Source organism: Lysinibacillus sp. DFXJR4, from assembly GCF_057196045.1.
In genome coordinates this window covers 57672-173014 of the sequence record NZ_JBXUNW010000006.1, presented here as the reverse complement: position 1 = coordinate 173014, position 115343 = coordinate 57672, and the positions used below count along the sequence as shown (strand labels likewise).

General features: G+C 36.0%; 117 protein-coding genes, 1 pseudogene and 1 riboswitch (1 of these 119 only partly in view). Of the genes and pseudogenes, 79 read left to right on the top strand and 39 right to left on the bottom strand.

Features of this window, described 5'->3' with window-relative positions; translation table 11 throughout:
• Positions 1-17: 17 nt before the first annotated feature.
• Positions 18-716 carry a Crp/Fnr family transcriptional regulator gene (locus AC2CGN_RS14800; RefSeq protein WP_286924462.1) on the bottom strand — a complete coding sequence of 233 codons (699 nt, stop codon included), beginning with the start codon at positions 714-716 and terminating at the stop codon, positions 18-20.
• A gap of 607 nt (positions 717-1323) precedes the next feature.
• Here AC2CGN_RS14800 and AC2CGN_RS14795 point away from each other — a divergent pair.
• The 12 genes from AC2CGN_RS14795 to AC2CGN_RS14740 all read left to right on the top strand — a co-directional run bounded on the left by AC2CGN_RS14795 (position 1324) and on the right by AC2CGN_RS14740 (position 17168).
• Positions 1324-1518 (top strand): DNA-binding protein, encoded by a 195-nt coding sequence (locus tag AC2CGN_RS14795; protein WP_484514650.1) that lies wholly within the window; start codon positions 1324-1326, stop codon positions 1516-1518.
• Positions 1515-2201 (top strand): response regulator transcription factor, encoded by a 687-nt coding sequence (locus tag AC2CGN_RS14790; RefSeq protein WP_484514648.1) that lies wholly within the window; start codon positions 1515-1517, stop codon positions 2199-2201. Before AC2CGN_RS14795 ends, AC2CGN_RS14790 begins: the two co-directional genes overlap by 4 nt.
• Positions 2188-3177 carry a sensor histidine kinase gene (locus AC2CGN_RS14785; protein ID WP_484514646.1) on the top strand — a complete coding sequence of 330 codons (990 nt, stop codon included), beginning with the start codon at positions 2188-2190 and terminating at the stop codon, positions 3175-3177. Before AC2CGN_RS14790 ends, AC2CGN_RS14785 begins: the two co-directional genes overlap by 14 nt.
• An 82-nt stretch (positions 3178-3259) precedes the next feature.
• Positions 3260-3943 carry an ABC transporter ATP-binding protein gene (locus tag AC2CGN_RS14780; RefSeq protein ID WP_286924466.1) on the top strand — a complete coding sequence of 228 codons (684 nt, stop codon included), beginning with the start codon at positions 3260-3262 and terminating at the stop codon, positions 3941-3943.
• A complete protein-coding gene (locus tag AC2CGN_RS14775) occupies positions 3940-6519 on the top strand; it encodes an ABC transporter permease (RefSeq protein ID WP_484514644.1) in 2580 nt (859 codons plus the stop codon). The genes AC2CGN_RS14780 and AC2CGN_RS14775 overlap by 4 nt, the downstream gene beginning before the upstream one ends.
• 400 nt (positions 6520-6919) lie before the next feature.
• On the top strand, positions 6920-7882 hold the full coding sequence (locus tag AC2CGN_RS14770; protein WP_484514642.1) for an ABC transporter substrate-binding protein: 963 nt from the start codon (positions 6920-6922) through the stop codon (positions 7880-7882).
• A gap of 135 nt (positions 7883-8017) precedes the next feature.
• Positions 8018-9679: a helix-turn-helix domain-containing protein gene (locus tag AC2CGN_RS14765; protein ID WP_484514640.1), complete on the top strand. Its 1662-nt coding sequence runs from the start codon at positions 8018-8020 to the stop codon at positions 9677-9679.
• Positions 9680-10773: 1094 nt separating this feature from the next.
• On the top strand, positions 10774-11469 hold the full coding sequence (locus AC2CGN_RS14760; protein WP_484514638.1) for an MBL fold metallo-hydrolase: 696 nt from the start codon (positions 10774-10776) through the stop codon (positions 11467-11469).
• Positions 11470-12152: 683 nt separating this feature from the next.
• Positions 12153-13514 (top strand): TraB/GumN family protein, encoded by a 1362-nt coding sequence (locus tag AC2CGN_RS14755; protein WP_484514636.1) that lies wholly within the window; start codon positions 12153-12155, stop codon positions 13512-13514.
• A 578-nt stretch (positions 13515-14092) separates the two neighbouring features.
• Complete coding sequence (locus AC2CGN_RS14750; RefSeq protein ID WP_429986321.1) at positions 14093-14272, top strand: TcpD family membrane protein; 180 nt, start codon at positions 14093-14095, stop codon at positions 14270-14272.
• Positions 14273-14645: 373 nt separating this feature from the next.
• Entirely contained in the window at positions 14646-14882 is a 237-nt protein-coding gene (tlp, locus tag AC2CGN_RS14745) for a small acid-soluble spore protein Tlp (RefSeq protein WP_484514634.1), read from the top strand.
• Between the two features lie 513 nt (positions 14883-15395).
• A complete protein-coding gene (locus AC2CGN_RS14740; protein WP_429983408.1) occupies positions 15396-17168 on the top strand; it encodes an oleate hydratase in 1773 nt (590 codons plus the stop codon).
• Positions 17169-17216: 48 nt separating this feature from the next.
• Here the strand turns inward: AC2CGN_RS14740 and AC2CGN_RS14735 are convergent, their stop codons facing one another.
• Positions 17217-18881: a methyl-accepting chemotaxis protein gene (locus tag AC2CGN_RS14735; protein WP_429983407.1), complete on the bottom strand. Its 1665-nt coding sequence runs from the start codon at positions 18879-18881 to the stop codon at positions 17217-17219.
• A gap of 365 nt (positions 18882-19246) precedes the next feature.
• On the opposite strand from AC2CGN_RS14735, the gene AC2CGN_RS14730 reads away from it, so the two are divergent.
• Together AC2CGN_RS14730 and AC2CGN_RS14725 are read left to right on the top strand one after the other, a co-directional pair.
• Positions 19247-19765, top strand: coding sequence for an RNA polymerase sigma factor (locus AC2CGN_RS14730; RefSeq protein ID WP_429986320.1), 519 nt, complete (start codon positions 19247-19249; stop codon positions 19763-19765).
• A complete protein-coding gene (locus AC2CGN_RS14725; RefSeq protein WP_429986319.1) occupies positions 19762-20778 on the top strand; it encodes a DUF4179 domain-containing protein in 1017 nt (338 codons plus the stop codon). Before AC2CGN_RS14730 ends, AC2CGN_RS14725 begins: the two co-directional genes overlap by 4 nt.
• Before the next feature lie 265 nt (positions 20779-21043).
• On the opposite strand, the gene AC2CGN_RS14720 is transcribed toward AC2CGN_RS14725, so the two are convergent.
• The gene (locus tag AC2CGN_RS14720) at positions 21044-21379 is read right to left on the bottom strand and encodes a hypothetical protein (RefSeq protein WP_286926383.1); all 336 of its coding nucleotides are present in this window, start codon (positions 21377-21379) and stop codon (positions 21044-21046) included.
• Positions 21380-21550: 171 nt separating this feature from the next.
• Between AC2CGN_RS14720 and AC2CGN_RS14715 the strand changes: the two genes are divergently transcribed.
• From AC2CGN_RS14715 to AC2CGN_RS14685, 7 genes are all read left to right on the top strand, one after another.
• Positions 21551-22054: a GNAT family N-acetyltransferase gene (locus AC2CGN_RS14715; RefSeq protein WP_484514630.1), complete on the top strand. Its 504-nt coding sequence runs from the start codon at positions 21551-21553 to the stop codon at positions 22052-22054.
• A gap of 36 nt (positions 22055-22090) precedes the next feature.
• Complete coding sequence (locus AC2CGN_RS14710; protein WP_429983403.1) at positions 22091-22252, top strand: hypothetical protein; 162 nt, start codon at positions 22091-22093, stop codon at positions 22250-22252.
• A 58-nt stretch (positions 22253-22310) separates the two neighbouring features.
• Complete coding sequence (locus tag AC2CGN_RS14705; protein WP_484514628.1) at positions 22311-23240, top strand: alpha/beta fold hydrolase; 930 nt, start codon at positions 22311-22313, stop codon at positions 23238-23240.
• A 337-nt stretch (positions 23241-23577) separates the two neighbouring features.
• Positions 23578-24435 carry an ABC transporter ATP-binding protein gene (locus tag AC2CGN_RS14700; protein WP_429986750.1) on the top strand — a complete coding sequence of 286 codons (858 nt, stop codon included), beginning with the start codon at positions 23578-23580 and terminating at the stop codon, positions 24433-24435.
• Between the two features lie 4 nt (positions 24436-24439).
• Complete coding sequence (locus AC2CGN_RS14695) at positions 24440-25054, top strand: ABC-2 transporter permease (RefSeq protein WP_429983400.1); 615 nt, start codon at positions 24440-24442, stop codon at positions 25052-25054.
• A gap of 270 nt (positions 25055-25324) precedes the next feature.
• Positions 25325-25702, top strand: coding sequence for a GntR family transcriptional regulator (locus AC2CGN_RS14690; protein ID WP_054771273.1), 378 nt, complete (start codon positions 25325-25327; stop codon positions 25700-25702).
• Positions 25703-25805: 103 nt separating this feature from the next.
• Positions 25806-26420: an ABC-2 transporter permease gene (locus AC2CGN_RS14685; RefSeq protein ID WP_484514625.1), complete on the top strand. Its 615-nt coding sequence runs from the start codon at positions 25806-25808 to the stop codon at positions 26418-26420.
• 40 nt (positions 26421-26460) lie between these two features.
• Here the strand turns inward: AC2CGN_RS14685 and AC2CGN_RS14680 are convergent, their stop codons facing one another.
• Positions 26461-28080 (bottom strand): hypothetical protein, encoded by a 1620-nt coding sequence (locus AC2CGN_RS14680; protein ID WP_484514623.1) that lies wholly within the window; start codon positions 28078-28080, stop codon positions 26461-26463.
• Positions 28080-28859 (bottom strand): ABC transporter ATP-binding protein, encoded by a 780-nt coding sequence (locus AC2CGN_RS14675; RefSeq protein ID WP_429983397.1) that lies wholly within the window; start codon positions 28857-28859, stop codon positions 28080-28082. The genes AC2CGN_RS14680 and AC2CGN_RS14675 overlap by 1 nt, the downstream gene beginning before the upstream one ends.
• 137 nt (positions 28860-28996) lie before the next feature.
• Between AC2CGN_RS14675 and AC2CGN_RS14670 the strand changes: the two genes are divergently transcribed.
• The 4 genes from AC2CGN_RS14670 (at position 28997) to AC2CGN_RS14655 (ending at position 32944) form a co-directional block, all read left to right on the top strand.
• Positions 28997-29521, top strand: a complete 525-nt coding sequence (locus AC2CGN_RS14670; protein WP_429988269.1) for a sigma-70 family RNA polymerase sigma factor — start codon at positions 28997-28999, stop codon at positions 29519-29521.
• On the top strand, positions 29511-30371 hold the full coding sequence (locus tag AC2CGN_RS14665) for a hypothetical protein (RefSeq protein WP_429983395.1): 861 nt from the start codon (positions 29511-29513) through the stop codon (positions 30369-30371). The genes AC2CGN_RS14670 and AC2CGN_RS14665 overlap by 11 nt, the downstream gene beginning before the upstream one ends.
• A 214-nt stretch (positions 30372-30585) precedes the next feature.
• On the top strand, positions 30586-32037 hold the full coding sequence (gene pdxR / locus AC2CGN_RS14660) for a MocR-like pyridoxine biosynthesis transcription factor PdxR (RefSeq protein WP_429989407.1): 1452 nt from the start codon (positions 30586-30588) through the stop codon (positions 32035-32037).
• Between the two features lie 4 nt (positions 32038-32041).
• Positions 32042-32944 (top strand): D-alanine--D-alanine ligase, encoded by a 903-nt coding sequence (locus AC2CGN_RS14655; protein WP_429988267.1) that lies wholly within the window; start codon positions 32042-32044, stop codon positions 32942-32944.
• A 69-nt stretch (positions 32945-33013) separates the two neighbouring features.
• Here AC2CGN_RS14655 and AC2CGN_RS14650 read toward each other — a convergent pair whose 3' ends face one another.
• Positions 33014-33853, bottom strand: coding sequence for a YitT family protein (locus AC2CGN_RS14650; protein ID WP_283869999.1), 840 nt, complete (start codon positions 33851-33853; stop codon positions 33014-33016).
• A gap of 150 nt (positions 33854-34003) precedes the next feature.
• Here AC2CGN_RS14650 and AC2CGN_RS14645 point away from each other — a divergent pair, with 150 nt between their 5' ends.
• Both AC2CGN_RS14645 and AC2CGN_RS14640 read left to right on the top strand, forming a co-directional pair.
• Complete coding sequence (locus AC2CGN_RS14645; RefSeq protein ID WP_484514619.1) at positions 34004-34447, top strand: SRPBCC domain-containing protein; 444 nt, start codon at positions 34004-34006, stop codon at positions 34445-34447.
• A 158-nt stretch (positions 34448-34605) separates the two neighbouring features.
• A complete protein-coding gene (locus AC2CGN_RS14640; RefSeq protein WP_484514617.1) occupies positions 34606-35733 on the top strand; it encodes a serine hydrolase in 1128 nt (375 codons plus the stop codon).
• A 199-nt stretch (positions 35734-35932) separates the two neighbouring features.
• On the opposite strand, the gene AC2CGN_RS14635 is transcribed toward AC2CGN_RS14640, so the two are convergent.
• On the bottom strand, positions 35933-36229 hold the full coding sequence (locus AC2CGN_RS14635; protein ID WP_484514615.1) for an SMI1/KNR4 family protein: 297 nt from the start codon (positions 36227-36229) through the stop codon (positions 35933-35935).
• A gap of 113 nt (positions 36230-36342) precedes the next feature.
• On the opposite strand from AC2CGN_RS14635, the gene AC2CGN_RS14630 reads away from it, so the two are divergent.
• The 5 genes from AC2CGN_RS14630 to AC2CGN_RS14610 all read left to right on the top strand — a co-directional run bounded on the left by AC2CGN_RS14630 (position 36343) and on the right by AC2CGN_RS14610 (position 39743).
• Positions 36343-36891 (top strand): cupin domain-containing protein, encoded by a 549-nt coding sequence (locus AC2CGN_RS14630; RefSeq protein ID WP_429986311.1) that lies wholly within the window; start codon positions 36343-36345, stop codon positions 36889-36891.
• A 120-nt stretch (positions 36892-37011) separates the two neighbouring features.
• Positions 37012-37371: a YunG family protein gene (locus AC2CGN_RS14625; RefSeq protein WP_429986310.1), complete on the top strand. Its 360-nt coding sequence runs from the start codon at positions 37012-37014 to the stop codon at positions 37369-37371.
• Positions 37372-37510: 139 nt separating this feature from the next.
• Positions 37511-38104, top strand: a complete 594-nt coding sequence (locus tag AC2CGN_RS14620; protein ID WP_286923523.1) for an NADPH-dependent FMN reductase — start codon at positions 37511-37513, stop codon at positions 38102-38104.
• A 76-nt stretch (positions 38105-38180) separates the two neighbouring features.
• On the top strand, positions 38181-39119 hold the full coding sequence (locus AC2CGN_RS14615; RefSeq protein WP_429983386.1) for a ring-cleaving dioxygenase: 939 nt from the start codon (positions 38181-38183) through the stop codon (positions 39117-39119).
• A 15-nt stretch (positions 39120-39134) separates the two neighbouring features.
• The gene (locus AC2CGN_RS14610) at positions 39135-39743 is read left to right on the top strand and encodes a flavin reductase family protein (protein ID WP_429986309.1); all 609 of its coding nucleotides are present in this window, start codon (positions 39135-39137) and stop codon (positions 39741-39743) included.
• A gap of 57 nt (positions 39744-39800) precedes the next feature.
• Here the strand turns inward: AC2CGN_RS14610 and AC2CGN_RS14605 are convergent, their stop codons facing one another.
• Both AC2CGN_RS14605 and AC2CGN_RS14600 read right to left on the bottom strand, forming a co-directional pair.
• On the bottom strand, positions 39801-40736 hold the full coding sequence (locus tag AC2CGN_RS14605) for an aldo/keto reductase (protein WP_484514612.1): 936 nt from the start codon (positions 40734-40736) through the stop codon (positions 39801-39803).
• 119 nt (positions 40737-40855) lie between these two features.
• Positions 40856-41608 (bottom strand): IclR family transcriptional regulator, encoded by a 753-nt coding sequence (locus tag AC2CGN_RS14600; RefSeq protein WP_484514610.1) that lies wholly within the window; start codon positions 41606-41608, stop codon positions 40856-40858.
• Positions 41609-41865: 257 nt separating this feature from the next.
• Between AC2CGN_RS14600 and AC2CGN_RS14595 the strand changes: the two genes are divergently transcribed.
• Positions 41866-43299 (top strand): alpha/beta hydrolase family protein, encoded by a 1434-nt coding sequence (locus AC2CGN_RS14595; protein ID WP_484514608.1) that lies wholly within the window; start codon positions 41866-41868, stop codon positions 43297-43299.
• Positions 43300-43336: 37 nt separating this feature from the next.
• Here AC2CGN_RS14595 and AC2CGN_RS14590 read toward each other — a convergent pair whose 3' ends face one another.
• The 4 genes from AC2CGN_RS14590 to AC2CGN_RS14575 all read right to left on the bottom strand — a co-directional run bounded on the left by AC2CGN_RS14590 (position 43337) and on the right by AC2CGN_RS14575 (position 48234).
• The gene (locus tag AC2CGN_RS14590) at positions 43337-44299 is read right to left on the bottom strand and encodes a MerR family transcriptional regulator (RefSeq protein ID WP_484514606.1); all 963 of its coding nucleotides are present in this window, start codon (positions 44297-44299) and stop codon (positions 43337-43339) included.
• 363 nt (positions 44300-44662) lie between these two features.
• A complete protein-coding gene (locus tag AC2CGN_RS14585; RefSeq protein ID WP_484514604.1) occupies positions 44663-45598 on the bottom strand; it encodes an alpha/beta hydrolase in 936 nt (311 codons plus the stop codon).
• Positions 45599-45791: 193 nt separating this feature from the next.
• A complete protein-coding gene (locus tag AC2CGN_RS14580; RefSeq protein ID WP_484514602.1) occupies positions 45792-46859 on the bottom strand; it encodes an LLM class flavin-dependent oxidoreductase in 1068 nt (355 codons plus the stop codon).
• 118 nt (positions 46860-46977) lie between these two features.
• Positions 46978-48234: an MFS transporter gene (locus AC2CGN_RS14575; protein WP_484514601.1), complete on the bottom strand. Its 1257-nt coding sequence runs from the start codon at positions 48232-48234 to the stop codon at positions 46978-46980.
• A 239-nt stretch (positions 48235-48473) separates the two neighbouring features.
• Here AC2CGN_RS14575 and AC2CGN_RS14570 point away from each other — a divergent pair, with 239 nt between their 5' ends.
• The 4 genes from AC2CGN_RS14570 (at position 48474) to AC2CGN_RS14555 (ending at position 52674) form a co-directional block, all read left to right on the top strand.
• The gene (locus AC2CGN_RS14570) at positions 48474-49055 is read left to right on the top strand and encodes a TetR/AcrR family transcriptional regulator (protein WP_484514599.1); all 582 of its coding nucleotides are present in this window, start codon (positions 48474-48476) and stop codon (positions 49053-49055) included.
• A 172-nt stretch (positions 49056-49227) separates the two neighbouring features.
• Complete coding sequence (locus tag AC2CGN_RS14565; RefSeq protein WP_464526150.1) at positions 49228-49758, top strand: sigma-70 family RNA polymerase sigma factor; 531 nt, start codon at positions 49228-49230, stop codon at positions 49756-49758.
• Complete coding sequence (locus AC2CGN_RS14560; RefSeq protein ID WP_484514597.1) at positions 49742-51007, top strand: DUF4179 domain-containing protein; 1266 nt, start codon at positions 49742-49744, stop codon at positions 51005-51007. The genes AC2CGN_RS14565 and AC2CGN_RS14560 overlap by 17 nt, the downstream gene beginning before the upstream one ends.
• A gap of 272 nt (positions 51008-51279) precedes the next feature.
• On the top strand, positions 51280-52674 hold the full coding sequence (locus tag AC2CGN_RS14555; protein WP_484514595.1) for an amino acid permease: 1395 nt from the start codon (positions 51280-51282) through the stop codon (positions 52672-52674).
• Positions 52675-52780: 106 nt separating this feature from the next.
• On the opposite strand, the gene AC2CGN_RS14550 is transcribed toward AC2CGN_RS14555, so the two are convergent.
• On the bottom strand, positions 52781-53170 hold the full coding sequence (locus AC2CGN_RS14550; protein ID WP_429988260.1) for a RidA family protein: 390 nt from the start codon (positions 53168-53170) through the stop codon (positions 52781-52783).
• A gap of 450 nt (positions 53171-53620) precedes the next feature.
• Here AC2CGN_RS14550 and AC2CGN_RS14545 point away from each other — a divergent pair, with 450 nt between their 5' ends.
• The 4 genes from AC2CGN_RS14545 to AC2CGN_RS14530 all read left to right on the top strand — a co-directional run bounded on the left by AC2CGN_RS14545 (position 53621) and on the right by AC2CGN_RS14530 (position 57146).
• Complete coding sequence (locus tag AC2CGN_RS14545; protein ID WP_286923538.1) at positions 53621-54673, top strand: AI-2E family transporter; 1053 nt, start codon at positions 53621-53623, stop codon at positions 54671-54673.
• Between the two features lie 134 nt (positions 54674-54807).
• Positions 54808-55476 (top strand): GntR family transcriptional regulator, encoded by a 669-nt coding sequence (locus AC2CGN_RS14540; protein WP_484514592.1) that lies wholly within the window; start codon positions 54808-54810, stop codon positions 55474-55476.
• 23 nt (positions 55477-55499) lie between these two features.
• On the top strand, positions 55500-56711 hold the full coding sequence (locus AC2CGN_RS14535; protein ID WP_484514590.1) for an MDR family MFS transporter: 1212 nt from the start codon (positions 55500-55502) through the stop codon (positions 56709-56711).
• Positions 56712-56945: 234 nt separating this feature from the next.
• Entirely contained in the window at positions 56946-57146 is a 201-nt protein-coding gene (locus tag AC2CGN_RS14530; RefSeq protein ID WP_347342932.1) for an excalibur calcium-binding domain-containing protein, read from the top strand.
• A 53-nt stretch (positions 57147-57199) separates the two neighbouring features.
• On the opposite strand, the gene AC2CGN_RS14525 is transcribed toward AC2CGN_RS14530, so the two are convergent.
• A complete protein-coding gene (locus AC2CGN_RS14525; protein WP_484514588.1) occupies positions 57200-58531 on the bottom strand; it encodes an MATE family efflux transporter in 1332 nt (443 codons plus the stop codon).
• Entirely contained in the window at positions 58518-58985 is a 468-nt protein-coding gene (locus AC2CGN_RS14520) for a GNAT family N-acetyltransferase (protein WP_484514586.1), read from the bottom strand. The genes AC2CGN_RS14525 and AC2CGN_RS14520 overlap by 14 nt, the downstream gene beginning before the upstream one ends.
• A gap of 85 nt (positions 58986-59070) precedes the next feature.
• Here AC2CGN_RS14520 and AC2CGN_RS14515 point away from each other — a divergent pair, with 85 nt between their 5' ends.
• Positions 59071-59901, top strand: coding sequence for a MerR family transcriptional regulator (locus AC2CGN_RS14515; RefSeq protein WP_286923543.1), 831 nt, complete (start codon positions 59071-59073; stop codon positions 59899-59901).
• A 50-nt stretch (positions 59902-59951) separates the two neighbouring features.
• Here AC2CGN_RS14515 and AC2CGN_RS14510 read toward each other — a convergent pair whose 3' ends face one another.
• Together AC2CGN_RS14510 and AC2CGN_RS14505 are read right to left on the bottom strand one after the other, a co-directional pair.
• On the bottom strand, positions 59952-61361 hold the full coding sequence (locus tag AC2CGN_RS14510) for an alpha/beta hydrolase family protein (RefSeq protein ID WP_429983370.1): 1410 nt from the start codon (positions 61359-61361) through the stop codon (positions 59952-59954).
• A 792-nt stretch (positions 61362-62153) separates the two neighbouring features.
• Positions 62154-62795 carry a TetR/AcrR family transcriptional regulator gene (locus AC2CGN_RS14505; RefSeq protein ID WP_484514583.1) on the bottom strand — a complete coding sequence of 214 codons (642 nt, stop codon included), beginning with the start codon at positions 62793-62795 and terminating at the stop codon, positions 62154-62156.
• Positions 62796-63084: 289 nt separating this feature from the next.
• On the opposite strand from AC2CGN_RS14505, the gene AC2CGN_RS14500 reads away from it, so the two are divergent.
• Positions 63085-64359, top strand: coding sequence for an SMI1/KNR4 family protein (locus tag AC2CGN_RS14500; protein ID WP_484514581.1), 1275 nt, complete (start codon positions 63085-63087; stop codon positions 64357-64359).
• 30 nt (positions 64360-64389) lie between these two features.
• Positions 64390-65565: a DUF4272 domain-containing protein gene (locus tag AC2CGN_RS14495; RefSeq protein WP_484514579.1), complete on the top strand. Its 1176-nt coding sequence runs from the start codon at positions 64390-64392 to the stop codon at positions 65563-65565.
• A 43-nt stretch (positions 65566-65608) separates the two neighbouring features.
• Here AC2CGN_RS14495 and AC2CGN_RS14490 read toward each other — a convergent pair whose 3' ends face one another.
• The 3 genes from AC2CGN_RS14490 to AC2CGN_RS14480 all read right to left on the bottom strand — a co-directional run bounded on the left by AC2CGN_RS14490 (position 65609) and on the right by AC2CGN_RS14480 (position 68287).
• Complete coding sequence (locus AC2CGN_RS14490) at positions 65609-67033, bottom strand: erythromycin esterase family protein (RefSeq protein ID WP_429989422.1); 1425 nt, start codon at positions 67031-67033, stop codon at positions 65609-65611.
• A 182-nt stretch (positions 67034-67215) separates the two neighbouring features.
• Complete coding sequence (locus AC2CGN_RS14485; protein WP_286923549.1) at positions 67216-67569, bottom strand: hypothetical protein; 354 nt, start codon at positions 67567-67569, stop codon at positions 67216-67218.
• Positions 67570-67591: 22 nt separating this feature from the next.
• The gene (locus tag AC2CGN_RS14480; RefSeq protein ID WP_429983366.1) at positions 67592-68287 is read right to left on the bottom strand and encodes a DUF2225 domain-containing protein; all 696 of its coding nucleotides are present in this window, start codon (positions 68285-68287) and stop codon (positions 67592-67594) included.
• 317 nt (positions 68288-68604) lie between these two features.
• Between AC2CGN_RS14480 and AC2CGN_RS14475 the strand changes: the two genes are divergently transcribed.
• The gene (locus tag AC2CGN_RS14475; protein WP_429989424.1) at positions 68605-69378 is read left to right on the top strand and encodes a Cof-type HAD-IIB family hydrolase; all 774 of its coding nucleotides are present in this window, start codon (positions 68605-68607) and stop codon (positions 69376-69378) included.
• A 155-nt stretch (positions 69379-69533) separates the two neighbouring features.
• A complete protein-coding gene (locus AC2CGN_RS14470) occupies positions 69534-70124 on the top strand; it encodes a DedA family protein (RefSeq protein WP_429986296.1) in 591 nt (196 codons plus the stop codon).
• Positions 70125-70164: 40 nt separating this feature from the next.
• Here the strand turns inward: AC2CGN_RS14470 and AC2CGN_RS14465 are convergent, their stop codons facing one another.
• Positions 70165-70902 (bottom strand): cyclase family protein, encoded by a 738-nt coding sequence (locus AC2CGN_RS14465; protein WP_429983363.1) that lies wholly within the window; start codon positions 70900-70902, stop codon positions 70165-70167.
• A 123-nt stretch (positions 70903-71025) separates the two neighbouring features.
• Positions 71026-71131: riboswitch (SAM riboswitch) on the bottom strand.
• Between the two features lie 547 nt (positions 71132-71678).
• Here AC2CGN_RS14465 and AC2CGN_RS14460 point away from each other — a divergent pair.
• The 3 genes from AC2CGN_RS14460 (at position 71679) to AC2CGN_RS14450 (ending at position 73650) form a co-directional block, all read left to right on the top strand.
• Positions 71679-72218, top strand: a complete 540-nt coding sequence (locus AC2CGN_RS14460) for a MarR family winged helix-turn-helix transcriptional regulator (RefSeq protein ID WP_484514575.1) — start codon at positions 71679-71681, stop codon at positions 72216-72218.
• A 92-nt stretch (positions 72219-72310) separates the two neighbouring features.
• Complete coding sequence (locus AC2CGN_RS14455) at positions 72311-72787, top strand: hypothetical protein (RefSeq protein ID WP_429983362.1); 477 nt, start codon at positions 72311-72313, stop codon at positions 72785-72787.
• The gene (locus tag AC2CGN_RS14450; RefSeq protein ID WP_429988251.1) at positions 72784-73650 is read left to right on the top strand and encodes an NmrA family NAD(P)-binding protein; all 867 of its coding nucleotides are present in this window, start codon (positions 72784-72786) and stop codon (positions 73648-73650) included. The genes AC2CGN_RS14455 and AC2CGN_RS14450 overlap by 4 nt, the downstream gene beginning before the upstream one ends.
• A gap of 46 nt (positions 73651-73696) precedes the next feature.
• On the opposite strand, the gene AC2CGN_RS14445 is transcribed toward AC2CGN_RS14450, so the two are convergent.
• Positions 73697-74107: a YuzC family spore coat inner layer protein gene (locus tag AC2CGN_RS14445; RefSeq protein WP_429983359.1), complete on the bottom strand. Its 411-nt coding sequence runs from the start codon at positions 74105-74107 to the stop codon at positions 73697-73699.
• A 374-nt stretch (positions 74108-74481) separates the two neighbouring features.
• Here AC2CGN_RS14445 and AC2CGN_RS14440 point away from each other — a divergent pair, with 374 nt between their 5' ends.
• Positions 74482-74838 carry a hypothetical protein gene (locus AC2CGN_RS14440; RefSeq protein ID WP_484514572.1) on the top strand — a complete coding sequence of 119 codons (357 nt, stop codon included), beginning with the start codon at positions 74482-74484 and terminating at the stop codon, positions 74836-74838.
• Between the two features lie 19 nt (positions 74839-74857).
• Here the strand turns inward: AC2CGN_RS14440 and AC2CGN_RS14435 are convergent, their stop codons facing one another.
• The 3 genes from AC2CGN_RS14435 to AC2CGN_RS14425 all read right to left on the bottom strand — a co-directional run bounded on the left by AC2CGN_RS14435 (position 74858) and on the right by AC2CGN_RS14425 (position 78784).
• Positions 74858-76432: a helix-turn-helix domain-containing protein gene (locus tag AC2CGN_RS14435; RefSeq protein WP_429983356.1), complete on the bottom strand. Its 1575-nt coding sequence runs from the start codon at positions 76430-76432 to the stop codon at positions 74858-74860.
• 71 nt (positions 76433-76503) lie between these two features.
• The gene (locus AC2CGN_RS14430) at positions 76504-77457 is read right to left on the bottom strand and encodes an ABC transporter substrate-binding protein (RefSeq protein ID WP_484514570.1); all 954 of its coding nucleotides are present in this window, start codon (positions 77455-77457) and stop codon (positions 76504-76506) included.
• A gap of 142 nt (positions 77458-77599) precedes the next feature.
• Entirely contained in the window at positions 77600-78784 is a 1185-nt protein-coding gene (locus AC2CGN_RS14425; RefSeq protein ID WP_369594037.1) for an MFS transporter, read from the bottom strand.
• A gap of 110 nt (positions 78785-78894) precedes the next feature.
• Between AC2CGN_RS14425 and AC2CGN_RS14420 the strand changes: the two genes are divergently transcribed.
• Entirely contained in the window at positions 78895-79278 is a 384-nt protein-coding gene (locus AC2CGN_RS14420) for a winged helix-turn-helix transcriptional regulator (RefSeq protein ID WP_484514568.1), read from the top strand.
• 55 nt (positions 79279-79333) lie between these two features.
• Here AC2CGN_RS14420 and AC2CGN_RS14415 read toward each other — a convergent pair whose 3' ends face one another.
• Positions 79334-80179, bottom strand: coding sequence for an aldo/keto reductase (locus AC2CGN_RS14415; protein ID WP_484514566.1), 846 nt, complete (start codon positions 80177-80179; stop codon positions 79334-79336).
• A 484-nt stretch (positions 80180-80663) separates the two neighbouring features.
• Between AC2CGN_RS14415 and AC2CGN_RS14410 the strand changes: the two genes are divergently transcribed.
• From AC2CGN_RS14410 to AC2CGN_RS14350, 13 genes are all read left to right on the top strand, one after another.
• A complete protein-coding gene (locus tag AC2CGN_RS14410) occupies positions 80664-81251 on the top strand; it encodes a glycosidase (protein ID WP_484514564.1) in 588 nt (195 codons plus the stop codon).
• Between the two features lie 188 nt (positions 81252-81439).
• Complete coding sequence (locus AC2CGN_RS14405) at positions 81440-82345, top strand: ABC transporter ATP-binding protein (RefSeq protein ID WP_286923563.1); 906 nt, start codon at positions 81440-81442, stop codon at positions 82343-82345.
• Positions 82332-83537, top strand: coding sequence for an ABC transporter permease (locus tag AC2CGN_RS14400; RefSeq protein WP_484514561.1), 1206 nt, complete (start codon positions 82332-82334; stop codon positions 83535-83537). The genes AC2CGN_RS14405 and AC2CGN_RS14400 overlap by 14 nt, the downstream gene beginning before the upstream one ends.
• 74 nt (positions 83538-83611) lie before the next feature.
• On the top strand, positions 83612-84913 hold the full coding sequence (locus tag AC2CGN_RS14395; RefSeq protein WP_286923565.1) for a sensor histidine kinase: 1302 nt from the start codon (positions 83612-83614) through the stop codon (positions 84911-84913).
• A gap of 6 nt (positions 84914-84919) precedes the next feature.
• The gene (locus AC2CGN_RS14390; protein WP_286923567.1) at positions 84920-85636 is read left to right on the top strand and encodes a LytR/AlgR family response regulator transcription factor; all 717 of its coding nucleotides are present in this window, start codon (positions 84920-84922) and stop codon (positions 85634-85636) included.
• 239 nt (positions 85637-85875) lie between these two features.
• Positions 85876-86316 carry a VOC family protein gene (locus AC2CGN_RS14385; RefSeq protein ID WP_429989430.1) on the top strand — a complete coding sequence of 147 codons (441 nt, stop codon included), beginning with the start codon at positions 85876-85878 and terminating at the stop codon, positions 86314-86316.
• 200 nt (positions 86317-86516) lie between these two features.
• Entirely contained in the window at positions 86517-87185 is a 669-nt protein-coding gene (locus AC2CGN_RS14380; protein ID WP_286923569.1) for a response regulator transcription factor, read from the top strand.
• Complete coding sequence (locus tag AC2CGN_RS14375) at positions 87182-88567, top strand: sensor histidine kinase (protein WP_429983348.1); 1386 nt, start codon at positions 87182-87184, stop codon at positions 88565-88567. Before AC2CGN_RS14380 ends, AC2CGN_RS14375 begins: the two co-directional genes overlap by 4 nt.
• A gap of 123 nt (positions 88568-88690) precedes the next feature.
• Complete coding sequence (locus tag AC2CGN_RS14370) at positions 88691-89602, top strand: ABC transporter ATP-binding protein (protein ID WP_484514557.1); 912 nt, start codon at positions 88691-88693, stop codon at positions 89600-89602.
• Positions 89599-90309, top strand: coding sequence for an ABC transporter permease (locus AC2CGN_RS14365; RefSeq protein ID WP_429983346.1), 711 nt, complete (start codon positions 89599-89601; stop codon positions 90307-90309). The genes AC2CGN_RS14370 and AC2CGN_RS14365 overlap by 4 nt, the downstream gene beginning before the upstream one ends.
• Positions 90310-91047 (top strand): ABC transporter permease, encoded by a 738-nt coding sequence (locus AC2CGN_RS14360; protein ID WP_484514555.1) that lies wholly within the window; start codon positions 90310-90312, stop codon positions 91045-91047.
• Positions 91048-91078: 31 nt separating this feature from the next.
• A complete protein-coding gene (locus tag AC2CGN_RS14355) occupies positions 91079-92344 on the top strand; it encodes an erythromycin esterase family protein (RefSeq protein WP_484514553.1) in 1266 nt (421 codons plus the stop codon).
• A gap of 85 nt (positions 92345-92429) precedes the next feature.
• Complete coding sequence (locus tag AC2CGN_RS14350) at positions 92430-92588, top strand: DUF1540 domain-containing protein (protein WP_283869956.1); 159 nt, start codon at positions 92430-92432, stop codon at positions 92586-92588.
• 250 nt (positions 92589-92838) lie between these two features.
• Here the strand turns inward: AC2CGN_RS14350 and AC2CGN_RS14345 are convergent, their stop codons facing one another.
• Positions 92839-93078 (bottom strand): group-specific protein, encoded by a 240-nt coding sequence (locus tag AC2CGN_RS14345; RefSeq protein WP_286923576.1) that lies wholly within the window; start codon positions 93076-93078, stop codon positions 92839-92841.
• A gap of 78 nt (positions 93079-93156) precedes the next feature.
• Positions 93157-94494: an aminotransferase-like domain-containing protein gene (locus tag AC2CGN_RS14340; RefSeq protein ID WP_484514551.1), complete on the bottom strand. Its 1338-nt coding sequence runs from the start codon at positions 94492-94494 to the stop codon at positions 93157-93159.
• A gap of 167 nt (positions 94495-94661) precedes the next feature.
• On the opposite strand from AC2CGN_RS14340, the gene AC2CGN_RS14335 reads away from it, so the two are divergent.
• Positions 94662-95573 carry a DMT family transporter gene (locus tag AC2CGN_RS14335; RefSeq protein WP_484514549.1) on the top strand — a complete coding sequence of 304 codons (912 nt, stop codon included), beginning with the start codon at positions 94662-94664 and terminating at the stop codon, positions 95571-95573.
• Positions 95574-95678: 105 nt separating this feature from the next.
• Here the strand turns inward: AC2CGN_RS14335 and AC2CGN_RS14330 are convergent, their stop codons facing one another.
• Together AC2CGN_RS14330 and AC2CGN_RS14325 are read right to left on the bottom strand one after the other, a co-directional pair.
• Positions 95679-96773: a sensor histidine kinase gene (locus AC2CGN_RS14330; protein ID WP_484514547.1), complete on the bottom strand. Its 1095-nt coding sequence runs from the start codon at positions 96771-96773 to the stop codon at positions 95679-95681.
• Positions 96764-97486 carry a response regulator transcription factor gene (locus tag AC2CGN_RS14325; protein WP_484514545.1) on the bottom strand — a complete coding sequence of 241 codons (723 nt, stop codon included), beginning with the start codon at positions 97484-97486 and terminating at the stop codon, positions 96764-96766. The genes AC2CGN_RS14330 and AC2CGN_RS14325 overlap by 10 nt, the downstream gene beginning before the upstream one ends.
• Before the next feature lie 158 nt (positions 97487-97644).
• On the opposite strand from AC2CGN_RS14325, the gene AC2CGN_RS14320 reads away from it, so the two are divergent.
• From AC2CGN_RS14320 to AC2CGN_RS14310, 3 genes and pseudogenes are all read left to right on the top strand, one after another.
• Positions 97645-98568 (top strand): ABC transporter ATP-binding protein, encoded by a 924-nt coding sequence (locus AC2CGN_RS14320; RefSeq protein ID WP_429988242.1) that lies wholly within the window; start codon positions 97645-97647, stop codon positions 98566-98568.
• On the top strand, positions 98561-99259 hold the full coding sequence (locus AC2CGN_RS14315) for an ABC transporter permease (RefSeq protein ID WP_429986284.1): 699 nt from the start codon (positions 98561-98563) through the stop codon (positions 99257-99259). Before AC2CGN_RS14320 ends, AC2CGN_RS14315 begins: the two co-directional genes overlap by 8 nt.
• Positions 99260-99507: 248 nt before the next feature.
• Positions 99508-100035, top strand: a pseudogene (locus AC2CGN_RS14310) (DUF4097 family beta strand repeat-containing protein).
• Between the two features lie 190 nt (positions 100036-100225).
• Here AC2CGN_RS14310 and AC2CGN_RS14305 read toward each other — a convergent pair.
• Positions 100226-101002, bottom strand: a complete 777-nt coding sequence (locus AC2CGN_RS14305; protein ID WP_429986283.1) for an ETX/MTX2 family pore-forming toxin — start codon at positions 101000-101002, stop codon at positions 100226-100228.
• Positions 101003-101321: 319 nt separating this feature from the next.
• On the opposite strand from AC2CGN_RS14305, the gene AC2CGN_RS14300 reads away from it, so the two are divergent.
• The 3 genes from AC2CGN_RS14300 (at position 101322) to AC2CGN_RS14290 (ending at position 102494) form a co-directional block, all read left to right on the top strand.
• The gene (locus AC2CGN_RS14300) at positions 101322-101498 is read left to right on the top strand and encodes a histidine phosphatase family protein (protein ID WP_484514542.1); all 177 of its coding nucleotides are present in this window, start codon (positions 101322-101324) and stop codon (positions 101496-101498) included.
• The gene (locus tag AC2CGN_RS14295; protein ID WP_313373282.1) at positions 101473-101694 is read left to right on the top strand and encodes a histidine phosphatase family protein; all 222 of its coding nucleotides are present in this window, start codon (positions 101473-101475) and stop codon (positions 101692-101694) included. Before AC2CGN_RS14300 ends, AC2CGN_RS14295 begins: the two co-directional genes overlap by 26 nt.
• A 152-nt stretch (positions 101695-101846) precedes the next feature.
• Complete coding sequence (locus AC2CGN_RS14290) at positions 101847-102494, top strand: uridine kinase family protein (protein ID WP_429986282.1); 648 nt, start codon at positions 101847-101849, stop codon at positions 102492-102494.
• Positions 102495-102537: 43 nt separating this feature from the next.
• On the opposite strand, the gene AC2CGN_RS14285 is transcribed toward AC2CGN_RS14290, so the two are convergent.
• From AC2CGN_RS14285 to AC2CGN_RS14275, 3 genes are all read right to left on the bottom strand, one after another.
• Complete coding sequence (locus AC2CGN_RS14285) at positions 102538-103188, bottom strand: SIMPL domain-containing protein (protein ID WP_286923585.1); 651 nt, start codon at positions 103186-103188, stop codon at positions 102538-102540.
• A gap of 36 nt (positions 103189-103224) precedes the next feature.
• Entirely contained in the window at positions 103225-103848 is a 624-nt protein-coding gene (locus AC2CGN_RS14280; protein WP_286923587.1) for a DUF2238 domain-containing protein, read from the bottom strand.
• Positions 103849-104120: 272 nt separating this feature from the next.
• The gene (locus AC2CGN_RS14275) at positions 104121-104423 is read right to left on the bottom strand and encodes a YunC family protein (protein ID WP_283869942.1); all 303 of its coding nucleotides are present in this window, start codon (positions 104421-104423) and stop codon (positions 104121-104123) included.
• 315 nt (positions 104424-104738) lie between these two features.
• Here AC2CGN_RS14275 and AC2CGN_RS14270 point away from each other — a divergent pair, with 315 nt between their 5' ends.
• Positions 104739-105476, top strand: coding sequence for a polysaccharide deacetylase family protein (locus AC2CGN_RS14270; RefSeq protein WP_429983334.1), 738 nt, complete (start codon positions 104739-104741; stop codon positions 105474-105476).
• 65 nt (positions 105477-105541) lie between these two features.
• Here the strand turns inward: AC2CGN_RS14270 and AC2CGN_RS14265 are convergent, their stop codons facing one another.
• Positions 105542-105799: a hypothetical protein gene (locus AC2CGN_RS14265; protein ID WP_286923589.1), complete on the bottom strand. Its 258-nt coding sequence runs from the start codon at positions 105797-105799 to the stop codon at positions 105542-105544.
• A 107-nt stretch (positions 105800-105906) separates the two neighbouring features.
• Here AC2CGN_RS14265 and AC2CGN_RS14260 point away from each other — a divergent pair, with 107 nt between their 5' ends.
• Together AC2CGN_RS14260 and AC2CGN_RS14255 are read left to right on the top strand one after the other, a co-directional pair.
• Complete coding sequence (locus tag AC2CGN_RS14260; RefSeq protein ID WP_484514538.1) at positions 105907-106701, top strand: DUF2268 domain-containing putative Zn-dependent protease; 795 nt, start codon at positions 105907-105909, stop codon at positions 106699-106701.
• A gap of 18 nt (positions 106702-106719) precedes the next feature.
• Positions 106720-107238 carry a DNA-deoxyinosine glycosylase gene (locus tag AC2CGN_RS14255; RefSeq protein WP_484514536.1) on the top strand — a complete coding sequence of 173 codons (519 nt, stop codon included), beginning with the start codon at positions 106720-106722 and terminating at the stop codon, positions 107236-107238.
• Positions 107239-107260: 22 nt separating this feature from the next.
• Here AC2CGN_RS14255 and AC2CGN_RS14250 read toward each other — a convergent pair whose 3' ends face one another.
• Entirely contained in the window at positions 107261-108121 is an 861-nt protein-coding gene (locus AC2CGN_RS14250) for an endo alpha-1,4 polygalactosaminidase (protein WP_484514534.1), read from the bottom strand.
• A gap of 217 nt (positions 108122-108338) precedes the next feature.
• Between AC2CGN_RS14250 and AC2CGN_RS14245 the strand changes: the two genes are divergently transcribed.
• From AC2CGN_RS14245 to AC2CGN_RS14235, 3 genes are all read left to right on the top strand, one after another.
• Entirely contained in the window at positions 108339-108689 is a 351-nt protein-coding gene (locus tag AC2CGN_RS14245) for a hypothetical protein (RefSeq protein ID WP_429983330.1), read from the top strand.
• A gap of 428 nt (positions 108690-109117) precedes the next feature.
• Positions 109118-110749, top strand: coding sequence for a ribosomal protection-like ABC-F family protein (gene abc-f, locus AC2CGN_RS14240; RefSeq protein WP_429988237.1), 1632 nt, complete (start codon positions 109118-109120; stop codon positions 110747-110749).
• Between the two features lie 65 nt (positions 110750-110814).
• Complete coding sequence (locus AC2CGN_RS14235; protein ID WP_429983328.1) at positions 110815-111642, top strand: hypothetical protein; 828 nt, start codon at positions 110815-110817, stop codon at positions 111640-111642.
• 101 nt (positions 111643-111743) lie between these two features.
• Here the strand turns inward: AC2CGN_RS14235 and AC2CGN_RS14230 are convergent, their stop codons facing one another.
• Complete coding sequence (locus AC2CGN_RS14230; RefSeq protein ID WP_484514531.1) at positions 111744-112235, bottom strand: SRPBCC family protein; 492 nt, start codon at positions 112233-112235, stop codon at positions 111744-111746.
• Positions 112236-112325: 90 nt separating this feature from the next.
• Positions 112326-113723 (bottom strand): MocR-like pyridoxine biosynthesis transcription factor PdxR, encoded by a 1398-nt coding sequence (gene pdxR, locus AC2CGN_RS14225; protein WP_484514529.1) that lies wholly within the window; start codon positions 113721-113723, stop codon positions 112326-112328.
• A gap of 113 nt (positions 113724-113836) precedes the next feature.
• Here pdxR (AC2CGN_RS14225) and AC2CGN_RS14220 point away from each other — a divergent pair, with 113 nt between their 5' ends.
• Both AC2CGN_RS14220 and AC2CGN_RS14215 read left to right on the top strand, forming a co-directional pair.
• A complete protein-coding gene (locus AC2CGN_RS14220) occupies positions 113837-114796 on the top strand; it encodes a proline dehydrogenase family protein (protein WP_429989439.1) in 960 nt (319 codons plus the stop codon).
• Positions 114797-114804: 8 nt separating this feature from the next.
• Positions 114805-115343: the 5' portion of a DMT family transporter gene (locus AC2CGN_RS14215; protein ID WP_484514527.1), read on the top strand. It continues 337 nt past the right edge of the window; the window shows 539 of its 876 coding nt (coding positions 1-539); the start codon lies at positions 114805-114807; its stop codon lies beyond the right edge, outside the window.

Sequence of the window (115343 nt, the reverse complement as noted above, 5' to 3'; positions counted from 1 at the left end):
AAAAGATGTAATTTAGTTTACAAGTTACTATCATTTGAGCAAACTGACGTGAGAATGGTACGGCAAACAGCCACTGTACGGAATCCTGTACGTATTATACCGGTCTCCGAAAGTTCTTTTAGAGCCATGGACACGGCTTCTCTTGAAGCTCCAACCAAGTGAGCAATCTCCTGATGGGAAATGAGCATGTCGATTCGACAGTAATCGTTACCTTCATCCCAAACTCCGAACCGATCAGAAAGTTCCACCAGAACATGAATGATTTTATCATGCAATTTTCCAATGGCTAGATTTTGGACAAGGCTGCTCATGTATGATAACCGTTCACTCATGGCTTTAATCATATTCATCATGAATCGTGGACATCGAATGAGGTAGCTCTCGAACCGCTCTTTGTCCATTACACAAATGTCACTTTCTTCGATTGTTTCAATAAACAGTTCCCGTGTACCCAATGAAATATCACCTATCTCACCAAAAATGTTCCCCTCGCTCAAGATATCCAAAGTGAACTGCTTCCCCTCATTATTTAGTTGATAGAGACGCACTTTTCCCTTCTTCACAAAGTACAGCTCTTCAGTGAACGTTTCAGGTGTTTGAATGAACGTATGTTTTGAAAAAGTTGTGATCGAAGTCAATTCGTCCATTGTGATTAAATCTTCCATGGAAAGTGAACGCAGCAGGTTAAACTGAGACAAATATTGAATGCGATCCATCAATCGTTCCTCCCTTCCTCCCTTTTATATTCCTATATTTGGTTTTATCTTTTGGTAGCAGCTTTTCGAGCAGAGACTCAAATCTCGTATCACATATATTCATAATACAACTTCTTATAAAAGAACCCATATTACAATATCAAATCAGGAGTAGACCCTGTTCTGTTGCACGTTCCACGAAAAACAACTTTTTGAGGATAAATCAGGATCACTTTCTAAACACAGTAGTGGTCCTTTTTTGTTTCGATTGAAATGATAAGCGAGGGAGTGTTCCAGTACCTACAACTGAATGGTAAGTTATAAACGTGAAGCAAGAAATATAATGTTTCAAAGCAACGCAAGTTACGAATAGAATTAACATGGTGACTTTAAAATTAAAGCGTATCTCTTTCAATTATCAGATGTCAATAGGTTGCTTTTCTAACTGATTTAAAGTCATAGTCCTTGAATCCTTTTATATGAAAATATTTGGAGAAAAGTAAGGTCCCTCTGAATTTCCCCTTAATAAAAATTGGCGGAACGTGTGAAATGGATAATGCCATGTTTTATGTCTCTGTTTGTATATTTCTGTCAAAAGAAATATATTAAAGCTATGGAGGTGCCATGAATGGATTATATAACAACAAAAGAAACTGCGAACAATTGGGGAATCACAGACAGAATGGTAGTGTATCATTGCTCCGCTGGGCGGATTAAGGGAGCTAAAAAAGTGGGAAATACATGGCTTGTTCCGGTTGATGCTGAAAAACCGACTGACGGAAGATACAAGAGCAGTAAAGTAAAGGGTGGTGAAAATAAATGAATCGGATATTTTTGGTTGAGGACGATAAGGCAATCGCTAAAAACCTTATACTTTTGCTTCGCACGGAGGGATTTACAGTCATTCACGCCTCTACGCGGAGTGAAGCCCTTGCTACGCTTTCTAGGAATAAATTTGACTTGGCGTTAATTGATATTTCTTTGCCTGACGGAAATGGCTTTACGGTTTGCACAGAAATCAAAGAAACCCAAGATGTTCCCGTTATCTTTCTGACGGCTTCTGGGGATGAGGCGAGTGTTGTTACTGGCCTGAACATGGGCGCGGACGACTATATCACCAAGCCTTTTCGTCCGCGTGAATTGATTGCACGAATTGGAACTGCCTTGCGAAAAAGCGGGCGTTCCGGGTCGGATTTTAAAATTCGCGACCTTCATGTCGATACGGCAAGCGGCATTGTGAAAAAAAACGGCAACGAGGTTTTTCTTTCAGCACTAGAATACCGCTTGTTACTGGTGTTTATTAACAACCCAAAAATTATTATCACGAGGGGCAGGCTACTTGACGAGTTGTGGGATGCGGCAGGCGAGTTTGTCAATGACAATACACTGACCGTGTACATCAAACGCTTGCGGGAGAAGATAGAGAACGACCCAGCAAGCCCACAAATAATCCTGACCGTTCGTGGGACGGGGTATAGACTGGGGGGCGAATATGCTTCGGAATAGAGAGTTTCGACAGTTTGTCATTTTGTTCTCCTTAATCGCTATCGCCTCAGTAATGGTGGGATTTGCAATCAATGCGGCAGCGGGAATCCTTGCCATTGCTTCTGCCGCCACCTTTGGTACAGCGTTTTTTGCGTTTACCAAAGCCCGATATAAAAGCATTGCGCGGATTTCAAATCAAATCGACCTAGTGCTTCATAATGCTGACCATCTGTATATTGGTGAATCGGACGAGGGCGAACTTTCCATTCTGCATAGCGAGATAACAAAAATGACGTTGCGTATTCGAGAGCAAAACGACGCGCTGAAAAAAGAAAAAGAACATCTTGCCGATTCGCTTGCCGACATAGCCCACCAACTCCGAACCCCGCTCACATCTGCGAACCTCATTCTGTCATTACTAGCGAATAACCCTGATGAAAACGAACGGAAAGCATTTATACGAGAAACAGAGGAATTGCTTGTTCGGATGGATTGGCTAATTACTTCTCTATTGAAATTATCTCGCTTGGACGCGGGCATAGTGGTGTTCCAAATCGAGCAGATAGATGTCAACAACTTGATATGTGCTGCGCTTCGCCCGTTTCTAATCTCAATGGAACTGCACGATATTGATTTGCAAATAGACGCGCCGAAAGGGGTAAGTATTCAGGGCGATTCTGGTTGGCTTTCGGAAGCAATTCAAAATATCCTCAAAAATTGCATGGAAAGCGCAGGCGAGAACGGGAAGATTGAGATTGTCTGCATGGACAACCCACTGTTTACCCAGATTACTATCCACGACAGTGGCACAGGTTTTGAAAAAGAAGATCTACCCTACCTGTTTGATAGGTATTATCGTGGGATAAACCCAAACGCTACAGGATACGGGATTGGATTGGCTCTCTGCAAGATGATTATAACACGGCAGGGAGGGACGATTACCGCAAAAAATCACCCGCAGGGCGGTGCGATATTTGCCATTCGTTTTCCAAAGTGACGAATCTCTCATCTGAAAGTCACAGAGATGTAAGTTGAAGGTTCTATTATATGGGTAAACCATGTGAAAGGAGACTCACATAATGGAGTTCTTAAAAATTGAAAATCTATCCAAGGTCTACGGTAAGGGTGAAAACCAAGTTGTCGCGCTTGACCATGTTTCGCTTACAATCCAAAAGGGGGAGTTTACCGCAATCATCGGCTCCTCCGGCTCCGGTAAATCCACATTGCTTCACATCATTGGGGGCGTGGACGTCCCGACAAGCGGAAAAGTATATTTGAACGGGCAGGATGTATATGCCCAAAGCAATGAGAAGCTCGCTATTTTCCGCAGGCGGCAGGTCGGACTGATTTACCAGTTTCACAACCTCATTCCCACTCTAAATGTGGTGGAAAATATCACCTTGCCTATCCTGATGGATAAGCGGCAAGTCAACGAGGAACGGCTGAATGACCTGCTCGAAATGCTTGGGTTACAAGACCGCAAGACGCATTTACCCAATCAGCTTTCAGGCGGTCAGCAACAGCGCGTCTCCATAGGACGCGCTTTGATGAACGCCCCGGCTGTTATGCTTGCCGACGAACCCACGGGCAGTTTGGACAGCCGGAATGGGCATGAAATCATCAAATTGCTGAAAGAAAGCAATAAAAAATATGGGCAGACCCTGCTCCTTGTCACGCATGACGAAAATATCGCCTTGCAAGCAGACCGCATTATCGGTATATCAGATGGCAATATAGTGCGAGACGAGAGGGTACGGTCATGAACATTTTCAATAAAGTTACCCTGCAAAGCATGAAAAAAAGCCGTACTCGAACGATTGTCACGATTATCGGAGTTGTTCTGTCCGCCGCCATGATCACAGCCGTAACTACCTTTGGCGTTTCCCTGCTGAATTATATGACAAACGGGGCAATCCAGAAATACGGCAATTGGCACGTTGAGTTTTTGGATGTCCCTTCTTCCTTCGTACAGGAACGAACCCACGACGAGGAAGTCGCTGACACCGCGGCATTTGAAAATATCGGTTACGCAACGCTTGACGGCGGTAAAAACCCCAACAAACCGTACCTCTTTATAGCCGGATTTAGCAAGGAAACTTTTAGTACTTTGCCCATCAACCTGATGTCCGGTAGGCTGCCTGAAAACAGCGGGGAGATTCTTGTTTCGGGGAGCGTCGCAGTAAACGGTGGCGTTAAATTCTCAGTGGGAGACACGCTTTCACTTGCTGTTGGAAGTCGCATGGACGGAAATAAAAATCTCGGTCAACACATCCCTTACATTTCCGGGAAAGAAACTTTTGTGCCAGAAGTCGAGAGAACTTATACGGTTGTCGGTATCTACCAAAGACCAGGCTTTGAGGAATCTTCCGCACCGGGATACACCTTGATAACCAAAGCGGATGTACAAGACAAAGTGGACAACTTCAGTCTATTTGTCAAGCTGAAAAATCCGCGCCAGCTCCACGCTTACGCAAGCAGCAAAGCCGGAAGCGAAACTTACGTCTTTAACGATAATGTGCTGCGCTTCATGGGTCTTTCGGACGATAATTTGTTCAACACGCTTCTATACGCGGTGGGCGGCATTGTGGTCGTCATCATCATGATAGGCTCGATTTTTCTGATTTATAACGCATTCACCATCTCGCTGAACGAACGCACACGCCAGTTCGGGATTCTCTCGTCAGTGGGAGCCACAGCAAGGCAGCTGCGAAATTCGGTGCTGTTTGAGGGGCTTTGTATCGGTGCGATCGGTATACCGATTGGCGTTATCGTCGGTATAGGCAGCATTTGGCTTGTGATTTCCGTTGTCGCCAAGAATTTTGGGAACATTCTCTATACCAACGTCCCTTTTACCATGACGGTGTCAGTCTCCGCAATTGTCGTTGCGGCGGCGGTCAGCATGGTTACGATTCTGATTTCGGCTTATATTCCGGCGCGAAAGGCTGCAAGCACTCCCGTTATGGAAAGTATTCGCCAGACGAACGAAGTCAAAGTTGAATCCAAAGCCGTGAAAACTTCAAAGCTTGCGGAGCGTATTTACGGCTTGGAAGGTACTCTTGCACTAAAGAATTTTAAAAGAAACAAGAAACGCTATCGCAGCATTGTACTATCCCTTGTTTTAAGCGTTGTGTTGTTTGTATCGGCCAGTTCTTTTGTCACGAATATGAAACAGGTGTCGGAGCGGGCAGTGGAGTTTACTACCTATGACATCGGTTTTGCCGCGCAGGATATGGGAGATAACGAAATGTTGTCACTTTACGACAAACTAAAAACCGCTGACGGTGTTTACGAAAGCTCGTATCAAGCACTTTTGGTGTATTCATGCGCGGCCAAAGCAAGTGATCTTTCAGACGATTACTGGGAATACGCGAGTTCATATTCGCTGGACGGAACGGTTAATCTGCCAATGGACATCCAGCTTCTTGATGATAACGCCTATCTAAATATTATCAAAGACCTGGGATTGCCAGCAGAGGAATATACTGGGCAAAATGCGAAAATGATCGCCGTTGCCAAAATGCAAGACCGCAGCAATCGGGTGAAAGAGGTTGACCAATTTAGTGATATGTTCACGGGTTCTTCCATGAATTTTACCATCGCTCCCAAAACGAATGGCGAGCCGAAGACGGAACAGAGGCAAAACGTAAGCATTACGTTTGTCGAGACCGTGCCGCCTGACACACTCCCCATCATAGGAAACTCCGAGCAGAGGCCATACTTTTTTAGGGTGATGGCACCCTATTCACTCAAGGAGAAGCTTGAAACCTCCGATACCCATGTAGCTGTTAAGGGCATGACCTTTCGCTCAAAGAATCCCTCGCAGTCGGTGGCTGAAATGAAATCGATGATTCAAGGGGCGGAAGTTAAAGCAACGTACCACCTGTACAATAGCTATGACATGATGGATGAGAACCGCAATTACATCTTCATTGCCAACGTGTTCGCATATACTTTTATCATTATGATATCGCTGATTGCGGTTGCTAATGTGTTCAACACAATTTCCACAAATATCAAGCTGCGCCGCCGAGAGCTTGCCATGCTCCTTTCTGTGGGGATGTCTGAACGCGATTTCCAAAAAATGATGAATTTCGAGTGTGCCTTTTATGGCATGAGGGCGCTACTCTTCGGACTTCCCATAGCAGCAATCTCTTCTTGGTTGATTTACAAAGGAATGTTCGTCGGTGGGGCGGACAATATCGATTTTGTGTTCCCATGGGGCAGTATGGCAATCAGCGTGTTCAGTGTGCTCTTTGTGGTGTTCATGACAATGCTGTATGCCATTAGCAAGATAAAAAGAGAAAATATTATTGACGCGCTTCGGGATGATATGACTTGATTCATAATCTTCCCAAAGGCCATTTGATTTTGTAATTGCAGAATCTGTCTTCTGCCCGACAGCAGGAAGAAAAAAACGTTGCTGGGCAGATACTTTTTTCCGAAACAGAAACATTTAAACAAAGGTTAACCGTCACCCGTGCGGAGAATATGTTTTTAGACAATTAAGTTTGTTACAATATAATAAGTCTTTTTAAAAATACAAAATATATGTGTAATGTGCATCTGTTTGCTTATAAACGAAATAAGTGAACAGATTTTTGTTTTGAAACGATTATTGACATTTATCCAATTAAATCATTGCGTTTTTTCCATTGTTTCTCCTATTCGCACAAACTATAATAATGTTGTAAATGATAATCATTTTCAATTAAGAGTAAGAAAGGAAAGGGGCAACAAGTGTGAAGAAACATCGTGAAAAGCAAATTATACTATGGGTAGGGAGTTTCCTCCTATTGTTGATAATATCGGCATGCAGTACTTCTAATGCTAATAGCAACAAGTCTAATGAGCAGGAAGAGGAAAGTGAGAAAACAGTTCAATATACAACGATTACAGGTGAACAGGTTGAAATACCTGCAGATCCAAAACGAGTGGTTTATATTGGTCAGACAGTTGGTGATTTCTTGGTGATGGATATTCCAATTGTTGGTAATAATCTTCCCAAAGATTCTCCTAGTTACTATGAAGGCAAACTTGAAGGAATCGTTGATATTGGAAATCCTGCTGACTTAGAGACGATTCTGACTTTAAAACCTGATCTGATTATTAATGGCTATTACAAGGCGGATCCAAATCTTAACGAAGAATTGTCAAAAATCGCTACTACGATTCCCTTTAACCCTGCTCTTCCTTATACAGAACGAGTAAAAGAGATGGGGAATATTCTAGGTAAGCAGGAAGAAGTAGCTCAATTGCTTGCTAAGTTTGAAACAAAGTCTAAAGAAATGTTTGACAAGTTTCAATTAACAGAAGGGGAGACCGCAACAGTTTTCTATCAGCTAGGAAAGACGCTTTATGTTATGGGTGATCGTAGTCTAGGTGCTATTATTTATGGGAAAAATGGCTTTGCTGTCCCACCAGCAGTACAGAAGAATATTATTGATGTAGAAGGGGTATCTTTCCTAGAGGTTTCCGAAGAGGTGCTTCCTGAGTTTGCTGGTGATCATTTGTTTGTAATTGTACAAGAGGATAGTGAAAGTGAAGCAGAAGCTGATCGGCTGCTACAAAGCCCGATATGGGGAACTTTGCCTGCGGTCAAAAAGGGAAAAGTTTATGTTGTTCCTAATGAATGGAATACAGATAATTTATTAGCTTTGGAGCAATTGTTCCAAAAGCTACCAGAGTGGATGCGCAAACAGTAAAAATTGTATCCGTCCAATCAATTTTTAAACCGCTAGTATTCTAAATAGCACATACTCGAACAATCGTTGATAGAGGGTCATTATATGTTACAATAACGATAATGAGAATCATTTTCAACGTTTGGAGAGTTGCTTATGAATCTGGCATCCTTATATATTAGACTACAACACTATGATCGATTTCAAGTTGATCGAATAATGTCAGCTAGTAGCCATAATGAGGGAATAAATAATCATGAAACAAATTTATGCACATTATTGATAGCACTCAGTCATGACATACGACTGTATGTAGACAAAATGGCAATCGATCTACGACAAGGAAGCTGCGCTCTCATTTTACCTGTACAAAGCTACACGGTAGAGTCAAGTAACAAAGAGGCACAGGTTGCTCGCTTTACCTTTGAAACCTTTGAAGTAGAAGGAATGACTTTGAACCGAATTGCTCATCCACCCTTGCTTTACGGTTATCCTTATCATCTGTTATTTTCTCAAGTCAAGCAGGTATTAGGAAATGAAGCATGGATAAATAATCGATTTTGTTCCTCTCTATCCACATTAGAAATGGCGATGTTGCAAGGTAGACTTCAGCAAATACTAGCTATGATGGTTCAGTTAGATGAACAAGCTAACCAGTTACAGAACGAAGAAAAGACAAAATTGGTTCAACAAACTGTACAGTACATAGAACAGCATTATGATGAGGACTTGACAGTTGAACAACTAGCTAACATGGCTGGAATGGTGAGATGGCAATATAGTCAAAAGTTTAAAACATTGACCGGTAAAAAGCCGACTGATTATTTGACCCATGTACGTATAAACCAGGCAAAAAAACTTCTTAGTAATTCCACTGAGCCATTGAGAAAAATAGCTCGACAAATTGGGTTTAAAGATGAATACTATTTCAGTCGGTGTTTTCATAAATTAACTGGAAACACTCCGCGTGAATATGCGAATGTTCATCTTCTGACTCAGCAAAGAACAGTTATCGATTCATTTGGTAGAAAGATTCATGTTCCTAAAGATGCGACACGTATTGTGACTGATGGCAAATTTACACTTGGGGAATTACTCGTTTTAGGCATATCTCCTATAGGAGCGGCCATCTCTATTATGAAAGATAACGTGATATATCACAATAGGCTACGAAATATTCATAGTATCGGGCATTGGGCAGATCCGAATAAAATAGCACAGTTGCAGCCTGAGTTCATATTGCTTAGCTACTATCCACAAGATTTGCAGGAACTAGATGCGCTTGCTCCAACTGTTATACTAGACAAGAAGTTTAGACTGTTCGAGCGGTTACGGTATATCGCTAAACTATTTGAACGGAGTAAAGCGGCAGAGAAGTGGATTACTACATATGAAGACAAAGTAAGGCTAGTACGTAGGCAATTAGCAGATGTTTATGTTGCTGGAGAGACAGCTACTGTTTATCTCAAGTTAGGTGCAAAATTTTATGTTATGTGTCAGACTGGATTGGCTGCCAGCTTGTATGAATCGCTTGGCTTTCGTCCCACTCCCAAAGTAATGCAGTTAATTGAGCAAGGGCAAGCATGGATAGAAATTCAGCAACATCAAATAAATCACTATGCTGGAGAGCGTAATTTTATCTTGGCTTCTCCCCAAGAATTACAAACTATTATTCACTGTCCACAGATCGCCACTTTAGCCGAGTTAACTCCCAGTAAGACTCATTTTGTAGATTTTAAATGGAATCATTGTGATCCTATCACACGTGAACGGTTGTTAGAGGTTCTACCGTCTATTTTTAAGAAGAGGGCTATGTGATTACTTAGTAACTCATTATCAATTCCATTATGTGTCTTGAAAATTCAAACAAAACCCAAAAGTAACCATACAAAGAATAGTGATAAATTGGATATTAAGAGGCTACAAAGAGGTCATACAGCGGTGTACTACTCTGAACAATGTAACTTCGAGCTATAGAATCTTAAAATAGAAAACAGCAAATTCGATTAAAATTTACGCGACATACGTGATATTTTTTATAAATGTTGCCGACTTCCTTAGTTTTTGTATAAAAATAAGCCACGTATTTTGAACGAAGTTTGGTCAAAAATACGTGGCTTCACCTGTTTATAATAAAAATTGATTAATTTGGAATACAAATCTTCAACTAAATCACTTCTATTCATAATCTCGTTATTTCTTTTGTTAATCGAGCGCCTGTATTTAAATCATTTTTTCCAAATTCATAAGCTTGTACTACTTCTATTATTTTAGAAGTATCCCCTTTAAGTAAAATGTGATCTACAGCGTACTAGTTTATACATTTCCTATTTTTTTGTGAATAATTTAAATATAATCACTATACCGCTAAGAACAATAATTAATGAATAAATTAAGTAAAAGATATTTTTTTCAACACCTATTTTATTCATGAAATAAATATATATAAATACCCAGAAAAGGATTACTAACGTTCTCGACTAAATCTACCTCCAATTATAAACTCATAAATATAAATCCAACCAATGTAAGGTTTAAAGCTTTACCATCTAAACATTCTGCAATTTTAGCCCCTACATTTGATAGAATACAATGAATTTTCATCTGCAAATTCTACAACACCCAACCCTTTACCATTTTGCATAAGGCTCATTATCAAGGCTATTTATATTTTGAATTTATAAGTGGTTATTGAGTTTAATTATAGAAAATTTATTTACATTTTAAGGGTTTTTTATTTTGTTATTTTTAGTTAATCCCAAAACAAAAATTTATTAATCAAAGTACAGTAACGTCTTGTAGATTGTAAAGAGGATGTAAAATGAAAATAGTAATGTTGCATTAAATAGTAAATTAGTAAATAATAACATAAAAAGAGGTAAAAGTGAACGAATGAAAGGAAAAGAAAAATAATGATTCGATATCAAGAAAAGGACTTTACATTATTTGAAAGTCAATTATACCAAACCACTTCAATTGTCATACATACAGATGATTGTATCGTAATTGTAGATCCTAATTTATTGCCTATTGAGGTAGAAGAAATTCGACAGTTCGTAAACGGAATAAAAGATAGTCGTCCTATCTATCTTCTTTTTACACATTCCCATTGGGATCATATTATTGGATATGGTGTTTTTCCAGAAGCAACTGTTATTGCAAGAGATGTTTTTAAAGATAGAGAGGATAAGGAAGATATTTTACAACAGTTGAAAGACTTTGACGTAAAACATTATATCTCTCGAGACTATCCGATTATCTATCCGCATGTAGATATTGTGGTGTATAAAGAAGGACAAGTATTAGAATTTGGCAATACTTCTTTAACATTTTATAAAGCTGATGGACACTGTGATGATGGTTTATTTATCGTCGTAGAACCTTTAGGATTATGGATCGCGGGTGATTACTTTTCTGACGTAGAAAATCCGTCTATTCAAAGTAACGAGGCATTTGTGGAAACACTTGAAAAAACTGAGTCTATATTAGAAAATCACGATATCCGTTTCCTTATCACTGGCCATGGTCAAATGGCAGACAGCAAAGAAGAAATATTAAAACGGAAGCTAGAATCTTTAAATTATATTGAAGAAACGAAGACCCAATAATATTCAATTCTTGCTTGGACTATTAAACCTTTAGGAAACATATTTTTTTTATGGTTACGTTTGCAAGTAATTAATTTTATTTTCAATGATAATTTCCACATTACCTAATCATATGAAGCAACAGTACTAGAGTCAGCACCCACTACGGTTAGAAAGATTAACATCTTGAGACAGGGAACCCCATTACTAAGCTGCGATCCCACTGGTTAGCTCTTTTACCGTATAACCTCGTTCTAATAAAAATATAGCTACTTTAGCAGCTGTGTTATACCTGACACCAACAATCTAGCAGCTCTTGTTTTGGAAAAATATTTGCATCCTTAATCTATTTATATGTTTAGGACCGTTCTTATATTGATTTTAACATTAGTTCTAGATGGATTTAAATTTTTAATTAATTTTTATACCAAAAGCTACATATGATGTAGTAGCTAATAATTTATAAAATCCTGTGTTTGTATGCAGGATTTTTTTCTATTTCACATTTGATAAAATTGACCCAAAAACTAAAATAATTTATAGAAATATTCCAGAACGTACAGCTAATCTCTCGTTATTTCGATCTAATTTTCAAGGTCATACAACATTGTAAACATTCCCACATTAAGTATAAAATAGATGGGTTTTATATGGTATAATTTCAAATGTTGCTTTAGCAAATATGAATAAGGGAGAGAAAAGATATGATGAAAAAGATAATGAAACGAACGAGTGCTGCGTTGCTTGGCGCTTCATTAATGCTGACTGCGGTTATGCCAGCGGTTCATGCAGAGGAGCAATCACCACCCCTAGTACCGTTAATTAGTGATTGGGCTATTGAAACATTAAACGAGGGTGAAAAATACGGGATTTATCCAACTGATTGGTATTATAAGGGCTTCCTTCAAGAAATTCCGGTGGAGAAGGTAAATGAACTACTGGCATTAACAGAAAAGAAAATTGCCTCTTTGGGCTTAAAAGAAAATAAACAGTATAAGCCAGTTAGTGTGAAAAATGATAACACACGCGGTGATATTGTGAATCGCTTGTATAATATCGTGGCACGCTATGATTTACCTGTTGGCACAGATGCCGTTCAATTTATGAAAGAGCATAACATATTACAAGGCTCTAAAAGCGGATTACAGTTAGAGAAAAAGGCAACGACACAGCAGGCTGTTCTACTAGCTGTTCGATTTATTAAGAATACATATGAGCTTGCAGAGCAAGGATCGAAGGGAGTAGCCTGGATAGTTGAGGATGAGGATACACGTGTATATTTACTGGGTTCCATTCATCTAGGTACACCAGATTTATATCCATTCAATAAAAAACTAATGACAGCGTTTGAAGAAGCGGATGCACTGTTAGTAGAGGCAAATATTCTGGATACAAAAGGGCTTGAATACTATTCAGAAAAGGCAATGTATACGGATGGCTTAACACTGAAAGATGCTGTTGCGCCAGAAACTTATGCAAAGCTAGAGAAAGTTGCAGCGCTTTATGATCTCCCGATGGAAGAATTGGCATTACAAAAGCCTTGGATGCTTTCAAATACGTTATCATTGCTGGCTATGGATGATTCCTATGGTATGACGCCACAAGAAATGGCGATGCATGGTATTGATATATACTTTTTATTGAATGCACAGCTAAAACAAAAGCCAGTGATTGAATTAGAGGGTACTAAGGCACAAGTTGATATGTTTGACGGGTTATCACCAGAAGCACAGGAACAATCTTTAGTCGCTGTACTGGATAGCATACTCACGCCATCTGGAGAAAATCAGTCTGAATTCCTCGGAGAGTGGTTTACAAGCTGGAAGCAAGGGGAGGTTGAAAACTTCGCAAAAAGCTTCCGAGAGATGGAAGGCGAATCTTCAGAATACAACGAAATGCTATTTGGTTTACGTGATGAACAAATGGCAAAGAAAATCATGAACTTACTTAAAGAGAAAAAAGGTACGTACTTTGTTGTTGTTGGTTCAGGTCACTTTTTAATCGAGAAAAGCGTTCGCTATCATTTGGAGAAAAACGGATACGAAGTGAAGCCGTTTTATCAATAAACTCTAAAAGAGATACAGGCTGTGTAGTTCTATACTATTGCAGTTGATTCATCATATCTAACGAAAGTTGAATTTTACTATTGGTTGTTTCTTTACTGAATAATCGAATTTCGGCATCAGTTGCACGATTTGATGCCCCCATATACTATTCCCATCAGGGTGCAAGCCGTGATAACTGCAGCTATAGTTGGCCGAGTCGCCCGTGAAGAAGGATTTGTTTTATCGTTGAGTAAGAGAAAAACAGGTTCTTCTCCGGCGTATTAATGATTTTGGTGGTGGCTTAAGGCATGTCTCTTTCGTTTTGCCTATAAAACCAATGCTCGACAGAAAATGGGTTTTGAAAAGTAAAAGGACAATCGCCAACCATGAAATTCTTTGTTGATTTATTGGTGATATGTTAATCTATTCAAAAGACAGATACGCTTCTTTAGTGGATTGATTGGGTTAAAGCTTTCATTTTAACTAAAAAGGTGGTTTCTGTCTTTTTATTTTGTTTGATGGTAATTATTTGAAGAGTGTTTGCTCATTTAGGGCATATTAGTTAGCTTTATTATTGATAATTAAGGAGGACTAGGAATATGGAGGCAATAGTTTTATTCTCTGCACTATTTTTAATGCCTGTAATTGCATTTTTTTTTATGTTCCGCTTTTTAAAGCATTTCTCCAAACAAAAAGAAGGAATAGCATTAACTTCATTTCTATTTGCTCTTATAATCTGGACTTTTAGTTCAAGTATCTTATTAGCAGGTGGAGGTTAGTAAGGGGCATGAGAAAGATTGAAGGGTAGCTCTTTTAGAGCCACCCTTCTCTTATATTTCCTATCAATAATCTTGATGCGTCCAATACCACTGTTTGCGGAGATTCATGCTTCAAATCAAATGCCCATCCTATGCCATTTCCAGGCTTGTAGTCCCCATACCCTGTGTAATTATACGTTACTGTTTTTACTCTTGTTTATTTTCTTCTGTAAGGTTAAAAGGTGGATTCTATCTTTTTAGATATTCGCTTTAGTGCCTGATTACTTCCAGTGTCTCTTCATGTGGCAAACACACTTTTCAAATTAGTGCACATATAAACATAAAAAAAATCCAAACTAATGTTACGTCAAAATTTTAAGGAGGTTACGTTACCTTGGCTAATTCAAAACACTCGAAACCAGATGATAGATCCAATAACGTTGAACGAATTGGTGATATCATTAAGAACACTGAAGAAAAACTTCATGAAGCGGAAATTAGTTTGGAATTTGCAGATCCTATGCAAAGTGAAATGATTAAAGAAAAGAATAAGCGACGTCAAAAGTCAATTGAAGGATTAAAAGAAGAAATGAAAGATGAAATGGCAGCGCGTAAAAAAGGGGAAGTGTAGAGAAGAGCACTTAGCTACTAATTTCTCTCATCTTTCTAAAAGTGCCTCCAACAAAAGCAGATGGTTTAGAAGCTCTATAATGGGCCTCTATATTGCCATCTGCTTATTAACATTTAATTATGGTAATTAAAGGGGGAGGGCAAAAAATAAAGTTTGACTGTTGAATCATCTTTTTGGTTTATTAATATAATAATTATGCAAGGCTACTCTGAAAATATTGTATACTTTAACAACTTTATGGTAAGTATTATAAAAGGAAATCATGCTATCAATCCAAGTGCTCTAAAGGTTATCCGTCACAAGGGTAATCTAATATTCAGGCTTTGCATATTTACTTTGATATAAAGAAAAATTTATAAAAATGCAATGAATTGTTATGTCCAATAATAGGGTATATGTATATCTTGAGTTATCTTCAAAATTGAATTTTTTGTTAATTTCTCTCTCTTTTTACCATCATCATGCAAAATGATGATATGCTATATCACGATAATAGTTTATGGAGGCGGTATTATGTATTACAGTAATGGTAATTATGAGGCTTTTGCACGTCCTAAAAAACCAGTAGGTGTTGATGAGAAGTCAGCGTATCTTGTTGGTTCAGGGCTAGCTTCACTGTCAGCCGCATGTTTTTTAATTCGTGATGGTCAAATGAAGGGAGAGAATATCCATATTCTCGAAGAACTAGATATCTCAGGCGGTAGTCTTGATGGTATTTTAAATCCGACAAGAGGCTTTATTATCCGTGGTGGTCGAGAAATGGAAGATCATTTTGAATGCCTATGGGATCTATTCCGTTCCATCCCATCATTAGAAATAGAAAACGCTTCTGTTTTAGATGAATTTTATTGGTTAAATAAAGAGGATCCTAACTATTCAAAATGTAGATTAATTGAAAATAGGGGCCAAAGACTTGAGGATGATGGGAAGTTTACGCTATCTGATAAAGCATCTGAAGAAATGATTAAATTATTCTTTACGCCTGAAGAGAAATTAGAGGATGTAAAAATTACAGATGTTTTCTCTGAAGAGTTCTTTGAATCGAATTTCTGGCTCTATTGGTCTACGATGTTTGCTTTTGAAAAATGGCATTCTGCAATGGAAATGCGTCGTTATATTATGCGTTTCATTCATCATGTTGGGGGTCTACCTGATTTATCTGCTTTGAAATTTACAAAATATAATCAGTACGAATCTTTAGTACTTCCAATGATTAAATATTTGGAAAGCCATCATGTTGATTTCCAATTTAATACGGTTGTAGAGAATGTTTTAGTTGATAAAGTTGGCGATAAAAAAGTAGCACATACTTTAGTATTAAAACAAAATGGTGTGAAAAAGAATATTGAGCTAACAGAAAATGAATTAGTATTTGTTACAAATGGTAGTATTACGGAGAGTACAACTTATGGTGACAATAATACGCCAGCTCCTATAAGCACTGATTTAGGCGGAAGCTGGTCACTTTGGAAAAACATCGCTTCTCAAGATTCTGAGTTTGGTCGACCAGAAAAATTCTGCGATAATCTTCCTGAAGAAAGTTGGTTTGTTTCAGCAACACTTACTACATTGGATGATCGAGTTGCTCCGTATATTGAAAAAATCAGTAAAAGAGATCCATATGCTGGTAAGGTAGTGACAGGTGGTATTGTAACTGCTACAGATTCTAACTGGATGCTAAGCTATACATTAAACCGACAACCTCATTTTAAAGATCAACCAAAAGACCAATTAGTAGTTTGGATTTATGGTTTACTATCTAATAAACCAGGTGATTTTATTAAAAAGAGTATCACTGAATGTTCTGGAAGTGAGATAGCGCAAGAATGGCTGTACCATATGGGTGTACCAGTAGACGAAATACCAGATTTAGCACAGAACTCTTGCAATACGATTCCTTGTTACATGCCTTATATAACATCTTACTTTATGCCTAGAGCATTGGGAGATCGCCCTTTAGTTGTTCCTAGTGGATCTGCTAACCTAGCCTTCATTGGGAACTTTAGTGAAACAGAAAGAGACACAGTATTTACAACTGAATATTCAGTAAGAACTGCGATGGAAGCTGTTTATCAATTATTAGATATTGATCGAGGCGTTCCTGAAGTATTTGCATCTACTTTTGACATTCGTACTTTATTATCTTCAACTGCTCGTTTACTGGATGGTAAAAAATTAACAGATGTAGATGCTCCATTTATCTTGAAACAAATAGGTAAATTTGGTATTCATAAAACGAAAGACACAATCATCTATGATTTACTGAAAGAAAGTAAATTGATTTAGAGATATGTACTAAAAAAGCTGATTCATAATTGAATCAGCTTTTTTACATTAAATAGTGAATTTTTTCATTTCGTCTCTTAAAGCATCAGCAATAGCATTTAGGTCTTTAGCTTTTTCAGAGACAGTCTCGATGCTTTTAAGCTGTTCATTTGCGGAGGCAGAAACTTGTTCTGTACCTGCAGAAGTTTCTACGGCAGAAGCAGATATGTTTTGAACTGCACTAATGATTTGCTCCTTACGTTCATCCATCTCATTAGATAAAAGTTTCACCTCTTGTGCCACTTCACTCGTTTGATCTAGAGCTGTCTTTATTGTATTAAAAATCTCACTAGTATCCTTTGTAGCTTTTGCATTTTGTTCGACAACGCTAAGGCTCGTATTAATTTCCTGCACAGCACTTTTAGAAATGTCCTGAATGGCAGAGATTTTATTCTTAATATCCTCAGTAGCATTAGATGTCTGTTCAGATAATTTTCGAATTTCATCAGCAACAACCGCGAAACCTTTACCGGCTTCACCAACGCGAGCTGACTCAATAGAAGCGTTTAGAGCCAATAAATTAGTTTGCGTTGCGATATCTGTGATTGTATTAACAATACTTGATATATCTGATGAAGTTTTATCTACTTCTTGAACGATGTTACTTACCTGTTGTGAAGATTCGCGATTCTTCTCTGACCAAATAGAGAGTTGGTTGACAGTTTCTACACCTTGATTACTTAAATGATCAATATCCTCTGTCATGGAAGCAATCTTCTCTGTATGCTCTATAACACGATCAATATTTCCAGATAGTTGATTTAATTGTTCAGCACTTTTTTCTGTATCATGAGCCTGTTCTTCCGTAGCTTTTGCTATTTCATTAATAGCTGAACTAATTTCGTCAGTCGTACGTACTGTATCTTCTGCTATTTGAATAAGAATCTTAGAGGAATCTGATAACTCAGAACTAGTATTATGTATGTTGTTGGTAACATTCTTTAATGCAGATCGCATGCTAGAGATGCCTTTTGCCATGAGACCAATCTCATCTGGATGATTTAATAGCTTATCTAACTCAGGATTTTCAGTAAAGTCTAAGCCAGCAGTTTGATGAATAACCTTTTCGAGATTCTTAATGGCAGCAACAATGCGACCAATAATCCACCACATTAAAGTACCTATAATGATAAAACTTACTATACCTGTAATAATCTGATAGCCTAGTACAGAGTTTGTAATAGATTGAATACCGCTTTCAGGTACCCCAATATCAATTACTCCATACAGCTCGCCATCTTTATATATAGGCTCCATGATATCATATGTCCATATACCTTGAACTTCAGCATACCATCTTGTAAATTGCTTTTTTCCGTGTTTAGCACCATCGATTGTGTATGTATCATCATATGTTTTTCCTAATTTTCCTTTATCACTGTGCGCCACAGCTTTTACATTGGTATCAATGACAATAGCATAAGTGACATTATCTTGTTGTTCTTTTAACTCCACAAAATCTTGTAAAGATGAGATGGGATCATTCTCAGAATTTAATATAGTTTCTGCTTGCTTTGCGATTTCATAGACCTGTTCATTGGCTTTCTCAATTAAAACTTCTTTGCTATTTTTCCCAACAATCCACACGCCTAATACAGAATTAATTACAGATGACAATAACAGCAAACCTAATGTAAAAAACAATAATCGTCGCTTAATACTTTTACTTTTCATATTTTTCCCCCTTCGAGTTTTTCGGAACTTTATACCTATGAAAACTCAAATTTTAAGTATAGTATTATGCAATAAAACAGGTATGTCAATAAAAATTAATAAACTTATTACTTATATTGTGTCGAAACGGGGTCTAAAAGTCCCTTTATTTTCCGACAATTTTATGAAGCTTTAAATACATCGAAAATACCTATTTTTGGAGATAAACAGTAAGCTTTTTTTAAGTACATGAATAGAAAGATTAATTGCTTGAAAATTTGTTTCGTTTGTTGCTTTTTAGTGTTATTAAATAATCAATCAATGAATGCAACTAACTATCAATCGAAATGCTCTAACGGTATATAAGAGAAAAAAGAGGTGATGACATGCAATCCGAGTTTCTAGTGAAAAAAGCAAAGAAAGGAGATGGAGAAGCTTTTATACAATTAATCCGTCAATACGAAATGACACTTTATCGGACGGCTAAACGACTTGGTTTGAAAGATGAGGATATTGCAGACCTTCTACAAGATACGATTCTGACAGCGTTTGAAAAAATAGATTCTTTAAAAGAAGCGAAATATTTTAATACATGGATTTGTCGAATTCTTTTAAATAACTGCTACCGATTTATGAGGCAGGATCAGCGTACTGTGCCTCTGGATGTGACGACTTTGCATGAACTGCGACACCAAGATCAAATTTCTCTTGAGCTCGATGAAGCATTAGAGAGTCTAGATGAGAGCTATCGCATTGCTTTAACACTTTATTATGTGAATGGACTCACGACAAGGGAAATAAGCGAATTTCTTCATGAATCAGAAGGGACGATTAAGTCGAGGATTTCCAGAGCGAAGCAATATCTGAAAAATAATTATTATGTTGAGGAGGCACAATTACTATGAAAAAATCATTAGACGAGCGTTTACATGAGGAAATGAATAGAGAGCAAGAATTACCAGATATTGTGCAGAAAGCTTTTAATCGTTCCTATACCGAGATTCGCTCTAAATCAAAGAAAAAGACAAAAAAACGTTGGTTGAAGCCTATTTCAGCTGCGGCAGCATGTGTAGTGCTCGCTTCGGGTGTGATTTTATCTAATGATACAGCGATGGCCAAACTAAAAGCGTTTTTAGGGTTTGATGACGCTGGGATTGAACTTGCTAGTCAAAATGGAGAAGTGCAATATGTCGGTGTATCGCAAAGTTCACAAGATATTACGGTTACACTGGAAAATATATTTGCTGATGCTTTCCGTGTAGGGTTGCAAATGGAAATTTTGCCGAAAAATATGGATATAAAGGATATTAATCATGTAGGCATTGAATACCGTATGTATGATTCTACAGGAAAAGAAATTGATGCCCTTATTTCAGATACAAAGCCTCTTACTTCAAAAGGTTTTACGGGTAATGCTGAGGAGCAAATGCTGAAAGGAACCGATGAAACCATAATTTATGAACTTCTATTACAGTCGAATGAACGGGCGTGGCCTTCTTTAGATAACGCTCAATTAGTAATTGAAACAATTCATTTCAATACAGAAAAGAAAGGGATTGTTTCAATTAATGGAGAATGGCCATTTACATTGAAACCAATGAAGGTTGTAACACAATCATTTGAAGCGGAAAAAGCTGTTGAGGGCATTCAACTTCAATCAGCAACCCTTACGAATGGCTCTATGCATGTATCATTAATAGTCGACGCAGATCTTTATGAGGATGAAAATCAATTTTTTGAATGGGCATTAACAAATGAAAAGGGAGAGTCCTTTTATGCACGAGGAGCCAATATAAAATCAATAGATGGGAAAACTATAGTTAATTTAGTATATCCTTATAGTATTTGGGATGAAAAAAAGCAAGTAAGTTTAACTATTAAAGGCTTTGGAAAATTAACATTAACCAGTAAGAATTAATGGACGCTTAACAGCTCATGCTAATGATGTTGATCCATTTAGAACCAACTTGTGTTGCAAGCATAAGGGAATATAAATTTGTATTATTTGTTAATATATCTCATAGTTGCACCATTATCTTTAAGCAAATAGGAAAATTAGGTATTCATATAACGAAAGATACCATCATGTATGATTTACTGAAAGAAAGTAAATATGTTGCTCAGTAAGCTGATTCAAAATGATGAATCAGCTTTACTAGATTATAGAAGTAAATTTTTATCCTCTATTTCAGGACGCCAATATATTTATTTGCTAATGATAGATTTATTACTTTGTCATCTTTTTTATAAATGACATTATGACCATCCATTTTAACCTGCTTCCATCCACTCTTTTTAATCATTATACGATAGCCAAGAGGAACCTCTGTACCTGTGGATTTTCCCCATGTAAAGCCATTACCATTCGCACTTTCACTCTCTAACGTTGCTTCCTTTGGGATAGGGAAATCATAGAATTCATGTAAGTACACATAATGCTTATCTACGTTTACATAATAATAGACACCTGTACCAATTAGCAAAGCAAGAGCGACAATCCATGCTAAAATGCGTTTCATCAAATTATTTCTCCTCTATATAAGTTCTATTCATCAAAACACAAGCTTTCTTTAAAAGTTTGATAATATCTAAACTCTTCGTTAAGATAATATTTAAAGATTATCTGTTATTTTGTAACAAATTATACAACAGAAAACATCTTTTGAAAAAGACAAGAGGGGCGAGTAAATTTGGAAATATCTATTTATAAATTACAGGAAAATGATGCGCAAGAATTATTTATTTTTGAAAAGAATAATCGATTATTTTTTGAGCAAATGGTACCAAGCCGTGGGGAAGATTATTATAAATTTGAAACATTTCAAGAGAGACATAAAGAGCTTTTAGCAGAGCAACAGGAACAAAAATCAATATTTTATTTAATTAGAGACAACATGGATAATATTGTAGGAAGGATAAATTTAGTGGATATTGATGCAACTAATAATTCTGCTGAAATCGGCTATAGAGTGGGGGAAGAATACGGGGGAAATGGGATAGGAGCTAAAGCTTTAAAGCTATTACTAGAAACAGAGGGCACTATCAAGAAGTTGAAGGCAAAAACAACAACTCATAATATTGCTTCCCAGCGAGTCCTTGAAAGAAATGGATTTAAACAGGTAAGTATCAGTGACGAGAAATTTGAAATGAATGGTCAGGAGTTACGATTTGTCTCCTATATATTAGAACGTTAGAAAAAAAGGGAGGTGACATTTAAAACAGTGAAATTTTTGAAAAAACCCTATAGTTATATTTTATTAGCTATCTTTACATTGTTTAGTTTCATTGTAAACTTTAAAACAACATGGGCAGCTATCCTTTTAGGAATCAGCTTTGTAGGCTTCTTATTTTTAATGTATTTAGATAGAGGTGACTTTAAAAAATCAGAATAATTCTGGTTAGCTTAGGAGAGGGATGAATAATAAGCTAGTGTTCAAAAGAATTGTACAAATGTTACTCATATTAATGGCATTATTTCTGTTAACCATTACAACTAGTTATATAAATCATCAAATACAATTATCCAAAGAAGAAAAACGATTTACACCCATTGGGAAGATGGTAGAGGTTAATGACCATAAAATGCATGTATACATAGAAGGAAAAGGTGAAGAAACGCTAGTATTTATGTCTGGAGGGGGCACCAGTGCACCTGTTTTAGATTTCAAATCTTTGTATTCCTTGTTAAGTGATAAATATAGAATTGCTGTCGTTGAAAAGGCAGGCTATGGATTTAGTGACATTACAGATGCTAATCGAGATATAGAGACGATTTTACAGGAAACAAGGGAAGCTCTATTAAAATCAGGTGTTGAGGGACCCTATATTTTATTTCCTCATTCAATGTCTGGGATTGAAGCTCTGTATTGGGCTCAGATTTATCCAGACGAGGTAAAAGCAATTGTTGGATTGGATATGGCTGTTCCTGCTGCATATGAGGATTATGCTATAAGCATGCCAATGGTTTATTTAAGTGCCCTTGCTGCAAAGATTGGCATTACGAGATGGATTCCGGGTCTTGCTGAGAGTGATGCGATGAAGTATGGAAATCTAACAGAGGAAGAGAAGGAACTGTATAGGGTAATTTTTTATCGCAGAACAGTAACTAAGAATATGATTAATGAAGTGAAGAACATAAAGGCAAATGCAAAAAAGGTAGAGACCTTAGAAACCCCAAATGTCCCTATACTTTTATTTTCATCGAATGGGCAAGGAACAGGCTGGGATAAGGATACATGGCTTGACTTTCAAAAGGATTTTATTAGTAAGAATAAAGATGGTGAATTCATAAAATTAGATTGCGCCCACTATATTCATGATTTTGAATTTAAGCGAATTGCTGACGAGTCAGAAAAATTTATAGAAAGTTCTAACTTTTAAGCAGAATCTTTAAAATGTAATAATCTCCAGGCTATTTGTGCGTTGTTTTAAATTGCCATCGAGGAAAATACAAATTAATCTAAATTAACGTTAGGCATACAATCATTTAATTTGACTGTATGCCTTTATACTTCAAAAAAGAGACATATGTTACAGTTTCATAGTGATTTACTATGTAATGAAATTTTTATATTGAACATTAAGAAATTAAAACTTGCAAAACAAGTTTATGGTGTGTATATTGTATATAAAGTATATATACATTGTTTAGACGAGGAACATTTTTCTTAAGGAGCTTAAGGGAAATACTTATATTATTGTATACGGAGGATGGATGATGGAAAATGTCATTGAATTACAGCATGTTCATAAATCTTTTAAGGGATTTCAGATAAAGGATTTCTCTATCAACGTGAAAAAGGGTTTTGTAACTGGATTTATCGGCGGAAATGGTGCAGGGAAATCTACAACAATCAAATTGATTATGAACTTACTAAAGCAGGATAGTGGCACAGTTTCAGTGTTTGGCATGAATTACAAGAAGCATGAAAAAGAAATAAAGGAACGTATTGGCTTTGTCTATGACGAAAATGTCTTTTATGAAAATGTAACATTAAAGGATATGAAAAGGATCATTAAACCAGCCTATAAAAACTGGGATGATAATGCCTTTCAACATTATGTCAATCAGTTCGAACTACCATTGAATAAAAATATGAAGACCTTTTCGAAGGGGATGAAGATGAAAGCTTCATTAGCCATAGCCCTAGCTCATCATGCAGAATTGATTATTATGGATGAGCCAACTGCTGGGCTCGATCCGATATTTCGTAGAGAGCTACTAAATATACTACATGAATTAATGCAAGATGAAGATAAAACGATTTTCTTCTCGACCCATATAACAACAGATCTGGATAGAATTGCAGATTATATTACCTTTGTTCATAATGGTGAGCATATATTCACGAAGGAATTTTACAAGATTGAAGAGGAATATGCCATTGTCAAAGGGACATTGAATTTATTGGATCAGGAAACGGAACGAGAGTTTGTTGCCATCCGTAAATCGAACACAGGCTTTGAGGCGTTAACTGCGGATAAAAGTCGTGTGGCGAACATATTTGGGGATTCTGTCATTATGGAAAAACCGACGCTTGAAGATATTATGTACTATACGAAAAAAGGATGGTAATGGGATGGTTAATCTAATACTTAAGGATGTTTTAATTCAAAAGAAATTAATTTTAATATACATTGCTACAATTATACTTTATTTATTTATAGATGTGTCCCTAGTAAAGATAGGATTCTTATATAGTATGGCTTTTATCACTCAGACCTTTGCTTATGATGAAAAAGATAACGCTAATATTTTGCTTAATTCGCTGCCATATACGAGAAAGGAAATCGTTAGTTCGAAATATATTGGTTCATTGGTATATACATCACTATTTATATTCATTACTTCTATAGGTGATTTCTTCTTAAATGGAAAAGAGGTATTGTTTTTATGGAAAGATATATTGCTAATTATCGGTCTTGTTATGGTCACTTTGTCATTTATACTGCCAATCATTTATAAATTTAAAACGCAATCTTTAATGATTGCTGTAGGTGCTTTATTTGGAATATATATTTTAATCATTAAATTTTTATCCCCTAGTCTTAATGGTGCACTAAGAGAATTGATACAAAAGTTCATGACTTTACAAGAAACGCAAATGTATTTCGTAGCTATCCTTACAATCATTATTTTATATGTTGGATCGTGGCTACTATCTATTCGTATATATGCGAGAAAAGTTTTTTAAAAGAAACAGCTTGAGTCCAGCGATGTAGGCTCAAGCTGTTTACGTGCTTAAACAAGGTCCCCTATCAATAAACGGATAATTTCCGTGAGGCAGAAAATTATACTCTAAACAATATACAATGTAATCTTTATGTGAAAGACATTATAAATTCCATTGTACAGCGGACGAAATAATCAGCGTATTGAAATAAAAATTCTAATGGTTCATGCTAACGAAAATAACGGATGTCTTCATGTACTAATCACATAAAAATAAAGAAGAGGTATTTGTATGCAAATTATTATTTCAAACAGTTCAAAAGAGCCGATTTATGAGCAGATTTATGCTCAAATCAAAAAGCTTATTTTAACAGGTGAACTACAAGAAGGGCAGTCATTGCCCTCTATGCGCCAGCTTGCAAAGGATTTAGAAATTAGCGTTATTACAACAAAACGTGCTTATGAAGAGCTAGAGAAAAACGGGTTTATTTATTCTATTGTGGGAAAAGGTTCATTCATCTCTGAACAAAATAAGGAAATGATGAGAGAAAGAAAAATAAAGGTAGTCGAAGAAAATCTGTTGATTGCCATTCAAAATGCTAAAGAAATGAACATTGACTTAGCAGAGCTCAAAGAAATGCTCACACTATTGTATACAGAGAATGAGTGATGGAGACAGCTGTTAAATTCGTGTGGTGAATATATTGGAGATACGGTTATGGTGAAAAAGCGTACCCTCATATGCAATATACGAAAAAAAGGATGGTAATTGGATGATTAACCTTATACTTAAGGATGTTTTAATACAAAAGAAAATAATTTTATTTTACATTGCTACTATAATAATCTACTTATTGGCAGGTGTACCCTCCCTAATACCTTTGGGATTTCTTTATAGTGTAATATTTATACTGAATGCTTTCGCTTACGATGAAAAAGACAACGCTAATATCCTGCTCAATTCTCTACCATATACGAGAAAGGAAATTGTCAGTTCAAAATATATAGGTTCACTGATATTTACAACAATATTTGTTTTCATGATTTATGCGGGGGATTTCCTCATAAATGGAAAAGGGGATCTTTTTATATGGAAAGAAATGTTGTTTATTATTGGTCTAGTTATGGTCGCTATATCATTCATGTTTCCAATCTCCTATAAATTTAAAACGCATTATTTATTGATTGCTTTAGGTGTTTTATTGGGTATCTATATGTTAACAATTAGTTTACTAGTTCCTATAAATGATATATTAAGAGAACTAGCACGAAAGTTCTTGACTTTACAAGAAGCGCAAATGTATTTCGTAGCTATTTTTACAACTGTTATTTTATATATTGGATCATGGCTATTATCAATTCGTATATATGAGAAGAAAGTTTTTTAAAATAAAAAGGCTTGAGCCCAGTAATCTAGGCTCAAGCCTTTTATGTGCGCTTAAATACAAGTTTCCATATAAAGAAATTCGTGATGACAAGCACGAATAAATAAATTAATACTCCATAAGAAACTTGAGCTGCCAGGAAGTAATGCAATCCCGCTAGAGCCCCTAACGGAGGAAGCAATATAAGAGATTTCCAGCTCTGGGCATCGCCAATATCATTAAAGGGCTTTGTGAAAGGAATGTTACCTCCTATAGTGATATAACAAATGACGGTGTACAAGCAGCTCGTCACTAAAACAATCAGTAAATCTGGAATAATTCTCGGACCATAGATGAAGCAGAAAATGAGGCTTAGTACAATATATAATGGAATATACAATTTAATCAAAAATGCTTTTAAGCTACCTTTTTTTAGGTCTGTATAATCTTTAAGTGGAAAGACCTTATAAATCCAAGCAGCTTTATATTTCGCTGAATAACTAAGCATAAGCACAGCTGACGGAATAATTATCATGCTGAAATAGATATTTAAATAGCTCATGCTAACAGAATAATCAACTTCCTCAGACCTAGAAAAAGTAAACATAAAAATGAATGGAATGACAAAGGAAAAGCCTAAAGATGGATATACTTTTAGTTTAAACTCTCGCTCTTGTTTCATCATCAGGGATGCGAAGCGGTAGAAAGCTCTTTCTTCATTAGTTCCACAAATGATGTTTAACAAAAATGTCTTTAGACGATTCTTTCTTTCTTTTTTTGATTTGCTTGTATTTAATAGTTTTTGCAAATTACGTTCAAAGGTTGGCACTAGTTTGATATATAGCCATATTGAAATAATAGGTATGATGATTGCTAGCAAACAAAAAACTATAGTCATTAAGGATTGGTTACCATTTAATAGCAACTCATAGGGAGCGGCGAACCACATTGGTATAAGGAAAATACTCCACCAATGAAATACTATCGTCATATCTAAATTGACAAATTCAAAGGATCTAATCAGTACTTGATAGCCTATCATCAGCATTAAGGATAGTCCAATTTGAACATAATTGATCATATCCTTCAGCTTTTCTCCATCAAAGAATCGTAGAATCATCATATAGAGAATGGCGGTAAGCGCTACAATAAATAGGTTGATTAGAAAAATTTCAAACACTGTTAAAATAAAGAATACAAGGCCTTGTTTGATGAGGCTAACGACAAGTGGAATGGCTGTTAATGCCACTGTTAAATAAGTTAAATAGATGAAAATATGCATAAACTTTGCGGCATTAATCGTTTTTGTAGAGATTGGCTTAGTCGAAAGGATACTTCTGTCGCGTACATCCAGTAGGACTGATGAAAAGTCCGAAATCAAGGATGTCATAATTAAAAAAATAATCATGGCATATGAAATACTCATCTGGAAAAGAAAATTTTGACCAAAGCTCATCAGTGGAATGAGTATTAGCCCGAACAAAACATAAATCCATAAGGACTTAATATAGCCGTATTTTTGATCTTCCTTCTTCTTGTTCTGGTTAAATATTGTCGGTACCTTACGCTCATCCATTGTTAATTTTACATGGAGGATTTTCCTTATCATGTCATAATCGATGCCCAATTTGATAAAAATAATACGGAATTTATCAAGCAACTGTAGGGTTTTAAAATCTGTCATCATCGTACCTCTTGTACAATGGAAACAAATTTCTCACCAATTTCCTGATGTTCATGGAAGCCTGTCAATTGATTGAAAATTCTTTCCAGTGTTCCCTCTGTATTCTCTTCTTGCAGCTCCGCAAACGTACCATCAGCAGCAATTTTCCCGTCGTACAACAGGATAATTCGGCTACTGATTTTCTCTACGACATCCATAATGTGGGATGAATAGAATATCGTTTTTCCTTGGGCAGCTAACTGTGTTAAGATTTCCTTAAAAATCATGACACTATTTGCATCTAAGCCATTAATAGGTTCATCTAAAAATAGGATGTCTGGATTATGTAATAGACTGGCAATAATTAATAGCTTTTGTCGCATTCCCTTAGAATAAGAGGAAATTCTAGCGTGGTAGGCTTCTCCGACACCGAACAATTCCATTAGGGACTTTGATTTGTCAGCAGCTACTTCTAAATCAAGTCCGTATAACTGTCCAATAAAGGTTAAATACTCGTAGCCTGTTAAATTATCATAAACGTCTGCGATTTCTGGCACATAACCAATTCTTCGTTTATAGGCTAGTTGATTTTCTTTAATGCTCTCACCAAAGAGCCTGATATCTCCACCATAGTCACCCTCTAGCCCTAAAATTATTTTCACAGTTGTGCTTTTACCAGCACCATTAGGGCCAATATAGCCTATAATTTCTCCTCTAGATGCATGGAGGTCAATCCCCTTTAATATTTCCTTGTTCCCATAACTTTTCGTTAAATTCGAAATCGTTAAAATCTCTTCCATTTCGTAGCCCCTTTCAATCTTAGAAAAATTAACCATAAACATACTATACCATAGAAAAAGCGAGTATTTTCCTTTTGATAAAATGAAACCAGTTCATTTCCAGACTTGTCTAACTTTATAAGGGGGGAGGTTAAGCTTTGACTAGTGATGACAAAGAGCAATTGCTGTATGAGGCGATGGAGCAACATGGTGATTATTTAAAGCGGTTGGTTTATACATATGTAAAAGAATTACAGAAAACAGAAGATATTGTACAGGATGTCTTTATTAAATTTTATAAAAGCTTAGAGAGCTTTGAAGGGCGTTCCTCCATAAAAACGTATTTATACCGAATAGCTGTGAACGAGTGTCAAAATTATTTAAAAAGCTGGCACTATAGAAAATTAGAAGTGACAGAAAAAGTAAGGACGTGGTTAAAGCGTGAATCCCTTGAAGTGGACTATTTGCAGAAGGAGCAAAATCAATCAATAGGCGAACTAGTGAGCTCTTTACCAATTAAATACAGAGAAGTATTATGGCTACATTATTATGTTGAACTTTCAATTACTGAAATGGCTGATGTTTTAAAATGCTCTCCTAACACAATAAAAACACGGCTAGCACGGGGGAGAAAATTAGCAAAAATAACGATAGAGGAGGGGAAAATTGAATATGAATATTAAACATGAATTGGAGCGAACTCTTCCTGCTTCTATAAAATTATCAGAGAAGGAAAAGGCAAATATTCGTACAAAAATACAGAAGTCCGATCAGCCTAAGTATCATGTTAAGCCCTTAATTGTTTCAATAGTAGCTGCAATTCTAATAGGAATTAGCCTACTACCTACAATTCAATCGGTAGAAAAAGCTAGCCCGCCCTCAAATGATACCTCAATGGCTATTACGGATGAAGGGCAACAGCAAAATATTGAGCCATCAGCACAGTCTGTGGAAGAACCTCCAAAAGAACCGCTTTCGCTTACGGATGAAGAAAAAAGACAATATTATGAGCAATATTTAGAAATTATAGAAAGAGCGATGCAGAAAAAAACAGGTTTATCCTTTGGGGTTGTACCAATAGAGGAATATAAAGATGAATATTGGATTACACCACAACAATTTGAAAATGACGTTGAATCATGGTTAGAGGAGCACTTGGCTACAGAACGTGAGAAAATTGATAATATGTTAATAACACCAGAACCTGTAATCACCAATACAGATGGCAGTACAACTAAAACAACTTATATTTACTTCCCAGATATTTTGAAAACCATAGAAGTTACAGGACATTTTGAGACACAATATAATGAGGTTTACGATCGGCAATTGTTTATAAAAGCTGATAATATCTCTACAAAGCTGGCTTATCCCAGGGGTACGTGGGAGCAAACATCCTATAGAGTTTCTTTAATAGATGGTGGTAGAACCTATAGTATTCGTATTGAAGGAAATTTTGACTATAATGGTTTACATTTCGAAAAAGCATTCACCATTGATTTTAATTGTGATGTTAATGGGAAAATATACTGACATTTTTAGAAATCTTATTCATAATTCTAATGCTATGAAAAAGCCATTCGAAAAATACTACGAATGGCTTTCTTACTTTTGTCAATGTCAGCGACAGAAGGTTTTTTAGATTAAAATTAGGAAATGTAACAACCACTGCTAAAGAAAATTCGATATGCTGTGGACCTTTTGGGTTAGAATCAGTTATGCAAAAATAAAGCAAGGGGGTCAGGAAGTGTTTAATGATTTTAAGCTTGTGGAGGATCGTCCTGTTTATATTCAATTAAAAGATTATTTAAAAGAAATGATTATCAAGGGACATCTGTTGGAGCATCAGAAGCTTCCATCTACCCGTGAACTTAGTAAATTATTAGCGGTCAGTAGAAATACAGTACTAAATGCATATGCAGATTTAGAGCAAGATGGCATTATCTATGCAGTGAAAGGAAAAGGGAATTTCGTAGGAAAGGTCGTAACAGTGAAAAACACATCTGTGGAGCTTCATTGGAGGGAGAGGCTTAATAAGGTTACTTTGTTAGCTGATGAATTAGATTTGATGAAGCAGGAAGATATTCACTGGGAAAAAGGCATGATTTCCTTCAATAGTGTTGCCCCAGAAGAAAAGCTTTTTGATGTGGAAAATTTCAAAAGAGCCTTTTTAACTCGGATGTCTCTTGAAGGAGATATCGTATTGAATTACGGTTATGCCAAGGGCTATAAACCGCTAATCGAGTACCTTCTTCACTATATGGAAAGGAAGGGTGTCGATATTTCCAATAAGGATATTTTAATTACCAATGGCTTTACAGAGGGTTTGGACATTTTGCTATCTTCCTTTGCTAAAAAATCTGGGTGTGTGATTTGCGAAAATCCTACTCATCACGCCGCATTAAAGCTTTTTCGCTTGCATGGCTTTGATATCCACGGAATTGACATGAGGGATGATGGTATCGATATACATCAGGTTGAAAAAAGCTTGGTAGCAAAGAATTTCGATTTTGCTTATTTGATTCCATCCTATCATAATCCCACAGGAATTGTGACCTCCTCTGAAAAAAGGGCTGAAATCATTAGCCTTTTTTCTAAATATCAAATTCCGATTGTAGAAGATGGCTTTAATGAGGAATTACGTTATTCAGGCTCTCATCTAGTACCGCTAATAACCTTTATTGGTGCAGGTAACAATGTTATTTATATCAGTAGCTTTTCAAAAATCCTTTTTCCAGGCTTACGGGTTGGCTGGATTTTAGCAGATAGGGAGCTTATTCATTGCTTGGAAAGTGTGAAAAGGGCACGAACTATTCATACATCAACATTAGATCAAGCTGTACTTTATCAATATTTACAGGATGGCTATTTCGAAAAATATTTAAAAAAGGCTAAGTCAGTCTATAAGAAAAAATATGAACTAGCCCGTCAAGCTTGCAAACAATACATTCCCTTTAAAAGAATGACTGGAGATGGTGGCCTTCATCTCTTTATTGAGCTAGAGCAAGGAATAAATGCTCGTACACTATTGGAAAAGTGCTATCAAAGAGGGGTTGTTTTTTATCCCGGGGATGTTTTTTATAGCAATGGCGAAGGGAGTAATACTTTTCGATTAGGTTTTTCTCGGTTAAAAGAAGAGGATATTGTCCATGGAATTAAGATTATTGGAGATACATTGAAAAATGAAATGGGGAGTTGAAAATATGCGAGTTGGCGTTATTATGGGTGGAATTTCCTCTGAAAAGCAGGTCTCTATCATGACAGGGAATGAAATGATTGCCCATTTAGATAAAAATAAATATGAAGTTGTCGCAATTGAACTACACGACAAAACAGAGCTTATAGAGAAAGTAAGAAACATTGATATTGCTTTGTTAGCGCTTCATGGCAAATTTGGAGAAGATGGCACGATACAAGGTGTACTTGAGACCTTAGGTGTGCCGTATACTGGCAGTGGTATGCTAGCAAGTGGTATTTGTATGGATAAAAATATATCGAAAAAAATTCTTCGTTATGAAGGAATTGAAACGCCAGATTGGCTCCATCTTTCGACTATGGAAGAGCTGCAGCTAGATGAAGTGGATAAAATGGGATATCCGTTAGTAATAAAACCAAATTCGGGTGGCTCCAGTGTAGGGGTTAAAATAGTAAATGATAAAGATGCCTTAGTATCTGCGGTTTCAGAAGTATTCAAATGGGATACTGAAATTATTATCGAAAAGTTTATTGAGGGGGAGGAAATAACCTGCTCGATCATGGGTGGTGAGCTATTACCAATATTGTCGATTCGACATACCGCACAGTTTTTTGACTATGAGGCGAAATATAATGATGCTTCTACAAAGGAGGAGGTAATTGAACTTCCGACTGCCATACATGAACGTGTTGCGGAAGCTGCAATAGCCAGCTATAACGCTTTAAAATGCAGTGTTTATGCTAGAATTGATATGTTAATCAAAGATGGCATTCCATATGTTATGGAGGTCAATACATTACCAGGTATGACAAAAAACAGCCTACTCCCAAAAAGCGCACTTGGGGCGGGAGTAGGCTATGCAAACCTACTAGATAAAATAATAGAAACATCCTTACAGATAAGACGATAAATCAGTGGTAGGTTGCTTGGTATAAAAAACACCTTTTGTGCTTCAACAAAAGGTGTTTAGACGCTCTAACTAAGATTTAGATAACTCTATAAATCCATGTCCAAAAACATCTCTGACATCGTGAATGGCAATAAAGGCATCCTTATCGATTTCTTTAACAATTTTCTTGAGTTTCACAACCTCTTGTTTACTAATTACAATATAAAGAATTTCTTTTTGTTCCTTTGTATAATAGCCATGTCCTGATAGCACTGTAACGCCACGATTCATAAAGCCGTTTACATGACTCGCAATGTCTTCTGGCTTTTTCGAAATAATGGTAACTGCTTTTTTTGGATTGACACCTTCAATAACAAATTCCATCACCTTTGTTCCGACATAGAGCATAATAATAGTCAGCATTAATGCCTCTGCCCCAATAATAAAATACGATGAAAAAGCGACAATTAAATCAAAGAATAAAAGACCATAGCTAATACTCCAACCAAGATACTTATTTGTTATTCTTGCTAAGATTGTAGAACCTGCTGTTGTTCCACCAACTCTAATTATTAAACCGATGCCAACTCCAGCAAATACCCCACCAAAAATAGTATTCACAATAATTTCATTTGAAGCAATGGACCATGATTCTGTCAAATGTAAGAAAAGCGAATGGAGAGAAACGGCAATAATCGTATAAATCGTTGTTTGCCGACTTAAAAATTTATAGCCAACCACTAATAAAGCCGCATTTAGCACAAAGCTTACAATACTTGGTGACCATCCAAAAAGATAATACGCAATAATCGTTAAGCCTGTAACGCCACCCTCACCTAAATCATTTGGAATGACAAATAGGTTGACGGCCAGTGCAAAAAGCAGTGACCCAACGGCAATAATGAATATATCCATAAAGTATTTTTTCATTACACACACCACCAAAACGTTTTGATTTTTTCTATATCAAGTTTATATCGTTTTTAGAACGTTTATCAATAATATTTATTAATAGTAAACTTAATTTTTAAAGAAATCTATAACAATGGAGCATACTAATGAAAAAAAGGGTGATGAAGAATGCTAAATACGCTTGTAATGACTAAATTAATCATTCATAAGCCTGCCAACGAGGTATTTGAAGCTATTGTATCTCCAGATAAAATCGGAAACTTTTGGTTCTCCAGTAGCTCGGAAAGATGGGAAAAGGACAAAAGAATCTTATTAAGATATGAAGAATACAATGCAAAAGGCGTTATAACTGTACTTGAAATGGAAAACAATCAGAAAATAGTATTTTCATGGGGTGAGGAGCATGGTAAGGGGACAGAGGTTACCATTACACTTACAGAGCTTGGGTTGGGGACAGTTATTGAAGTCAGGGAATCAGGATTAAATGAAGAAGATCCAGATGTTGTAGCTAAAATGATGCAGCAAAAGGAAGGCTGGGTGTATACATTAACGTGCTTAAAGGCTTATGTTGAAAACGGAATTAATAATTTAAGAGCCTCCTTGATTCATTAAGGCAGTATTAATTAGTAAAGGCTGGTTAAAAATGAGCTAGCCTTCCTTTATGTAAGTTTAGTAAAATTACCATAATTATGATAATTTCGGGTATAATATGATTAATCACCACAAGATAGTAGAGTTTCACTTTGCTGTTAATCATGGAGGTAGTAATTTTGAAAACAGTTTTTTGGATTATTGGAGGTCTATTTGCTTGTATTGGAATAGCAATAGGCATAGTATTTTGGATATTTCAGAAAGACCTCAATAAGGATAACCCCGACTATGTCCTACAATTCCTAAAGGAAAATAAAGATAATGAACAAGTATCCTTAGCGATTCATTACAATCAACAAAATTGGGTAGAGATGAATACAAAGAAGCCCCTTCCGTTAGCGAGTACAGTTAAAATTATAGTAGCGATAGAATATGCACAACAGGCAGCGGAGGGGCGTATAAATTCTCAACAACTAGTAAGTTTAGAGGATCTACAAACTTTTTATATCCCCAAAACAGATGGTGGGGCACATGAAGCATGGCTAAAGCAATTAAAGCAAGATAACAAAATAGAGAATAATTTTGTATCCTTGAATGAAGTAGCCAATGGTATGATAGCCTATAGTTCGAATGCAAATACAGAATTTTTAATGGAGCTATTAGGGCTAGAAAATATTAATAAGGTATTAGAGCAATTAAATTTAATGGATCATGAACCGTTGTATCCAATAGTAAGTTCATTGTACATACCTACTCAATTCATGAAAGAAAAGGGTCTAACAAAAAAGGAAACCTTAACAGCTATGAAGGCTATGGATATGACAGAATATAGGGAAAGGGCATTGTCTATTCATGAAGCTTGGTTAAAAAAGCCCCTAAGTAATGAGGAAAAGAAAAAATCTCTTCAAACCCTTGATATGGATTTTCAAAAGGTCTGGTCTGATCGTTTAATAAGGGCAACAACAGCAGATTATATAACAATTTTAGAGAAGCTAAATCATAAAAATTTCTTTAATGAAGATGTACATAAATATCTAGATCCTGTAATGGAACAATTAATGCAAAAACCCAAAAATCAAAAATGGCTTTTACATGGGGGTCAAAAGGGAGGTTCTACTGCCTTTGTATTGACATTAGCAGCGTATACAGAGGATAAGGATGGTAATCAAACGGAAATCGCCTTTTTTGCCAATAATCTTAATAGGATAGAACAGACAAAGCTATCTAAAAACATGAATAGCTTTCAATTGAAGTTTTTAACAGATGAGAAATTTCGATTACATGTACAAAAGGAATTGTCCCCATAATAACTTGAAGTTGCCTCGATAGCTAGACGAATTTAGGCAACTTTTAATGTTGTCATCTCAGATACGTTCACCGATTAATTTTTCAAGAAAATCTGCAAAAGTAGGGGCATATTCATATATAATTCCATTCATTAGGTCATAGCACATAATCTTAAATTCACCATCTGAATCTTTTGATGAGGTATCAAAATAGTACAGCTCATCCGAGCCTATGAGGATGCTGTTTACACCAATCCTCATCCGCCACATTGAGACGATGAATATAGAGAAGATCATTATCAGAAATATCTCGAAACTCTGGTGAAGTTAACGTTAGCATATAGCTACCATCAAGAAATGCATTACCATAATTTCTCAGCCAACAGCAATAGGAGGGCGGTAAGGTAAATCCAAGTTCCTCCTCTGCTTCTTTAATCCAATTCTCTTCAACCCCTCGTCCTGAAAACCATTTTATAGCTGTAGTTTGCTCTAATTTTTCCATTAAACGATTATACATGTAATTCCACCTCTTTAATTTTTATAAGCTCGACTGTTAAGTACTTTCATGAATGTACATTCCTTTCCCTACTTGCATAGGATAATTTTATAATGTGAAAGGGGATTGAGGCAATGTATCATCCTTATTATGGAAATTATCAAATGTATCATTATAATTACCACCCCGCTTATTGGGCCTATCCCAATCAAATGGAACAAGGGGGGCGAAGTGATTATTCCGATGATTGGAGAAATGTCCAGAAGGATTTTGGACAGAAACCCTTTGTTGTTGATATAGAAGAGGCTTCAAAGCAAAATAAAAACTATCGTACAGCATTGTGGACAGGGAAGCATTTACAAGTAACCGTTATGAGCATTAACGTTGGGGATGACATTGGCTTAGAGATGCATCCTCATGTGGATCAATTTATCTGTATTGAAGAAGGGCAAGGCATAGCTCAAATGGGTCCAACTAAGGACTATTTAAACTTTCAAAGAAATGTGAGTGAAGACTCTGCCATAATGGTTCCAGCGGGAACATGGCATAATGTCATAAATATAGGAAATAAGCCGTTAAAGCTTTTCACAATTTATGCACCTCCAAATCATCCGTTTGGTACTGTACATGTAACAAAATCAGATGCAATGGGCTCAGAAGAAGGCTATAGACATGGTGGATAATAGGTAAGGGCCAGCATGTTTTGATAAATCTCCATCAAAACATGCTTGTTATTCAAGTATTAATAAGATTTTTTTTGTGTGGAAAATAATGAATTCCTCGCTAAAAATGGTTGGAAAAGGTTGTTGAGGAATGTATACAAAAAAAGAATTATTAATAGCTATAAAAAATCATGGTCACATCAATCAAGCTCAAAATGGAGTAAAGATAATCCAGCAAGAGGACAATGTGGAGTCACCACATTAGTAGTGAATGATTTTCTTGAAGGCGAAATTTTTAAAACTTGGCTTGATGAAGGCTGGCACTTTTATAATGTAATTAATGGTGAAAGAATGGATTTTACGAAGGAACAGTTTTCATATTTAATCGACTATCAAGACATTGATTCAAATAGAGCAGAGGCTTTTCAAGATACGAATGATGACCAATATAGCTATTTAAAATCACAAGTGAATAGGATTTTAAGTAAGGCAGAGAGCTAAATTTCTCTGCCTTTTAAAATTTTAAAAAGAAAGGTGTTGACGCTTAATAAATTATCGTGTTATTATTATCTCGAATTCAAGATAAATAAATTCAAGATAAATGAATTCAAACCTTTAGTTCTCGCAAGGAGGTACAATTATGGGTTTTTTGAATAAATTATTTAGTTCAAAAAAAGAGGAGGAACAAACAATGGCAGAATTAAATATCGGTATTATTATTGGATCAACTCGTGAGGGTCGAGTAAGCCCTCAAGTAGCACAATGGGTAAAGGAAATCGCAGATCAACGAGGTGACGCAAATTATACAATAATTGATATAGCGGATTATAAATTACCTTTATTAGGCGAACCAGGACAAGATGCTTCAGGAGCACAAGGTTGGTCAGAAATTATTGCTAAACAAGATGGTTTTGTATTCATCGTACAAGAATACAATCACTCTATTACAGGGGCATTAAAAAATGCACTAGATTATTTACGTGTAGAGTGGAATAACAAAGCAGCTGGAATCGTATCTTATGGTTCTGTTGGCGGTGCTCGTGCGGCAGAACATTTACGTGGTATTATGGGCGAGCTTTTAATCGCAGATGTGCGTGTTCACCCAGCACTATCATTATTCACAGATTTTGAAAATGGAACAGACTTTAAACCAAAAGAAGTACAAACAGATTCAGTAAACCAAATGTTAGATCAATTAATCCCGTGGTCAAAAGCACTATATACAATTCGCTAAGCTTATATAGTTTGAGGGAGGCTGTAATTGGACACAGTATAGGTAAGAAAAATTAGTCATGAAGGGGCTTGTTAACATGAAAAAGCATACAGCAGGTATTCACCATATCACAGCGATCGTAGGACATCCGCAAGAAAATATTGATTTTTATGCAGGAGTGTTAGGCTTACGTTTAGTAAAGCAAACAGTAAACTTTGATGATCCAGGCACATATCATTTATATTTCGGTGACAAAGGTGGGAAACCGGGAACAATCATTACATTCTTCCCTTGGGCTAATGCTTATCAAGGACGCATTGGTGACGGTCAGGTCGGTATCACAACGTATGTTGTACCTGAAGGGGCACTACCGTTTTGGGTTAATCGCCTAGCGAAATTCTCGATTCCTTTCCAAAAAGCTGAACGTTTTGGTGAGCAAGTCATTCAATTCGATGATCCGCATGGTCTGCATATTGAACTCGTTGCACGTGCTGATGGTGAATTAAATGAATGGTCATTTGGTGAAGTAAAACCTGAAGTTGCCATTAAAGGGTTTGGTGGAGCTACTCTATACTCAAGCCACCCTGTAGAAACTGCAAAAGTTTTAACAGAAGTAATGGGTCTTGAAAAAGCAGCCACAGAAGGTGACTATACTCGTTTTAAATCTAGTGCAGAGATAGGCAATACAGTGGATTTAAAAACAGTTGCAGGTCAGCGTGGTCAAATGGGTGTAGGAACAGTTCACCATATTGCGTGGAGAGCTCAAGATAATACGGATCATTTAGAGTGGCAAGAGTATGTTATGAATCATGGACAACATGTAACGGAAGTAAAAGATCGTAATTATTTTAATGCGATTTATTTCCGTGAACCTGGCGAAATTTTATTTGAAATTGCGACGGATCCTCCTGGATTCGCTCATGATGAAACACCTGAGACAATGGGAAGCCAATTAATGTTACCACCTCAGTACGAGCAGCATCGAGAAAAATTAGAAGGAACATTAATCCCAATTAAAGTGCGTGAGCTTGATTAAGAAAGGGTGAGTCGTTTGATTTCGATTGATCCTAAGAAGAATACAGAGCGTGAAAACTATAAACTTTTGATTGGTAGTATCATTCCAAGACCGATTGCTTTTGTGACAACAAAATCAGAGCAAGATGTTATCAATGGTGCACCATTTAGTTATTTTAATATTGTGTCATCAAATCCGCCAATGATTTCTTTAGCGATTCAGAGACCAAATGGACATTTAAAAGATACAGCAAGACATATTCATTATCAGCAGCAATTTGTTGTGCATATTGTTGATGAGGATAATGTGGAGCAGGTGAATGAAACAGCGGCTTCCTTACCTGTTACAGAAAGCGAAATTGATAGAGCGCAATTTACACGAATAGAGAGTCAACAAATTGCAGTTCCAGGAATTCAAGAGGCCAAAGTGCGTATGGAATGTCGTTTAGTGCAAACAATTCCATTGATGAATGGTGAGGAGCAGACAGGCGATTTATTTATTGGTGAAGTCGTCCAATATCATATAGATGAAACCATTTATAATGAAGGGCGAATTGATCCAAGAAAACTAAAAGCAATTAGCAGACTAGCTGGCTCAAATTACGCAAAAATTGGTGATATATTTGCGTTAGAACGTCCTGATTAAAAATAAAAGGCGAAAATGTTGATTTAACAGCATTTTCGCATTTTTTTGGTTTCAAACTTATATTAAAATTCTCTCTATATTTACTAAATCTTCGTTTGTTAAAAGGATATCAGTTGCTTTCACATTGTTAGCCACTTGTTTTTTATGTTTCCCACCTGGAATAACGGCATCAACGCCATCTTGAGCTAATAACCAAGCAAGCGCTAGATTTGGCAATGTCGTGTGCTTTTCCTCTGCAATTCCCTTTAACGCTTCTACTTTTACTAATGTTTGTTCAAATAATTCGCCTTGGAATAAGGGATCCGAAATTCGCCAGTCGCCAGTACCTAGCTTAAAGTCTTTTGTATACTTGCCACCAAGTAGACCATATGCAAGTGGACCGTATGGAATAAATGAAATTTCATTTTTTATACAGTATGGCAATAAATCCTGTTCTCCTGAACGATTTAACATATTGTAAGGAGATTGTAGGACAGAAATATCATTATGCACATTTGCCTCTATAAGCTGTTCTAATGTTACATTTGAAATGCCTATTGCTCGGATCTTTCCTTCTTCCTTTAAACGTGATAATTCACCAATTGACTCCGCAAGAGGAGTTTCGTTATCCGGGAAGTGTAGATAGTAAAGATCTACATAATCCATTTGTAGCCGTTTCAAGCTATTTTCGAGTGCACCACGTAGATATTGCGGATGATTATCTGTTCTTACTGAACCGTCCTCAAACCAATGTCTACCTCCCTTTGTTGCTAAAGCGAAATCTTCCCTTGGGTAATTTTTTAATACTTCGCCAACAAGTTCTTCTGAACGCCCTTTTCCATAAATGTCTGCTGTATCAAAAAAAGTTATCCCTAAGTCAAGTGCAGCTAAGACTAGCTCCTTCCCATCTTGTTCATTTAAGTTTTCAAATAAATTATGTCCACCTACAGCATTCGTCCCAAGACCAATTTCGGAAATCTTGATAGTTGTTTTTTTAAAAGTATGAAATTTCATATTCCTACCTCCTCGTTATTCTGTAATCAGAATAGAGTAAAAAGGATGTTTTACCAACATACATCGTTATAGTTTCATATATAGAAACAATTGCATTTTAATTGCCAAGGGCCTTCCCATTATGCTAAAAGATAATGAATTTCTTCTGTCAATTGCTGACTTGCCTCTTCTAACTTTTTGACAAATGACCGAATGGCAGTTTTTTTTATTTGATTCGTCGAACCATGCAAAGCAATGGCACCGATTACTTCCCCATCCACATAAATCGGAACGGCAATACAACATTTACCTTCATTCGTTTCTTCATTATCAACAGCATATCCTTGAGCTTTAATGACCTGTAAATGAGGAATCAATAGACCATAATCATAAAAGGTTTTTGCTGTAAAGGTATTGAGTTCAATGCTATTTAATAGTTCACGTTGTTTGGTAGGTGACAGATGAGCTAACACTACTTTTCCTAGCGCGCTTGAATGCATAGGCGTCCGACTATCGATGGCATGAAAAGCAGGCTGTTCAAAAGGCTCTCTAATTACATTTTTTATTACCATCTCACAATTTTCTAAAATACCAATATAAGTAGTTATTTCTTCTTGGCGGGCTAATTTATATGGCGCCGCGAGAGACGTCCATTGGATATCTTTGTGCCAATATAAGTGCTCATCCCTAAAGATATGCGGATTTAATTGATAATATTTATTATATTTAATTACATAATTCATTTTTTCTAGCGTATAAAGCATGCGAAAAACGGATGTCTTATTCATTGATAATTCTTCCATAATTTCAGTTAATGTAAGAGAATGCTTTTGACGTAATATATCTAAAATCAAAAGGCCCCTTTTTAATGTCGATACTTCATAGGAATCCATTATGTCCTCTCCTAACTTCTAAAATAACTTAACCTGTACCTGTGAAATATTCATAGTTCTTTATTGATATTATAAAGACAATTTTTTATAACTTCTCATTTTTTATTTTAATAATAAGCAACCTCAAATTTGTAAAATGGTGGACAATTATAAAAAATGTCAGTGTTTTTTGTATGAAGTGCTTGATTCTCCTCTTACTGGAGGTAATACACTTTGATTTGAATCAGCAAGATCAAAAAAACAAGGAGGTTTTTATAATGAGGTCTATTGAATGGTTTTATGTCATCTTTAATATTGTTTTACTAGGTTGGTTAGTTTTTGGTAGAAATAAGTCACAGCGAGGAATGCTGATAGCTGGTGGTATGTCTATGCTATTTCTACTTGTCCATGGGATCATCGAAGGAATGCGGTGGCAAATGATGCCGACTTATTTGATGACATTATTTTTCCTCGTTGTTGTTGTGATAAGGTACTTTTTTAACCCAAAAATTCAAAAAGAACAACAATCAAGTATGCGCCGATTACGCGTTGTTCTGAATTCAACATTAGCTGTACTTTATTCTGCCATATCAGTTAGTCTGCCTATCGCTCTTCCGGTATTTACCTTTGAAAAGCCAGCGGGTCCGTACAAAATTGGAACGATCACCTATGATTGGAAGGATACTCAGAGAGAAGAGACTCTCACACCAGAACCTGGCGACAAGCGTGAGTTAATGGTACAAATTTGGTATCCTGCTGATTCGAATGCTAAAGGTAATATGGCTCCTTATATTTCTGATTCAGCTGTTTTTGCAGAGGGGTATAGTAAAATTCTACATTTACCAAAGTTTTTATTTACAAATTTCGGTTATGTCAAAACGCATGCTATTGAGAACGTTGAGATTTCTAATCAGGAATCTACCTATCCAGTGCTCCTATTCTCGCATGGTTTTAGTGGACATAAAAATCAGAACACTTTTCAAATTGAGCAATTAGTCAGTCAAGGCTATATCGTGGTAGGTATGGATCATACTTACAGTAGCACGACTTCCGTTTTTTCTGATGGTCGTGTAGCAAATTACGTGCCGCAAAAAACTGAATCAATTGCATATTTAGATAAAGCAAATGAAGGTTGGGTAGAAGATGCTAAATTTGTGCTGGATCAAGTGGAGCAGCTGGCCCAGAATGATCCTGAAAACCGTTTTACAGGTCGAATGGATATGGAGAATGTAGGGATGTTTGGTCATTCCTTTGGTGGAGCAACAAGCACCCAAATGCTAATGACAGATTCAAGAATAAAAGCAGCTCTTAATATGGACGGTGTTTTATATGGAAAACTCCGAGTTCCTGTGGATGGGCTGAAGAAGCCGTTTATGATGATGAGTGCCGATGACACAATCAGAGAGGCGAAGGAAACGGATGGTAAGGAGCTCATCGAGTTTGTAAAGGAAACTTTGCCACGGTACGAGTATGTAACTGTGGGGGGAAACTATTGGATGAAAATTAAAGATATGAAGCATATGGGCTTCTCCGATTTATACCTATTTTCACCGCTTTATGAACGAATGGAAGGGGTCGACATCCAAAAGGCTTACCGTCTAATTAACGACTATTCATTGGATTTCTTTAATCATTATTTAAAGCAGCAGCCATTTAAACTATTAGAGCAAAATATTGGGGATTATCCAGAGTTTACGTTGCAGAAAGGTTGACTGCTAAGGCGTATAGTTGAGGGTGTTTAGCCCTCAATTATTCTCGTCCTGAATTTTCCGTATGCTCAAGTCGCCATTCTATTCCTTGAAATAGTAATTGATTAGCTTTTGAGAGTTGGTAGTATTGTGGGCTTAGAATAGCACATAACGTTTCGCATCGTTCGAGTCGTTTAGTTTTGGTTCTTTGAATATATTTTACAAAGTAATGGAAGTAATCTTCTTTATTGTCCAATTGCTGTGAGTTCGCATACAGCCTAGCAGTATCATCGACAATGGCCTGTACAACCGGACTGCTTGCAGGCAATTTTTGTTTCAACGCCTTATTCAATCGATCATGGATGTTCTCAAGCTTTCTGACCAATGTTGTAGCATTATATTTTGACTGATGAACAATATTCATGTACAGAAATTCGGTATTTTTCAGGTCTTTTATAAACTGCGGATCATTTATGAGCTCCTGCAACTCATGCCAAGCAGCGGTTTGTTTGGCAGAGCTTTTCACTTGATTAATAATATATTTGTTAAAATAATGAAAAAATGAATCCCTCCACTCTTTTGGAATGCCAATTAATAATTGGGATTCCTTCACTTTTTTATCGATAAATTGTTTTTTATGTTCGGAATTTATTGTTCGTGCGTTTACTAAGTTATGAAGATACTGCAATGAATCCCCGTCATGTTCCTTTGCTTGACGAAGAATCGATATCATATCCATAAGCGTAGTAGCCTGTGTTTCCAAAGATTCAATCTGCCAATCAAGTGCTTTATCAACTGGAATTTCTTCAGATAATATTTTGCTTATTTCATCAATTCCGAAATCCAGATAACGCAGGTTTGTAATCATTTCAAGATGCCATATATCTTCATTCGTGTACAATCGATGTCCACCCTCAGTATAACTTGTAGGCTTCAGCAATCCAATTTCGTCATAGTAACGGACTGTTTTTATAGTAGAACCTATTATTTTAGCTGTTTCACCTATAGTATATTTTTCTTCCAAATGATTACACCCCCTGATTGGATCACTTTATAGTAATTTTAACATCATAGTTCATTTGATGATAAAAAAAGTCATTATTTTATTTTACGATAAACTTGCCATAAATGAATCCTTAAAACATTGAAAGCCATAAATTGAGGAATTGGACTTGCATAGCTGTGAAGTTTTTATTAACAAAGTCACCATAACTAAATTGTTATAATTATAAAATGCGAAAATATCGTCAAAGCATTTTCGCATTTTAAATTTTTCCATATTCAAACATTCCAAGAGCAACAACTTTCATTTAGAAAATTCTGCTTCTGTCAATTATGATTGCAACTGAGCTCCTTAAAGGCTAGTTCACATTCTCAGTAAGGTAGATTAAGGGTGAAGAGCGCGAGCCATTGCATCTAAATAGTTCTGACTTGCACGCTGACTTACCTCGGCTTCAGGTACAAAGACTTCAAAGCAATGGAAGCAGCCAGGATAGAGATGGAATTCAACGTCTACACCTGCTTGAGCAAGCTGTGTTACATAGTGAATGGTTTCATCCCGAAATAAATCAAGTTGCCCCACACACGTATACATAGGAGGAAGTCCCACTAAATTGTCTGCTCTCGAAGGTACAGCGTAAGGAGAAAGCTCATTGTCTTCCTTTTTCTCACCCAAGTACATATTCCAAGCTGTTATGTTATTTGTTCTGTTCCATGTTGCATGGTTTTCTGTAATCTCATAGCTTGAAGGTGTGGTATTGCGGTTATCAAGCATCGGATATAGAGGCATCTGAAATATAATAGATGGACCGCCTTTATCTCGTGCCATAAGTGCAAGGGCAGCTGTTAGTCCACCACCACCACTTACCCCTGCAATAGCTACTCGATTAACATCAATACCAAGCATTTTTGCCTCATTTGTCATCCACACTAGGCAGGTATAACAATCTTCAATAGCCGCTGGATAAGGATGCTCAGGTGAGAGTCTGTAATCGACAGACACTACAATACAATTTGCTGCCTGAACAAAGCGCTCACACAAAACATCATCCATATTAGGGTGTCCCATTATATATCCACCCCCATGTATCCATAACATGGCTGGAAGTTTATCATGGTTTCGCCCAATCGGTTCGTAAATTTTTACTAACATTTCGCCAACAGCATTTGAAATCATTCGATGGGTGATTTTTACATATTTTGATGTCTCTAAAGGTGGATTTGACAAGAGACCCCTACTAAATTCTAGATTGTCCAATTGAAATCCCGGAAATTGAGAGAAACTCTCCTGTAATTCTGGTAATACACGGCTGTCGATTTTCAATTATATTCCTCCAATGAAATACTAATATAAAATAGGATTCTTTTTATCTTCATTCAGCAAATGTTTTTTGCTCGAAAGCGTAGCGGCAGATGTTTTATGTGTGAAAGCAAAGCGGCAGCGACAGATGTTTTATGTGTGAAAGCAAAGCGGCGGCAGCGACAGCTACAATTACGCCAAGGCGAAATTAATAGTATTAAAGGAGTGAATGTGAATTCTGCTCCTCTTCCCATTTGGCAACTTCCTTACGTACACGAGGAGCAACTTCTGTTCCAAGTAACTCTATGGCACGCATCACCTGTTCATGTGGCATCGTGCTTAAAGGCACATACAACATAAAACGTGTAATTCCAACATGCTTACGAAGATGAATAATTTTATTAGCCACTGTATCTGGATCACCAACATATAAGGCTCCCTCAAAACTGCGTGCAGCATCAAAGCTAGACCGATCATAATAAGCCCAGCCTCGTTCTTTCCCTAATTTGTTCATGCCTGCCTGAGTCGATGGGAAAAATGTATCTGCTGCCCTTTCTGTGTTTTCTCCGACAAAACCTATTGAATGGGATCCTACCTGAAGTTTTGATAGATCATGACCTGCATGAGCAGCGGCTTTTTTATACAACTGTACAATGGGAGCAAATTGCATTGGACTACCTCCAATAATAGCGAGCATAAGAGGTAATCCCAGAAGACCTGCTCGGACGGCGGATTCTTGATTGCCACCGCTGCCAATCCATACTGGCAAAGGGTTTTGAACAGGTCTAGGATAAACTCCTAAATCATTAATCGCTGGTCGATGTCCACCCTCCCATGTGACTTTTTCTGATTCACGTATTTTGAGCAACAATGCTAAATGTTCTTCAAACAGCTCATCATAATCCTTTAAGTTATAGCCAAATAAGGGAAAGGATTCGATAAAAGAACCTCGTCCTGCCATAATCTCCGCGCGACCATTTGAAATACCGTCGAGTGTAGAGAAATCCTGAAAAACTCTTACAGGATCTGCTGAAGAGAGCACTGTCACTGCACTAGTTAGTCTTATTTTTTTCGTTTGAGGTGCCGCGGCTGATAGAACCATTGCTGGGGACGAAGCAGCGTAATCTACCCTATGGTGCTCGCCGACGCCAAAAACATCTAGTCCTACTTGATCAGCTAAAATTATTTCCTCAACAACTTCACGCAATCGTTGTGCGTGACTTATCACGACCCCACTGTGAACATCTGGTTTTGTTTCTACAAAAGAAGTAATACCTATTTCCATTTATTATCTCTCCTTGTCAGATTAGTTTTTTATTCGCCATGTTGCTTGCAGAAATGGAGTGCTTGGTTCAATAAATATATAGAAACTAATTATTTAGTGGATGTATACTCCGTGTTCATTAGGTTTTATCTTGGCTGGTCATTGCCCAAAAAAGAAGGGCGAAGGCACTAATTGAGGCTCCAAGTAAGCAAACGCCTCCCCAGCCAAAGTATGCATACATTTGTGTTGAAGCAATTGATCCGCTTGCACCGCCAATAGAATAGAACACCATATAGCCAGCTGTAAGTCGACTTCGTGCTTCAGCTCGCAGTGGAAGAATCATAGCTTGATTTGTAACATGAACGGCTTGCACCGCCAAATCAAGAAGAATTATGCCGATGACTAGCGCAATTAAAGAATGTTCAAGATAACGGATGAACAACCATGAAAGCAGTAGTAGAGCTAAAGAAATACCTGTCGTTCGCTGTCCATAACCTTGATCGGCCAATTTCCCTGCACGCGCTGCTGCCAATGCGCCAGCTACTCCTACAAGGCCAAATGCTCCAATCGCGGTGTGAGATAGAGCGAACGGAGGTGTACTAAGCGGAAGTACCAGTGAAGTCCACAAAATGCTAAAGTCAGCAAAAATCAGCATGGCTAGAAAGGAGCGGATTCGTAATGTTCTTTCCTGAATAAACAAATCAAGCACTGACCTAATTAACCGAATATAGGACAATGATTTTACCTCGCGTTCAGCATGAGGTAACACCTTGGTAAACATACAAGCCATCAAAAGCATAATGACAGCAGATACCAGATATACAGAGCGCCAGCCTGCAAGATCGGTTAATATACCAGCAAATGTTCGAGCGAGAAGTATGCCAATAACAATGCCACTTGTTACAATACCAACAACCTTGCCCCTTTCGGCAGAGGAAGCCATTGTTGCTGCAAATGCCACAAGTGTCTGTGTCACAACTGCGAGTAGCCCCACCAAAGCCATACCTGCAAAAAGTACGATGCTTGAGAAGGCAGTACCAACGATAACTAGAGCCATTGTAGATAACAGCATTTGACCAATTATTAATCGTCGTTGATTCAGTAAATCTCCAAGAGGTACCAGCAATAGTAAGCCTAATCCGTAAAAAATCTGTGTGATGGTAATAACAATACCAATAGTGGAATGATTAATACCAAATGCCTCAGACAATTGATCAAGCAAGGGCTGTGCAGAGTAAATATTGGCGACAGATATTCCACAGGCAGCAGCAAACAACAATGTAACAGCTCGTGTTATAGATGATGGTTCCTTCGTGTTAGATATGGCTGTGGATGATGAAGAATTTGTTTCGTTGCAAAGAGGCGGATGTTCTAAATTTGTCTGTGGTTTACACATGCTTTTCCCTCCATTCACATTAGATTGTAATTATAACATACCGTTCGGTACAATATAATTATTGGTAAATATATATTAATTTCATTTGTAATGTCAATAAATATTTATAAGAATAAAAATATTAAATTCAAATTTGACATGAATACTACCTGTATATATAATAATTACATACTGTTTGGTATGAATTTAATGACAATAAAAAATAATCCTTAAAAATTAAAGTGTAGAGGTGTGCTCTTATGGCAAGAACTCGTGAATTTGATGAAGGTCAAGTCTTAGAAGCAGCGATGCAACTATTTTGGGAGAAGGGATATGAGGCAACTTCATTAAGTGACCTTACCTCTAGGATGGGTATTCAACGTCCTAGTATCTATTCCACTTTTGGAGACAAGAGAGAATTGTTTGAAGCTGCACTTCGTAGATATACAACGTCTCGTGCATTTGATATACGATCTAGACTTCAAAAATACGCGTCTGTAAAAGAGGCATTTTCCATCTTTTTTGCAGATATTATTACCGAGGAATACGAAGAAGATCTCAGTAAAGGTTGTTTTTGTATCAATACAATGGTAGAGCTTGCTCCTCATGATGAGAAATTTGAAGTCCTGACTAGAGAACATCAAATGTACTTAGCTGTTATTTTTCAGGAGACAATTGAACGAGGAATACAAACTGGTGAGCTGGATGCCAACACAGATGCAAAGTCTTTAGCACAGGCATTGATTGTAGCGTTAATTGGTATAACAGTTATGATGAAATCTCGACCACAACGTTCCTTTGTTGACAATGCAGTCGCAGCAACACTCACCTTATTAAAGTAATTTGATTGAGTATAAATCAAGAAAACGAAATTTAAATAGTTACAAACCTAAGTCCTCCTTTAGAGTAAATTTTCTAAAGGAGATTTCTTATGCTATAAATTCTCATTTTATTGAAACGATTTACAAATCTGTATCATCTAACATATAGAAACAAGAAAGGAGGATGGAAAAGTTGCAAGAAAAATCATTATTACTAAAGGCGAAAAAGGGTAATAACAAAGCTTTTGTGGAGCTTTTGCAGAATGAAAAATTGAAGCTATATAAAATGGCCTATATTTATATGAAAAATGAAAATGATGCTTTAGATGTTGTACAGGAGACGATAGCAAGAGCCTATAGCAATATCCATACAGTCAAAGAAGAGCGCTATTTTGCAACATGGTTGATGAGGATCTTAATCAATACAGCTATCGAAATGCTTCGAAAAAATCAAAAAATAGTACCTATCTTGGAGCAACAATCGGAGCAAATCCAAGTTTCAAGCTATGATGAGAGGTTAGATTTACTACAAGCTATAGAGCAGCTTGAAGAGAAATATAAAACTGTCATTCTATTGAAGTATTACCGTGATTTATCTACAAAGGATATTGCCGATTTATTAGATTGTCCAGAGGGCACAGTGAAGACAAATGTGCATAGAGGCATACAGCAGCTAAAAAAATATTTTAATAAGGAGGGGGAGAATTATGGAGAACAATATTAAAGAGGTAATAGAGAGCATTGATGTCCCCATGGAAAAGCTAGATTTTGCTATTGAAAAAGGTATGGGCATACAAAGGAAAAAAGACAAGAAAATATGGAAAAGAGTGATCCTTTCAAGTGTGGCAAGTATAGCCTTAATTGTAGGTTCCGGTTTTATTTCTCCTAAAATGGCAAGTGTATTGGCAGACGTGCCGCTTATTGGTTTTATGTTTAATATAGAAGAACATGATAAAGGATTAGAAACAGCGCTTTCTGATGACAATAAGGTAGTCTTAAATAAGACAGTTACTAGTAATGGTACAGCTCTTACGATAGAGGAAATTGTGTTTGATGGAGCACGATTAAATGTAGTTTATTCGATGCCAGAATATAAGGAACTTTCACAAGCAATTCTAACTGTCAACGAAAGAGAACTAAATGTTCCTGAAAGTTTAAAAATTTTAGAAGATAAAAATATATTTCGCGGGTTATTAGAATTTCCGATCGCTGAAGAACTACCTGATAAATTTGATTTAACCATAAAGTTTTTACAGGTGGGTTCAACAAAAGGAGAATGGGTATTTTCTACGCCTATTAAAAAAGTAAATAATCATAGCAATAAAGTAATTGCTGGTCAAACAGGTGAAGTGAAAGGTAATACCTTTGTTGTAGAAAGTATGGATACTTCAACAACGACGACAAAGATCAACGTGAAATTTGATACAACTATGGATAAATTATTTTCTGAAGAGTCCGGTGTACTAAATGCGACAATAATGGATCAGCATGGCACGCCACTTAAAATATTGGATCAAACAGGAGGTGGCGATAACAAAAGTACAACTTACACTTACTTAATAGAGCCCTTACGTCAAGATATTACTGAGGTAAGAATAGCTTACTATTTCTTCCCGTTTAACTTAAATCGTAAGGATTTAATTGTCCCACTAGCAAACTCATTCCCACAGCGAATATCACAGGACAAGATGGGGGATTATGTTATAACTGGAGTAACAAAAAAGGAACATGAGGCTACACTTTCCTTTTATATCGATAGTGAATTTCCTTTTGATGATACACTGACACCTTCTTTTTTTGAGATTGTGTCTGATTCAGGAGAAAGCCTTATCACTAATTATGTCCATGCAGTTGGACCAAATAAGTATGAGGTATCATATCAAGCAAATGTAGGGAAACCAATTGTTCATACTGTAACAACGCCATATATGGAACTAGAGCCATCTGCTATAGTCACAATTCCAGTAAAATAGTTTGAAAAAATATCTATGAGAATTCTCAGTTAATTGAGGGGGCTCATAGATTTTTTTTAAATCTTTACTTGTACTTGGTTAAAAAAGAAAAATATTTAGTTATTTATGTTGTTTTTCTATATGAACGAAAAAAATTTACTATAATCTAATGAAAATTAATTTTTTTAATAATCTAATTGTTGACTCAATTCTAAAAAATATATAATATACTAGTTATTAGAAAATTTTATATTTTTTAGTTATTATTCTTTTTTGAAAATGAGGTGGTTATTATGGCGAAGTTTTTACGAACGAAGTCAATCGAGCAAGCCAATAAAATAACCGAAGTTGAGCGCTTTAAACTTAAACGTGAACTTGGGTCATGGCAATTAATGCTATATGTTTTAGGAGCCACAATCGGAGCAGGGATATTTGTTTTACCTGGAACTACTGCCGCTCTACATGCTGGACCAGGAGTTATTGTTTCATTCCTAATCGGTGGGGTTGTCACCATTGCAGTAGGACTAGCGTATGTAGAATTTGCAGCAATGGCACCTGTCGCCGGAAGCGCTTACACCTATTCTTATATTGCGTTAGGAGAAATTATCGCATGGATGATAGGGTGGGATTTACTATTAGAATTTACGGTTATTGCTAGTACAGTAGCAGTTGGGTGGAGTGGTTACGTAGATTCATTTTTACAATCTGTAGGTATTCATATACCCGAAGCCCTTACAAAAGATATTGCACATGGCGGGATTGTCAATCTACCAGCCGTAATTGGATGGCTTATCGTAGCTTGGATTGCCTTAAGCGGAATTAAGAATGTGGGCCGTTCAAACACGCTATTTACTATCGCAAAGGTTGCAGCGATCATCCTGTTCCTTGTTATAGGTACTTTCCATGTTAATCCTGTAAACTGGACACCATTTACGCCATTTGGTTGGTCAGGTGTCATGGCTGGTGCAGCGTTAGTATTCTTTGCTTTTACAGGCTTTGACGGTGTAACAACAGTGCTTGAAGAAGTAAAAAATCCACAAAAAACAATACCAAAAGCTTTAATTGGTGGTCTGAGTGTATTAACACTTATTTATGCCCTTGTTGCAGCGATTTTGACAGGGATTGTACCATTCCCTGATTTAGATGTTCCAAACCCTACTGTATTCGCGTTACAATCTGTAGGTATTCAATGGGGAGGTGCTATCGTCGCAGTAGCGGTTATCTTTGGATTACTTGCTACAATGATCGCAAATACAACTAGTGCCACACGCGTTCTATTTGCGATGAGCCGTGATGGACTTCTCCCAGAGCGTATTGCGCAAACGAATAAAAAGACTGGTGTGCCTGTACTATCAATCTTCATCGTCGTATTGACAGGTATTCTATTGTCAGGATTTTTATCAATCGGTGAATTAGCGGAATTTGCTAACATTGGAGGCTTGACTGCGTTTGCATTAACAACAATTAGTGTAATTGTTCTTCGTTACACGCGACCAGATCAACCTCGCGGATTTAAAGTACCAGCAATTTGGCTTGTAGGAATAATAGGTGTTGGTGGTTCACTTGCATTAATCTTCAGTCTTCCAATCTTCACGATACTGCGCTTTTTAATTTGGCTTGCAATAGGCTTGGTTATATATATAGCCTATGGATACAAACATGCTAAAGTAAATACTAAAAATCAATGATGTAATATGTACCCCTTTAGAATTCTCTATAGGGGTACTTTTTCTATAGAAATGTATAAATTGCAAATCAAAGGCACACTTCTGCGAAAATCTACATATTATAAGATTACATTTCCTGACATGCCCAGGCATCAACCTCTACTTTTATGGAAGGTGCAGCAAGGGCTACAACATACATTAAAGTCGTACATGGAAGATGTTGTCCAAGAAAATCACCTATTATTTGCTTTCGTTGCTCTGCGTTCATCTCCCCAACCAAATAAAAAACTAGCTTCGTTAAATCCTGAACTTCCATATTTGCACTTTCAAGATTTTTTCGGATATTTTCTAATGCAATCTTTAATTGGGCTATTGAATCTTCAGGTATCGTTCCGTCTTTATCCATTCCGATTTGTCCAGATAATGTTAACCACTTCTGAGGTCCTGTTATTTCAATTTGATGTACATAAGGAGCGACTGGTTGATGAATTTCCTTCGGGTTTCTTGTAATCTTCATAAAAATCATCCTATCTATTTTTTAGTTTAAAATTATGTTAAAAATAACATACTGATTCTAAAGATTAAAAATTATTTAATACTATTATAAAGGAACATAAATTGGATATGCTCATTTAAAAGGTTATAATAGATAAATAGAATTAAGGCTTATAACGCTGATATAGCTCTCAATAAAGTACAAAGTATTGTTCTCATTTTAAATTTGATAAGGCATGCAATTCTTTTCCGCTCCTTGGATGTATACATTCATCTCCTAAGACACTTGTAAGGCAGATATAAGTAAGTCTTATTTCAAGAGATGATGGAAATAATAATCCAAAGAAGGGGGAGTATTTACATAAGAATGATACGTAATGTTCTACATCAATTTATTAATTACTTATGTTCATTTGATAGCGAAACTGGAGCAATAAAAACAGCGAAGCCGTTTTGTAGAAGGAGTGAATACATGAGTAATTTCTTTCGGAGCCATGGATTTAAACGCTTTATTATTCTAGTCGGAATCGCTGTTGCACTCTATTTAATGCGTAGCATGATTAATCTTATTCTTCTTACCTTTATTATTACCTATTTGATGAATCAATTGGCTACCAAGACAACGGCAGGAGTTCGTAAGTATGTCCCGATGAATGAAAAAGCAGTAACTGTTACCCTTTATTTGTTATTAGTGGCAGGAATTGTTGCGGTAATTTATAAATATTTACCAGTGGTTACCCAACAGATTACACAGCTTTTTGATCTTATCTCTAGCTTTAATTTGGACCCAGATGATAATGAAATTGCCAGATATTTGGCACCTACCTTTGAGAAGATTGAACTTGGTAAATATTTAGAGCAGGGTGTGGACATAACTCTTAAAAATATTACGAATATTGGTAAAATCATTTTACACATCTTTATTTCGTTGATTTTGAGCTTGTTTATTTTGCTGGAGAAAAAGAGAATTACTGAGTTCACTGCTAAATTCAAAGAAAGTAAAATTGGTCCTCTTTATGACGAACTAAAATATTTTTCAAGAATTTTCATTCGCTCTTTTGGTAAAGTCATTGAAGCACAATTTATTATTGCAGCAGTGAACTGTGTTTTATCAGTTATAGCTCTTTCTATTATGGGCTTCCCACATTTAATTGCCTTGGGAATCATGCTCTTTATATTAGGATTAGTACCAGTTGCAGGGGTCATTATTTCCTTACTTCCACTAAGTATTATTGCCTATAGTATTGGTGGTTTAATGTACATTGTCTATATCTTGGTAATAGTGATGGTGCTACATGCTATCGAGGCATACTTCTTAAATCCAAAGCTGATGTCTGCAAAGACGGATCTTCCTATTTTCTATACATTCATCGTCATTCTCTTCTCGGAGCATTTCCTTGGTGTATGGGGATTGATTATAGGTATTCCATTATTCATGTTTCTACTTGATATTCTGGGAGTTACGTCCTCAGAGGATGAACTACAAAAGGCTACGACAGTGCATGAAAATAAACAAATCGAATAGTATTATTTTTCAAAAAGGAATCAAAAGAGTCTAAATGATTCCTTTTTTATTTTCCTTCCTTAAAAAATAAAGAAAATAATACTGATATGTGATATATTACATATCAGTAGAAGAAGTATTGGGAGGCATTGATGATGGAACAATTTGATACTAAGAAAAAGCTCAAACGGACGTTCGTTCGTGAGGAGGCATATACGATTATAAGAGATTGGATTGTTGATGGAACTTTAAGGCCCAATCAACAATTGAGAGACAAGGAATTAGCAGAGCAATTAGGAGTTAGTCGAACGCCAATTCGAGAAGCATTATTGCGCCTAGAGGATGAAGGATTTGTACAAACAAAGCCTAATCGTTCAACAACTGTATCTCCTATTGATGCTACGGAAGTATTCCATCTTTATTCTATTAGCTGGACGCTTGAACAATTAGCGATGAAACAGATATTTGAACATTTAGCAGATGATCATCTACAAATGATGGAGACAGTTAATCTTAAACTTAAAAAAGCAATTACTGAAGGAAATCAAATAGAAGCGGTTGAATGTGATAATGAATTTCATGAAATTTTTATTGGAATATCTCAAAATAAGGAATTAAAACGGATACTTACTGGTGTCAGACAAAAGCTTAAACGTGTTGAATTGTATTATTTTGATTTAGTAGAGGATGTTCATTTTTCCCATGAGGAACATTTACGTATTATCGAAGCTATTAGACAAAAAGATTTATCTGTAGTACTCAATGAAATTGAACAAAACTGGAGATTAAGTTTTGCTAGAATTCAAAACTGTCTTATTGGTTAATTCATAGAACGAAGAGGTTTACAATGAATAAAATACAAAGCTATATCAAGGAATATCATCCGGTTGTTCATGTATTAGTTTTCGGTACGGTTTTAATTACCCTAACAAGCTCTATGAGTATGCCCTTTTTAGCTATTTTCTTAAGTCAATCTGTAGGCTTAGATTTTGCAACCATTGGATTTATTATTGGTGTAGGTCCTTTAGCTGGAACATTTTGCGGGTTAATTGGGGGAGTTCTTTCAGATTTTATTGGAAGAAAAAAATTAATGCTTCTTTCTTTAATAGGATTAAGTATAGCCTTTGTTGGTTTTATTAGTACAACAAATTTTATGGGTTTACTTTTCTTTAGTATTCTTAGAGGAGTAGCTCAGGCTTTTTTTGGCACTGTTTCTAAGGCACTAATGGCTGATTTAACACCAGATCATAAAAGATATAAAATGTTCGCTAATCGTTATTTAGCATTGAATATTGGTTTTTCTGTAGGTCCTATGCTAGGAGCGCTTTTAGGTATTGGGGGCAGTACGATAGCATTTGTATTAACTTCCGTAGTGTATATCATCTATGCCGTTGTTTTATTTTTTATGCTTAGAGCTATTGATGAGAATGAATCAGTATCTGAGGAGAGCATTAATATATCATTATTAAGGAATACAATGCGTAAGGATACGCCATTACTATTATTTATTATTGGGGGAATGTTATTAACTACCGTGCATGGTCAAATGTCCGTGACACTTTCCCAACACTTACAAGCAAATATTATAGATGGAGTAAAATTATTTGCAGCGTTGATGAGTATTAATGGTTTCACTGTACTAATACTTCAAATTCCAGTAACGAGATGGTCAGAGCGTTTTACATTTACTCAAAGAATCTTATTTGGATGTATTTTATTTGCTATTGGAGAAGCTGGGTTTGCCTTTTCAACCAATTGGACACCCTTCATTATTTCGATGCTTATATTTACTTTAGGTGAAATACTTGTTATTCCTGCTGAATATGCTCAAGTAGATGAAATTACACCATCACATTTACGTGGAACTTACTATGGCGCTCAAAGCTTAGGGGAGTTTGGAAATTTTGTAGGTCCTTGGTTTGGAGGCATCTTGCTGTCAGTGTATGGAGGAACAATGATGTTTTTATTTATGGCCTTCATATCCCTCTTAGGTAGCTATTTCTTTTATTTAGGGAAAAGGAATTATACAAGAAATTCATTAACAAGTGGAAAATTTTGATTCGATAGAATTGTGGACAATCAACATGATTATATTGAATCAAATGCGATTTCAATAGCACAATAAAAGTTTGAACATACATTAATGCCATAGATAGAAGTAATTAGAGGGCTATAGGATATATATGAATAGTAAAGAAAATGGAGCTTTTTTAGGGGCTCCTTTTATATTTCATCTATAACTATAGTATTATTACGCTAGATTATGTAAAATTACCCAAGAGGGGGTGTTATAGTGAAAAAAGTAATTTTAACTTTATTAACAGCAACATTAGTATTTTCGTTCACATCATTAAATACTGAGGTAGAAGCAAAAGAGACATTTAAAAGCTGTAAAGAATTAAACAAAAAATACCCTAAAGGTGTAAAAAAGGGTCACTCAGCATATTCAGCAAATCTTGATAGAGATAAAGATGGCTGGGCTTGTGAAAAATAATCAATATAAACCCCTTTCGTTGCAAAATACGAAAGGGGTTTTTTCCATGTGATTTAAATTAAAATTGTATGTGATTTTCTTTTCATAAATATAAAAATTAGCAGCGCAGTGATCCCCTCAGCAACAGGGAAGGTCCACCAAATAGCTTGAGGGCCAAGAATCTTAGGCAACAGCACAAGTGTAGGTATGAATAATATAATACTTCTTAATAACATAATAGATGTGGCAAGCCGAATTTTTTCAATCGATTGGAAGAACTCTGCATACACCATATTAATGCCAAGAAATATATAACCGATAGCAAAATGAACGAAGCCCTGTGAAGCCAAATTACGAATTTCAAATGTACTATCTCCGAACAGTGCCATTAACTGTGATGGGAATAACATGGCGATAATAGCAGTTGTTAATCCAAAAATAAGTGCTGTGGCAGTGCCAATTTTCAGAAGTGCCGTTAATCTTGTTACTAATCTTGCACCATGATGATAGCTAACTAGTGGCTGAAGCGCCATTCCAATACCAAGAAAAACTGTTAGCAGTACCGTATGGATATAGTTTACCATTGCGTAGGCAGTGACTCCATTAGAACCTAAATAATGTAAGAATGTCACGTTATAAAGAATGACGATTACTGCCACGGATGCTTCAACAATAAAGCTTGGTAACCCGATTGAAAATATTTTCTTTAAATCAGAGATGCTGAAAAAATTACGTACAAATCTTAATTCGGATTGCTTTCTGAAGAAATGTAGGCAGAGTACTGACATACCGATAATTGTGGAGAGTGCTGTAGCTAATGCACAGCCAGTTACACCATAATTGAATACGAAAATAAAGATATAGTTTAAGATTATATTTAAAACAGATGTTGTGATTAAACCCATCATTGCAAGCTTTGGATTGCCGTCATTACGAATAAAAATGCTTAGTAAATTTTCAATTGTATAAAACACACCAAAGATTAAAATAACGTGTAGATACTCTTGAACATAAGGGTAGGTAGCATCACTGGCTCCAAATATATAGGTGATCTCTTTTAGATTCAATAAAAGGAATAGAATCAGTGTCAGAACGACAACAATCATTGCTGTGAATGCTAATGTAAAGATTTGATGTGCTCGTTTTTTATTGCCCTCTCCAAGAGATATAGAATATAGTGTAGCTCCACCCATTCCAATCCAAAGAGAGATGGAAAGGAGAATAGAAAAAATGGGAACAGCGATATTTACACCTGCTAAAGCTGTTGGTCCAACACCATGGCTCACAAAAATGCCATCAACTAAAATATTTACTGACATTAATAGCATACCGACCATAGCTGGGAATAGGTATGATAAAAACAAAGGCTTTAGAGGTCTTGTTTCGATTGGATTAATGGTTGTCATGGTCATGCACCTCCTTGACCATTACCTTTTCCCCTTTATCATCCAACTCTCCGTTAAAAATAAATCCAAAATTTTTATATAGCTGAATGGCCGCAAGATTGTCGTCATAAACGCTTAAATAAATGTTTTGGGAGCCGTATGTAGCTACCAGATGATTAATAAGCTGCTGTAAAAAGTATTTCCCCAATCCTTTGTGCTGATATCGTTCATCAATAAAGTAGCGATCTAACCAAACGCGTTCAGAATTGTCCACATGAGGGAACATACCATACATAGCAAAGCCGACTGCCGTATTCCCTCTGTACAAGCCAACAGGTATATAGCGTTTATCGATTTCAGCTTCTGCTAAGCATTGGTCCGTGCTTTCAATAAAATTTTGCTGATTAGCCGCGATGCGTAACGTTAAAATTTCCTCTTTGTTTAAAGCTGTGATGTCACGTATTTCCGTGAACATAATGTCAAAACCTTTCTAATTTTATTGTGAATAGCTACAATCTAATGTATATAGTTACTATATAGTCAAGGGGAGAAACTTAAAAATGTTTAATAAAAATGTAAAATATTTTACAACTGGTGAATTTGCAAAAATCTGTAAGGTTAATAAACAAACACTTATATATTACGATCAAATTGGCTTATTATCGCCTATCATGAAGGATAATAAGGATTACCGTTATTATTCCATTGCTCAATATGAATTTTTTAGTGTCATTGAGCTGTTAAAGGCGGTAGGTATGTCTTTAAAGGATATTCAAAAATATATGGCTGAAAAATCACCAGAAAGTTTTCTAGACTTAATGCATCAGCAAAAGGAAATTGTCGCCAAAAAGCGTAGAGAGCTGGAGATGATTGAAAGCATTATCGATGTCAAAATTGATTTAACACAGGAGGCTCTACATCTTGATTTTGATAGCATTACGATTGAGCATTTACCAGAGGCAACATTGTATTTAAGTCGAAATATTGAGGATTCAACGGAGGAGCAATTTGTTAAGGCTGTCTCCGATTTTATTGATGAGTTGGATCGCTCTCAACTAGACACAGGTTACCCAATTGGGGGGATTACAAGGAGGGAGCAGGTGTTAGCGGGTAACTATGATAATTATAGTTACTTGTATATTGAGCAGCCACATCCACAGGAGGGTCATCCTTATTTCGAAGCGATTGAAGGGGATTTTATTGTGGGATATCATGTAGGGACATCCGCGACACTTGGAGAATCCTACAAGAGATTATTTAAGGTCATGAGCGAAAAGGGCTTTGAACTTGGGCAATACGTTTATGAGGAATATATTTATGATGCAGTTATTAAAAATCGTGAAGAGGAGTACGTAACAAAAATTATGGTGGAAATAAAAAAAGGCTGTTGAAGCATCTCTGCCTATCAACAGCCAAAATTATACAAGATCCTTTATATGCTTTAGTGTAAAGTTAAGTTTATTTCCGGATGTGCCTTCTGTATTTCATTTAATTTATTTTCATGGATTCCTTTTAAATTTTTATCAAAAAAGCCAAGTGATAATTCATTAATTAATTTATAAATTGCATTTACATCAGCTCCGGATTCATTAATAATCGGCGAAACTGCTGCTAAATCTGTAAAACTTCCGTGATTTGTTTTCGGAATAATAGCTGTATAGACACCAGGCTTTTCAATTGTTTTATTTCTTAGATAAGATTCTACAAACAATTCGTCACGATTACCAGGCTGTTGGCTATATGCTTCCTTCATAAAGTTAATGGATGCCTCAGCATTCATCAGCATAAAGGGCTTTGCAGGTCCATGTGCAGGCATTGAATCGCCATACAATCCACCATCCATATCAATTGCTGCTTTAATACGACTATCTTTTACTAGCATTTGAGTAGAAGTAGCGCCGCCAAAAGAGTGACCTAACATACCAATGTTGTCAAAGTCAATTAGTGAGGCTATTGGATGGAAGTTCTTATCAAAATCAGCTTTGATAACCTCATCTAAAACAAATGATGCATCCTGCTCCCAAAGTTTGATGCGATTATTCAAGAACGTAATTGTGTTTTCAATTGGTGTAAAATCAACTCGATCGCCATCAGGGAATATGGTTGTTGCCGCGTCACCTGTAAAATTTAGAGCAACAACAATATAGCCGTGACTCACTAATTCCTCTAGCTGAAAGGTATTTTGGCTACTATATAAACTCATGCCATGTGCAAATAATAGAAGTGGGAATTTTTCTTTGGACTTTATAGGTGTCGCATCCTGATAGGAATGGGTTTTCGTCAATCCTAAATGTGTCGTAGCAATATAGGGAAATCCCTGTGTCGCTGCCAATTGCTCTGTTAACGCATCTATATGTTCAAAGTAGGGAGAAGGCTGTCCTGTCCCTTTTTCAGCAGGATAGTATACCTGAATCATTAATTCGCGATTCACCTGATGATTAGGCACGACAAATTCCTTGCGATTTTTATCGATAAGATGAAATGTCTGAGTTCCTACTGTATATTCTCCTGTCGGCTCTGGAAAAGACATGATTGGAAATAACTTTGGTAATGTGAACATTGCAAAAGTGGCAACAACAATACCTAAAATTTTAAATATTTTCATGCTTAATTTCTTTGAAACCATTGTACTTTTTGGTTTCACAAAAACCTGTAGTGTTAATAACAGCAAAACAATATAAGCAGGGATCATACGCCAGTTAGCACCAATGGTCATAATTGTTCCAAATAACAAACTATAATTGGCTGCTATCACAAATAGATTGATTCTAGTTACCCCACGTTGTCTAAAAGTCAGTGAGATGCTCGATAGTAATAAAATAATTGTAAATAGTATTTCTAAGGTTTTCATCATTTATCTCCTTTAACATACATACGAATGTATGTATTTAGTTAAAAATGTTTTAATCATATATACATACGAATGTATGTAAAAGATTAAAATAATAAACTACATAAAGTAGTCATAGAGTTGAAAAACTAAATGGTCAAGGGACTCTTTGTGAATATTTAGTCAAAATGAAGGTGATTTCCGTTCCAGGCTACTCGCTTTCCGGTGGGCGAGCGACGAGCCGCTTCCTGCGCTGACGCTCCGTGCAGGGTCTCGTCTGTCTCGCTATCCCACGGGAGTCGAGTAGCCTTACACTCCAATCAGCAATAGTGTAGAACTTTAAATATTTTCTTCCTTCAAAAGTAAAATAAAAACATGTTACTCACCATCATTAAATGGATAGAATAGTGGTACAATTCTATAGCTGTCAACCTACATTCTATGCATAAAACTACTTTTTCACTTTACATAAAGAGCCACTTATTACTGTTGCTCTTCATTCACATAGAAAAATGTTATCAAAGCTCCATTTTTGCACAATATAATGATGGCTAAGACTTCAAATCTATCACTATACATTTGTGTGAAATGCCAGTGGTTGATTGGAGTGTAGACTGAGTGACTCCTCGGGGATTCAGCGTCACAGATGAGACCCTGGAGCGCGAGTGAAGCGGCTCATCGGACGCCCCCAGGAAAGCACTCAGTCGGAACGGAGATCAACCCCTCGTTTTGAAAAAGGGCTATACTTTTTAATTTGTCACCTTGTCATTGACATAATAGTATTTCAACAACATGACTACATAAAGTAGTCTACTATTCCTGAACTTTATCAAATAATGCTAAAAAAACATCTTTCAAATCATCATTCATAAGTGGCATTCCGATTCCTTTGAACATCAAACTTATATGTTCAATTTTTTGAATGAATTCAGCTCGGCTTACACGAAATATTTCAGGATTCATCCAAATATCAAAAAGCATTGTAAAGGTTTCAGCTGCTTGCTTGGGAAAAGAAACTTGCAATGAGCCGTCTCGATTGCCCTCTTCAATAATTTTTTGAATACCCGGTGCAACAACTTGTACGCCTTCAGTGATGCGACTATAAACAAATTCAGCAGAATTCATTTTAAAAGGAATTGTGGATAAATCTTCTTCCTTTACGCTTTGAGAAATTGAAAAGGAAATGCCTTGTCTTAAACGTTCTAAAGCATTTAAGTTTTTTAAATCTGATATGTCATTAAAATAATTATTTGCTGTTAGCATTTCCTTTGTGATGGCATCAATAACATCAGCACGCGTTTTAAAATGATGATAGAAGGCTCCTCTAGTAATATCCCCCACATCATCTACAATCTCTTGAATTGTTACATTATCCCAACCGTTTACAGTAAATAATTTAACAGCTGATTCAATTATTCTTTTTCTCGTAACTTCTGGATATTTATTTCTGGCCATAAAATATCTCCTTATAGATACATTCGAATGTATTTATAATACTAGAGGCAGTTCTCCAAATTGTCAACAATAGACTATTTGTGAGAATCACATAAGAAAATTAGAAAAGAACTAGTAGAGGTAAGCCATTTAGCATATATTTTGAGTTTAAATGGAGGTAAGATCCGCGTGTTTTTAGGTAAATTAAAGTCTACTCCTAATAAGTAAATGAACTTCTGACGATACATTTAATGGAGAAAAAATGTAACACTTTATCCGAAAGTACTTTTCTTTACATGGAGGAATAGTCATGCAAATATGGATTGATCGATGGACGCATTTATTAAAACAGCTTGAACAACAAGGAGCTTGGATGCATCCACTTGAAATAAAGCCTGTAGCGACTGAGCAAGAGCTAGCAATGGTAGAGATGCGGCTTGGTGTTCCGATTCCTTCTGAGTTCCGTGATGTATTACTTCATTGTTCTCGACAAGTGGGAGTGTATTGGTCTTTACCTGATGAGGCACTACTTCCTATTGAGCTGGACACGCCTTTAGGTAATTTTGGTTGGAGCTTGGAGGAACTCGAATTCCCTGATTTTGGTGGAGACTGTGAAAATGAAGATGAACAGCGATACCTACAATTTCATACGGCTGGCAACGGTGATGCACTTCTTATGAAGGTTGAGGATGGTTCTGTTTGGTATTGGAGTCATGAGGAGGATGAGTTCGACCTACTAGCCTGGCGTTTTAGGGATTATATAGAGAGGGTTACAACTTTAGGATGCATAGGAGTAGATTGTGGACAGTATCGACAGTTTTGTAGTGAGGATGGACTGGATTTAAGCCTGACCAGCTCTCAAATCTGGCTAAAGTGGCTTGAACAATATTTAACTACGACATGGAAGGAAGCTATATATCACCTGGATTCTTTACTGATATATGTATCGATGCATGGTGTGAAAGAGGAAAAAGTTCAAAAAGCATTTACACGGTTCGATTCTAGAAATGTGTATACTGTACTTCGAAATCAAATTGAACAATCACTGCGTCTAGTAGATAAAGAAGCATGGTGTAAGGTGCTAGTAGAGGTTTGTGCAACAGAGGCAAGTGATTGGGTAAGGACACTTTGGAAAGACCAAAATAATATACCTAATCAGATTCGAGATTATTTAACAGCCTTCTGTCTACCAGAAGAAGAGGGTCTACCTCTTGTTCTTCAAGATATTCAGAAAGAGCAAATCGATTCCTACACAGCTTTACATCGACTACGTCATTTTCATAGCCCAAAAACGATAGCTTGGATGAAACCCTATGTTTCCTTTCCAATAGGTGGATGGGATCAGCTTTTAGTCGAATCACAGCCGAGTGCAGAAACATTATTTGAGTGGTTGAATGGTAGTGAAGCAGAGCGCCTAACAGCTATACGAGCAGTATGTCAAATGATGCAGCAGGAAATTAAGCCATCAGCTCAAGTAGATAAGGAGAAATGGCTGCCATTGCTTGCATTTTGGAAGGACAATGAAGTACTACGAAAAAATAAACAGCTATTTAACCAAGCTCTAGAAGGCTTGAATCATTGGTGAAACCTATTTGGTTGTAAGGAGGAGAAATGCTTGAACTATTTTACTATATTTGCTTCTTTGAATAATATAGAGGATATAGATTGTAAGATTTCTGATGTGTTTAGTAAAGGTTTTACTGTTGAAAAAAATGAAGATGAGTATCTCATAAAATCCAAAGCATTATTTAATAAATGCAAGTTGAAGATTAGAGTGATGTCTGAAGATACAAACCCAGAATACTTTGCGAATAATATTCCTGGAATGATGGGCTTTTACAACAGTATTCCTTTTGAAGATGACAATTTAAAAGAATTAGTGTTAACGCAAATTTCTGTGTTAAATACAGTAATTGCAATTGAATCTGAAAAAGAGATAAAAGATGAACAGATGCAGTTATTTACAAATCTACTATCAGTGATAGGGGGTATTGGCTTTGTACCCAATGGCACCTTATTAGACAAAGAAGGAGAAGTCATTGTTTATCCTGATGGACAATCGGGACCATCCAACTTTAGACCTTATGCCTGTACACAAAAGGTGAGGGGACAAGAGGTGACATCGGAAGAAGGCCATCAAAGAAAGAATAAAACAATAGCCTATTTAAAAGAAAAAGGTATTCCATATACAGATTCACTCCCGCAACTTCCACCAATTGAGGCTTGTCAGTTTAAAACCAAAGAGGATATTGCTAGGAGAGCTGCAGCTTTACTAATTGTTATTCAATTTGCTTGTGATGTGGCACAAGGAGAAAATGTAGCGGAATCAAGAGACTTTTTTATCAGTATGTTGCGTAAATATGAAGTAGAAGACATTCTAACTGACAATGAAAGAGCCTTTTTATATAGTCAACAACCAAATGCACAGGAAGCCATTAATATTTCATGGCAATATGAGGCTTATTGGACACTAATTTGGGTACTTGGATTTGTTGACAAGCTTGATTTTCCTGATGAAGTATGTGATTGTGAGTTTGCTATTCAAGTTATTTCTAACTGTGAAACGTTTGAGCAATTTTATCTTCAAACTACGATGCGTAGCCAGGAAGAAATATTGGATGAAGCCGACAAGACCTATAGGCTACACTGGGCTTGCGTAGACAGTCGTATACAAAAACGAATGACTCCTGCTGATATAAATGAAAGTATTGTTATGGAAAGGCGCAGAGGCCTATTCTGGTTGATTGGTCATCACAATGAAGACTGGGATACGATTTCGATGGATACTTAAAAATAGCAAACTAGAAAAACTAGTTTGCTAAATGCTATAAAATTTATTCGATATAATTTGGAACTCTTACTTTATCAATTAAAAGGATGCCGTCAAATTGATCACGAGGAACAAAGCTCTCTTGCATAACTCCCCAACTATAGGATATACGTGGCTCAAACATCCATGAATTACCTCTTTCGTTTTGGCGATTTCGTAAATCAATAAATGTGTATGGCTTCTTCATTGAGGAAAGGATATCCTCAGTAGATCCTTTGACTGGAGGTAATACAGACCAAGTTTCACGTGCATTGCTTGCATTTTCTCCGCTTGCCATATATAGACCAAGTACATAGCTATACTTTTTATAGATGTCTGGTAGACGTTCACCCATTAAGTTTAGCGCATAAGGGGAGCCCATTACTTCAGATTGGGCCTTGCGAATATGATCATTATGTGCCCAAACAATAAACTTTTCAGTCGGATAAATCTCCTCTGCTAGCCAAAGTAAATTTTCCAACATGCCTTGATCCCGCCATTCCATAGTTTTAAAGAATGAATCATATTTATTTTGCTCAATATCAATGTTTGATTGAATAGATAGTTCTACATACTCTTCTGCTAAGCGTATACGGTCAGTTAATGTACGTTCCATAAGCTTTGTAATATGAGGCTCGCTCGGATAAGCTGCTTTTAACTCTTTCTCTTTAAGCGGTATTTGTGATTTTACTTGTTTATACACATCGATAATGCTTGGTTTGGCCTTTTGATATCCTTTTAAATCCTTGCTGTAGGTCCAATCTACAAGCTGATTCTCTACTTCACTGAACTGTTTAGCAAGCTGATTATTTTCTAGCCATCCTCCATCTGTAAAGGCACCTTGTTGTTGAATATCAAAGCCAGCTAACATAAGAGGCTGCTCTGTAGATTGGGTTTTCTTAGTATACTCAAATAACGGTAGGGTCTCTTTTGACCACCATACACCAAAAATTCCATCCTTCATTGTCTGCTGAGCCGATTGCTTATCAATTTTCCCCTGAGCATTCATAACGTTCCCCATACCACTTTCAAAGGCAAGGACGTTGTAGCCCATTTCTTGGTGTAAAAACTGAATGATACGTGTTTTTGCTAGGCTAAACTCTGCTACACCATGCGAGCTTTCCCCTAAAAAAACAATACGCTTATCGTGTAATAAGGGCTTAAGCATCTCTAAATCTTCAAATTTACTGGATGCAATTTTTGTTGATTCAAAGGATTCAGGCTGAATGGAATTTAAACTATATGCATGGTCATTCACCCAATTCTTCCAGTCTTGTAGTGCTTCATTGGATGTACGAGCTTGCTTTACTTCTGATCCCTGCTCTAAACTTGTCTGCTCTGCTATCTTTGGAGCAGCCACTGCCGCATTTGCATTCCCATTAAATGCTATAAAACTTGTCAATGCAATACTTAAAGATAATAGCATTTTATTTCTTTTCCCTTTTGTCATTGTTCATCAATCCCTCGCAATAGATTGAACCCAATTATACGCAGGTAAGTTTAAAGTTAAGGAGATTTCTGTTTAAATTTTGTTTAAATTTGGATTTACGGTTTGAATCAGGAAGATAGATAAAAAACCTCCAAAAGTGTGATATCAAACAGATAGGACACTGTGGAGGTGTTGTATTTAACTCATTTATAGTGGTATGTACTAGTCCTGTGATTGTTGCGTTGTATTTGATTAAACCATGCACGATCCTTTTCTTCCTGCTTTAATGTATTAACGATTGTTGATGAGCAGCTAATACAAATTTTTTTCTGTGTAATTTGCCCACATCGTTCACAAGGGGCACCTAGATTAGGGAAAATTGAATTTTTTAATTTTCCTGCCTTCACCCATTTATAAAGCAGCTCCACGGAAACCCCCGTTAATGCAATGACCTCATCATTTGTTAAATAGCGATTATTTTTTCTAAGTAAAAAATGATGTAGTTCCGAAAATATATCTTCCTCTCTCACATCAATTGTTTTGACAAATCGGTGCATAGTAACTTCTCTCCTTATCCTTTCAATTTATAATTTTTCCAATATCTTCGTTTAAGATGATTGACTGTTCATCATACTTATAATTTTCCCAGCGATTGCGAGCCAATTTACGATATTTATTGGAAACATTTCGATCTGCAATTAATCGAGAGAATCCCTTTTTCGCTTCAGTCATGTCGCCAAGTCGTAGGCTTAATTCTGCATGTAAATATTGAATTCTTTCACTACCTTCTTGATTGGATGCAAATGATTTACTGTAAAAATCTCTTGCCGCAAAAAGGTAGCGCATTTCTGATTCCTGTTCCTCTTTTAAGCGATATAACCAGGCAATTTTTAAAGCGAAATTTGCCATAAGAAGTGATTCTTCCATAGATGCCCTGGACACTAAATAAGCAAGCTTAAAACTTATAATGGCATCGTCCACTGTACGCTCTTGACAGATGTTCATAGGTTTTTGAAGCTCTTTAATGTACAGCTCATCGATAAGGAGCATGAAAGGCCCATAGGTTCTTGTCATGGATTTATGGTAGGCATAGCCACAAAACGGACAAACAGCGACTTCATATAGCAATGGATTTAAGCCCTCATAGACGGGCATGAAATCTGTTTGCTCTTCGACAATTTTATAACGATTAGGACGTACCTTATAAGTGGTAAAGTGCTTTTTGCAAAACTTACAATCCACGCTACTTTCATAGTAGTAAATGTTAAATGCCATAAGAATCAACTCCTTTACGCTGATTTATTAATTATTTCTTTTGTTCTATATTTACGATGGGTATTATCGTTCAATGTATTTAATTGATTATCTTTCATTTTAACAATTCTATGTTCTTTGGTATACTCCTTTAGCATTATTAAAGTGAAAATATTATTACTTTTTTGTTTGTTGAGGTTTCTATATGTATTTGCAATAGTGTTTTTCAGTATAATGAAAAAAAGTTAAATGAATTATTTTAGTTCGAACAAGTTTTAAGAGTTTAATATAGGTATTTATAATCACTTATGTTAATGGATGAAAATGGGGTGTATAGGATGGATTGTAAAATTGTTTTTTTTGACGTAGATGGAACACTTATTAATTATGAAGATGGCTGTATTGAAGAAAGCGCGAAGAAGGCAATAGATGAGCTAAAACAGAGGGGAATTCGTATTGTTGCGGCTACAGGTAGACCTTTATCAATGTGTCAAAGATTAAGAAACATAGGCATAGAGACATTTATAACCGCAAATGGTGCATATGTTAAGCATCAAAATCAGGTAATACATAAAGTACCAATTGACAAAAATATAGTCCAAGCAGTTCAAGCCTTTGCTAATGAGAATAAACAAAGTCTTTCATTTTTTACAGAACAATTATTTATGAATAACGTACACAAGCCAAGGACACTAAAAGCCCTGCAAGAAACATTATCTTTATCTAAATTTCCTGAATTTCATGAGAATATTGTAGAGCAGGAAATTTATCTAATGTGTTTATATGCTAATGAAGATATTGAGCAAATATATACAACACAATTTCCTCATTTAAAATTTAAAAGATGGCATCCGTATATTACGAATGTATTGCAATCTGATATTTCCAAATCGATTGCTGTTCAGGCTGTACTTGATTATTTCAATTTAAGTTCTGAGGAAGCACTTGCGTTTGGCGATGGCGATAATGATATAGATATGTTAGAACAGGTTGGTTTTGGAGTTGCAATGGGTAATGCAAGTGAGGCATTGAAGAATAGTGCTGATTATATAACGAAAAAATCCATTGAAGGGGGTATATATCACGCCTTGCAAGAGCTACAAATAATTTAAGAAAGTAATCATTTGGAATCGAGTCATATTTTTAGTAAATTTAGAGGGGATGTTAAAGAAAAAAATGATTGAAGCTATAGCACTCATAATGTTAACTACATTGAGTATGATAAAGCTAACGAAAGTTATTAAAATGCTTTAGGTGGGATGATTTTATGGCACATCATGTACAATCTCTTATTGAACATTACGGGTATTTTGGCATAATTCTTATCCTAATTGGAGGGATTGTCGGGCTGCCTATTCCTGATGAAATATTTTTAACATATATAGGATATAGTGTATATCGAGAAACGCTAGAACATGTTCCGGCATTACTTAGTGCAACTATCGGGGCAATAGGTGGCATTACTTTAAGTTATTATATAGGTTATCGATTCGGGCTACCTTTATTACATAAATATGGCCCGAAGATTCATATTACTAAGCAAAAAATTGATTTTACTAAAAAATTGTTTACGAAAATAGGACCAGCCTTATTACTGATCGGTTACTTTATTCCAGGTGTACGCCATCTTACCGCATATGTAGCAGCCATTAACAACTATCCATATAGAAAATTTGCCATTTTTGCTTATGCAGGCGCGTTTATTTGGACATTTACTTTTATTACATTAGGAAAAGTATTAGGTGAGAAGTGGCGCTATGTGGGATTTTACTTATCTCACTACAGTATTTATCTTATCGTAGTATTCATCATATTAATGTTGGTCATTTATTATTTTTTCAAAAAAAGAAATAAATAAGGGTCTGATTCTTCTAAGCGAATAAGACCCTTATTTATTTTTAAGGTAAGATGGCAAATGAACGAACAGGGAATCCAGACGCTCTTTCAGGTTTCGGTACAATATTGAATATGACAGCCCCTTTTGGCGGTAGCTGATCCAAATTTGTTAAAAGCTCAATTTGATAAGTGTCTTGCTCAAGTACAAAATATTCACCATCTAACTTACCATTTTTGCGAAAATCCGCTGCTGAATCAGTGTCGAAAGTCTCGTGACCAATAGCGTTAATTTTTCGTTCTTTAAACAAAAACTGTAATGCCTCTAATCCCCAACCTGGTATATGATTATGACCCTCAGCATCCTTATTATTAAAGGCATCCTTATTAGGCCAACGCTTACTCCAATCGGTACGTAGGGCAATAAACGTACCTGCTTCAATTTCTCCATGCTCAGCCTCAAAGTCAAGAATATCCTGAACACTTAAGGTAAAATCATTATTTTGCTCGGCTTCCTTCGATTTATCAATCACGATTAAGGGTAGTACTAATTCTTTTAAATCCAAATCTTCTAAAAAGCGTGTGTCCCTAACAAAGTGGATAGGTGGATCGATATGTGTTCCATATTGTCCAGGGAAAGTGAATTGCTGCGCAAAGAAACCATCATCATGTGAAAATAAGGTTTCAAACTTTGCATCCTCAAACATAAAGAAGTGAGGTGAATTTGGTCCAAATGTATGTGTTAAATCCACCCATTTTCTTGATTTCAATAGCTGCACTGCTTGTAAAAGTTCATTCGACATCGTATTTACCTGCTTTCTATTAGTATGAGTTATTCCCTGTTTGTCTTACTTGTCCAATCATAAGCACAAAAAAGAGTCCTCCTTGGAGAAGAGGACTCTTGTGTAAAGCAACAAATGTTAGTCTTCTCATCTTCAAGGCAAACATTTTGCCAATTGGAGTTAGCACCATACCTATAGGCTGGTTGCTGAGACTTCATAGGGCCAATCCCTCCGTCTCTCTTGATAAGAAATGCAATATAAGAATTTTCAGAAATAACGATTACAAATACAATAGCATATTTATTTATAGTTTACAAGTTCAATAGGGATACAAGGAAAACGTGTAACTTTTTATTCTCTCTGTTACAGCCATGAATTTTTTTGAAGACCTTGTGTAATTAGAGATTGATTTGTTTTTATGTATTGATTTTTGTAAAAAGTAATTTTCGCCAATGGCTTTAATTCGAAAGCATTGTACCATGTGAATGAAACATTCCATTTTTTAAATAAAGCTCCAATGCTCCTTGTGTTATAAGGCTAGTATCATAATCAACCATTCCTTTTAAAGCTAGGAAATGTTTAGAAATTAGACTAGGAAGTACGGTAACCCCAACGCGCAATCTAGGGAAGATAATCTTAAGCCAAAAAGTGCGGAATTCATTTACAATTTTCATCATGGAGACAGGGCTTCGTTAGTCAATAGGAATTTAAATTCATTGATAGAACATAATTTATTATGTGGATTTGGTATAAAAGAAATATTTGACATTTAAATAGTTAGGTGCCATACTACATGTATGGTTAAAGATAAAAATAAAATGTATGATATGAATGCCGCTCCTTCGTTTGCTCAATCGAAAAGTCAAATTGAACGTTATCAATTAGAAGTTGATGCACAGGCTATACTTGTTGCATCGAGATTAATAGCTGCAGGTGCGATGCTAGGAAGTGCTGCGGAAAACCATTTTTCCAAATTTGGTTTATCTACAGGGCGTTATCGATTATTAGCTGATCTTGAAGACAATGATGGTGAAGAATTGCCATCTCAATTAGCAGAGCATCTTGGGATAACAAGAGCTACTGTGACAGGTTTAATTGATATTTTGAAAAGAGATGGACTAGTTTCACGGCGTTTGAGTCCAGAGGATGGTCGTCTAAAATTAGTGACATTAACTGAGAAAGGAAAAAAACAACTATCAGATATGGCTCCAGAACATTTTGCTTGGTTAGAGTCAATTGTTAACTTTCTAAGTGTCGAAGAGCGAGGGGTTTTTCTTGAGTTATTAGATAGAATAATGCAAGGAATTGCAGCGAGTGATGATAGCTCATATGATTAAAAGAAACAAAAAGGTTAGCTGGTAGGCTAGCTTTCCTTTTTGATATATAGTTAGGCACCTAATTATATATTGTGGAAAAATGGAGGTCTAAAATGAAAACGATTAACGAAGTTGAGGATATTCATCAAGAAAATAGCTTTATTCTGTGGCAAGAAGTATTGATTGCGTTTGTTATGCCTACCATTATGGCTGGAATTGGAGGGTTTTTCACCAGTGATGTCTCACTATCAATCCGAGCTTGTACTTCTCTTGGTGGATCTTCAGCAATAATTGCTTGGGTAATCGGGTTATGGTTTCAAAAACGCGGGATTTATAAAAGTCGAATTGCTTTTGGACATTACTCTATAATTGTAGCTTTATTTTTAAGTATAGGGCTTTTATTAGGGTTAATCGGTGCTTGGATAACATTCACAGTAATCAATTTCTTTATTCAGCATCAACAATTAAATGCATTTTACTTTCTTTGGATAGATCTCCCCTTATCTTCCACAATTGCTAGTGGACTGATTGCTTGGAGATGGAAATACAGTATTCATAAAAAAATTCATAGTGGAGGCGTTAAAAAATGATAGTAGTAATTGGAGCAACAGGAATGATTGGTAGAGAACTAGTAAAAAGCTTAATGAAGAGGGATACTCAAATCCGAGTAATTAGTAGAGATCCAAACAGGTTATTAAATGAAGTAAACAGCTTAGATTGTTCTGCTGTAGAATTTATGGCAGCAGATGTCTCTAATCCTGACAATTTACATCGCGCACTGTCTGGGGCTAGTCAGCTGTTTTTAGCATTATCCAATACACCAAGGCAGGTTGAAATTGAGCAATCCATTATTCAGAAGGCAATTGAGGTCGGTATTGAGCATGTTGTAAAAATTTCTTGTCCTCTCTATCAAGAAAGCAGTCCAGTAGCTATAGCTGGATGGCATCAAGAAATTGAGCAAACATTAATGCAATCAGGCCTGAAATATACAATATTACGTCCCTACGCATTTATGCAAAATATACTTAAATGGCGGGACACCATTTCTTCCAAAGGAGTATTTTTTGGTTGTATGAGAGATGCACAATGCAATTTTATTGATTGTAGAGATATTGCAGATGTGGCAGCAGAAATATTTATGAATAGGAAATTAGCAGGTCGAATATATACACTTACAGGGGCAAAGGTGTACAGTTATCCACAAGTAGCGGAAAAGTTAACCATTCTTCTTAATCACCCTGTCCGCTATATTGATATGGACCCAGATATATTAAGGCAAAATTTGATAAAGCATAATGAGATGCCAATCTGGTTAGCGAACCATGTTGTTGAAATTCAAATAATGTCTGTAATGGTGCCAGAAAAACCTACTGATACAGTTAGGTGCTTGTTAGGGAAAGAGCCACGTTCATTAGAATCATTTTTATATGAAACGAAAGAGAAATTTTTATAAAAATATAAGGGGCTCTTATGAAAGAGCCAATTTGTAAAAAGTGTTGTTACCAATTTAAAACTAATGAAAGCTTACAACATTCACTATCTGTAAACACAATCCTAATATTATCTGGTGTATAGTTTGTTTCAAATGTCATAGTAATACCAGACGAGATGATTAACCTTTCAACTTCTGATTTATTTGACTTCTGTGCGGCATCCATAAGATCATGTGCAAATTGTTCTGATTCATCAATTTTATCTGTAAGTAGCTGAATCTGCTGCATAATTCTCTTTACTCGCATGGCGGAAATTTTCAACTTATTTGTATTGACAGCTGGAAATGGATTGGTATTTATCGGGTTTGTCGGCATAGCTAAATATCTAGCTGGTTGGTGATGTGCTGAAGGATTTACTATTGCCAATGTTGGATAATAGGTAGGATAGACAAATATCGGATAAGGGTTGTAATACAACTAAATTCCTCCTATCCACTTGCTAATACTATATCTTATGTGCAGCGGGTACTTTCGGTGTTTGCTACTTCTAGGGATTCACGTCTAGGGTATTATCAAATCAATACCTAGGATGGTGAAAGATAACTAAGTCGATTGAAAGTAAGGAACCTGATAAGAGAAAGGGTTAGAGCTAATCGAAAGTGAACCAACCTGATCAAAGAGGAACCTAAGCCGATAGAAAGTCAACCCAACCAAAGAGGAGTACCGTTGATCAAAAGTAGAGGCAACCTGAACAAAGAGGAGTCCAGGCAGAGGCAACCCGATCGAAAAAGAGCTCAGGCTGATCAAAAGTGGAAGCAACCCGATCGAAGAGGAGCCCAGGCTGATCAAAAATGGAGGAAACCCGATCAAAACGAGCTCAAGCTGATCAAAAAAGGAAGGCGCCTGATCAAAAAGAAGCCCAAGCCGATCAAAAACGAACGCAACCTGATCAAAAGTGGAGGAAACCGATCGAAAAGGAGCCCCGGCTGATCAAAAAAAGAAGGCACCTGATCAAAAAGAAGCCTGACCCGATCGAAAACGAGCCTAGGCTGATCAAAAGTGGAGGCAACCCGATCGAAAAAGAGCCCCGGCTGATCAAAAGTGGAGGCAACCCGATCGAAAAAGAGCCCCGGCTGATCAAAAAAAGAAGGCACCTGATCAAAAACGAGCCCCAGGCCAATCAAAAAGAAGGCTTCGCACGTGTATAAGCCTTCCTTTCACAAATTTTTATCCAAGAACACGTAAAACATCATCTATTTTTTTGTTATGGGAGAGAATGCCGTAGTTCATCCATGTTAAGAAATCAACTTCGTAGACACAGTTGTTTTTTGCTGCTGGAAGGTTGCTCCAAGTAGGAGATTTTAGTATGACTCGTTCCTCTCCCTCGAAAATCGAATGTTGTTTGTCAAAGGTAATGAATATATGATCGGCATCTAAGTGAATAAGCTGGTCAATTGTTAGATGTGTTTTTCGTGTATAATGTGGGATATTCCATACAGATTCATGGGGCATTAAGCCGAGATCACGATATAGAATGGGTCCCGTATAGCCGCATTCGGGTCCTGCATAAAGGCTAATGCCTATAGCGGAGATACGGAGAAAGGCTACGCTTTGTCCATATACTGATTTTTGAAGCACTTTTTTTGCCTTTTGCACTTTTACCTCATACTGGTTAATGACATCCTTCATAATAGTCGTTCTACCTGTTAAGTCGGCTATTTGGAACAATGTAGTTCGCCAATCTTCACCTGGGTGTGAGAGGTGATAGGTGGGAGCCAATTGATCTAGTTGATGACAAGCTTTCCAGCGCTCTATCCCTTCATCTAGCATAATTAAAGTTGGCTTATAATGAAAAAGCTGATCCATTTGTCCGTTTTCAATATCAATATCTGGTATTTCTTGTAACCCTAGATAATCCTGTTTGCCCCATTTTGAATGGCTAAATTGGGCGATGGGTGTAATACCTAAAGCTACTAAAAAATCCTCTAGAAACGGTGCAAATATACGAAGGTTATTACTTTGGCCACGACGATATTGTCCAGGAGAGATACCGACATGCTCTTTAAAGCGGCGATTAAAATAATATTCATTGTTGAATCCAACCGTTTGGCTGATTTCAAAAATACGGTCATTTGTTGTTACGAGTAATTGCTTGGCTTTTTCAAGACGAACATTATTTAAAAAGTTGAGAGGAATTTGACCAGTAATGTCCTTGAATATACGAGAATAATTCCAGCGTGGGACAGCCGCTAATTCTGCCAATTGCTCAACAGTCCAGTCCCGTTCATAATGCTTTTGTAAATATTTGATGGATTGCTCAACGGACTGACGAACACTTTTCTGCTGCTGATTAGGTACATTTTGATTCATAATGAATAACATAAATTCTTGGAAGCGTACATGTTGCTCAAATAGCGATAGCTCATCCATTGCTAGACGGTGTCGATAAATGATTTCTAACAAATTAGTACATTGAGAAAAAGGATGGCAGCCTAGTTCCTGAAATTGTGTAAACATAGAAAAGCAACCCGTCTGACCTTCTTGCAGTTGGATGATTTTAAATGTTAAGTGATAAAAGCACAGCGCCCCAGTTTCATTGTGAACATTTATTTTTTGATTAGGAGGAATGAGCACACACTTTTCTTCAGTAAGATGGATAGTTTCATGATCACAAATTAGCTCTCCATGGCCGCTTATAACCACAACAAGGCTATGATGGTCACAATGATGTAGTTGCCACATCGCTGATGGAATAGAATATGAAATTTCTTGTAAGTGAAATATTTGCGATAAACCACTCATATTTTTCTACCTTTCCATAAATAGTTTTTTTAAACAATGCAAAGAAAGCCCTAAGAGAGCTTTCTTTAAAATTATTTTACGAACCATTTTTCAAGGTCATCGTATTTTAGTAGATTTGCAGTTATAGCTCCAGATTGCCAATATGTTCGGTCAGCAATATACACGTTTCCGTTTTTTACCGCAGGAACTGTTTTCCAAAGAGTATTATCTAACCATTTAATTGCATCCTGGTTTTCTTCAGATTCCCATGTTCCATTAGAAGGGAAAAGAATAATATGATCAGCGTCTAATTTAGGTATAGCTTCTTCTGAAAGTATCTCATGAAATTCCGTCATATCGCGGGCTAGTGGATGAGGAGTAAGTCCTGCCTCAGTGTAAATATAACCGGAATATCGATTTTTAACGCCAAATAATGCTAGTGTTTTATCGGCTACATTTAAACGGACAACAGCCACTGTTTCATCCCCAACTGACTTATCTAACTCTGCCTTTAAAGTCGTAATACGTTGCTGATAATTTTTAACAACCTCATCTGCTTTATCAGGAATGTTTAAGACATCAGCAATCGTTTTAACAATTGCCTGTGGGTCTGCAAGGATTTCCTCTTTTAAGCGATAGGTAGGTGCAATTTTAGAATACTCCTCGTATTTTGCTTTATCAGCCGCGCCATCTACAATGATTAAATCTGGCTTGGCTTGCAATAAAGCCTCCATGCTTCCTGTAATATCAAATTCTGGTACATCCAGTTTTAGATAATCCTGTTTCCCCCAAGCTGGGTGATACCATTGGACAACGGGCTTTACCTCTAAGGCTGTTAGATAATCCTCCATGTATATGGCCGCTACTCGCTGAGGCTTTGCGGGAATCTCTACCTCCCCAAATTCATCTTCTACAGTCCGTGTTTCCACTATTGATTGATTCTCTTTAGCAACATCAGCTTTCTCCTTCGAATTACAAGCTCCTAATACAAACGTCAACACGATTAAACAAAATAATGCTAACGAAAATGGTCGAATCTTATGCATTGCCATTCACTCCTATAATAAAGGTATTAGTAATTTAGAATGATAATCATTCTCGATTAATTCTACTAAATTATAGGGCACATCTATTAAACAAACAATACACATTCTCTACTTCTTTCTTATACAAAATAAAGTACAAGGATTATTGTTTTTTGTTATCAAAAATTAACCATAATAGTGTAACAATCGCTGCAAGCATTACCATTAGGAATCCGTATAAGGGTGTATGAGCTAACGATTGATGACGAATAATAAAGCCGCCAATATATGATCCTAAAAAGATACCAATATTAAAAGCAGAAATATTCAATGCTGAGGCCATTGAAATAGCTGATGGCACATATTTTTCAGAAAGAAGGACCGCATAAAGCTGCAATCCAGGGACATTCATGAACATAAATAGCCCCATTATTAGAACCATGATTAATCCGATAATTGGCGATTCAAGAGTGGAGCCAATGCCAAGTAATGCTAAGGCAAGTCCCACAAAAATAATAAAGATTGAACGAAGCGGATTCTGATTAGCGAAATGACCGCCTAATGTATTACCAATGGCAACACAAATCCCATAGACAACTAATATAATGACGACAGCATGTGGTGAGTAACCCATATATTGCTCTAAAATTGGAGAAACATATGTGTACACAACAAAGGCACCACCATATCCAATTGCTGTAATGAAAAGGATTAATAACATGCGAATATTGCCTAATACTTTGCCGATATCACGTAAAGAGATTGGATTACCTTTTGATAATTGGCTAGGTACTAACAACGCATTACTAATTAAACCGATAATCCCAATAATGACGATAAAGATGAACGACATACGCCAGTCTGTTACTTGTCCAATAAACGTACCAAGTGGGACACCAGTCACCGTAGCTAATGTTAAACCTGTAAACATAAAAGCAATAGCACTTGCTCGTTTATTTGGTTCAACTACATCGGCTGCTATAACAGAGGCGATGGACATAAACACACCATGTGCTAATGCTGAAATAATACGTCCAATTAATAAAATTGAGAAATTAGGCGCTATAGCTGCGGTTAAGTTCCCAACTATAAAAATAGTCATAACCAGCAATAAAACAGTTTTTCGACTAAGTCGAGATGTTAAGGCTGTTAATAATGGAGCCCCAACAGTTACACCGAGAGCGTATATAGAAACGGTTAAGCCAGCTGTGCTTAAAGATATACCAAAGTCATCTGTAATTAATGGTAAAAGTCCGACACTAATAAATTCAGTGGACCCTATACCAAATGCACTGATGGCAAGTGCCAGTAAGGTTAATTTAGCACTTGGCTTTTTTGAATGTGACATACTATGAAATATCTCCTTTGATTTTTTTATTTATGTGTAGTAATATTCATACATGCCTAAAAGTTATGTAGAGTACTTTTAGTTACTTTTGAATATTACAGGAGGTTACAATGCAAAAAATTTATAATATTGGTGTTGAAGCTACACTTGAAGTCATTGGTGGTAAATGGAAACCAGTTATTCTTTGTCATTTAAACCACCATGGTAAAATTCGAACAAATGAGTTTCGACGATTGATTCCAGGAATTTCACAAAAGATGCTTACAAGTCAATTAAGAGAGTTAGAGCAAGCTGGATTAATCAATCGAAAGGTCTTTAATCAAGTGCCGCCAAAGGTTGAATATTCATTAACACCCTATGGACAGGGCATGGAACCTATTTTGAACATGCTTTGCACTTGGGGCGAAAAACATGTTGAAGTATTACAGGATAAAGGCAAAGATGTTATTTTAAAACAACATGACGAAGATATCGCCATGCAGCAAACATCGTAATGAGGGAAGAAAGAGACTGTCAAACATAAGACAGTCTCTTTTTCCTTTTTAATGCTTATAGAGCAAAGTCGTATTCATCTGGATTTGGTCCAACACGTTGTTCAAGATTCATCGCATTGATGATAGCCATTTCTTCGTCTGTTAAAGTAAAGTCAAAGATATCAGCGTTTTGCATCATGCGTTCTCTGCGCACTGATTTTGGAATCGTAATCACTCCATTTTGTACATCCCAGCGCAAAATAACTTGAGAATTGGATTTTCCATATTTTGTTGCTATTTTTGAAATAGTTTCATCTTCTAGAAGTCCACCCTGCATTAAAGGTGCCCATGCTTCAAGTTGAATTTGGTGTTTGTCACAGAATGAACGAAGCTCCACTTGCTGTAAACGAGGGTGGAATTCCACTTGATTCACAACAGGTTTAATACGAGCAAATGATAATAATTTTTCTAAATGTGCAACAGTGAAGTTACATACACCAATTGCTTTGATCTTGCCTTGTTCATAAAGGTCTTCAAGAGCCTTCCAAGATTCAACGAATTTATCTTTACCTGGCCAATGAATAAGGTAAAGATCTAAATAATCTAAACCTAACTTTTGTAAGCTCTCTTCATAGGCAGCAATTGTTTCATCATAGCTTAATCCGTCATTCCATACTTTTGATGTAATAAACAGATCTTCACGACGTAAACCAGTAGAAGCTAGCGCTTGTTTAATGCCTTCCCCTACACCCTCTTCATTGCCATAAATAGCAGCAGTATCGATGCTTCGATAGCCAACCTCAATAGCGTCTTTAACCATCTCAGTAGTAGCATCATTCGGTACTAGAAAAACACCTAAACCTATACCAGGCATTTGTAGGCCGTTATTTAATGTAATTGTATCTTGTAAATGATTAATCATTTTAATTCCTCCAATTGTTTAATGACTTGCTTGCTATTTCATTATGATGTCCCGATTAGGCAAAAAAAAGTACGCACTTTTTCGTGTCATAGAAACGTAGAGGTTACTTTTGTGAGTTGACAATGGTTGGGGTGAAAAAATTATTTTGTTAAAGTCGTTGAAATCTTCTTTACGATCTTAATTTCGATCTTAAAAAGGGAAAACTCCCAATCAAACGAGCATCATGTTTTTTTCCTATTTAGGTCAGTACAAGTTATCCTTTGCTAACTTTGATTGCATGCTATTCAACTAGACATTGATTATAATCTGGATTTTGTGATGCTTTAGACGAGAGAAAATACGTTCATGCATGAGTAAACGTATTTTTTTGCTCCCAAAAACAACAGTAATGTGTACTTTATTAGCTTTGGGGAGCATTTAAACAATAAAAAGAAAAACAAAAGTATAGTGAAGGTGAGTAATTTACAGTTGAAAGGAGGATATTTTGAAAGTATTAATTGTATCAATGTCGACTTTATTTAATGAAGCATTACAAGTAGCTATTCTCGATAGACGTCTAGCTTGGCAGGTAGATACTTATCAAATTCAAGCGCCTATTTTTAATCAAATAGTGATGAAAAAAATTAAAGAACAACCCTTCGATATAGTGGTAATCGAAGCAACAAATCAACATTTCACAATGATGATTGAGAGCTTGAAAAAACTAGAGAGTCCGGAAATAGACATCATGTTACTTGTAGATTCAAGGATGGGCGAGGTCTACCATCATTTAAAAGGTGAAGAACGTTGGACTAGTGTTACTAAAAATACAAGTCTAGACGAATTTTTAATCTTGCTAGAATCCTTTAATAGTAATGTACCTTTTTCACCAAATATCTCTTTAAAAGAGGTGGATAAAAAAATTCTAAAAGAATTAGCAGTAGGCCACTCATTTGAATTTATCCAACGTACCCATGGACTAACGGTAGAAGAAATTGATCGGTCACTATATCGAATAAATACGTATTTTAAAGTACCAAATTATATAGAATCGATTGTTAAGGCTTTTGAACAGAAAATAATTACAAATTGAAAACACATGAGGGGCTACTAGCAAATGTTTTTATATGAAGGTACAAGCAAAGTAACTGCTTACGAATCTTTAAAAGCAATTTAAGGAGGAGAAATAAAATGAAAAAAATGGCAAGTCTATTAGCGGGCTTACTTATTGGTATCGTTGTTATTTTTGTTATAAAAATGGTTAAATAGGAGTGTTGCTTTATGACATTTAAAATTGAAAATTTAAATAAAAGTTTTGGTAGTAAAAAAGCAGTGAACAATATCTCAATTCGATTAGAGGAAGGACAGATTCTAGGAATGCTAGGAAGAAATGGTGCTGGAAAAACAACTACTATTCGAATGATGTTAGATTTAATTCCAAAAGATAGTGGACAAATATTATGGAAAGGCAAACCATTCTCTAAGAAGAATTTAAAAATAGGCTATTTACCAGAGGAACGTGGCCTTTATGCCAAAATGAATGTTTTAGATCAAATTATTTATTTTGGCATGTTGGAAGGAATGAATAAAAAAGAGGCTAAAAGAGAGGCCATAAAATGGTTAGAAAAGCTTGAAATCTCTTATGCAGCGAAAAAGCGTACCGAACAATTATCTAAAGGGAATCAGCAAAAAGTACAATTAATTACAGCTATTATACATGATCCAGAGTTTATCATATTAGATGAACCTTTCAGTGGATTAGACCCTGTCAATGCGGATATGTTAAAAAATGTGGTAAAAGAATTAATTGCTCAAAAGAAAACGATTATCTTTTGTAGTCACCAGATGGAACAGGTTGAATCGTTTTGTAATCAAATTTGTATTTTAAAAGACGGGAATTTAATTGTTTCAGATCAGTTAGTAAATGTGAAAAAATCGTATGATTATCGTTACCTAGAATTAGAGACAGTAGCATCTAACATAAAAGATTACTTAACGCTTAAACAATATAAGTTTACGCAAGAAAACAATCGTTATAAATTACGTATTCCGCGAAATATGAAAATATATCAAATTATTAAGGAATTTGGTGAGAAATTTGACTTGCAAGGAGTTTCATTAAAAGAGCCAAGTTTACATGAAATCTTTATTGAACGGACAGGGGGAGACGGAATTGCGAAACTTTAGCATTGTGTTTAACACCGTTTTTAAAGAGGCGGTTAAAACAAAAGCATACTTATATATTACGGTTGGCCTAGTCGCATTGAGTTTATTGCTCTTTGCTTCACCAGCAATCATTCATATGTTCAATAAGAACAATCCGGATGAGACATTTAAAATCATTAATCATACAGCTCTCGAATTGTCTGAACAAGAGTTAACAGGATTAGCTGGAAGCTGGAAAATTGTAGACGATGCGAATATAGAAGATCTAAAAGAAGAGATGAAAGCAGATGCATTAACGGGATTCTTTGTATTAGAAGATCAAACAAATATGATGCACTTAAATATCTATATGCCAAAAGTAAACAATGAAGTGTTACTCACGTTAGAATCCTATATTGAACAAAAGAAAGTAGAGTTAATTGTTGCTAGACAAACAATTGACATGGCTGTCCTTCAAGCATTGAAGACCCCACTACAAAGCAGTATTCAATCATTATATGAAACAAAACCAAATGCGTTGCTCATTATATATGGATTAATAACTATTATGTTCTTGGCTATTTCAATATACGGCAATAATGTTGCAACAGCGATTTCATCTGAAAAATCTTCCCGTGTTATGGAAGTCATGATTACAAAAGTAGCCCCAGTACCTATGATGTACGGGAAAATTTTAGGTATTGGCTTAGCAAGTTTAACACAACTATTTATTTTTATGGGAGCCCTACTATTATGGGCAAACATAGGGGTTTTTGACATTCCTGAAGACTCATTTGTCCAAACTGTAATGGAGACAATTACATGGGAAACAGCAGCGTACATTCTTATTTTCTTTATCATTGGCTATTTTATTTATGCCACTTTGTTTGCGATTGTCGGATCAATGGTAAGTCGTCCAGATGATTTAGCAAGTGCCACGATGCCAATTATGATTTTTTTAATGGCAAGTTTAGCAGTAGAAATGCTCTTTGTGATGGATTCTCCAGAAGGAAAGATGACGAATATAACTTCTTATATTCCATTTACAGCACCAATGAGTGTATTGATTCGAATTGTATATAACACGATTACACCAATCGAAATTGTTGTTTCGTTGTTAGTAATGATTACTTTTATTGCTCTATTTGCAGCAATAGCAGCGAAAATCTATCCAAGGGGTGTTTTAAAATCAGATAGCTTAACATTTAAAGAGTTACTTCAATTGAATAGGTAATAGAAAATAAAGAAATTTCTAATATAAATATGTTGTATAATGGTTTTGCAATAAAATGCTAAAAGGAGATAACGATGGAATTATTTACGATGGATTCTCCATTAACGGCCATTATACAACTACCATTATTGCTATATTTTTATACGTATGTATTAGATTTGCATTGGTCGAAAAAAAACTTAATATCGATTGTCTTGTTTTTATTTTTACCAACTATTGTATTGTATTTCTTTATTGGTCCTTTGGGTATTTCATATTATTTAGCCATATTATTACTGTTCATTTATCGAAAAACAAAAGATTTCGGGCATGCTATTCATGTATTTATCGCATTTTTTATTTTAGTAATTGGCGATAACATTTCGAATATCATTACATTTTATTTATTTAATGGAATTACAAATGAGCTAATAATGTTTATTAGTTATTTTACGATCTATATAACTTTCATTAAACTTTTCGCCTACTGTTATAAAAAAATTATGGAACATTTGATTAAACGCTGGGTATTTAATAGCTATGTTGCATATATCCTGCTATTTCTTAGTATTGTAACGCTTATCTTTATGTACATCAATATCATGGCAATCGACCATGATAACTTCTATGAAAGTGTACAAAATAATTTAGCGATGTTCTTAATCTATTTTGTATTGCTCATGATTAGTATCTTTGTCATTCTATATTTAGCATTTAAACAATATAAAATGAAGCAACGCGAACAAGAAATGAAAAATTTCGAATCCTATGTTACATCAATTGAACAAATTAACCAGAGTATGCGCAAATTTAAACATGATTATATTAATATTTTATCCTCATTGCGAACATTTATTGATAATAAAAACTATGAGGGTCTACATACATACTTCTATGATCATATTTTAGAAGCGAATCATCACGAGCAACTAAATCAACAAGCAATGATGATGCTAAATAACTTAAAAATAAACAGTTTGAAAGGGTTAGTGACAACGAAAATATTACAGGCCCAATCACATCAAGTACCGTTTTATATTGAAATTGTTGAGGAAATTACTGATATTTCGATAGATCCAATTATTTTAAATCGCATGGTCGGTATTCTACTAGATAATGCAATTGAAGCTGCACGAGGGGTTGAAAATGGCGAAGTACGCATGGCGTTTATCCATATGGATGAGGTTATTTTATTAGTTGTGAATAACACATTTGATAAGCAAATAGCTATAAAGGTACATGAAATTTATCAAGAAGGCTTTTCAACAAAAGGAGAAAATCGTGGTCTAGGCTTAGCTAATTTGCGTCAAATGATAAATAATTTACATAACGTTAATTTGAACACGAAAATTAATTCTCCTTATTTTATTCAAGAAGTTGAGTTTCAAAAGGAGTAGATAAGGATGGATATTGTTATTTGTGAAGATGATATAGTTCAACTAGAAAAAGTAAAAGAAGCAATAGAAAACTACGCTATGATAGAAGAAAATGGGATGAAAATTGTGCTTGCCACTACAAACCCTGATGATGTTCTATCATTTGTAGAAGATGGTAAAGCTGATTGCTATTTTTTTGATATTGATCTAAATCATAAAATTACAGGCATCGCATTAGGTAGTAAAATTCGAGAAAAAGACCCTATTGCCAGTCTAGTGTATATTACAACACATGCAGAAATGAGTTATCTTACATTTATTTACAAATTAGCTGCGTTAGATTTTATAATTAAAGATAATCCAGATACTTTAAAAGATAAATTATTATCGACTTTGAAAGAAGCGCATCGCCGTTATTTAAAAATAGGGGAACAAGATAACGTTAAAAAATTTCAAATCAAAACTACAGGACGTACTCATAATATTGATTTTCAAAGTGTTTATTTTTTTGAAGCTTGCACAGGCTCTCATAAAATTATTTTACATTTAGAAAATGAGCATTTAGAATTTTACGGTCGATTGAAGGATTATGAAGATTTACATGAAGATTTTTATCGTTGTCACAAATCTTTTATTGTAAATAAAATCAAAATTAAAAATATTGATTCAAAGGAAAGAATTATATTTTTAGATAATGGTGAAGTTTGTTATGCTTCAGCTCGCCTTATCAAAGGTTTAAAGTAATGATAATAACTTTTTATTAATAGCCTTCTCTTTTTAAGCAAAGGTTTTTGAAAAAGGGTTTCTCAATAAATTTTTCACTTTAATAGGTTAAATAAATGCATTGACCAAATTGATAATTTTTTTAAATGATAAAGTATTTTAACCGAAGTAAATGAATTATTCGATATAACCCACCGCAAAAGGAATTTTTGGCTTAAAGGAGAATTTAAGTAATAATACTTTATAAAGGGGATTGGAAAATGAATCGTTTAAATTTAATCACATTGGGTGTTAAGGATATGGTGGAGTCACTAAACTTTTACCGAGAAGGGCTTGGCTTTGAGGTTGTGGTGTATGGAGAGGAAACTGCCCCTGATGTTATGTTCTTTAATAATGGGGGAACAAAAATATCACTATTTCCAATTGAACGTTTGGTCAAAGATATTAATGAAGCTAATCCACCAGAAATTGGCCATGGCTTTGGAGGCATTACTCTTGCTTATAATGGCAAATCAAAAGAAGAAGTTGATCGGGTATTTGAATTAGCTAAAAAAGCTGGAGCTAAGATTGTGAAAGAGCCAGAAACAGTATTTTGGGGTGGCTATAGCGGCTATTTCCAAGACCCAAATGGCTACTACTGGGAAGTGGCCTATGGGGACATGTGGCAGTTTGACGAAAATGATATGCTGATTATTCAATAATGATTTAATGTAGAGGTAGCAAACTAGAATAGCTAGGTTGCTATCTTTTGTTATGATTTCCGGTAAGTTTTTATAGATGTTGAGAGTGTTATATGTACTTCTGATTTTTAGTTATTGATTGTCTTTAATTTAAGGATAAATGTATAATGCAAAATATGTTTCTTTATAATAACTTTTCTAAAAGATATGGAGGATGAGCCTTGTTTCGTATACTGTACATAGAAGATGAAAAAGAGATTGGTCAATGGGTCACGAAGGATTTAATGGAGAGAGGCTACGAGGTAACGTGGCTGGAATCAGGTGAAGAGGTTGACAAGCATATAGCATATAAGGATATCGCGATATTGGATGTAATGCTACCAGGGTTAGATGGCTTTTCAATTGGTAAAAGAATTAAGCGAGAAAATAAGGAAATACCCATTTTAATGCTTTCTGCGCGTACTGCCGTTGAGGATAAATTAGAGGGGCTGAACTTTGCTGACGATTATTTAACAAAGCCATTTCATCCTGATGAGCTTGTTGCACGTGTGGAAGTATTGTTAAGAAGATATCAAAAGAATGATGATGTACTAGAGCTTCAGCATCTTAAGATTTTTACAAAAGAAATGAGAATTATGCATACAGAGACAGATGAGGAGATTCAATTAACAGGCAAGCAATTCTATTTATTTCAATATTTTATTCGCCATTTAAATCAAATTCTAACAAAGGAGCAGCTCTATGAAGGTGTGTGGGGTGAAAGCTATATAGAGGGCGATAAAACGTTAATGGTACATATACGCTATTTAAGAGAAAAAATAGAAATAAATCCAGCTAAGCCAGCAATTATTGAAACGATTAGAGGCATTGGCTATAGGGTGAAGCTATGAAAATTTTCCGTCCGTTTAAATTTTTACGATCCCTATTAGCGAAGTATATGCTGATTATTTTTCTAGCCATTTCTATTGTTCAAATAGCTTATTTCACCTTGGCTATATTTGTGCTAGAGATTGCTAAAAAAGAACATGGGGATATAGTAACTGAAGCTGAAATTACAAGCGAAGTGGAGGAAAAATGGCATGCTGAAGCTAAAAATATTAAAAACTTTACAGATGAAGTAGTTTCTCAACACTTTGAAAAATGGCAGGAGCGATATCCTAAAGCATCGATGTTTTGGGTAGGACAAGATGGTACATTGCTCACCACATTAAATGTAATGGAACAACTACCATCAAAATGGACACCTGCTTTTACTACAAAGTTCATTAAAGAGCGGTATGGAGGGGATCCATTCACCATTATTACCTTTTTAGGTGGGGATGAATCAAATGGATTTATCGTCATTGAGATTCCTAGAGATGTATTCACTCCACCACTTAAACATATTTATGAAACATATGGAACTTTTTTATTTTTCGGTGTTATTGCCATTATTTTATTTTTCATTGTAGTCTCCTTTTTATTTTTCAAAGGTATTAGAAAGCGACTATTACATCTACAGGAAGCGATGGAGATTCGTGATGTTGATGGATTACCTGTTGAGATAGATGTAAAAAAGATGGACGAAATCGGTCAGCTCCAGCAAAGCTTTAACAAAATGGTCTGTGAACTTAGGGACAGCAAAAATCGTGAGCTGAAGGAGGAGCAGCTACGACGAGAATTGATTGCTAATCTTTCGCATGACCTGCGTACCCCTTTAACAAAAATTAGAGCGCAATCCTATTCGATTAGTAAAGAAGAACTCACCGAAGAAGGACAGCAGGCTATTAAGGCAATGGAAACATCAATCATAAGCATCGATGCTTTAATAGAAAATTTAATGTCTTATACATTGTTGATGGCAAGTAAATATAAATATGAAGCAAAGGAAATCAATGTCTTGCGATTTGTACGTGAGCAAATGTCTACGTGGTATACCGTCTTTGAGAAGGAAGGCTTTAACATTGATATTGAGCTGCATTCTTTTGAGAACAACGAATGGCAAGTTGATCCAATTTGGCTTGGGCGTATTTTTGATAATTTATTTCAAAATGTTTTACGCCATGCTAACAGCGGAAAATATATTGGCGTTAAAACAGAGTCAACTGAGCACTATGATGCATTTATCATAAGGGATTGCGGAAACGGCATGAAAAATGAATCAAATGCGAAAGGAGCAGGTATTGGTCTATCTATCGTTGATATTATGGTAAAAGGCATGTCCTTAGATTGGGATATATGCTCAAGTGAATCTGGTACAGAAATCAAGATTAAACACTATAAAGTAAAATAGAAAAAAATCTGTGAGACTTCAGCTTGATGGTCTACAGATTTTTTTATTTTTAAACAAAATTTAAACTTGCCCCATACCTCCTTTTAAACTTCGAAATTTATGATATTTACAGAGGTGAGGACAATGGAATATATCGTACAAACAGAAAATTTATCAAAAAGTTTTGGAAAAGAGCAGGCTGTCTCAAATATAAATTTAAAAATTCGTAAAGGAGAAATATATGGATTTTTAGGTCCTAATGGAGCGGGCAAAACGACAACTATACGTATGCTTCTTGGGCTGATGAAGCCATCTTCAGGGACAATTAAAATTTTTCAAAAGGATGTAACGAAGGATCGAATCAATATTTTGGAAAAGGTTGGTTCATTAGTAGAGAACCCCTCCTATTATCCCCATTTAACAGCCTATGAAAATTTAGAGGCATTAAGAAAGATTCTAGGTGTGCCAAAGTCACGCATTGATGAAGTGTTAGCAATCGTTCGGTTAAAGGATGCAGCTAATAAAAAGGTAAAGGGCTTTTCGCTAGGTATGAAGCAAAGGCTAGGGATTGCCGCTTCGCTGTTACATAATCCCGAATTATTAATTTTAGATGAGCCAACGAATGGTCTTGATCCATCTGGTATTATCGAAATTCGGAATCTAATAAAGCGACTTCCTGCTGAATATGGAATGACAATTATTATTTCAAGTCATCTATTATCAGAAATTGATCAGATGGCAACACAAGTAGGTATCGTATCAAAGGGGAAAATGATCTTTCAAGATTCCATTGAAGCAATGCGTAAATCTGCTCAGCCAAAGATATTTATTAAGGTGAGTGATGCTGAAAAGGGCTGGCGTTCTTTAGTAGCTCATGGCATAAAGGCAGAACATAAGGAAGGGCTTATTTCGTTAGATGAATGCTCAGATGAAAAGGTAGCGCATATTGTACAAATTCTCGTACAAGAAGGAATTTTGATTTATCGAGTAGAGGAAGAAAAACGTTCATTAGAGGATATATTCCTACAAATGACAACAGGAGAGCAATTGATATGATGGGGAAACTATTAACTTCTGATTTTTTGAAAATTAAACGCAAAGGATTATGGTTTTTGACGGCACTAGGCCCAATAGGTGTTGTTGCCCTACAAATGGTGAATTACGGTGTAAGAAAGGACTATTTGTTAGAGCAAAGTGAGGATGATTGGGGCTATTATTTATTAAATATCCATTCATTTACTCCACTTGCAATTGTACTGGGTATAGCTATTTTAACTTCATTTATGGCAAGCATTGAAAATGAAACGAATGCGTGGAAGCAATTAATCGCACTGCCAGTCTCTAAATTTACGGTGTATTTATCTAAATTTTCTGTGCTAGCCATATTATTGTTGCTGTCTTCCACACTTTTATCGTTATTGACACTAGCCTATGGGGTGTTTTTAGACCTAGGCGATAGCATTCCATATTCAGAGATTATGAAATATGGATTTTATCCTTATTTTGCTGCATTGCCAATCTTAGCACTTCAGCTTTGGGTTGCAAGTGTTTTCCATAATCAGGGGATTCCTATCACAATCGGTATCTTTGGCGTGATGTTTACCTATTCTGCATATGTATTACCTGATTGGATGATTTGGAAATGGCCATCTTTAATGAATGAATGGGATGAGCCCCTTATGAATGTCATGCTTGGAATAGGCATAGGTGTTTTGCTGTATATAGTAGGAATGCTAGATTTTGCTAGAAGGGATGTTAAGTAAATGTGGTCAATAGTGAGCGCTGAATGGTTTAAACTACGAAAGTCAAAGATGGTACCAATTATATTAGCTGGGCCCTTAATAGGACTTTTTATCGGATTAACATCGAATTTAGAATCGAATATGGAAGGTCTACCTATAAATAATTGGTACATTCCCTTATTCTCAATGAATTTAACGTATGCATTATTATTTTTGCCGTTAATTACAGGGGTTTTTACAGGCATTATTTGTAGGTATGAACATCAATCTGGTGGCTGGAAACAGCTTTTAGCATTACCAGTGACACGAGGGAAAGTATTTGTCGCTAAATATGTTTTAGTAATGCTTTTGGTGATGGCCATGCAATTATTATATTTATGTTCAATGCTTGCAGTAGGTATGATAAAAGGCTATGTGGACCCTTTTCCAATGGAGATTGTATGGAAAAGCATTATTGGTGGATGGGTAGCAACACTTCCTTTAGTAGCACTGCAATTATGGATGTCCATTATGTTTAAGAGCTTTGCGGCACCCTTTGCAGTTAATGTTATTTTCACATTACCTTCTATATTAGCCATTAATTCTAAGACTATTGGACCTTATTATCCATGGGCACAGCCATTCGCTATGATGTATGTAGGCGGTAATACAGACGATATATTCTTTGTGCCTTGGGAGCAATTAATAACGGTTGTAGGCGGAGGGTTCTTACTGTTTTTCCTTGGAGGCTATTTATATTTTCAGCGAAAAGCTGTATAAACTTTCTATAAATTAAGGGAGATTTTTATAAATGATAATTGTTAAAAGAAGTTTTTTATTTATTTCAGTACTTTTTCTTTTGCTAGCATTAACGGGCTGTGGCAAGGGAGAAGCTATTAAAGATGCTTCCACATATACTTCTGCTATAGAAGATATAGATATTCCGAATGATGTGAAAATAATTGGATTCGGAGAAGCGACTCATGGGAATGTTGAATTTCAATCATTAAAGAAAGATTTATTTCAGGCTCTGGTTAAAAATGAAGATGTTCGTGTCTTTGTTTTAGAAGGCGATTTTGGAGGAGCTCAGCAAATTAATCAATTTATTTTAACTGGTGCTGGTACTGCTGAGGAAGCTGTTAAAGCTCTTGATTATGGTATTTATAAAACCGATCAAATGATTGAGTTAGTGCAATGGATGCACGATTATAATATGACAGCCGAAGAGAACGATAAAGTCTATTTTTATGGTAATGATATGCAGCGCTATGATTATAGCAAAAAAGGGCTGCTAGATTATTATGACATCGTTAATAGTGAAGAGGCGGCTGAATATAAGGCACAGCTTGAAGATGTGACAAACAAGACTATGAGAGATTTAACAAATAGTCAGCTAAAAGAGCTTGATGAAAATATAGACGCCATCATCAAGGATTTGCAAAGTAATAAAGATGCTTATATTAAAACATCATCCAAAGAAGCGTATATATTTGCTGCACAATATGCACAAATTATGAAGCAGCGAACGCAATTACTTTTAAATGACAGTGATTATATGAATCTTCGCGATAAATATTTAGCTGAAAACTTACAGTGGATTGTTGATTTTGAAGCGGCTCAGGGCCATAGTAAAGTACTAATGTCTGCTCATAATGGGCATATAGAGAAAACTTCTGCAAATGCAGCAGGCTATAAATCAATGGGACAATATTTAAAGGAAATGTATCAGGACGATTATTTTGCTATTGGGACTGATTTTGTAAAAAATACCTTTCAGGCACAAAATGCTGGATCTGGAGAAAGGAAAAATTACACAATTGAGCATCATAATGCTTTAGTGGATGCTTTTAGTGATATTCAAGACAACATTTTCTATGTAGATTTTGAACATGCTAAAAAATCGAATGAGCTTGCAAATATCCTCTCTGAAGCCCAAAGAATGGGCAATATAGGGGATGACTTCCGCCCTTGGTACAAGCTTACCCAAATGCTCTATACAATAAAAATGACACCAGCTGATGCATATGATGGCATAATCATTGTACAAGAAGCAACACCAACAAAAATTATTGAATAATATAAGTTAGCTACCTGCAAATAGGCATAACAGCGTATTGTTTATCTCTAATTTGTTAAAGATAACAAAGAGGAGGTGTGAGACGATGGCACAAGAAATTCTTTGTGAGGTCAATAACTGCACATTTTGGGACTCTGGTAATAAATGTACAGCAGAAAAAATTTACGTTGTCAGCCAGAAGGGACAACAAGCTTCGAATAGCGAAGAAACAGATTGTAAAACATTTGAACCTGAAACGCATTAATTGAATGGTTAAAAGGGTAATCAAGCATATGGTTACCCTTTTCTCCTCATTTTATCCAATTAGCTTTTTAACTTCTTTCAGCAGAAGTCTCCAGCCTATATAGGTGGTGAGATGAATGCGAATTTAAGCTACTTTTCAGAGGGTATTCAAACACCCGCTGAAAGAAGGGCGGATGTCACGGAATCGAAAAGGAGTTCTTTGTGTAAGCACAAAGCCGATTCCGGACGCAATTATGCCGAGGCATAATTGATTAGACATCTACCTTTTCCTTTTGAAATAAAAGTGCATGTGCATTTTTCACCTTTTCCTCTACATAATCTAATGAATATTTTCCATATGAATCTGTTAAATCCCCTATTGCTCGTGATAAATTATCAATAATAGGGATTAAGATCTCCAACTGTGTAAGCTCCTTGCCCTTGTTCATCTCATCCATGATTTCATAAGCAAGGTGTTGAATCGTCCTAAGTCGCATTTTTTCAGATTGCATGGAATCCTCCTTATAGACCAATTTATGATGTCTATATATATGCCCCGTTATGAATTTTCATGAATGATTCGCTGCATATTAAAAGTGATTTTGCGGATGGCTGAGGGCATGAGCTATTTCGTGAATCCCCTTTTCAATTTTAGAGTCCTCAACATTGGAAACATTGAGCTTTAAAATACGCTCGGGGTAAAATCCATATAAATAATTGCGATCAATGGTGTCTAGATAGATTTTTTTTAGCTTTAAATGCTGAATAAGCCTATTGGTATTGATTTCCCTTGGGAATACGATATGGCTATGCATGCAAATCTCTGTGGATGCTTGAAAATCAGGTAAATATTTGGCGATAGATTGTTGAAGTATATTGGCACGTTGTGTATAAGCCTCGCTAACCACCTTTTGGTACCGTTCAAACATTCCACTTTTTAGATATAGCTCTAAAGCAGCCTGTGAAATCATAGAACTATCGATATCAGCCGTATTTTTATGACGCTGAAAACTATCAATAAGTGCATTTGGTAAAACAGCAAGACCAATTCGTAAGCCTGGAAACATGATTTTGGAAAAACTTTTTAAATAAATTACATGCTGCTCCATATCATCTGTGAATAATGGATCAGATTTTGTGTTGAGGTCGAAGTCTGCCAAATAGTCATCCTCGACAATATAAACGCTGTATTTATAGGCGAGTCTACGAATATCGTCCTTTTCCTTCTTACAAAAGGAGGTACCTAAAGGATTGTGTAGTCTTGGCATTGTATAAAAGAACTTAATATCCTGTTTACTAAAAATAGTTTCTAATTCCTGCAGGTCTATTCCTTTAGAAGTCCTTTTAATACCAACGACGGGTACTTGATATGTTTTAAAATAATCCATATATAAATGGTAGCTAGGCTGTTCAACTAGAATGGTTGTGCGATTAGTAGGAAATGGCATAACACTTAGCAAGAAAAGAGATTGCTGAACACCAGATGTGATAAAGATATTCTCCTGTTTTGTAAATACTTGATACGTTTCTAACAATTTTTGAGCTTCTCTAATTAACGAAGGTAAGCCCTTCGGTGTACCATAGCGAAATAAGTCCGCCTGGTAGGTATCTATAGCTTTATTGATACAATGCTGGAAATCTTTATACGGGAAAGCATGCCAGCTAGGCGATGATGTTGCAAAATCTATTACATTGCTTGTACTTGGAGTAGAAGGGAGTTGGTGATCCACGACGTAGTATCCACTTTTTGGTTGAGCATAAATGAAATGCTGATTTTCTAGTTTTCTTAGTGCTGTCAAAATAGTGCTCTTGCTACAGGAAAATTCCTGAGATAACTGACGAATAGAAGGAAGCTTTGCACCAGCCTGTAGAGCCCCCAGCTGTATTTGATTCAATAGTTTGGAATAGATAATTTCATATTTAAGCATAAACTACCTCCTACTCATCTGTATCGGTACAGATGGGTATTTTTTATATCGTGTAAGCTTTGATTTTTTATTACGATTGCTTTACGTTAGTCAGAACCATTAGTAGAGAGAAATACTCTGAAATAAGTTTCTGTTTAACCTACATTTGAAAAAAAGGAGTAATTGCTATGACAGCACAAAGAAAAGCCTATTTAGCGGCTATCGGCTATGCACTTATTATTGGATTGTCATTTATGTTTGTAAAAGTAGCTTTAACAGTAGCAAGTCCAATAGATACATTGGCACATCGTTTTTCCATTGCCTTTACCAGCATTTTGATTTTTATGATCTGTACAAAAAAACGTGTCAAAATAGGTAAGCAGGATATAATGAGGATTTTACCGCTAGCTTTATTGTATCCACTTGCATTTTTTACTTTTCAAGTACTCGGACTTGCTCAAATATCTTCCACAGAGGCGGGCATTATTCAAGCAGCGATTCCTGTTTTTACATTAATTCTTGCAAGTGTGCTTTTAAAGGAAAAGTCATCACATCTGCAGCTTTTCTTCGTTGGTCTTTCCGTGGCGGGCGTGATTTTTATGCTTAGTATGAGTAATGGGGGTGCAAACACAGGCAATTTAATAGGTAGCGGATTAATTTTACTTTCAGCATTGGCAGTATCATTTTATAATATTTTTGCAAGAAAGCTTACAAGGCAATATTCTTTAATATCACTAACTTATATGATGACATTTTGTGGATTTGTTATTTTCAATGGGATAGCAATAGGAAATCATGTAATGAATCAAACACTTCCTCAATTTTTTAAGCCCTTTCTGTATGGCGATTTTGTTATTGCCATTGTTTATTTAGGTATTTTATCTTCACTTGTGACTTCCTATTTATCTAATTATTCCTTATCAATATTGGAAGCCTCTAAAATGAGTGTTTTTAGTAATTTAGCTACATTCATTACCATACTTGCGGGCGTTATTTTTTTAAAGGAAGCTTTTCATCTGTACCATTTAATTGGTGGAGTCAGCATTGTTATTGGTGTTATCGGAACTAATTATTTTGGAAATAAGAGAGGAGCTTCATGATAAATCTTTTACTTAGTGTATATTCGTTTGCTAAATAACTATTAATCTTATCCAAAGTAATATACGCCCACCTCTTCAACTTTTTGCAGCCAAGAGGTGGGATTCTTATTTTTTAGGTAAGGTAATTTGAAAGGTTGTTCCTTCGGAAGGCTGGCTTTCTATAGAAATGGTTCCCTTATGAGCTTGTACAAGCTTATGAACAATTGCCATACCCAGTCCAGTGCCTTCAGAGGAGAATTCAGTAGTCGTTCCACGATAATATTGTTGAAATATATTTTCGACCATGTGCGGAGGCATACCTACACCGTTATCCACAATGTGAATATCCACATACTTAGGGTGATCAAAAATATGTGTATAAATATTTGTGCTAGGGGGATTGTGGATAATGGAATTCATAAGAATGTTTTGTAATATGCGTTGCATGAATTTCGAATCAAAGTCAATATTTATAACAGATGTATCAGTTTTAAAATGCAATATATAGTCATTGGCCTGTGGATTGTTGCTTATATTGGCAACGATTCTTTTTGTAAAATCCACAATATCCTGATTGGTTTTATGCAAGGGTAATTGACCGTCTGTATTATTAAACTGAATGACGAGACTTAAATCTTGAATAAGTTCCTCCATATGCTTGCCTTTATCAGCAATCTCTTGAATAAAGGAACGAGCTTCCTCCTTGGTCCAATCGTATTGATCGTTTAATAAAAGGGTAGAGTAGCCTGTAATATAGGTTAATGGCGTTTTTAGATCGTGTGATATACCAGCAATCCATTCTTGTTTTGCTTGTTCAACCTTTTCACGTTCTGTTTCAGCAGCTTTTAATTTGCCTGATAAGGATTGTAGATGTTGAAGTACCTCTTGGTAGAGCATATAACGCATGCGGAGCTTTCCTTTGCGTGTATAGATTTTAGATAGTCCAACAGGTTGTGTATAGTTTTCCTGTGATAGCTGATGGATCCAAGACATTATAAAACCAAGAGGACCCCCGAAATACCATCCAAATACTGCTATACAGGCAACAGTACTAAATCCAAAGATCCATAGTACCCATAAATTCTCATACTCCTCACTAGCGTTTTCCTTAAAGAGTGGTATGATCCCTTCGATGCCTATGAGAATACAGATCCCAGTTACAAGCATCCACAGCATAATACCCAACGCAAGATGTATGGTAAAACGCGTATTTATTCGCATAGGAATTCCTCTTTTGGAGGAATAAATTTATAGCCTATTCCCCTTAAATTCACAATTATTCGTGGTTTTCGTGTATCATCTCCAAGCTTTTTCCGTAGCTTTGAAATATGGATGGTTACAGTCTTTTCCTCCCCATAGACATCATTACCCCAGACAAGTTCATAAAGCTGAGAGGTTGTAAAAATCCGATTTGGATTTTTACAAAAGAATTGTAGTAGCTCAAGCTCCTTAGCGGTGCATTCTACAGGCAGCTTATTAACAATGAGTGTGGCAGTTTCAGGGTTGAGCGTAAAATAACCAAAATCAAATTTTGCCTCAAATTGTTGCTGTGTATTTTCATACATTTTTTGACGTCTAAGGATGGCCTTTATTCGAGCAACCACTTCTAAAGGATTAAAGGGTTTTGTTATATAATCATCCCCGCCTAATCCTAGCCCTGTTAATTTATCAAAATCTGTGGAGCGTGCACTAACAAAAATAATAGGGGTATTTGTATGATTACGAATGGCAGTGCAAAGCTCAAAGCCACTGATATCTGGCAGCATGATATCCAGCAAAATAATATCGTAATGATTGTCCTTGATAAGCTGTAGCGTATCTTTTCCATTAGAGGCCGAATCAATATTAGTAAAATTTTCTTTCCTTAGCGTAATGTCTAAAAGTTTTAAAATGCCGATTTCATCATCTACTGTTAAGATTTTTACACCTTCCATTTGTATCCCTCATTTCAATTTCATCATAACAGCTTCTGAGTTGTATAGCCTCCCTCAAATAAAAAAATTACTGTTATTTTCCGTTGATTTTACTTTGATTTTACTTTCGCTTATTAAGCTTAGTGTAATGAATTTTAAAACAGTAAGGAGAAAGTAAAATGGAAACCATTATTCAAATACATCAATTATGCAAGAGCTATAAGGGAGCGGAAACTATCTCGAATGTCAATATGAACATTAAAAAAGGAGAGATTTATGGTTTTTTAGGTCCAAATGGTGCTGGGAAAACAACGGTTATGAAAATGATTTTAAACCTGGTAAAGCCAACCTCAGGAGCAATAAAGATTTTTAATACACCAATCTCTACAACCTCTTATCAATACTTGAAGAAAATAGGGAGCATTATTGAGTACCCAGAATTCTATGAAAGACTGACAGCTAAGGAAAACTTAGAGCTTCACTGCGAATATAGTGGCGTTAATGACAAGGGGGCTGTAAAGGAAGTGCTGAGAATCGTCGGTCTGAATAGTGTGGAAAATAAAAAGATACATGAATTTTCATTGGGAATGAAGCAAAGATTAGGAATTGCACGAGCTATAGTGACAAAACCTGAAATTCTTATTTTAGATGAACCCATCAATGGTCTTGATCCAATTGGTATTAAAGATATACGAGAACTTTTAATACAACTAAAAGAAAAGTATGGTATCACCATTTTAATTTCCAGTCATATCGTGTCAGAAATTGAATCGATAGCAGACACAATTGGTATCCTCCATGATGGAAAATTATTAAAGGAGGTTAAAATGGAGAATATTCGTAAAGAAACAATGGCTTATTTAGAAATCCGAATAGATGATTTCAGGGGAGCAATTAAAGTTCTTGAGAATAAGCTTGGTATTCGAAATTACGAAGTGGTCAATGAGCATTGTATTCGGGTTTTTGAGCAAAATATTTCGCAATCTCAAATTAATAAAGAGCTTATTCTCAGTGGTATAGTTGTCAATGGTCTTGAAAAGCAACAACAACATTTAGAAGAGTATTTCTTACAATTAATTAATGGAGGTCATCCACATGCTTAAATTACTAAAACTTGAATGGAAAAAGAATCGTATGTCCGGTTATATAAAGGGCTTATTGATTTGTATTATCAGCATTTTTGTAGCCGTTGCTCTGATGGCTATAGGGGGAGAAGGAGAATGGGCGTTTTTAAACTATACGGAAATTACGTCCTTAACAAATATTCTAATTCGTATTGTATTTATTATTTTTTCAAGTGTAATCCTATCCCGCTTGGTGATAGATGAATATAAAAATAAAACTGTTCAGTTATTGTTTACGTACCCATTAAAAAGAAAAAAAATTATACTTGCCAAGCTGTCTCTCGTTTTTGGTTTCTGCTTTGTCAGTATTGTTAGTGCTACCTTCATGATTAATATACTGATTTATTTTCTGAATCCGATGATGAGTTTATTTCAGCAACCAGCGGATATACAAGAGATGATTGCAACAATACCATCTACTTTTATGAGTGCTTTTATGACTGCTGGCGTAAGCTTAATACCTTTGTACTTTGGTATGCGAAAAAAATCTAATGCTTCTACCATTACATCAGCTGTAATTATTGGATTTATCATTAATGCATCTGTTTCTGATGGAGCGACATCATCTAGTCTATATCAAATTATGGCTGTGCCAATTCTATTGTGTGGATTAGGATTTTTAATTGGCTATTTATCTTATCGAAAGGTCGATAAAGTGGATCTAACTTAAAATCTATCATCAGCAAAGAGGGGACCAAGTGAAAAAGAGAATTATCGCCTCATTAGTAATCATTCCAATTGCTCTTGTAGTAGCTTTAAAAGTAAGTGGATAACAAAACTATACTAACCAGCAGTCCTTTGATGCAAAGTAAATTGAAGTATTAGAAATTAATAATGAGTCTTGGAATGTAGAATTAGTGGGTACTACATCTAAAAAATTATCAATTGCTATTGAAGGTAAACAACAAAAGAAGCAAAATGCTCCAGTGGACATCAAAAAAAGATAGCAATAAAATAAGCATCCATCAATCGATACTGGATGGTATTTTAAAAAATATTCACGTTGGAGAAAAGGGTACTCTCCAGATATCAATTCCAACTAATACACTGCATAAAATTGAATTGAATAGTAATTATGGAGATATAAGAATCAATACTGTTATGGCTCAGGCGATTTCGATTTTAAATAATTCAGGAACTAAAATCATTAAGGGACTATCAGTTGAAAGGGGTAAGATTACATGACAGGATGGTGAATTAAAGATTATAGATAGCTCTTTTAAGGAATTAACAATAGTAGTTGTAAATGGTGATAGCTACATTACAAATATCTCTAGTCCACAGATGAACATTACCTCAACGAGTGGTGAAATAGTATTAAATGAAATGAATGAAGAAAAAGATTTATTTGTCGAATCAGGCTCTGGAGATATTACGTTGTCCTATTCAAAGGCTCCACAATCTTTAGAGCTTTTAGCTAAAAGTGAGTCTCCGATATTACAATAAAGTTAAAGGATTTTAAAAAAGTCAAAGGAGATTCAACAAAGTGGAAAATTGGAAAAGCATCAAATCGAGTGGAGGCTATTAGCAAGGAAGGGGTTATTTATATAAATTAATCTAGCAATTGAGAGGCGGGATAATAATTAGAAAAGCTTGTAAAAAACTTAATTCGTTTTTTACAAGCTATGATTTATGGTTACTTAGCTAATACAGCAAGTTTGCTTAGCTCTTCCGCAGTTAATGGTTCTGTTTTGCCAATTTCCGTATGAACATCAAAGACAGCTGTATTTTTAATAGTACCAGTGATTTCTCCTGTTGTTTGAGTCAATACACTACCTGCACCAAGGAACCAGAAATAATGGTCTTGTACTCGTTTAGGGAAGTTTGCCCCAAACATGCCATCAACTGAAATAGGTGCGCGGAAGTTCATGGATTCTTTTTTCAATGTACCAACCATTGTTACTTGTTTTTTACTTCTAGGCGGCACAGTCACTTGTACACTGGCAGTGGCTGTTCTTGATTCTGACTCAGTTTTTGTTTCCCCAACAGTAGTACTGACAGAAAATTCCATTCCTGATTCAAAGAATCCTTCAATTGTAAATTTGGAGGATATTGTTAGACCAGTCGTACTTTCAGAAGACCAAGATTGCTCACTTTGCCAGCTTCCTTGAACCTCTAAAGTCATCGTAGCCTCTTCATCTCCATAGTTTACTGCTACATTGCTCCCAACGATTGCAGATGTAGGTGGCTTTCCATCGCCTTTCATATAATTAAAGTCACCTAGTCTTTTATAACAAGGGTGTCCATATTGTTCTGTGATTGCAGGTTTGACAGCATTAAAATAAGTTTCACTGTTGACAGAGATGCCATCAGGTTTTGTACCAAACTTATTTGTGAAAGCTTGTCTTACACTCTCAGGGCTTGATTTTAGTGCAGGTAAATCTGTAAATGATAATTTTTCTTGAATTGTCATTATGTTACCTCCTAATTTGTGTTGTTATATAAACACATTTATTAAATTAATATATGCGTTCAATAACCCATAAGTATATTACCTTAATTAACCAAATAAGTCTTTACATTTTACAAAAATAGTATTATTTTTACATAAAAACACAAATTAATAGAACTTTATGAATAGACTTATTAACACACTGTTAACTGGTATCTAGCTGTATCAAAACTTTTTTCCTCTAGAAAATTGGAAACTGTGATAAATTATAAGGATGAAAGTTTTCCATACTTTTTCTAGGAGGTTTTGATTGTGAAACAGATCTATGTAATTAGGCATTGTGAAGCCCAAGGTCAAATCATCCGATGCCCATTTAACAGAAAAAGGCTTTCATCAAGCAGAAGTTTTAGCGGACTTTTTCGCTGACAAAGAAATCAAGCGAATTATTGCAAGCCCCTTTTTACGCGCAATTCAAACGTTAGAGCAGCTTAGTGCAAGGGAAAAATATCGATATTGAAGTCGATGAACGCCTTTCAGAACGGATTTTAAGCGCTAGAGATTTATCAGACTGGTATGAAAAGCTACAAGCAACCTTTACTGATATGACAATAAGATTTGATGGTGGAGAGTCAAATGAGGAGGCCATGACACGTATCGTTAATGTTGTCGAAGAAATATTTCGAAATGAGGTTGATCCATACATTTATCGTTAGCCATGGAAATATTTTCACCTTGCTTTTAAAACATTATCAACGGGATGTAGATTTTCAATTTTGGAAAAATCTAAGTAATCCAAATGTCTATCAGCTAACTATGAAGGAAAATGCTGTGACACTAGAACGTATATGGAAACGAGAGGAGAAACATGGATAGGTTATTACAAGAAATTGTTACATGGGTTAAAAAGGAAGATAAAGCAATTGTTATTGGTATCTCTGGCCATGGTGCAGCAGGAAAAACAACGTTTGCCAATAGACTTATACATCTACTGAATCAGGATGAAACGAATTATATCAATACAGACCCGTATATTGTTAGTTCGGATATACGCAAGCATACAATTATCAACTATACTTTTCGAAACGAACAGCATCATTTTAAAATGACCGCTTGCCATCCAGCGGCACATCATTTACCTTCTTTGGAACGAGATATTCAGATGGTTAGAGAAGGTCTGGATTTATTGACAATTGATACGCATTATATGAAAAGTGCGTTAATTTCTTCAAAAAGTAAAATAACCATTGTTGAGGGAATGAGTGTAGCATTTATTAATCCGAAATTATTTGATTTAAAAATTTATTTTTATACAGATGGCGATACGGAATTAAAGAGAAGGTCAGGGCGAGATATACTAGAAAGGGGAACAAATATCGATTATTTAAGGCAGTCTCATGAGGAACGACGGATTCAATATGAATTGTTTATGCATTCTTTTAGACAGCATTTTGATATTATTGTTAAAACGTCGAATGATATAGTATGCCTAGAAAAAATCGCTTTTGATTTTTAAATCAGAGCTTTCTGCAATTCAAAAAGGCAGAAAGCTCTTGTCTTTAATATTGAAATTTCACTCTAACAGTCGCATTAATAGCCATTTGCCCCTGTTCAATAGGTGTAGCAATTGTTGAATCGGCCATCGTCATGGATTTATAGAGGACGGGGCTATTTTCATGTTCCTCAACAATTTCAATTGGCTGGGGCTGCAAAGGCAAATACATCGCATCTGCAATTGTTTTAGCTTTCATTTGGGCATTATGGAGAGCTAAAGTAAGTGCTTGTTGGTAATAGGCATCGACATCTGCAATGTTAAATTGAATGGAGGAAATCCGATTTGCCCCATTTTGCACAGCTGTGTCAATAACGGCACCAACCTGATTCGTGTCCATCACCTTTATTGTAATGGCGTTGGTCACTTCATATTCATTAAAAATTTGTTTACCATTCTCAAAATCATAAAGTGGTAAAATCGTGTAGCCTGTTGTTTGAATGTGTTCTCTTGGGATTTTAAGTGCTAACAGAGATTGCATGACACGATTCATTATTATCGCATTATCCTTCTGTGTATCCTGTACATGTTTCCCTTGTGTATTTACTTCAACCTGCAGCTGTACATAGCCTGCCTTTGCCATTACTTTTCCCTGGCCATTCACAATGATAACACGTTGTGCATAAGGAACTTGCTGACCACCAGTTGAATAATACATCGAAAAACCACCTTTCTAAAGGCTCAATGCTCCCTGCTATCCTTTATCTTTCAGATTTTTTAATAATTTATCATGTAATTTAGTAAAGAGCAGCAATGTTAAAAGTGTTCCAATAAGGGCTAAAAACATGTCCCATTGTGCATCCCAGCGATCGCCTTGCATTCCGACAAAATCCTTCGATACTTTACTACCTTTGGAGATTTTTGTGCTTAACCATTCAATGATTTCATAGGTAGCTGCAATAGCAAGCATAATACTAAATGTAATGCCTGATAACCAAGCCCCTTTTGTTAATGGCGTCTTTCGTATTAATATTTCCCTTATAACAATCGCCATTAAACCTTTAAAGAAATGTCCAAAGCGATCATAGTTATTTCGCTGTAAATGGAATTCTTCTTTAATCCAATTAAAAAGAGGGACCTCTGAATAGGTATAGTGTCCACCAATAAACGTTAAGATGGATAAAAAAGCGATGATACAATATGAAAAAGTTGTGAAACGGAATTTATTATAGAGGACAGTAACAAAGATAATTGCTACAACAGCAGGACTGACCTCAGCTAGCCAATCCAAATAGGAAGCTGGCTTTATTACAGACCAGAGAAAAATAATGATGACGATTAATAATAAAATGACATGTATTTTCTTATCTTTACCCATCACGCACACTCCTTTGCCTAAAGTATAGGGAAGGCGTGGCTATGTTATACAAAAATATGACATCAGCTAAAAAAGCGTCTAGTTGAGCTATGCACTGACGCTTTGCTTATCTTGATTCAGCAGATCTTTACTGTGCGACAGCGCAGCTCAGAATACTTCCACTTCTTTTGGTGGCGATTATACAAACGCCTGTTACGGATTTTAAAGAAGAGCTTTTCAAGGCGAGCTCAAAAAAATTCGGACGCAATTACGCTGGGGTATAATTGAAGGCTTTAGATCATTTTTAATAAAGCCTCTACACCAGACATTCCTTCAGTAATGCCCAACTGTTGTGCCTCATAGGTCACGGATTCTAGGGGAGCTGTCAATAATTCATCGATTGTTTTTACACCAACAGCTCGCCCAGCAATAATTTTTCGATCAGCTAGGCGGTCATTTAACAAACCGACATCCAATGCCCCGCACATTATATAGCCCGTATTATTTGAAACCGTCAGTAGTGTTGTTTTGGGTAATTGAACAGCTACCGCAGTGAAGAAATGCCCCTTAATCATAATAGGCTCTATTGTCACCATCAAAATCACTCCTTTTCTCTATATACATATGGCAGGAGCTAAAAAGGTGTTCGACATTTTTTAATAAAAAATACAATTAGATTATTCATCATTGCTTTGAAAAGACCGATCTTTTAGTATTATCAAGTTTTTTGTTAAATATTTGATAAATATCTTGCTCAGATGTTAATTCCTATGACAATTCTAATATCATCAAAAGGGGATTTCTGTAATATTTAAAGGGGAAAACCGCCAATCCTTCTCAAGTATAATTCATTGTAATTCGTAAATAGTAAGTTGACGGAGTAATGTGAATGTGACTTGGGAGGTGATGCTATGACACGTAAATATGTAATGCTTTTAAGTATTTGTTTTTTTATCATATCGGTTTGCTCTACAGGGCTGATAACGTATGCGGATAAAGGTCGCCCCTATTATGAGGAGACAGGAGAAGTTGTGTGGGATATCAATACAGAAGACAAAATAATTGCCCTCACCTTTGACGATGGACCACATCCTAAGTATACGGCAGCTATTTTAGACTTATTGGCAAAGTATGAGGCAAAGGCTACCTTTTTTATTATTGGAAAAAATGCAGAAAAATATCCAGAGGTTGTATTACGATCTTATTCTGAAGGACATGAGTTAGCCAATCATACGTATTCACATCCGTTCAAAGTTTCCATTGCTGATTTGCAGAAGGAGCTGCGGCAGACAAAGGAAATAATTTATGGCATAACTGGGTTTTCCCCGGTTTTATTCCGTCCTGTAGGTGGTAACTATAATGATTCAATGATTAATGCCGCTGTTAAGGATGGATACAAAGTAGTTATGTGGTCTTGGCATCAGGATACTCAGGATTGGAAGCAGCCAGGTGTAAAGAAAATTACACAAAAGGTTCTGAAGGGATCAAAGCCTGGAGATGTTATTTTATTCCATGATGGAGGCGGCGATCGCAGTCAAACCATTAAAGCACTGGAGGAAATATTGCCAGTGTTAAAAAAGCAGGGCTATACATTTGTCACGATATCCGAGCTGATAGAAAGCAAACAGCAGAAAGAGCAAGTGCAATAATAGGAATAAGCCATCTCAACAATTGTTTGATATGGCTTATTTTCCTCAATTTACCAAAAAATTAATTACCAAAATAGAAGTGGTGCAAGTGCAATCCCAACAATTGTTCCAAGTGCGATACCAACACCGAAGCCTGCTCCTCTAAAACCCCAACCCCAGAAACCTAAACCATAACCACCAAATCGTCTATCAGGAAGAATCCATACCTGTCTTCTATCCACTCTAGTTATTTCTCCATAATGTACTTTTCCGCATGATTCAGTAATTTTTACACGTTTACCTTGATATTGACAGCAAAGATTATAAGTATTAGCTGGATTCACAATTTTCCCTCCTTTCAGCTTCCTTACAAACTAATATATGCTGTCTCCTCTATCCACCATTAGCCGATTGTCTATTGAACACATAAGCTATAGTTGGAGGTGTGAGGATGTCAGTTATACCAACAAATGAGTGGTTACATGAAATTATGGAGATTCAAAAGCTTGTGCCTAAGAGAAATATCTATGAATTACAACGCTCTATCATTTGTAATCGTTTGATAGAGATCTTTAATAATGGAAGTCCGGAAGAAATACAATTTGAATTGCAGCAGCAGGGGCTATATTTGCCCCATGAAAACTTGGCTATTCAAAAGTTAAAAAAACAAAATGTTTGGCTAATTGTGCAAGAAGAATTTAATTACTTAAAAGAAAAATGGAACGGTCCTAATATACCAATCTATATACTCCCTATAACACAGGAACAAACAATGACTAAAAAAAATGGTACTGCCTATCCTAATGCCATATTTTTATTTGTTGGGGAACTTAAAAAACAGGAACTTCGAGCATTATTTGCACATGAATACAACCATGTTTGTCGTCTGCACTGTATAAATAAATCTTTAAATGAAGTGACCTTGTTGGATTCTTTAGTTTTAGAGGGCTTGGCAGAATGTGCAGTAGAAGAAATTTATGGAGATGAGTGGTTAACACCATGGTTGGGGAATTATACGATGGAAAAGATGCTAGAAATATGGAAAAAGTATTTTTTACCTCAGATGAATAATGAGGGATTGGCGCATCATGGAGAATTTTTATATGGTGGAAAACTACCTCAGTGGATTGGATATTGTATTGGCTATGAAATTGTAAGAACCTATATAAAAAATCATTCATCAAACAAACTTCTTTTAAAAGATTCGAAGGAGATACTTACTGGCTCTGATTTTCCATTACAATAGAGGGAAGGAGTGATTGGCGTGTCAGATCAACTAAAAAATGTATTACCTCCCGTTATTGACTTGTCAACAAAGGTGCTGATTGTGGGCTCAATGCCTGGAAAACAGTCATTAGAGAAGCAGCAATATTATGGTAACCCACGCAATCACTTTTGGGCAATTATTGGGGAAATAGTAGAGATAGCAATTCCAGATAACTATGAACAAAGGTTGGAGTTGTTAAAGAGTAACCATATTGGTCTTTGGGATACAATAGCATCTTGTGAGCGTAAGGGAAGCTTAGATGCGGCTATTCGTAATGAAAAGCCGAATGATTTTCAAATGCTTTTTGAGCACTATCCTAACATTGAGTTAGTACTTTTTAATGGAGCAAAGGCTTTTGATGTTTTTAAAAGGCATATTGGTTTTGAAGTTTTAGCTGAGCGTGCCTATCAAAAAATGCCCTCAACTAGCCCTATACCTGGTAAAAATATTAAATCTTTTAAGGAAAAGCTCAAGGATTGGCAAGTGATGAGCTCCTATTTACCTAACATAAAATAACCTCTATTGTTGGAGGTTATTTTTACTGCCATGTATTGTAGTAAGACCCCGCTGGACTAAAGAAGAATTTAAAATCATATTTTTCAGCCAATGCACGACTTTTCACTTCATCATTAAATCCAATTGTCATTACCTGTGTACCAAACTTTTCACGAATGTGAACTAATTGCTTCATCATATCCAATGACCATTCATCTTTCCCAACTACCCCATATGTAAAGTCTTCCCACATAATAAAATCTACATATGGAGCAGTATAATCAGCTAGTGTTTGAAAGCCCCAATTTTGTGCAATGGATAGTCCATTATATTGTTGCTTTATCTCTTTAATAAAGGACAGCATTGCTTTATTTTGTGCATGTTGTTCTTTTTCAGGTAAGAAAGAATTAATATTGCCAACTGTATCTAAAAAAACACCATCTAACCCTTTTTGTACAATCTGTGCTTTAATTTCTTCTAGTAAAAGCCCTTGATAATGTGCAGAGGTCATATCCACTAAATAGGAATCCCATTCTGAGAAATACATTTTTTCTCCATGGTCATCCCTATAAAAATCCTCTTCCAGTAATTGATTATATAGCTCTGAATTCCACTTGTCTGCCTCCATAGCATTTATATAACCATACACTAATGTCCCATTGCTTTGAGCCTGATCAATATAATGCTGTTGCATTTCAATAGGCTCCACTATGACTAGGTCAACTTTAGCCATTTCTTTCCCAATTGTTTCATTACCTTTATCTAAATAATATTTGTAATCCTTCACTGCTGCTAGTCTTTCTGAAATACTGATAGATTCAGCTGTATGATTTGTCGAGAAAAAATAGATGCAAATACCCAAGGATAATAGGATTATTGTAATAATAAAAGCAGTTTTTCGCATAAGTTCCCCTCTTCTTGAAATAACTACCTTTTATTATACAAGATTCGTTAGTTGATTTGTTAAGTATCCATTTCGCCTAGGCGTAATTGTAGCTACTGCCGCTACGTTTCGCGCAAAAAACATTTGCTGAATGAAGATAATTGTATCCTCTAGGCTATAGTGCAACAGTTATTCGCCCTTTTTCATATACTGACTTAAGAAAAAGGGGGAGTTTGTATTGTATTATAATCCATATGGGGAAAACTTCCAACGACCAGGTTGGAATGAACCTAATTTTGAGTCATCGTTTGGACCACCTAATTTTGGACCACCAGCAGGTCAAATGCCGATGAGCACACCACCAGGCTTTTCACCACCTATTCCAGCCTGGCAAGTAGGCTCAAGTGGTATCCGCTCCTGCCTATTTAGAAATACGTTTATTTGGATGAATAACGGGAGAAGCTTTTGGTTTTTCCCAACTGCGATAGGGCGGGAGTTTGTAGCAGGTTTTAGATGGAGCAATCGCTATGGCTGGCGCTTCCGTACCATTACTAGAAATAGCATACGTTCCTTTGAATGTTTTAGGTAATATCCATTTCGCCTAGGCGTAATTGTAGCTGCTGCTGCTGCCGCTACGCTTTTGCACAGATAATGAATGAAGATAAATAGTTGGCTTTTAGAAAAATGATGTTACAATGATTGTAACGAAAAATGAAGGGACGATGGGTGGCTAATGAATAACTAATCTTAATTTTTGTACATGAAAAAGTTTTTTCAATGACTCAAAAATAGGATTAGTCTGCCCATTTTCCATAACTATAGTTGTTTCGCTATTAATTTGTTAATGCATAGCTGAGCTTGTTTTTCCTATGTTAAAAAACAGGAAACTGAGCATTTTTAGTAATGGATCACAAAGATAGCATTCAATTATTTGTACATGATAGTGTTGCGACTAATCCTTCCAAAATAATTGGAGGGATTTTTTTGTCCCTCTAAGATAGAGAGGGATGGATACGTATGAAGGAAATTTTGCAATTACAGGATGTTCGATATGAAATTAACGATACAATGATTTTTGACAATGTTTCAGGTGCTGTTAAACAAGGCGAGGTAATTGGCATCATCGGAAGAAATGGTGCAGGTAAATCCACATTATTACAATTGATCTCAGGTTTATTAGAGCCCTCTATGGGACAGCTACGTTGGCTATATTCTGTAAAAGTTGTATATGTCGAGCAAGAGCTGGCTTATTTTGATTTAACGGAGGTTACCACGGGTGAGGCTGATTTACTTGCGAAATGGCGGGTTCCCAACGTACCCTTTTCTACATTAAGTGGTGGAGAAAAGCTGAAAATGCGACTTGCAGAAGGTTTTTCCCAAAACGCCCAGCTACTCTTACTTGATGAACCAACAAATCATCTGGATGAGCAGAGTACGGCTTTATTAATAGAGCAAGTAAAAAATTACACTGGGACAATCATTGTAGTATCCCATGATCGGTATTTTCTAGATGAGATTGCAACAAAAATTTGGTCATTGGAAGAGGGAAAGCTTATTGAGCATAGTGGTAATTATTCGAGCTATATGGAGGCCAAAGAGCATCGAAGGCTAACGCAGCAGCGAGCATTCGAAAAGCAGCAAAAAAATATTGAACGAATAGAGGACCAAATGCAAGCATTAACATCCTGGTCTCAAAAGGCACATGTGCAATCTACAAAGCAAGAGGGATTTAAGGAGTATCATCGTGTCAAAGCAAAGCGAATGGATTCACAAATTAAGTCAAAGAAAAAAAGATTGGAGAAGGAGTTAGCAAAGAATAAGGTCGAAGCAATTGCCCCTGAAGATGAAATACGTTTCACCTTAGGTACAAATCAACGAGTAGGTAAGAGGATGCTAGAAACAAAGCGTTTAAAGATGCGTTTTGAAGAACGGCTACTGTTTCAGGATGTTAATTTGACAGCTAAATTTGGTGATAAAATTGCTATCACGGGAACCAATGGCAGTGGAAAAACGACATTATTAAAAATACTATTAGGTCAGTTAAAGGCTGAGGGAGAGATTTGGATATCTCCTGCAGCAAATATTGGTTATTTAACACAAGAGGTATTTGATCTGCCACTTGAGCAGACACCAGAGCAATTCTTTTATAAAGAAACCTTTGAAGAGCGCGGTAAGGTTAGAAATCTCATGAAGCATTTGGGATTTACCTCAGCACATTGGACTTCACCAATAGGTAAGATGAGTATGGGAGAACGGGTGAAATGCAAACTGATGGCGTATATTATAGAAGATAAAAACGTTCTAGTTTTGGATGAGCCAACAAATCATCTCGATTTACCATCACGTGAACAGCTGGAGAAAACTCTTGCTCAATACAAGGGTACTTTATTTGTAGTATCACATGATCGATATTTTCTTGAAAAGGTGACGAATAGCGTATGGGAGCTATGCCATCAGCGTATCGAGAAAAAATGGAGCGATAATTCTCCCTCAGCAGTTGATACTAAAGAGGCACTACGTTTAACGCTTGAGACAGAAAGACAGGAGATATTAGGAAAGCTGAGTTTTTTAACAGCAAAGAATAAGGAATATGCATTGCTAGATCAAAAATTTAAGGAGCTAACGCAGCGAATTAATGAACTAAAATAAACGTTTATGCCGATAATGGATAGGGAAAAATAAAATAATAAAGCATTTGAAATGGAGGCAATATCATGAAAAAACTACTTTTTGCATTCATGCTATTTAGTTTTACTATCATCAGTGCCTGCTCTGACAGTGATGAAAAAAATAATTCACAACCTGAAAAAGACCTTCCATCACAAGAAAATCAACAACAGGAAGAGCAACAGACAGCTGAAAAGCAGAATGAAAAGCCAGCAACCAATGGCAATAACGATAATACGGTAGCATCCATTACACAGGCGGAAGCTTTAAAGAATATTAAGGATCAGCTTAAAACAAACCTTCCTATTTATTTGCCAGCAAAGCTTCCTATTCCAGAGGGTGCTTTCCTAACGGCGACGACCAAGGCTGAGGACCAACAAGTTGAAATTATATTTTATGAAAGTGAACAGTATTTGCCGATTAATGATATTAAACTTAAAAATCCAGAATCTGCGACAGTGCTTGCACGACTTACTGTGAAGCAATATGGAAGTACCAAAGAAGCCAATGAGCAAATTGCCTTTGAGAACTTTAGTAAAAATGGTGGTCAGGAGGTCGATCTTAGCAATAAGATTAAAGGCTATCAGGATGCTGGCGTTGGTTCCTTATGGACTGGCTGGAATGAGGGAAGATGGGCAATAGCAACTCATACTCGAACAGACAATCCAGATGCTGGTGTAAAGCTTGCAAAGCAGGCAGTTCAGTTTTTGGAAACGCATATGCTTCCGATTCCAAAGCAAAACGGCTCTGCCCATTTAGATGTTTATAAAACAGGAAATTTAATTGTTTGGCAGGATGAAACCCTTGTCTATACGCTGGATACCATAAAAGATCCGCTAAAAGCACTTGAAATAGCAACAGCATTTTATCACTAATTAAAACCCTCCTAGAGCAGAGAATAGCGCTCTAGGAGGGTTTTTGGATCTTGATTTAGAGCAAGATAAAGCTACTCTTTAAAATCCAGACGCAATTACGCTTAAATCTTTTCTATTTCTGCTACAAGCTTTTTATATTCTGTAAACTGTTTCTCCCACTCTTCCATTGGATATTCCTCATGTATCGTTCCATTTAATAAGTCTGACAGTAGGTCCAAGCATATATGCCAGCCAGCTAAATCTTTAGGAGTATGCGCCGTTAATTCACCAATTGATTCTGCCAGTAGAAGTACCGAGCCGTTGTCGGTAGGGGAGAGCTCAAATCTGACCGTATCATTGCCCCAATTAAATTCAAGTACCTCTTTTTCCACATAATCTGTAATCTGGATTTCTAAAAAGAAAGCTGTGCCATCATTCATATTAAAATGGATTTTACCATTTTTCTGTAGATGGATGATTTCTAAATTACTCATCCATTTTTGAAGCTTGTCATTTTCCGTTAAAGCAGCCCAAACCGTCTCCGTTGGATGGGGGAATAAGCGACTGAACTTGACGATATAATGATTTTGTTGTTTTTGAATTGTAGCAAGCATGGGGTAACCTCCTAGTTTTTTAAACTATAAGCATTGATTGTCTATTTTTAAAAGATTCCCTATAAAAGTAATTATATTCACATTTTCTTTTTAAAAAATTGAATTCAATGCTTGCAGTAGTCTTTCTACGCCTTCTTCAATTTCCTCCTGCTTCAAATGTCCATAGCCAATAATTATTCGATTATGATAGTTTCCCTTCGCAATGGCATGATTCTCCACTGGGTATACTTTAACGCCAAATTGTTCGATTTTTAACAATATCTCTTGGGAAAAATGAATGTCTTTAAATTCAGCAACTAAATGCATGCCTGTGGAGTAACCAAGTATCTTTATGTTAGTAGAAAAGGCTTTATGTAAACATTGTATAAGAAAATCACGTTGCCTTTTATAAAATTTCTTCATCTTTCCGATATGGCGTTCCAAGTAGCCTTCGTTTATAAAACGTGCCAGAATAAGTTGTTCTAAAGAGGGTGTATGTAAATCTGTAAACCACTTTAGCTGTCTGCATTTTTCAATAAGATGTGTCGGTAAAACGATATATCCGATGCGTAGTGCAGGAGAGAGAATCTTACTAAAGGACCCAATATACAGTACATGTTCTGGATCTAAACCTTGTAAGGAGCTTATGGGTAAGCCCTCATAGCGAAATTCACTATCATAATCATCTTCAATCAAATAACAGTGCTGATTTCTTGCATATTGGACTAATTGAATTCTGCGCTGTATTGGTAATGTCCCACCTAACGGAAATTGGTGTGAGGGTGTGAGAAATATAAATTTTGGCTCTATGTTTTCTGGCAATAATGCAGTTTTCATTCCATCTTCATCAACAGGGATGGGATAAATCGTAGCACCAGAGGATGTAAAGATTGTTTGAATATCATTCGTAATAGGATCTTCCATTATGGCTATGTCATTTGGCGACAAAAGTAATCTAGATACTAACGTCATTGCCTGTGTAGCACCAGACGTTATGATGATTTGCTCTGGATGACAATGTACTCCCCTCGTTCTCTTCAAATAATAAGCCAGGGTTTGTCTTAATTCTAGACGACCCTCAGGTAAATCATAGCCCAAATTCGTTGATTCGCTATCATTCCACAGCTGATGTGAGAGCTTTGCCCAGATTTTGCGTGGAAAAAGGTCTAATGCTGGAATTCCTGAACGAAAATTAATGATGCCATTCTCTGCATATTTATGATCGACTTTCTGTATTTCATGTGAGGGATCTGTCCTAGTTAAAGAGGCCCCCTCTGCAACAAATGTACCCGAACCTCTCTGTGCAACTAAAAAACCTTCAGCTAAAAGTTGGTCATAAGCCTCCAATATGACATTTCTTGAAACGTTTAGCTCAGTAGAAAGCTCCCGGGTTGATGCTAACCTTACGCCTGCTTGTAGTTCGCCGTTTAAAATTTTTTCACGAATTTGCTGATAGACTTGCCGATTTAAAGGTAAAGCTGAAGAACGGTCAATCGGTATCCATAACACTGTATTTCGCCCCCTCTTAAAATTGGTACCTTAAAAGTTTCTATAAAGTGGCTCTACAGCTACCAATTTTACCATGTTAAAGTACTGACAAATAGCAATGAGGAGGAATAAAGATGAAAAATGTGGAGGAATTAGTGATACAGGCCTTAAAATTAGCAGCAAGAAATGAGCAAATGAAGCATACTGTTCAGCAATCAGCAGAACTTTATCCGTTATTATGGAAGGCGGCTAAACGTTATGTTACTGGGGAGAAGAGACAGGAGGCGCTAAGAATTGCTCAGGATTTTATCTCAAAGGATTATCAAACATCACTAGAATTCATAGGAGAAAATACAAAGGATGTTGCTGAATGTCAAAAGGCGAAGGAGGAGCTTTTACAGCTTATAGAGGACACTGGAGCACTTTCATTCAACCAAACTGTATCTTTTGATTTATCCCATATTGGCCTTTCAGTAAACGCAAATCTTGCCTATACACATTTACAGGAGCTTGCAGAGAAAGCACAGCAATATGGTATTTCATTGATGATTAGTATGGAGGAGTCCTCCAAGACGAGTAGTATAATCGAAGTCTATAAAAAAATAGCTATGCAATATCCGAATATAGGGATTACGCTACAAGCTCATCTTTATCGTACAGAAGAGGATATTCAACAGTTGACCCAATATCCGGGAAGAATAAGGCTGGTAAAAGGCGCTTTTCAGGAGTCAGACGATATTGCGCTAACAAGGTCAAGGAAATTAAACGAACGTTATCTTCATTTTGTTGAACAATTAATAGAAGCAAAGCATCCAATTTCAATTGCAACACATGATAAGGCGCTTATTCTCGAAATGGAGAAGCGTCGATACTTTCAACAGCCAAATGTGGAGATAGAGATGTTATATGGTGTACAGCCAGCGTTGTTACAGCAATTAAAAAAGAACGGATACCCATGCAGAGTTTATTTGACGTATGGAACTGAGTGGTTTTTGTACCTATGCCACCGTATTGCAGAATATCCAGAAAATTTATATCTTGCCGTAACAGATATAATTAATCCTTCAATCTTAGAAAATAGTGAGGATTATTGAATACGCAAATGTGGGCAAGTGGAAAAGTTATACTCGCGATGACTATTGTTGGTAGCTCGGTTGTAGCAGGTAAGCTCATCATACAAAGCTTTCCTGTATTTTTAGCAAATGAACTGAGATTTCTTGTTGCATCTGCTGTTCTAGTACCTTTATGGATGAAAGTAGAGGGTTTTTCAGTGCTAGCTAAAAAAGATTATTTATCGATCTTCCTACAGGCATTGTTTGGTGTCTTTCTGTTTAATGTTCTAATGCTTAATGGTCTTTCACTAACCTCAGCAATCGAGGCTGGTATTATTACAAGTACACTACCAGCTTTTACTGCTGCTCTGTCAGTTTTCCTATTAAAGGAGCATTTGACGAGATATATCGGGCTTGGTGTACTAATGGCTGTTTTTGGAACAGTATTAATAAATATTACTAGCATATCTACGATAGATTTGACCTCATTAGCCGGTAATCTTCTTATTTTGGGAGCTATTTGTTGTGAATCCTTATTTATTATATTAGGAAAATCTCACTCTAAGCGAGTAAGTGCCCTCACTGTTGC

Excerpts from the sequence above, each read along its gene's own strand:
- AC2CGN_RS14525 (WP_484514588.1), bottom strand. The coding sequence starts at position 58,531 with ATGACAACCATTAATCCAATCGAAACAAGACCTCTAAAGCCTTTGTTT.
- abc-f (WP_429988237.1), top strand. The coding sequence starts at position 109,118 with ATGAAGGAAATTTTGCAATTACAGGATGTTCGATATGAAATTAACGAT.
- AC2CGN_RS14690 (WP_054771273.1), top strand. The coding sequence starts at position 25,325 with ATGCAAATTATTATTTCAAACAGTTCAAAAGAGCCGATTTATGAGCAG.
- AC2CGN_RS14740 (WP_429983408.1), top strand. The coding sequence starts at position 15,396 with ATGTATTACAGTAATGGTAATTATGAGGCTTTTGCACGTCCTAAAAAA.
- AC2CGN_RS14790 (WP_484514648.1), top strand. The coding sequence starts at position 1,515 with ATGAATCGGATATTTTTGGTTGAGGACGATAAGGCAATCGCTAAAAAC.
- AC2CGN_RS14605 (WP_484514612.1), bottom strand. The coding sequence starts at position 40,736 with ATGAAATTTCATACTTTTAAAAAAACAACTATCAAGATTTCCGAAATT.
- AC2CGN_RS14370 (WP_484514557.1), top strand. The coding sequence starts at position 88,691 with ATGGAATATATCGTACAAACAGAAAATTTATCAAAAAGTTTTGGAAAA.
- AC2CGN_RS14795 (WP_484514650.1), top strand. The coding sequence starts at position 1,324 with ATGGATTATATAACAACAAAAGAAACTGCGAACAATTGGGGAATCACA.
- AC2CGN_RS14685 (WP_484514625.1), top strand. The coding sequence starts at position 25,806 with ATGATTAACCTTATACTTAAGGATGTTTTAATACAAAAGAAAATAATT.
- AC2CGN_RS14550 (WP_429988260.1), bottom strand. The coding sequence starts at position 53,170 with ATGAAGATTACAAGAAACCCGAAGGAAATTCATCAACCAGTCGCTCCT.
- AC2CGN_RS14665 (WP_429983395.1), top strand. The coding sequence starts at position 29,511 with ATGAATATTAAACATGAATTGGAGCGAACTCTTCCTGCTTCTATAAAA.
- AC2CGN_RS14290 (WP_429986282.1), top strand. The coding sequence starts at position 101,847 with ATGGATAGGTTATTACAAGAAATTGTTACATGGGTTAAAAAGGAAGAT.
- AC2CGN_RS14330 (WP_484514547.1), bottom strand. The coding sequence starts at position 96,773 with ATGCGAATAAATACGCGTTTTACCATACATCTTGCGTTGGGTATTATG.
- AC2CGN_RS14540 (WP_484514592.1), top strand. The coding sequence starts at position 54,808 with ATGGAACAATTTGATACTAAGAAAAAGCTCAAACGGACGTTCGTTCGT.
- AC2CGN_RS14750 (WP_429986321.1), top strand. The coding sequence starts at position 14,093 with ATGGAGGCAATAGTTTTATTCTCTGCACTATTTTTAATGCCTGTAATT.
- AC2CGN_RS14650 (WP_283869999.1), bottom strand. The coding sequence starts at position 33,853 with ATGAAAAAATACTTTATGGATATATTCATTATTGCCGTTGGGTCACTG.
- AC2CGN_RS14635 (WP_484514615.1), bottom strand. The coding sequence starts at position 36,229 with ATGTATAATCGTTTAATGGAAAAATTAGAGCAAACTACAGCTATAAAA.
- AC2CGN_RS14735 (WP_429983407.1), bottom strand. The coding sequence starts at position 18,881 with ATGAAAAGTAAAAGTATTAAGCGACGATTATTGTTTTTTACATTAGGT.
- AC2CGN_RS14440 (WP_484514572.1), top strand. The coding sequence starts at position 74,482 with ATGGAGGAAACCCGATCAAAACGAGCTCAAGCTGATCAAAAAAGGAAG.
- AC2CGN_RS14470 (WP_429986296.1), top strand. The coding sequence starts at position 69,534 with ATGGCACATCATGTACAATCTCTTATTGAACATTACGGGTATTTTGGC.
- AC2CGN_RS14580 (WP_484514602.1), bottom strand. The coding sequence starts at position 46,859 with ATGGAAATAGGTATTACTTCTTTTGTAGAAACAAAACCAGATGTTCAC.
- AC2CGN_RS14545 (WP_286923538.1), top strand. The coding sequence starts at position 53,621 with ATGAGTAATTTCTTTCGGAGCCATGGATTTAAACGCTTTATTATTCTA.
- AC2CGN_RS14435 (WP_429983356.1), bottom strand. The coding sequence starts at position 76,432 with ATGAGTGGTTTATCGCAAATATTTCACTTACAAGAAATTTCATATTCT.
- AC2CGN_RS14260 (WP_484514538.1), top strand. The coding sequence starts at position 105,907 with ATGTCAGTTATACCAACAAATGAGTGGTTACATGAAATTATGGAGATT.
- AC2CGN_RS14375 (WP_429983348.1), top strand. The coding sequence starts at position 87,182 with ATGAAAATTTTCCGTCCGTTTAAATTTTTACGATCCCTATTAGCGAAG.
- AC2CGN_RS14505 (WP_484514583.1), bottom strand. The coding sequence starts at position 62,795 with ATGGCCAGAAATAAATATCCAGAAGTTACGAGAAAAAGAATAATTGAA.
- AC2CGN_RS14510 (WP_429983370.1), bottom strand. The coding sequence starts at position 61,361 with ATGAAAACCTTAGAAATACTATTTACAATTATTTTATTACTATCGAGC.
- AC2CGN_RS14455 (WP_429983362.1), top strand. The coding sequence starts at position 72,311 with ATGAAAACGATTAACGAAGTTGAGGATATTCATCAAGAAAATAGCTTT.
- AC2CGN_RS14765 (WP_484514640.1), top strand. The coding sequence starts at position 8,018 with ATGAATCTGGCATCCTTATATATTAGACTACAACACTATGATCGATTT.
- AC2CGN_RS14500 (WP_484514581.1), top strand. The coding sequence starts at position 63,085 with ATGCAAATATGGATTGATCGATGGACGCATTTATTAAAACAGCTTGAA.
- AC2CGN_RS14405 (WP_286923563.1), top strand. The coding sequence starts at position 81,440 with ATGACATTTAAAATTGAAAATTTAAATAAAAGTTTTGGTAGTAAAAAA.
- AC2CGN_RS14560 (WP_484514597.1), top strand. The coding sequence starts at position 49,742 with ATGGAGAACAATATTAAAGAGGTAATAGAGAGCATTGATGTCCCCATG.
- AC2CGN_RS14515 (WP_286923543.1), top strand. The coding sequence starts at position 59,071 with ATGTTTAATAAAAATGTAAAATATTTTACAACTGGTGAATTTGCAAAA.
- AC2CGN_RS14340 (WP_484514551.1), bottom strand. The coding sequence starts at position 94,494 with ATGCTTAAATATGAAATTATCTATTCCAAACTATTGAATCAAATACAG.
- AC2CGN_RS14600 (WP_484514610.1), bottom strand. The coding sequence starts at position 41,608 with ATGGATTCCTATGAAGTATCGACATTAAAAAGGGGCCTTTTGATTTTA.
- AC2CGN_RS14555 (WP_484514595.1), top strand. The coding sequence starts at position 51,280 with ATGGCGAAGTTTTTACGAACGAAGTCAATCGAGCAAGCCAATAAAATA.
- AC2CGN_RS14725 (WP_429986319.1), top strand. The coding sequence starts at position 19,762 with ATGAAAAAATCATTAGACGAGCGTTTACATGAGGAAATGAATAGAGAG.
- AC2CGN_RS14315 (WP_429986284.1), top strand. The coding sequence starts at position 98,561 with ATGCTTAAATTACTAAAACTTGAATGGAAAAAGAATCGTATGTCCGGT.
- AC2CGN_RS14250 (WP_484514534.1), bottom strand. The coding sequence starts at position 108,121 with ATGCGAAAAACTGCTTTTATTATTACAATAATCCTATTATCCTTGGGT.
- AC2CGN_RS14630 (WP_429986311.1), top strand. The coding sequence starts at position 36,343 with ATGTATCATCCTTATTATGGAAATTATCAAATGTATCATTATAATTAC.
- AC2CGN_RS14785 (WP_484514646.1), top strand. The coding sequence starts at position 2,188 with ATGCTTCGGAATAGAGAGTTTCGACAGTTTGTCATTTTGTTCTCCTTA.
- AC2CGN_RS14755 (WP_484514636.1), top strand. The coding sequence starts at position 12,153 with ATGATGAAAAAGATAATGAAACGAACGAGTGCTGCGTTGCTTGGCGCT.
- AC2CGN_RS14395 (WP_286923565.1), top strand. The coding sequence starts at position 83,612 with ATGGAATTATTTACGATGGATTCTCCATTAACGGCCATTATACAACTA.
- AC2CGN_RS14680 (WP_484514623.1), bottom strand. The coding sequence starts at position 28,080 with ATGACAGATTTTAAAACCCTACAGTTGCTTGATAAATTCCGTATTATT.
- AC2CGN_RS14520 (WP_484514586.1), bottom strand. The coding sequence starts at position 58,985 with ATGTTCACGGAAATACGTGACATCACAGCTTTAAACAAAGAGGAAATT.
- AC2CGN_RS14230 (WP_484514531.1), bottom strand. The coding sequence starts at position 112,235 with ATGCTTGCTACAATTCAAAAACAACAAAATCATTATATCGTCAAGTTC.
- AC2CGN_RS14430 (WP_484514570.1), bottom strand. The coding sequence starts at position 77,457 with ATGCATAAGATTCGACCATTTTCGTTAGCATTATTTTGTTTAATCGTG.
- AC2CGN_RS14645 (WP_484514619.1), top strand. The coding sequence starts at position 34,004 with ATGCTAAATACGCTTGTAATGACTAAATTAATCATTCATAAGCCTGCC.
- AC2CGN_RS14350 (WP_283869956.1), top strand. The coding sequence starts at position 92,430 with ATGGCACAAGAAATTCTTTGTGAGGTCAATAACTGCACATTTTGGGAC.
- AC2CGN_RS14535 (WP_484514590.1), top strand. The coding sequence starts at position 55,500 with ATGAATAAAATACAAAGCTATATCAAGGAATATCATCCGGTTGTTCAT.
- AC2CGN_RS14465 (WP_429983363.1), bottom strand. The coding sequence starts at position 70,902 with ATGTCGAATGAACTTTTACAAGCAGTGCAGCTATTGAAATCAAGAAAA.
- AC2CGN_RS14620 (WP_286923523.1), top strand. The coding sequence starts at position 37,511 with ATGGGTTTTTTGAATAAATTATTTAGTTCAAAAAAAGAGGAGGAACAA.
- AC2CGN_RS14575 (WP_484514601.1), bottom strand. The coding sequence starts at position 48,234 with ATGTGTAAACCACAGACAAATTTAGAACATCCGCCTCTTTGCAACGAA.
- AC2CGN_RS14615 (WP_429983386.1), top strand. The coding sequence starts at position 38,181 with ATGAAAAAGCATACAGCAGGTATTCACCATATCACAGCGATCGTAGGA.
- AC2CGN_RS14325 (WP_484514545.1), bottom strand. The coding sequence starts at position 97,486 with ATGGAAGGTGTAAAAATCTTAACAGTAGATGATGAAATCGGCATTTTA.
- AC2CGN_RS14700 (WP_429986750.1), top strand. The coding sequence starts at position 23,578 with ATGGAAAATGTCATTGAATTACAGCATGTTCATAAATCTTTTAAGGGA.
- AC2CGN_RS14275 (WP_283869942.1), bottom strand. The coding sequence starts at position 104,423 with ATGGTGACAATAGAGCCTATTATGATTAAGGGGCATTTCTTCACTGCG.
- AC2CGN_RS14345 (WP_286923576.1), bottom strand. The coding sequence starts at position 93,078 with ATGCAATCTGAAAAAATGCGACTTAGGACGATTCAACACCTTGCTTAT.
- AC2CGN_RS14775 (WP_484514644.1), top strand. The coding sequence starts at position 3,940 with ATGAACATTTTCAATAAAGTTACCCTGCAAAGCATGAAAAAAAGCCGT.
- AC2CGN_RS14320 (WP_429988242.1), top strand. The coding sequence starts at position 97,645 with ATGGAAACCATTATTCAAATACATCAATTATGCAAGAGCTATAAGGGA.
- AC2CGN_RS14655 (WP_429988267.1), top strand. The coding sequence starts at position 32,042 with ATGCGAGTTGGCGTTATTATGGGTGGAATTTCCTCTGAAAAGCAGGTC.
- AC2CGN_RS14705 (WP_484514628.1), top strand. The coding sequence starts at position 22,311 with ATGTTACTCATATTAATGGCATTATTTCTGTTAACCATTACAACTAGT.
- AC2CGN_RS14485 (WP_286923549.1), bottom strand. The coding sequence starts at position 67,569 with ATGCACCGATTTGTCAAAACAATTGATGTGAGAGAGGAAGATATATTT.
- AC2CGN_RS14450 (WP_429988251.1), top strand. The coding sequence starts at position 72,784 with ATGATAGTAGTAATTGGAGCAACAGGAATGATTGGTAGAGAACTAGTA.
- AC2CGN_RS14220 (WP_429989439.1), top strand. The coding sequence starts at position 113,837 with ATGAAAAATGTGGAGGAATTAGTGATACAGGCCTTAAAATTAGCAGCA.
- AC2CGN_RS14460 (WP_484514575.1), top strand. The coding sequence starts at position 71,679 with ATGGTTAAAGATAAAAATAAAATGTATGATATGAATGCCGCTCCTTCG.
- AC2CGN_RS14305 (WP_429986283.1), bottom strand. The coding sequence starts at position 101,002 with ATGACAATTCAAGAAAAATTATCATTTACAGATTTACCTGCACTAAAA.
- AC2CGN_RS14335 (WP_484514549.1), top strand. The coding sequence starts at position 94,662 with ATGACAGCACAAAGAAAAGCCTATTTAGCGGCTATCGGCTATGCACTT.
- AC2CGN_RS14675 (WP_429983397.1), bottom strand. The coding sequence starts at position 28,859 with ATGGAAGAGATTTTAACGATTTCGAATTTAACGAAAAGTTATGGGAAC.
- AC2CGN_RS14730 (WP_429986320.1), top strand. The coding sequence starts at position 19,247 with ATGCAATCCGAGTTTCTAGTGAAAAAAGCAAAGAAAGGAGATGGAGAA.
- AC2CGN_RS14595 (WP_484514608.1), top strand. The coding sequence starts at position 41,866 with ATGAGGTCTATTGAATGGTTTTATGTCATCTTTAATATTGTTTTACTA.
- AC2CGN_RS14800 (WP_286924462.1), bottom strand. The coding sequence starts at position 716 with ATGGATCGCATTCAATATTTGTCTCAGTTTAACCTGCTGCGTTCACTT.
- AC2CGN_RS14285 (WP_286923585.1), bottom strand. The coding sequence starts at position 103,188 with ATGTATTATTCAACTGGTGGTCAGCAAGTTCCTTATGCACAACGTGTT.
- AC2CGN_RS14490 (WP_429989422.1), bottom strand. The coding sequence starts at position 67,033 with ATGACAAAAGGGAAAAGAAATAAAATGCTATTATCTTTAAGTATTGCA.
- AC2CGN_RS14425 (WP_369594037.1), bottom strand. The coding sequence starts at position 78,784 with ATGTCACATTCAAAAAAGCCAAGTGCTAAATTAACCTTACTGGCACTT.
- AC2CGN_RS14390 (WP_286923567.1), top strand. The coding sequence starts at position 84,920 with ATGGATATTGTTATTTGTGAAGATGATATAGTTCAACTAGAAAAAGTA.
- AC2CGN_RS14760 (WP_484514638.1), top strand. The coding sequence starts at position 10,774 with ATGATTCGATATCAAGAAAAGGACTTTACATTATTTGAAAGTCAATTA.
- AC2CGN_RS14280 (WP_286923587.1), bottom strand. The coding sequence starts at position 103,848 with ATGGGTAAAGATAAGAAAATACATGTCATTTTATTATTAATCGTCATC.
- AC2CGN_RS14270 (WP_429983334.1), top strand. The coding sequence starts at position 104,739 with ATGACACGTAAATATGTAATGCTTTTAAGTATTTGTTTTTTTATCATA.
- AC2CGN_RS14420 (WP_484514568.1), top strand. The coding sequence starts at position 78,895 with ATGCAAAAAATTTATAATATTGGTGTTGAAGCTACACTTGAAGTCATT.
- AC2CGN_RS14780 (WP_286924466.1), top strand. The coding sequence starts at position 3,260 with ATGGAGTTCTTAAAAATTGAAAATCTATCCAAGGTCTACGGTAAGGGT.
- AC2CGN_RS14385 (WP_429989430.1), top strand. The coding sequence starts at position 85,876 with ATGAATCGTTTAAATTTAATCACATTGGGTGTTAAGGATATGGTGGAG.
- AC2CGN_RS14475 (WP_429989424.1), top strand. The coding sequence starts at position 68,605 with ATGGATTGTAAAATTGTTTTTTTTGACGTAGATGGAACACTTATTAAT.
- AC2CGN_RS14720 (WP_286926383.1), bottom strand. The coding sequence starts at position 21,379 with ATGAAACGCATTTTAGCATGGATTGTCGCTCTTGCTTTGCTAATTGGT.
- AC2CGN_RS14360 (WP_484514555.1), top strand. The coding sequence starts at position 90,310 with ATGTGGTCAATAGTGAGCGCTGAATGGTTTAAACTACGAAAGTCAAAG.
- AC2CGN_RS14570 (WP_484514599.1), top strand. The coding sequence starts at position 48,474 with ATGGCAAGAACTCGTGAATTTGATGAAGGTCAAGTCTTAGAAGCAGCG.
- AC2CGN_RS14355 (WP_484514553.1), top strand. The coding sequence starts at position 91,079 with ATGATAATTGTTAAAAGAAGTTTTTTATTTATTTCAGTACTTTTTCTT.
- AC2CGN_RS14235 (WP_429983328.1), top strand. The coding sequence starts at position 110,815 with ATGAAAAAACTACTTTTTGCATTCATGCTATTTAGTTTTACTATCATC.
- AC2CGN_RS14365 (WP_429983346.1), top strand. The coding sequence starts at position 89,599 with ATGATGGGGAAACTATTAACTTCTGATTTTTTGAAAATTAAACGCAAA.
- AC2CGN_RS14415 (WP_484514566.1), bottom strand. The coding sequence starts at position 80,179 with ATGATTAATCATTTACAAGATACAATTACATTAAATAACGGCCTACAA.
- AC2CGN_RS14480 (WP_429983366.1), bottom strand. The coding sequence starts at position 68,287 with ATGGCATTTAACATTTACTACTATGAAAGTAGCGTGGATTGTAAGTTT.
- AC2CGN_RS14695 (WP_429983400.1), top strand. The coding sequence starts at position 24,440 with ATGGTTAATCTAATACTTAAGGATGTTTTAATTCAAAAGAAATTAATT.